General features: G+C 58.9%; 86 protein-coding genes (1 of these 86 running past the window's edge). 54 read left to right on the forward strand and 32 right to left on the reverse strand.

The window, feature by feature from the left end:
• Window positions 1-11: 11 nt before the first annotated feature.
• A complete protein-coding gene (locus tag JL015_RS04100) occupies window positions 12-572 on the reverse strand; it encodes a hypothetical protein (protein WP_201017540.1) in 561 nt (186 codons plus the stop codon).
• Between the two features lie 252 nt (window positions 573-824).
• Here JL015_RS04100 and pbpG point away from each other — a divergent pair, with 252 nt between their 5' ends.
• Window positions 825-1,769, forward strand: a complete 945-nt coding sequence (gene pbpG / locus JL015_RS04105) for a D-alanyl-D-alanine endopeptidase (RefSeq protein ID WP_201017541.1) — start codon at window positions 825-827, stop codon at window positions 1,767-1,769.
• 83 nt (window positions 1,770-1,852) lie between these two features.
• Here the strand turns inward: pbpG and JL015_RS04110 are convergent, their stop codons facing one another.
• Window positions 1,853-3,283, reverse strand: coding sequence for an NAD-dependent succinate-semialdehyde dehydrogenase (locus tag JL015_RS04110; protein WP_201017542.1), 1,431 nt, complete (start codon window positions 3,281-3,283; stop codon window positions 1,853-1,855).
• A gap of 170 nt (window positions 3,284-3,453) precedes the next feature.
• Window positions 3,454-4,311, reverse strand: coding sequence for an SDR family oxidoreductase (locus JL015_RS04115; RefSeq protein ID WP_201017543.1), 858 nt, complete (start codon window positions 4,309-4,311; stop codon window positions 3,454-3,456).
• Window positions 4,312-4,531: 220 nt separating this feature from the next.
• Between JL015_RS04115 and JL015_RS04120 the strand changes: the two genes are divergently transcribed.
• The 6 genes from JL015_RS04120 to JL015_RS04145 all read left to right on the forward strand — a co-directional run bounded on the left by JL015_RS04120 (window position 4,532) and on the right by JL015_RS04145 (window position 9,467).
• A complete protein-coding gene (locus JL015_RS04120; RefSeq protein ID WP_201017544.1) occupies window positions 4,532-5,122 on the forward strand; it encodes an amino acid synthesis family protein in 591 nt (196 codons plus the stop codon).
• A gap of 44 nt (window positions 5,123-5,166) precedes the next feature.
• Complete coding sequence (locus JL015_RS04125; protein WP_201017545.1) at window positions 5,167-6,000, forward strand: alpha/beta fold hydrolase; 834 nt, start codon at window positions 5,167-5,169, stop codon at window positions 5,998-6,000.
• Window positions 5,997-7,478 (forward strand): aldehyde dehydrogenase, encoded by a 1,482-nt coding sequence (locus JL015_RS04130; RefSeq protein WP_201017546.1) that lies wholly within the window; start codon window positions 5,997-5,999, stop codon window positions 7,476-7,478. The genes JL015_RS04125 and JL015_RS04130 overlap by 4 nt, the downstream gene beginning before the upstream one ends.
• A gap of 14 nt (window positions 7,479-7,492) precedes the next feature.
• On the forward strand, window positions 7,493-7,978 hold the full coding sequence (locus JL015_RS04135) for a flavin reductase family protein (protein WP_201017547.1): 486 nt from the start codon (window positions 7,493-7,495) through the stop codon (window positions 7,976-7,978).
• A gap of 171 nt (window positions 7,979-8,149) precedes the next feature.
• On the forward strand, window positions 8,150-8,902 hold the full coding sequence (locus JL015_RS04140; protein ID WP_201001956.1) for a GntR family transcriptional regulator: 753 nt from the start codon (window positions 8,150-8,152) through the stop codon (window positions 8,900-8,902).
• Between the two features lies 1 nt (window position 8,903).
• A complete protein-coding gene (locus tag JL015_RS04145; RefSeq protein WP_201001954.1) occupies window positions 8,904-9,467 on the forward strand; it encodes an NUDIX hydrolase in 564 nt (187 codons plus the stop codon).
• A gap of 73 nt (window positions 9,468-9,540) precedes the next feature.
• Here JL015_RS04145 and JL015_RS04150 read toward each other — a convergent pair whose 3' ends face one another.
• Complete coding sequence (locus tag JL015_RS04150) at window positions 9,541-9,828, reverse strand: DUF1330 domain-containing protein (RefSeq protein ID WP_201017548.1); 288 nt, start codon at window positions 9,826-9,828, stop codon at window positions 9,541-9,543.
• Between the two features lie 93 nt (window positions 9,829-9,921).
• On the opposite strand from JL015_RS04150, the gene ribBA reads away from it, so the two are divergent.
• From ribBA to JL015_RS04175, 5 genes are all read left to right on the forward strand, one after another.
• A complete protein-coding gene (ribBA, locus tag JL015_RS04155; protein ID WP_201017549.1) occupies window positions 9,922-11,031 on the forward strand; it encodes a bifunctional 3,4-dihydroxy-2-butanone-4-phosphate synthase/GTP cyclohydrolase II in 1,110 nt (369 codons plus the stop codon).
• Between the two features lie 308 nt (window positions 11,032-11,339).
• Window positions 11,340-12,365: an ABC transporter substrate-binding protein gene (locus tag JL015_RS04160; RefSeq protein ID WP_201017550.1), complete on the forward strand. Its 1,026-nt coding sequence runs from the start codon at window positions 11,340-11,342 to the stop codon at window positions 12,363-12,365.
• Window positions 12,350-13,306: an ABC transporter permease gene (locus tag JL015_RS04165; protein ID WP_201017551.1), complete on the forward strand. Its 957-nt coding sequence runs from the start codon at window positions 12,350-12,352 to the stop codon at window positions 13,304-13,306. The genes JL015_RS04160 and JL015_RS04165 overlap by 16 nt, the downstream gene beginning before the upstream one ends.
• A 3-nt stretch (window positions 13,307-13,309) precedes the next feature.
• Complete coding sequence (locus tag JL015_RS04170) at window positions 13,310-14,125, forward strand: ABC transporter permease (RefSeq protein ID WP_201001946.1); 816 nt, start codon at window positions 13,310-13,312, stop codon at window positions 14,123-14,125.
• Window positions 14,122-15,276, forward strand: a complete 1,155-nt coding sequence (locus tag JL015_RS04175; protein ID WP_201017552.1) for an ABC transporter ATP-binding protein — start codon at window positions 14,122-14,124, stop codon at window positions 15,274-15,276. Before JL015_RS04170 ends, JL015_RS04175 begins: the two co-directional genes overlap by 4 nt.
• A gap of 144 nt (window positions 15,277-15,420) precedes the next feature.
• Here the strand turns inward: JL015_RS04175 and JL015_RS04180 are convergent, their stop codons facing one another.
• From JL015_RS04180 to JL015_RS04205, 6 genes are all read right to left on the reverse strand, one after another.
• Window positions 15,421-15,822, reverse strand: coding sequence for an ExbD/TolR family protein (locus JL015_RS04180; RefSeq protein WP_122318332.1), 402 nt, complete (start codon window positions 15,820-15,822; stop codon window positions 15,421-15,423).
• 1 nt (window position 15,823) lies between these two features.
• Window positions 15,824-16,549, reverse strand: a complete 726-nt coding sequence (locus JL015_RS04185; protein ID WP_201001940.1) for a MotA/TolQ/ExbB proton channel family protein — start codon at window positions 16,547-16,549, stop codon at window positions 15,824-15,826.
• A gap of 90 nt (window positions 16,550-16,639) precedes the next feature.
• Window positions 16,640-17,452 (reverse strand): energy transducer TonB, encoded by an 813-nt coding sequence (locus JL015_RS04190; protein ID WP_201017553.1) that lies wholly within the window; start codon window positions 17,450-17,452, stop codon window positions 16,640-16,642.
• 225 nt (window positions 17,453-17,677) lie between these two features.
• Window positions 17,678-18,187: a copper chaperone PCu(A)C gene (locus JL015_RS04195; RefSeq protein ID WP_201017554.1), complete on the reverse strand. Its 510-nt coding sequence runs from the start codon at window positions 18,185-18,187 to the stop codon at window positions 17,678-17,680.
• The gene (locus JL015_RS04200) at window positions 18,181-18,786 is read right to left on the reverse strand and encodes an SCO family protein (protein WP_201017555.1); all 606 of its coding nucleotides are present in this window, start codon (window positions 18,784-18,786) and stop codon (window positions 18,181-18,183) included. The genes JL015_RS04195 and JL015_RS04200 overlap by 7 nt, the downstream gene beginning before the upstream one ends.
• Before the next feature lie 92 nt (window positions 18,787-18,878).
• Window positions 18,879-19,256, reverse strand: a complete 378-nt coding sequence (locus tag JL015_RS04205) for a DUF2946 domain-containing protein (protein WP_201001932.1) — start codon at window positions 19,254-19,256, stop codon at window positions 18,879-18,881.
• Window positions 19,257-19,601: 345 nt separating this feature from the next.
• On the opposite strand from JL015_RS04205, the gene JL015_RS04210 reads away from it, so the two are divergent.
• Window positions 19,602-22,097 (forward strand): TonB-dependent receptor plug domain-containing protein, encoded by a 2,496-nt coding sequence (locus tag JL015_RS04210; protein ID WP_201017556.1) that lies wholly within the window; start codon window positions 19,602-19,604, stop codon window positions 22,095-22,097.
• A 15-nt stretch (window positions 22,098-22,112) separates the two neighbouring features.
• Here JL015_RS04210 and JL015_RS04215 read toward each other — a convergent pair whose 3' ends face one another.
• Window positions 22,113-23,057 carry a helix-turn-helix transcriptional regulator gene (locus tag JL015_RS04215; protein ID WP_201017557.1) on the reverse strand — a complete coding sequence of 315 codons (945 nt, stop codon included), beginning with the start codon at window positions 23,055-23,057 and terminating at the stop codon, window positions 22,113-22,115.
• Window positions 23,058-23,204: 147 nt separating this feature from the next.
• On the opposite strand from JL015_RS04215, the gene JL015_RS04220 reads away from it, so the two are divergent.
• From JL015_RS04220 to JL015_RS04270, 11 genes are all read left to right on the forward strand, one after another.
• Window positions 23,205-25,208 (forward strand): TonB-dependent receptor, encoded by a 2,004-nt coding sequence (locus JL015_RS04220; protein ID WP_201001926.1) that lies wholly within the window; start codon window positions 23,205-23,207, stop codon window positions 25,206-25,208.
• A 146-nt stretch (window positions 25,209-25,354) separates the two neighbouring features.
• Window positions 25,355-27,139, forward strand: a complete 1,785-nt coding sequence (locus JL015_RS04225; protein ID WP_201017558.1) for an ABC transporter ATP-binding protein — start codon at window positions 25,355-25,357, stop codon at window positions 27,137-27,139.
• Window positions 27,136-28,881, forward strand: coding sequence for an ABC transporter ATP-binding protein (locus JL015_RS04230; RefSeq protein ID WP_201017559.1), 1,746 nt, complete (start codon window positions 27,136-27,138; stop codon window positions 28,879-28,881). Before JL015_RS04225 ends, JL015_RS04230 begins: the two co-directional genes overlap by 4 nt.
• Before the next feature lie 59 nt (window positions 28,882-28,940).
• On the forward strand, window positions 28,941-35,117 hold the full coding sequence (locus tag JL015_RS04235) for a non-ribosomal peptide synthetase (protein WP_201017560.1): 6,177 nt from the start codon (window positions 28,941-28,943) through the stop codon (window positions 35,115-35,117).
• Window positions 35,114-36,337, forward strand: coding sequence for an MFS transporter (locus JL015_RS04240; protein WP_201017561.1), 1,224 nt, complete (start codon window positions 35,114-35,116; stop codon window positions 36,335-36,337). Before JL015_RS04235 ends, JL015_RS04240 begins: the two co-directional genes overlap by 4 nt.
• Window positions 36,324-45,815 (forward strand): type I polyketide synthase, encoded by a 9,492-nt coding sequence (locus JL015_RS04245; RefSeq protein WP_201017562.1) that lies wholly within the window; start codon window positions 36,324-36,326, stop codon window positions 45,813-45,815. Before JL015_RS04240 ends, JL015_RS04245 begins: the two co-directional genes overlap by 14 nt.
• Window positions 45,812-46,894 carry a Gfo/Idh/MocA family oxidoreductase gene (locus JL015_RS04250; RefSeq protein ID WP_201017563.1) on the forward strand — a complete coding sequence of 361 codons (1,083 nt, stop codon included), beginning with the start codon at window positions 45,812-45,814 and terminating at the stop codon, window positions 46,892-46,894. Before JL015_RS04245 ends, JL015_RS04250 begins: the two co-directional genes overlap by 4 nt.
• Before the next feature lie 4 nt (window positions 46,895-46,898).
• The gene (locus JL015_RS04255) at window positions 46,899-47,663 is read left to right on the forward strand and encodes a thioesterase II family protein (RefSeq protein ID WP_201017564.1); all 765 of its coding nucleotides are present in this window, start codon (window positions 46,899-46,901) and stop codon (window positions 47,661-47,663) included.
• Window positions 47,664-47,675: 12 nt separating this feature from the next.
• The gene (locus JL015_RS04260) at window positions 47,676-49,247 is read left to right on the forward strand and encodes a (2,3-dihydroxybenzoyl)adenylate synthase (protein WP_201017565.1); all 1,572 of its coding nucleotides are present in this window, start codon (window positions 47,676-47,678) and stop codon (window positions 49,245-49,247) included.
• Between the two features lie 14 nt (window positions 49,248-49,261).
• Window positions 49,262-49,585, forward strand: coding sequence for an isochorismate lyase (locus JL015_RS04265; RefSeq protein WP_025259794.1), 324 nt, complete (start codon window positions 49,262-49,264; stop codon window positions 49,583-49,585).
• Window positions 49,582-50,970 (forward strand): isochorismate synthase, encoded by a 1,389-nt coding sequence (locus JL015_RS04270; RefSeq protein ID WP_201017566.1) that lies wholly within the window; start codon window positions 49,582-49,584, stop codon window positions 50,968-50,970. The genes JL015_RS04265 and JL015_RS04270 overlap by 4 nt, the downstream gene beginning before the upstream one ends.
• A 69-nt stretch (window positions 50,971-51,039) precedes the next feature.
• On the opposite strand, the gene JL015_RS04275 is transcribed toward JL015_RS04270, so the two are convergent.
• On the reverse strand, window positions 51,040-51,591 hold the full coding sequence (locus JL015_RS04275; RefSeq protein WP_201017567.1) for a TetR/AcrR family transcriptional regulator: 552 nt from the start codon (window positions 51,589-51,591) through the stop codon (window positions 51,040-51,042).
• 178 nt (window positions 51,592-51,769) lie between these two features.
• On the opposite strand from JL015_RS04275, the gene JL015_RS04280 reads away from it, so the two are divergent.
• Both JL015_RS04280 and JL015_RS04285 read left to right on the forward strand, forming a co-directional pair.
• The gene (locus JL015_RS04280) at window positions 51,770-52,930 is read left to right on the forward strand and encodes an efflux RND transporter periplasmic adaptor subunit (protein WP_201001910.1); all 1,161 of its coding nucleotides are present in this window, start codon (window positions 51,770-51,772) and stop codon (window positions 52,928-52,930) included.
• A 33-nt stretch (window positions 52,931-52,963) separates the two neighbouring features.
• Window positions 52,964-56,074 carry an efflux RND transporter permease subunit gene (locus JL015_RS04285; protein ID WP_201017568.1) on the forward strand — a complete coding sequence of 1,037 codons (3,111 nt, stop codon included), beginning with the start codon at window positions 52,964-52,966 and terminating at the stop codon, window positions 56,072-56,074.
• 42 nt (window positions 56,075-56,116) lie between these two features.
• Here the strand turns inward: JL015_RS04285 and JL015_RS04290 are convergent, their stop codons facing one another.
• Window positions 56,117-57,673 carry a sensor domain-containing diguanylate cyclase gene (locus tag JL015_RS04290; RefSeq protein ID WP_201017569.1) on the reverse strand — a complete coding sequence of 519 codons (1,557 nt, stop codon included), beginning with the start codon at window positions 57,671-57,673 and terminating at the stop codon, window positions 56,117-56,119.
• A gap of 314 nt (window positions 57,674-57,987) precedes the next feature.
• On the opposite strand from JL015_RS04290, the gene JL015_RS04295 reads away from it, so the two are divergent.
• From JL015_RS04295 to JL015_RS04305, 3 genes are all read left to right on the forward strand, one after another.
• Window positions 57,988-58,767 (forward strand): DUF4198 domain-containing protein, encoded by a 780-nt coding sequence (locus JL015_RS04295; RefSeq protein ID WP_201017570.1) that lies wholly within the window; start codon window positions 57,988-57,990, stop codon window positions 58,765-58,767.
• Between the two features lie 16 nt (window positions 58,768-58,783).
• Window positions 58,784-59,161, forward strand: coding sequence for a hypothetical protein (locus JL015_RS04300; protein ID WP_201017571.1), 378 nt, complete (start codon window positions 58,784-58,786; stop codon window positions 59,159-59,161).
• A gap of 361 nt (window positions 59,162-59,522) precedes the next feature.
• Complete coding sequence (locus tag JL015_RS04305; RefSeq protein ID WP_122321251.1) at window positions 59,523-59,735, forward strand: DUF6124 family protein; 213 nt, start codon at window positions 59,523-59,525, stop codon at window positions 59,733-59,735.
• Between the two features lie 457 nt (window positions 59,736-60,192).
• Here the strand turns inward: JL015_RS04305 and JL015_RS04310 are convergent, their stop codons facing one another.
• Complete coding sequence (locus JL015_RS04310) at window positions 60,193-60,534, reverse strand: hypothetical protein (protein ID WP_201017572.1); 342 nt, start codon at window positions 60,532-60,534, stop codon at window positions 60,193-60,195.
• A gap of 427 nt (window positions 60,535-60,961) precedes the next feature.
• Between JL015_RS04310 and JL015_RS04315 the strand changes: the two genes are divergently transcribed.
• Window positions 60,962-61,906, forward strand: coding sequence for a hypothetical protein (locus JL015_RS04315; protein WP_201017573.1), 945 nt, complete (start codon window positions 60,962-60,964; stop codon window positions 61,904-61,906).
• Window positions 61,907-62,252: 346 nt separating this feature from the next.
• Here the strand turns inward: JL015_RS04315 and JL015_RS04320 are convergent, their stop codons facing one another.
• Window positions 62,253-65,207 (reverse strand): KAP family NTPase, encoded by a 2,955-nt coding sequence (locus tag JL015_RS04320; RefSeq protein ID WP_201017574.1) that lies wholly within the window; start codon window positions 65,205-65,207, stop codon window positions 62,253-62,255.
• 89 nt (window positions 65,208-65,296) lie between these two features.
• Window positions 65,297-67,141, reverse strand: a complete 1,845-nt coding sequence (locus tag JL015_RS04325; protein ID WP_201017575.1) for a hypothetical protein — start codon at window positions 67,139-67,141, stop codon at window positions 65,297-65,299.
• Window positions 67,142-67,463: 322 nt separating this feature from the next.
• Between JL015_RS04325 and JL015_RS04330 the strand changes: the two genes are divergently transcribed.
• Complete coding sequence (locus JL015_RS04330) at window positions 67,464-68,639, forward strand: M50 family metallopeptidase (protein WP_201017576.1); 1,176 nt, start codon at window positions 67,464-67,466, stop codon at window positions 68,637-68,639.
• A 62-nt stretch (window positions 68,640-68,701) separates the two neighbouring features.
• On the opposite strand, the gene JL015_RS04335 is transcribed toward JL015_RS04330, so the two are convergent.
• Window positions 68,702-69,760, reverse strand: coding sequence for a LacI family DNA-binding transcriptional regulator (locus JL015_RS04335; RefSeq protein ID WP_201017577.1), 1,059 nt, complete (start codon window positions 69,758-69,760; stop codon window positions 68,702-68,704).
• A 178-nt stretch (window positions 69,761-69,938) separates the two neighbouring features.
• On the opposite strand from JL015_RS04335, the gene JL015_RS04340 reads away from it, so the two are divergent.
• The 4 genes from JL015_RS04340 to JL015_RS04355 are packed head-to-tail and all read left to right on the forward strand — an operon-like array spanning window position 69,939 to window position 73,538.
• A complete protein-coding gene (locus JL015_RS04340) occupies window positions 69,939-71,036 on the forward strand; it encodes a fatty acid desaturase family protein (protein ID WP_122321239.1) in 1,098 nt (365 codons plus the stop codon).
• 45 nt (window positions 71,037-71,081) lie between these two features.
• Window positions 71,082-71,402, forward strand: a complete 321-nt coding sequence (locus JL015_RS04345) for a MocE family 2Fe-2S type ferredoxin (RefSeq protein ID WP_122321237.1) — start codon at window positions 71,082-71,084, stop codon at window positions 71,400-71,402.
• Window positions 71,403-71,416: 14 nt separating this feature from the next.
• Window positions 71,417-72,658 (forward strand): NAD(P)/FAD-dependent oxidoreductase, encoded by a 1,242-nt coding sequence (locus JL015_RS04350; protein WP_201017578.1) that lies wholly within the window; start codon window positions 71,417-71,419, stop codon window positions 72,656-72,658.
• 1 nt (window position 72,659) lies between these two features.
• Window positions 72,660-73,538, forward strand: a complete 879-nt coding sequence (locus tag JL015_RS04355) for a sugar phosphate isomerase/epimerase family protein (protein WP_201017579.1) — start codon at window positions 72,660-72,662, stop codon at window positions 73,536-73,538.
• Here JL015_RS04355 and JL015_RS04360 read toward each other — a convergent pair.
• Entirely contained in the window at window positions 73,489-74,232 is a 744-nt protein-coding gene (locus JL015_RS04360; protein WP_122321295.1) for a GntR family transcriptional regulator, read from the reverse strand. The genes JL015_RS04355 and JL015_RS04360 overlap by 50 nt on opposite strands.
• Window positions 74,233-74,348: 116 nt before the next feature.
• On the opposite strand from JL015_RS04360, the gene JL015_RS04365 reads away from it, so the two are divergent.
• Window positions 74,349-75,704 carry a class-II fumarase/aspartase family protein gene (locus JL015_RS04365; protein ID WP_122321231.1) on the forward strand — a complete coding sequence of 452 codons (1,356 nt, stop codon included), beginning with the start codon at window positions 74,349-74,351 and terminating at the stop codon, window positions 75,702-75,704.
• A 69-nt stretch (window positions 75,705-75,773) separates the two neighbouring features.
• Window positions 75,774-77,075 (forward strand): cation:dicarboxylate symporter family transporter, encoded by a 1,302-nt coding sequence (locus JL015_RS04370; RefSeq protein WP_201017580.1) that lies wholly within the window; start codon window positions 75,774-75,776, stop codon window positions 77,073-77,075.
• A 16-nt stretch (window positions 77,076-77,091) separates the two neighbouring features.
• Here the strand turns inward: JL015_RS04370 and JL015_RS04375 are convergent, their stop codons facing one another.
• Entirely contained in the window at window positions 77,092-77,787 is a 696-nt protein-coding gene (locus JL015_RS04375; RefSeq protein ID WP_201017581.1) for a TetR/AcrR family transcriptional regulator, read from the reverse strand.
• A gap of 136 nt (window positions 77,788-77,923) precedes the next feature.
• On the opposite strand from JL015_RS04375, the gene JL015_RS04380 reads away from it, so the two are divergent.
• The 8 genes from JL015_RS04380 to JL015_RS04415 all read left to right on the forward strand — a co-directional run bounded on the left by JL015_RS04380 (window position 77,924) and on the right by JL015_RS04415 (window position 87,918).
• Window positions 77,924-79,129 carry an efflux RND transporter periplasmic adaptor subunit gene (locus tag JL015_RS04380; protein WP_236250159.1) on the forward strand — a complete coding sequence of 402 codons (1,206 nt, stop codon included), beginning with the start codon at window positions 77,924-77,926 and terminating at the stop codon, window positions 79,127-79,129.
• Window positions 79,130-79,144: 15 nt separating this feature from the next.
• A complete protein-coding gene (locus JL015_RS04385; protein ID WP_201017582.1) occupies window positions 79,145-82,258 on the forward strand; it encodes an efflux RND transporter permease subunit in 3,114 nt (1,037 codons plus the stop codon).
• Between the two features lie 161 nt (window positions 82,259-82,419).
• Entirely contained in the window at window positions 82,420-82,755 is a 336-nt protein-coding gene (locus JL015_RS04390; protein WP_201017583.1) for a hypothetical protein, read from the forward strand.
• A gap of 274 nt (window positions 82,756-83,029) precedes the next feature.
• On the forward strand, window positions 83,030-84,007 hold the full coding sequence (locus JL015_RS04395; RefSeq protein WP_201017584.1) for an aldo/keto reductase: 978 nt from the start codon (window positions 83,030-83,032) through the stop codon (window positions 84,005-84,007).
• Window positions 84,008-84,018: 11 nt separating this feature from the next.
• Window positions 84,019-84,741: an NADPH-dependent F420 reductase gene (locus tag JL015_RS04400; RefSeq protein ID WP_236250160.1), complete on the forward strand. Its 723-nt coding sequence runs from the start codon at window positions 84,019-84,021 to the stop codon at window positions 84,739-84,741.
• A 55-nt stretch (window positions 84,742-84,796) separates the two neighbouring features.
• Window positions 84,797-85,270: a (2Fe-2S)-binding protein gene (locus JL015_RS04405; protein ID WP_201017585.1), complete on the forward strand. Its 474-nt coding sequence runs from the start codon at window positions 84,797-84,799 to the stop codon at window positions 85,268-85,270.
• A gap of 14 nt (window positions 85,271-85,284) precedes the next feature.
• Window positions 85,285-87,522: a xanthine dehydrogenase family protein molybdopterin-binding subunit gene (locus JL015_RS04410; protein WP_201017586.1), complete on the forward strand. Its 2,238-nt coding sequence runs from the start codon at window positions 85,285-85,287 to the stop codon at window positions 87,520-87,522.
• 30 nt (window positions 87,523-87,552) lie between these two features.
• Entirely contained in the window at window positions 87,553-87,918 is a 366-nt protein-coding gene (locus JL015_RS04415; protein ID WP_236250161.1) for a c-type cytochrome, read from the forward strand.
• A gap of 2 nt (window positions 87,919-87,920) precedes the next feature.
• Here the strand turns inward: JL015_RS04415 and JL015_RS04420 are convergent, their stop codons facing one another.
• The 4 genes from JL015_RS04420 to JL015_RS04435 all read right to left on the reverse strand — a co-directional run bounded on the left by JL015_RS04420 (window position 87,921) and on the right by JL015_RS04435 (window position 92,166).
• A complete protein-coding gene (locus JL015_RS04420) occupies window positions 87,921-88,829 on the reverse strand; it encodes an AraC family transcriptional regulator (protein WP_201017587.1) in 909 nt (302 codons plus the stop codon).
• Between the two features lie 134 nt (window positions 88,830-88,963).
• Window positions 88,964-90,250, reverse strand: coding sequence for an NTP/NDP exchange transporter (locus JL015_RS04425; RefSeq protein WP_201017588.1), 1,287 nt, complete (start codon window positions 90,248-90,250; stop codon window positions 88,964-88,966).
• Between the two features lie 79 nt (window positions 90,251-90,329).
• Window positions 90,330-90,674, reverse strand: a complete 345-nt coding sequence (locus JL015_RS04430; protein WP_201017589.1) for an antibiotic biosynthesis monooxygenase — start codon at window positions 90,672-90,674, stop codon at window positions 90,330-90,332.
• Window positions 90,675-90,996: 322 nt separating this feature from the next.
• On the reverse strand, window positions 90,997-92,166 hold the full coding sequence (locus JL015_RS04435; RefSeq protein ID WP_201017590.1) for a PQQ-dependent sugar dehydrogenase: 1,170 nt from the start codon (window positions 92,164-92,166) through the stop codon (window positions 90,997-90,999).
• A gap of 301 nt (window positions 92,167-92,467) precedes the next feature.
• On the opposite strand from JL015_RS04435, the gene JL015_RS04440 reads away from it, so the two are divergent.
• The 5 genes from JL015_RS04440 to JL015_RS04460 all read left to right on the forward strand — a co-directional run bounded on the left by JL015_RS04440 (window position 92,468) and on the right by JL015_RS04460 (window position 99,917).
• Window positions 92,468-93,172, forward strand: coding sequence for a heavy metal response regulator transcription factor (locus JL015_RS04440; RefSeq protein WP_201017591.1), 705 nt, complete (start codon window positions 92,468-92,470; stop codon window positions 93,170-93,172).
• On the forward strand, window positions 93,169-94,557 hold the full coding sequence (locus JL015_RS04445) for a heavy metal sensor histidine kinase (protein ID WP_201017592.1): 1,389 nt from the start codon (window positions 93,169-93,171) through the stop codon (window positions 94,555-94,557). Before JL015_RS04440 ends, JL015_RS04445 begins: the two co-directional genes overlap by 4 nt.
• Window positions 94,558-94,755: 198 nt before the next feature.
• Window positions 94,756-95,493 carry a hypothetical protein gene (locus tag JL015_RS04450; RefSeq protein WP_201017593.1) on the forward strand — a complete coding sequence of 246 codons (738 nt, stop codon included), beginning with the start codon at window positions 94,756-94,758 and terminating at the stop codon, window positions 95,491-95,493.
• An 82-nt stretch (window positions 95,494-95,575) separates the two neighbouring features.
• A complete protein-coding gene (locus tag JL015_RS04455; RefSeq protein ID WP_200985963.1) occupies window positions 95,576-96,754 on the forward strand; it encodes an efflux RND transporter periplasmic adaptor subunit in 1,179 nt (392 codons plus the stop codon).
• Between the two features lie 7 nt (window positions 96,755-96,761).
• On the forward strand, window positions 96,762-99,917 hold the full coding sequence (locus JL015_RS04460) for an efflux RND transporter permease subunit (RefSeq protein WP_201017594.1): 3,156 nt from the start codon (window positions 96,762-96,764) through the stop codon (window positions 99,915-99,917).
• A gap of 223 nt (window positions 99,918-100,140) precedes the next feature.
• On the opposite strand, the gene JL015_RS04465 is transcribed toward JL015_RS04460, so the two are convergent.
• The 4 genes from JL015_RS04465 to JL015_RS04480 form a co-directional block, all read right to left on the reverse strand.
• Window positions 100,141-101,160 carry a transketolase family protein gene (locus JL015_RS04465; protein ID WP_201001883.1) on the reverse strand — a complete coding sequence of 340 codons (1,020 nt, stop codon included), beginning with the start codon at window positions 101,158-101,160 and terminating at the stop codon, window positions 100,141-100,143.
• Window positions 101,157-102,017, reverse strand: coding sequence for a transketolase (locus JL015_RS04470; RefSeq protein WP_201001882.1), 861 nt, complete (start codon window positions 102,015-102,017; stop codon window positions 101,157-101,159). The genes JL015_RS04465 and JL015_RS04470 overlap by 4 nt, the downstream gene beginning before the upstream one ends.
• Before the next feature lie 17 nt (window positions 102,018-102,034).
• Window positions 102,035-103,339: an MFS transporter gene (locus JL015_RS04475; protein ID WP_201001881.1), complete on the reverse strand. Its 1,305-nt coding sequence runs from the start codon at window positions 103,337-103,339 to the stop codon at window positions 102,035-102,037.
• Window positions 103,340-103,433: 94 nt separating this feature from the next.
• Window positions 103,434-104,183: an SDR family NAD(P)-dependent oxidoreductase gene (locus JL015_RS04480; RefSeq protein ID WP_201017595.1), complete on the reverse strand. Its 750-nt coding sequence runs from the start codon at window positions 104,181-104,183 to the stop codon at window positions 103,434-103,436.
• A gap of 186 nt (window positions 104,184-104,369) precedes the next feature.
• On the opposite strand from JL015_RS04480, the gene JL015_RS04485 reads away from it, so the two are divergent.
• Entirely contained in the window at window positions 104,370-105,287 is a 918-nt protein-coding gene (locus JL015_RS04485) for a LysR substrate-binding domain-containing protein (protein WP_201017596.1), read from the forward strand.
• A gap of 247 nt (window positions 105,288-105,534) precedes the next feature.
• Window positions 105,535-106,476, forward strand: coding sequence for a DNA/RNA non-specific endonuclease (locus JL015_RS04490; RefSeq protein WP_236250167.1), 942 nt, complete (start codon window positions 105,535-105,537; stop codon window positions 106,474-106,476).
• A gap of 137 nt (window positions 106,477-106,613) precedes the next feature.
• On the opposite strand, the gene tssA is transcribed toward JL015_RS04490, so the two are convergent.
• The 5 genes from tssA to JL015_RS04515 are packed head-to-tail and all read right to left on the reverse strand — an operon-like array spanning window position 106,614 to window position 114,141.
• Window positions 106,614-107,687 carry a type VI secretion system protein TssA gene (gene tssA / locus JL015_RS04495; RefSeq protein WP_201017598.1) on the reverse strand — a complete coding sequence of 358 codons (1,074 nt, stop codon included), beginning with the start codon at window positions 107,685-107,687 and terminating at the stop codon, window positions 106,614-106,616.
• Entirely contained in the window at window positions 107,684-111,499 is a 3,816-nt protein-coding gene (locus tag JL015_RS04500) for a type VI secretion system protein (RefSeq protein ID WP_201017599.1), read from the reverse strand. Before JL015_RS04500 ends, tssA begins: the two co-directional genes overlap by 4 nt.
• Window positions 111,496-112,266 (reverse strand): DotU family type IV/VI secretion system protein, encoded by a 771-nt coding sequence (locus JL015_RS04505; RefSeq protein ID WP_201017600.1) that lies wholly within the window; start codon window positions 112,264-112,266, stop codon window positions 111,496-111,498. The genes JL015_RS04500 and JL015_RS04505 overlap by 4 nt, the downstream gene beginning before the upstream one ends.
• An 18-nt stretch (window positions 112,267-112,284) precedes the next feature.
• On the reverse strand, window positions 112,285-113,619 hold the full coding sequence (gene tssK, locus JL015_RS04510) for a type VI secretion system baseplate subunit TssK (protein ID WP_201017601.1): 1,335 nt from the start codon (window positions 113,617-113,619) through the stop codon (window positions 112,285-112,287).
• Between the two features lie 51 nt (window positions 113,620-113,670).
• Window positions 113,671-114,141: a type VI secretion protein gene (locus tag JL015_RS04515; RefSeq protein WP_201017602.1), complete on the reverse strand. Its 471-nt coding sequence runs from the start codon at window positions 114,139-114,141 to the stop codon at window positions 113,671-113,673.
• Between the two features lie 194 nt (window positions 114,142-114,335).
• Here JL015_RS04515 and tssB point away from each other — a divergent pair, with 194 nt between their 5' ends.
• Both tssB and tssC read left to right on the forward strand, forming a co-directional pair.
• Entirely contained in the window at window positions 114,336-114,890 is a 555-nt protein-coding gene (gene tssB / locus JL015_RS04520; protein WP_201001873.1) for a type VI secretion system contractile sheath small subunit, read from the forward strand.
• A 34-nt stretch (window positions 114,891-114,924) separates the two neighbouring features.
• Window positions 114,925-115,343 carry the beginning of a type VI secretion system contractile sheath large subunit gene (tssC, locus tag JL015_RS04525; RefSeq protein WP_201001872.1) on the forward strand. Its footprint extends 1,069 nt past the window's final position, so the window shows 419 of its 1,488 coding nt (coding positions 1-419); its start codon is at window positions 114,925-114,927; its stop codon lies beyond the right edge, outside the window.

Raw genomic sequence — 115,343 nt, forward strand, 5'->3', positions numbered from 1 at the left:
CTGAAAAAGCCTCAGACGCGCTCGGCCATCGCCGCATTCACCTGGCAGCGATGAGTCAGTTTTTGCAGGCGCTTTTCCAGGGCAATGAACACGACACGATCAGTGCGACCGCTGTCCAGCTCATCGATCAGGTCATTGGCGACCTGACGCAATTCATAGGCGAGCACTACACGATCATCGTTCAAGTCCTGTTTATGGGACTCGAACAAGCGGTGCAGATAATCCTGCAAGGTGTATTTCAGGCGATGACGGTCGCTGGCACGCAAATGGCTGAGGTTGAGGCTCGTTCTGGCCTGCAGTTCGGTCAACTCGCCGCACAGGTATTGAATACGGCGGGCATAACCGGTTTCACGCTCACGCAGTTGCCTGTGAGCCACGGCTGCTTCCTGCTTGCGCTGGATACCTGGAACACCCACCGCGACCATCATGCCGACAATCAGCGCGGTAGCCTGGACCCAGCCGGCCCAGTCGGAAGGACGTGAAAAAAAGCCTGTAACAAGCAGCACTACCGCAACCAGAGATGCAGCGATCACCAGAACAACGTAATCCTTGCCGATAAACCCCTTGAGCATTGCACGCTTCCTTAAATCGATGACCATTGATGGCGTGGATGCTAATCGGTGCGAGCCTCCGACACCACGAATATTGAAAGCACAACATCAATTCATGGCTTTCCTACTTAACAGCGACTTAATAAAACCACAATTCCTGCATTAATTGACGAAACGCCCTACTCACCCCATCGACTTTGAGCAAAGTCCGCTCCTAAAATGCAGCGTTTTTCCTATATCCACGTGCAAAACCGCACATTTATCGAGTGAGCCTTGCTCTTGAAAATTCGTCTGCCACTTCTGGGTCTTTTATTTGCACTTACAGGCCCTGTAGTTTCCGCCCATGCCATTGCAAACGAAGCCGCAGCCCTGAACCGGGACCCATCACAACTTCATCTGGCTTCCGGCAGCACACTGGTCATTGATGTACAGACCGACAAGGTTCTTTATTCGCACAACCCGGACGTTATCGTCCCGATCGCCTCGGTCACCAAGCTCATGACGGCAATGGTGGTGCTGGATGCCAAGCAGCCGATGGACGAAGTCATTCCGGTCAATATTTCCCAGACGCCGGAAATGAAAGGCGTGTTCTCCCGCGTCAAACTGGGCAGCGAAATGAATCGCAAGGACATGCTGCTGATTACTCTGATGTCCTCGGAAAACCGTGCCGCCGCAAGCCTGGCCCACAGTTATCCGGGCGGCTACCCGGCCTTTATCCTGGCAATGAACGCCAAGGCCAAGGCACTGGGCATGAAGCATACGGCCTATGTCGAGCCTACCGGATTGTCGGTCTATAACGTGTCCACGGCTCGCGACCTCACCAAGCTGATCATGGCCGCTCGCAAATACCCGATGATCACCGAACTGAGTACCACCCCGGAAAAGACCGTGACCTTCCGTAAACCCACTTACATCCTGGGTTTCAGCAACACGGATCACCTTGTCCGCAAGGATAACTGGGATATCAAGCTGACCAAGACCGGCTTCACCAATCAGGCCGGTCATTGCCTGGTGCTGCTGACCACCATGGCTAACCGCCAGGTTTCCGTGGTGATTCTCGATGCCTTCGGCAAATACACACACTTCGCCGATGCCAGCCGCCTGCGCCGGTGGCTGGAAACAGGCCAGAGCGGCCCTGCGCCGGAAGTCGCCTTGCAGTACAAGAAGGAGAAGAATCTGGTGATGAAACAGAACGGTATTCAGCAGGCGCGGGAATAAAACCCCACCTGCGCAGGAGCGGATTTATCCGCGAAGAAGGTATGAAGATCTTCGCGAATGAATTCGCTCCTACCGGGGCAGGTTTAGTTGAACTGCGTCACCAGCTTGGTATTGAGGTAAGCCTCGATGGCTTCGGTGCCGCCTTCGGAGCCGTAGCCTGAGTCCTTGATCCCGCCAAACGGAATTTCAGGCAGGCCAATGCCCTGATGGTTGATCGACAGCATGCCTGCCTCGATGCCATTGCTCAGCGCCTGAGCAGTCTTCATCGACGTGGTGAAGGCATAGGACGCCAGCCCGAACGGCACTCGGTTGGATTCGGCGATAACCTCTTCCAGCGTGTCGAACGGCACCAGCAATGCTACCGGCCCGAAAGGTTCTTCGTTCATGATGCGCATTTCACGGTTCAGACCGCTCAATACGGTTGGCTCGAAGAAATAGCCCGGCCCTTCAAGGGCCTTGCCGCCCGTTTCAAGCTTCGCACCGGCACCCACGGCATCCTCGACCAGATCCACCAGCGCCGGAACACGACGCTCATTGGCCACCGGCCCCATGGTGGTGCCCGCCTCCAGACCATTGCCCACCTTGACCTCACGGGTCAGGCCGACGAATTTCTCGGTGAAAGCCTCGAATACCTTGCGCTGAACCAGAATCCGCGTCGGTGAAACGCAGACCTGGCCGGCATTGCGGAATTTGGCGGTTACCAGCACCCGAGCAGCCAGATCCAGATCGGCATCGTCGAATACCAGCGCAGGCGCATGGCCGCCCAGCTCCATGGTGGCACGTTTCATATGCTGACCAGCCAGGGCCGCCAGTTGCTTGCCCACCGGCGTGGAGCCAGTAAAGGTCACCTTGCGGATCACCGGATGCGGGATCAGGTAATTGGAGATTTCGGCAGGAATGCCATACACCAGACCGATCACACCTGCCGGCACGCCAGCATCGGCAAAGGCACGAATCAGTTCAGCAGGCGATGCCGGGGTTTCTTCCGGTGCCTTGATGATGATCGAACAACCGGCAGCCAGTGCGGAAGACAGCTTGCGCACCACCTGGTTGATCGGGAAGTTCCAGGGCGTAAACGCCGCCACCGGGCCAACCGGCTCCTTGATGACTTTCTGTTCGATTGAAGGATTGCGCGACGGCACAAGGCGGCCATAGCTGCGGCGCCCCTCCTCGGCCAGCCAGTCGATGATATCGGCAGCAGACAGGGTTTCCATGCGCGCCTCGGCCAGCGGCTTGCCCTGTTCCTGAGTCATGATGCGGGCGATGCTGTCGGCGCGTTCGCGCAACAGTTGTGCAGCTTTCTGCATGATCTTGTAGCGATCATAAGCCGAAGTGGCACGCCAGGTTGCAAAACCACGTTCAGCTGCCGCCAGCGCTTCATCCAGATCGGGAATGCTGGCATGCGCCACAGTTCCCAGAGACTGGCCGGTGGCAGGATCGATGACAGGCAAGGTGCGGCCATCACGGCTTGCACGCCATTGGCCATCGATAAAGAGCTGAACATCGGGATACATGGCAATTCTCCTGAGGCAGTTGAATGACAGAGCCGCCCAACTTACGGGGATATCCCCGCATAAGTCAAGGCACAGTCAAGAATGAATGACATACGGAAACAGCAGCGGCCTGCCAACACCTCATCGTCAGGCCGTCACTGCATGGGATTACATCGACACCAGAATGTTCGCTACAGAATGGGCTTACCACCCGTGACGCTATACAGCGCGCCCGAGGTGTAGCTGGCCTGATCGGAAGCCAGCAACACATAAACAGGTGCGACCTCGACAGGTTGGCCCGGACGCCCCAATGGCGTCTGGCTACCAAAGTTGCTGGCCTCCTCTTCGGGCATGGTCGAAACGATCAAGGGTGTCCAGATCGGTCCCGGAGCGACGCTGTTCACCCGGATACCACGCTCGCCCAGCATTTGCGCAAGGCCACCGGAGAAGTTGGCAATGGCCCCTTTGGTGGAGGCATAGGCCAGCAAGGTTGGCTTGGGCATGTCGGCGTTCACCGAACTGGTATTGATGATCGAGCTGCCCGCAGCCATGTGCGGCAGAGCCGCCTGACAGATACGAAATATCGCCGTGATATTGATATCGAAGGTCTTCACCCACTCCTCATCGGTGATTTCCTCGAAGGTTTCGTGGCTCATCTGGAAAGCTGCGTTATTGACCAATACATCAATCCGGCCAAATCGCTCCACCGTTTTTTCAACGATGCCACGGCAATGCTCCTTCTGCGCCAGATCACCCGGCAGCAGCAGGCACTGCCTGCCCGCCTGCTCGACCCAGCGAGCGGTTTCCTGAGCGTCCTCATGCTCATCGAGATAAGAAAGCGCGACATCGGCGCCCTCTCGTGCAAAGGCGATGGCCACCGCACGACCAATGCCGCTATCGGCGCCAGTAATCAGGGCAATTTTGTCTTGTAGCCGTTCAGCGCCGCGGTAGCTCTGTTCGCCGCAATCGGGATAAGGCTCCATCTTCGCCTGCGAACCGGGCACCGATTGGGCCTGTGGCGGGAATGGAGGTCTCGGGTAGTCAGTCATTTCTTTCTCCTGTTGTGGGCTGAAGAAGACGGAAGTCATCCATGGCTCATGGAATATCTGGCCCGTCACCCGGGACCAACGTTCAAAGAACAGGGAAGAACGACTGACGAATGGTCGACGCACGAGGTTTTTGTATCCGACTCGAATAAAGCGCTTGCACACGCAATCTTATGGTATACCATCAGACGAAATACAACAGCGCTCGATCCGGGAGTCCTACATGAGCTTTGAAATTCGCAAGATCGTCAATTACACCGAAGAGACCTTCATCGAAGGCGGCAAGGCGACCGACAAACCAGTGACCATGGTCGGCCTGGCTGTCGTGATCAAGAACCCTTGGCTCGGTCGTGGTTTTGTCGAAGACCTCAAGCCGGAAATCCGCGCCAACTGCTCAGAGCTGGGCGAACTGATGGTCAAACGCCTGACCGATGCCATCGGTGGTGCAGACAAGATCGAGGCCTATGGCAAAGCCGCTGTGGTCGGGGCCGAAGGCGAGATCGAGCATGCTTCGGCGGTCATTCACACCCTGCGTTTTGGCAACCATTACCGTGAAGCGGTCAAGGCCAAGAGCTACCTGAGCTTCACCAACAAACGCGGCGGCCCGGGCACGTCCATCCAGATCCCGATGATGCACAAGGACGACGAAGGCCTGCGCTCGCACTACATCACCCTGGAAATGCAGATCGAAGACTCGCCACGCGCCGATGAAATCATTGTCGTGCTGGGCGCAGCCAACGGCGGCCGTCTGCATCCGCGCATCGGCAACCGTTATATCGACCTGGAAGAGCTGGCTGCCGAAAAGGCCCAGTAATCATCCATCCCCAACAATAATGAATGCCTGCGCAGGAGCGATCCATGATTCAGCTCACCGCTGAACGCACCCCGGCCGGGACCAGTTATCTGGCCACCGGCCAAGGCCACCCTGTGGTGTTGATTCACGGGGTAGGTCTGAACAAAGAGATGTGGGGCGGGCAGATCGTCGGTCTGTCCCCGCACTATCGAGTCATTGCCTACGACATGCTGGGTCATGGATCGAGTCCGCGCCCGGACCCGGATACCGGCCTGCCCGGTTATGCCGAACAACTGCGTGAGCTGCTCGACCATCTGGGTTTGCCCCAGGCCACGATCATCGGCTTCTCGATGGGCGGGCTGGTGGCGCGGGCCTTTGCCCTGCACTTCCCGCAGCACCTGTCAGGCATGGTCATCCTCAACAGCGTATTCAATCGCACCCCCGAACAACGTGCCGGTGTGATTGCACGCACCAGCCAGGCAGCCGAGCACGGGCCGGACGCCAATGCAGCAGAGGCCTTGTCGCGCTGGTTCAGTCGTGAATACCAGGCCGCCAACCCCGCGCAGATCGCTGCCATCCGCCAGAACCTGGCCAGCAACGATCCGCAGGGCTACCTGACGACTTACAAGCTGTTCGCCACGCAGGATATGTACCGCGCCGACGATCTGGGCGATATTCACGTCCCGACGCTGATTGCCACCGGCGAGCTGGACCCGGGCTCGACGCCCGACATGGCCCGCCAGCTGGCAATGCGCATTCAGGGTGCAGAGGTTGCGATACTGCCCGAGCAGCGGCACATGATGCCGGTGGAATCGCCACGTCTGGTCAATCAGGTGTTGCTGGACTTCCTCGACAAGTCGGCAGCTCTACACAACCCGGTAAAGGGAATCGTTGCATGACTCTCACGCGCTTTCAGATGTGCATCGACGGCCAATGGGTCGACGCACTTTCCGGCAAGACCTTCGACAGTCTCAACCCTGCATTGGCCGAGCCTTGGGCACAATTGCCCGACGCTGATGAAGCGGATGTGGAGCGCGCCGTCCAGGCGGCGCAAAAGGCCTTTGAAAGCCCGGCATGGCGTGGATTGACCGCCACTGCACGGGGCAAACTGCTGCGCAGGCTGGGCGACCTGATTGCCGAGAACAAGGAACAACTGGCCCAGCTGGAAAGCCGCGACAACGGCAAGCTGATCCGCGAAACCCGCGGTCAGGTGAGCTATCTGCCGGAGTTCTTCCACTACACGGCCGGCCTTGCAGACAAACTCGAAGGCGGCACCCTGCCCCTCGACAAGCCTGATCTGTTTGCCTACACCGTCCATGAACCGATGGGCGTGGTCGCCGGGATCATTCCCTGGAACAGCCCGCTGTACCTGACAGCCATCAAGCTGGCTCCGGCACTGGCGGCTGGCAACACTATCGTGCTCAAGCCTTCCGAACATGCCTCGGCGACCATTCTTGAACTGGCTCGCCTGGCACTGGAAGCCGGTATTCCGCCGGGCGTGGTCAATGTCGTGACCGGCTATGGCCCAAGCACCGGCGCAGCCTTGACCCGTCATCCGCTGGTACGCAAGATCGCCTTTACCGGCGGTGCCGCGACCGCACGCCATGTAGTGCGCAGCAGCGCCGAGAACTTCGCCAAATTGTCACTGGAACTGGGTGGCAAATCCCCCAACATCATCTTTGCCGACGCCGATCTGGACAGCGCCATCAATGGCGCGGTCGCCGGTATCTACGCAGCCTCGGGGCAAAGCTGTGTGTCCGGTTCGCGACTGTTGGTTCAGGACGAGATCTACGACGAATTCGTCGAGCGGCTGGCCGAACGTGCCAGCCGCATCCGCATCGGTAACCCGCAGGACGAAACCACTGAAATGGGCCCCATGGCCACCGCCCAGCAACTGGCGGTGGTCGAAGGTCTGGTGGCTGACGCTCTGGCCGAAGGCGCACGCCTGAGACTGGGTGGCAAACGCCCGGCAACAGCCAGTGAAGGCTGGTTCTACGAGCCGACCCTGTTCGAGTGCGACCGCAACTCCATGAAGATCATGCAGGAAGAAGTCTTCGGCCCTGTGGCGTCCGTGATTCGTTTCAAGGACGAAGCCGAAGCCCTGGCAATTGCCAACGACTCCCAGTTTGGTCTGGCGGCAGGCATCTGGACCCGCGACCTTGGCCGCGCACACCGTCTGGCACGGGACATTCGTTCAGGTATCATCTGGGTCAACACCTATCGAGCCGTCTCTGCCATGGCCCCCATCGGCGGGTTCAAGAACAGCGGCTATGGCCGTGAGAGCGGCATTGACTCGGTCCTGGCCTATACCGAACTGAAAACGGTATGGATCAATCTATCGCAGGCCCCTATGCCTGATCCTTTTGTAATGCGTTGAGTGAGGCGGCGGCAATGATAGAACCCGGCATTTATAAAGAAGTCATGGCGTCCTTTCCCTCGGGCGTCACCATCGTCACCACACTTGACGCCGAAGGCGGTCTGGTAGGCATCACCGCCAGTGCCTTCAGCGCACTGTCCATCGACCCCGCGCTGGTGCTGTTCTGCCCCAACTATGCCAGCGACACCTACCCGGTCCTGCGCGACAGTAAAAAATTCGCCATCCATTTGCTGTCCGCAGAACAGCAGACCGAAGCCTATGCTTTCGCCAGCAAGGGCAAGGACAAGACCAAGGGTATCGAATGGCACCTGAGCGACCTCGGCAACCCGTTGCTGAGCAAGGCGACGGCGATCATCGAGTGCGAGTTGTGGCGCGAATATGACGGCGGCGATCACGCCATCATCGTCGGTGCCGTGAAAAACCTGATCCTGCCCGAAACACCGGCGACGCCGATGCTCTACTACCGCGGCAAACTGGGGGCTCTGCCACCTTTTGCATGAGACGGGGTTCTTGGTAGTCGAGCGCAACGGCATGATAAACTCGGCACCTTTCCGGGCGATACATGCCCGGTCATGCGTCAGCCCGGCCAGTTTTCAGGCTGACGCCATGAACGCGACCGCCTTGTTCTGGCCGTGTTTTTCACATAGACAGCCCCACTCCGAGCACACCCGATGAAACGCCTGCCACTCGACGACAACTTCAAGGTCAATCGCAATCCCGTTACCCTGCGCGAGATCGTGCTGGACAAACTGCGCAGCGCGATCATGAACTTCCAGCTTCTGCCGGGAGATCGTCTGGTCGAGCGAGACTTGTGCGACCGCCTGGGGGTCAGTCGAACATCGGTGCGCGAAGCATTGCGTCATCTGGAGTCCGAGGGGCTGGTGGAGTTCGCCGACGCCAAGGGGCCACGGGTCGCGATCATCACTCTGGAAGATGCCTGCGATATCTATGAACTGCGTTGCGTGCTTGAAGGGCTGATCGTGCAGCTTTTCACCCTGCGAGCCAAGGCAAAAGATATCCGTGCCCTGGAAAAGGCCCTCGAAGAAAACCGCAAGGCACTCAACGATGGCGAGCTGCAACAGGTCATCGACTCGGTGCAAAGCTTCTACGATGTGCTGCTTGAAGGGTCGGGCAATCACATCGCCGCCACCCAGTTGCGGCAGTTGCAGGCACGTATAAGCTACCTGCGTGCCACCTCGGTGTCCCAGGTCAATCGTCGCGGTGCGAGCAGCCAGGAAATGGAACGCATCGTCGAAGCCATCAAGAGCGGCGACCCGCTGGCGGCGCATCAGGCCTCGGTCGATCATGTGCGCAATGCCGCCAAGGTGGCGCTGGAATACCTGAAGTCCAAGCAGGACGATGATGCCAAGGTTCGCGACATCGTTGCCCCCGTCGTGCTCAAAGAACCCCGCATAGGCCGCTGACATGCCAGCGCCGCGCTTTTGCCCGCAGTGCGGCAGCGCTGATCTCGATCAGCGTGTGCCACCGGGCGATACCCATGCGCGGCTGATGTGCGGCAGTTGCAACTACATTCACTACGTCAATCCCAAGATCATTGCCGGCTGCATCATCGAGCAGGAAGGCAAGTACCTGCTGTGCCAACGGGCAATCGCACCACGCCCCGGCACCTGGACGCTTCCGGCAGGCTTCATGGAAAGCGGCGAGACCACCGAGCAGGCGGCGCTGCGCGAAGTCTGGGAAGAAAGCGGCGTACGCGCAGAAATCATCTCGCCCTACTCCATCTTCAGCGTGCCGAAGATCAGCGAGGTGTATATCGTCTTCCGGGCAATAGCACTGGAAATCACCGGCCAGTTCGGGCCGGAGACACTGGATTACCGCTTCTTCGCACCTGAAGAAATCCCGTGGGACAGCATCTACTACCCAGCCATCCGGCAGATCCTCGAACGCTACATCACCGAGCGTCAGGCCGGGGTGTATGGCCTGTACATGGGCAATGACGATACCGGAAAGGTGCATTTCATTCGGTGAATTTCCTCCGTGTGGGAGCGAATTTATTCGCGAAACGGCCCTTCGCGAATGAATTCGCTCCTACGGGGATAAGTCAAACCCCTTCGACAATCACGATCTCGGCCTTCGCCACGCCATGGCGATGACTCATCGCCTCCTGATACTCGGCCGAGCGATAACAGGCCACGGCCTGCTCATACGATTCGAACTCGATCACTACCGTGCGTTGCGGCGTTTCGCGTCCTTCGACTGCTTCAGAACGCCCGCCGCGTGCCATGAATTTGCCACCAAATAATTTGAACGCCGCTGGCGCTCGCTGGGTATATTCGCTGTACTGCTGAGGGTCGGTAACGTCCACGTTTGCAATCCAATAAGCCTTCATCGCGATCTCACTGTTTCAATGATAGGGAATCTATGAAATATTCTGTCTTATGGTATACCACGATTTTTCATCCATAACACCGAGATCCTGAGTATGGCGTTCGATCGCATCGAAGACATCATTGAAGACTACCGCCAAGGCAAGATGGTCCTGCTGGTCGACGATGAAGACCGGGAAAACGAAGGTGACCTGCTGCTCGCCGCCGACCTCTGCACACCTCAGGCAATCAGCTTCATGGCCCGCGAAGCACGCGGCCTGATCTGCCTTACCCTGACCGACGAACATTGCCAGCGTCTGGGGCTGGAGCAGATGGTGCCCAGCAACGGCAGTGTCTTCGCGACAGCCTTCACGGTTTCCATAGAAGCCGCCACAGGCGTCAGCACCGGCATTTCCGCCGCCGACCGCGCCCGCACCGTTCAGGCCGCAGTGAATCCCGAAGCCCGCGCCGAGGATCTGGTGCAGCCTGGCCATATCTTCCCGTTGCGCGCCCGGGAAGGCGGCGTGCTGACCCGCGCCGGGCACACCGAGGCTGGTTGCGACCTGGCTCGTCTGGCTGGCCTGACGCCTGCGTCGGTGATCGTCGAAGTCATGAACGATGACGGTACGATGGCCCGCCGCCCCGATCTGGAACTGTTCGCTGAAAAGCACGGCATCCGCATCGGCACCATTGCCGACCTGATCCACTACCGCCTGAGCACCGAACACACGGTCGTGCGTATCGGCGAACGCGAGCTGCCGACCGTCCACGGGATTTTCCGCCTGTTCAGCTACGAGGACCGGATCGAAGGTGGCGTACACATGGCCATGGTCATGGGCGACATTCAGCGTAATTACCCGACGCTGGTGCGGGTGCATGTGGTTGACCCTCTGCGCGATCTGGTAGGTGCCGAATACACAGGACCGGCAAACTGGACGCTCTGGGCCGCTCTGCAAAAGGTGGCCGAAGAAGGTCGCGGCGTGGTCGTGGTGCTGGCCAATCATGAGTCGTCCCAGGCTTTGCTCGAACGCATTCCGCAACTCACTCAACCGCCACGCCAGTACACACGTTCGCAGTCACGCATCTATTCGGAAGTCGGTACTGGCGCACAGATCCTGCAGGACCTTGGCGTGGGTAAATTGCGCCATCTTGGCCCGCCTCTCAAGTACGCAGGGCTGACCGGATACGATCTGGAAGTGGTTGAAAGCATTCCTTTTACTGGCTGACCGGCCACTGATGCAAGGCAGGCAACACGTCTGAAGAGGTGACGCCTGCCCCAGTAAACAAAGGCTTTCACGGGCAAAAAATTAAAAAGGAACGGGTTCCGGCAGGGCAAAATACTTGCACAAAGTTTGGAATACCATAATATGACATTCCGTAGACCGAAGGTTTTTGTCAGGTGCGCCCGCTGAGGGATAAGGCCAAACAACAGCACCCGGCATGGTCGCCAGTTTCTCCGGTCCACTGGACCTACTGCTCCCGAATACGCGGGCAAAAAAAGCCCGCTCAAAACACAACAAATGAGGGCGTGAAAATGGTGTTGAACAAACGTGCAACTGCAGTTCTTGCTGCTGGCGTGTTGGCTATTTCAAGTTTCACAGCCATAGCCGCCGAAAGCGTCAACTTCGTCAGTTGGGGTGGCTCGACCCAGGATGCACAGAAGCAAGCCTGGGCTGCACCTTTCACCAAGACCAGCGGCATTACTGTTGTGCAGGATGGTCCGACCGACTACGGCAAACTCAAGGCCATGGTCGAAAGCGGCAACGTGCAGTGGGATGTCGTGGATGTGGAAGCCGACTTCGCCCTGCGCGCCGCCAGCGAAGGCCTGCTTGAACCCCTCGATTTCACCACCATCAAGCGTGACCGGATCGACCCTCGCTTCGTGTCTGACCACGGCGCCGGCTCGTTCTTCTTCTCCTTCGTACTGGGCTACAACGAAAGCAAGGTAGGCGCCAAGACCCCGCAAGACTGGTCGGCCATGTTCGATACCAAGACCTACCCCGGCAAACGCGCCCTGTACAAATGGCCAAGCCCTGGCGTACTTGAACTGGCACTGCTGGCCGATGGCGTAGCCCCTGACAAGCTCTATCCGCTGGATCTGGACCGCGCCTTCAAGAAACTCGACACCATCAAGAAAGACATCGTCTGGTGGGGCGGCGGCGCTCAGTCCCAGCAACTGCTGGCTTCGGGCGAAGCGTCCATGGGCCAGATGTGGAACGGCCGCGTCTACGCTCTGCAACAGGACGGTGCGCCAGTGGGCGTGAGCTGGAAGCAGAACCTGGTCATGGCCGATTTCCTGGTGGTCCCCAAAGGCGCCAAGAACAAAGCTGCTGCCATGAAGTTCATCGCCGAGGCGACCAGCCCTAAAGGCCAGGCAGACTTCTCCAACCTCAGCGCCTATGCGCCGGTCAACCTGGACAGCGTGCCGCGCCTGGATTCGACGCTGGCGCCTAATCTGCCAACCGCGTATGCCCAGGATCAAATCACTCTCGACTTCGCATACTGGGCCAAGAATGGTCCGGACATCGCGACACGGTGGAACGAATGGCTGGTCAAGTAAAAATGACGGCTATCGCTTCCCGTCAATCCAACCCGGCCGGTGGTGCGTCAAGCACCGCTGGCGCGGCTTGCACCAAGGCAGTGACGATGCAGTCAAAAACCACTTTGTCACAACGCTGGCGCGGCAGCCGCAATCTGCTCCCGGCACTGCTCTTTCTGGGGCTTTTTTTCTTCGCACCGCTGATAGGCCTGCTGCTTCGCGGCGTGCTTGAGCCCACTCCGGGCCTGGGCAACTACGAGCAACTGTTCGCCAACTCAGCCTACTCCAGAGTGTTGTTCAACACCTTCTCGGTGGCGGGCCTGGTGACACTGTTCAGTGTGCTGCTGGGTTTCCCGCTGGCCTGGGTCATCACCCTGGTGCCACGCGGCTGGGGTCGCTGGATTCTCAATATCGTACTGCTGTCGATGTGGACCAGCCTGCTGGCCCGCACCTATTCCTGGCTGGTGCTGTTGCAGGCGTCCGGGGTCATCAACAAGACACTGATGGCCATGGGCATCATCGATCAGCCGCTGGAAATGGTTCACAACCTCACAGGCGTGGTGATCGGCATGAGCTACATCATGATCCCGTTCATCGTGCTGCCGTTGCAGGCAACCATGCAGGCCATCGACCCGATGGTGTTGCAGGCCGGTTCCATTTGCGGCGCCAGCCCGTGGTCCAACTTCTTCAGAGTGTTCCTGCCGCTGTGTCGCTCGGGGTTGTTTTCCGGTGGCCTGATGGTGTTTGTCATGTCCCTGGGTTACTACGTCACCCCTGCACTGCTCGGTGGCGCGCAGAACATGATGCTGCCCGAGTTCATCGTGCAACAGGTGCAGTCTTTCCTGAACTGGGGACTGGCCAGCGCCGCAGCCGCGCTGCTGATCCTGATCACCCTGGTGTTGTTCTACTTCTACCTGAAGCTCCAGCCGGAATCCCCGGTCGGCGCCAGCAATGCGAGGTGAACCATGCTCCTGACTCCCAATGCCATGAGCACGCGCCTGCGGTTGGGTCTTTACCTGACCACCGGCCTGATCGCGCTGTTCCTGTTGCTGCCGATCCTGTTCATCGTGCTGCTTTCGTTCGGCTCATCCCAGTGGCTGGTCTTCCCGCCGCCGGGCTGGACCCTGAAATGGTATCAGCAGTTTTTCTCCAATCCGGAGTGGATGCAGGCGGCAATGTCCAGTTTCAAGGTCGCCGTGCTGACCACCATCAGCGCCGTCGCTCTGGGCCTGCCCACCGCCTTTGCTCTGGTACGCGGACGCTTTCCGGGGCGTGACATGCTGTATGGCATCTTCACCCTGCCGATGATCGTGCCGCTGGTGATCATTGCCGTGGCCGTGTATGCGCTGTTTCTCAAGCTTGGTTACACCGGCACGCTGTTTTCCTTCGTGGTCAGCCATGTGATCGTGGCGTTGCCGTTCACCATCATCTCGATCATCAACTCGCTGAAGCTGTTCGATCAGTCCATCGAGGATGCCGCTGTGATCTGCGGGGCTTCGCGCATCCAGGCCGTGATCAAGGTCACTTTCCCGGCCATCCGTCCCGGCATGGTTGCCGGTGCGCTGTTCGCGTTTCTGGTGTCGTGGGACGAGGTGGTCCTGAGCGTGATGATGGCCAGCCCGACCCTGCAAACCCTACCCGTCAAAATGTGGACCACTCTGCGTCAGGATCTGACCCCGGTCATTGCAGTCGCTTCGACGCTGCTGATCGCCCTGTCGGTGCTGGTCATGTTCATCGCCGCGACCCTGCGTCGCCGCAACGAAGCCAGGAGTACCTCATGAGTGCCGTGATCAAAGACAACGCACAACACGACCCGAACACCCTGGTCAGCCTGTGCAACCTGAACAAGTATTACGGCGACTTCGCCGCCGTGGACAACATCGACCTGGATATCCAGGACGGTGAATTCCTGACGTTCCTTGGCTCCAGCGGCTCGGGCAAGAGCACCACGCTGTCGATGCTGGCGGGATTTGAAACGCCCAGTTCGGGAGAAATCCTGGTCGGTGGCAAGTCGCTGGTGAACGTGCCGCCCCACAAGCGCGACATCGGCATGGTGTTCCAGCGCTATTCGCTGTTCCCGCATCTGTCGGTGCGCGACAACATCGCCTTCCCGCTGGCCATTCGCAAATTGCCGGCAGCCGAGCGCGAAAAACGTGTGGATGCAATGCTCAAGCTGGTGCAACTGGAACAATTCGCCCATCGCCGCCCTTCGCAACTTTCAGGCGGTCAGCAACAGCGGGTGGCGATTGCCAGGGCGCTGGTTTACGAGCCGCGCATTCTGCTGATGGACGAGCCGCTGGGTGCGCTGGACAAGAAACTGCGTGAGGATTTGCAGGATGAACTGCGCCAGTTGCATCGTCGTTTGGGCATCACCATTGTCTACGTGACCCACGATCAGGAAGAAGCCATGCGTCTGTCACAGCGCATTGCGATCTTCAGCCACGGCAAGATTGTCGGTCTGGGCACTGGCTATGACCTTTATCAGAACCCGCCCAATGCCTTTGTCGCCTCGTTCCTGGGCAACTCGAACTTCCTGAAGCTCAAGGCTCAGGGCAATGCGGTGGCGACGTTTGAAAGCAGCCCGCTGTCGATTCGGCTGACCCCTGGCCTGAAAACCGATCAGGATGTGCTGTTGATGATCCGCCCGGAAAAAGCTCAGGCTCTGAGCATTCAACAGGCTGAAGCCACTCCGCTGGAACATGGCTGGAATGAAGTGACCGCGAAGGTGACAGAGGTACTGTTTCTGGGCGAAAGCCAGACCTGCGCAGTCGTTACCCCTGGCGGTACGGCCATGACCGTCAAGGCGCTGTCTGCAACCGGGCTGCAACTGAAAGCCGGTGATGCTGTGCGCGTCCGCTGGGCCACCGCCGATGCCTGTATCTACACCCAATGGGCAGAAAGCGACCTGAACAAGGCGGCTGGGGCTCATTGAGCCTTTTTCGCGACTGAAGTCGCTTGCCTGGAGTCCGCAGGAGCGAATTCATTCGCGAAAGACCACAACATCACACACAAAAAAAAGGCCGTACCTACCTGAGGGTACGACCTTAAAGGCTTCACTGTCTTGAAGGGTATTGCTCTATTTGGCAGTAATCACCGACAACTTGGTGATGCCTGCACGTTCGATCGAGGCCATGGCACGGGCCACTTCGCCGTAGTTCACATCGTTGTCAGCCTGAAGCTGCACACGAACCTGCGCGTCCTTGGCCTTGGCGGCCTGAAGATTGGTTTCCAGCAGATCTGCCTGGATCTCGTCCTTGTTGATGAACACCTTGCCCTGCCCGTCGATACTCACTACCAGCGGGTCCTTCTGCTCTGCCGGGGCGACCGCTTCGGTCTTGGGCAAATTGATCGGGATCGAGTTGGTCAGCAACGGCGCAGTCACGATGAACACCACCAGCAGTACCAGCATCACGTCCACCAGAGGTGTCACGTTGATTTCACTGAGTACTTCATCACTGTCTTGAGTGGAGAAAGCCATATCAGGAAGCCTCTTTCACTTTCTGGCCAGCGGCGCTGGCACCGTTCTTGGTCAGTACCGGGTGCAGCAGGACACGGAAGGAATTCTTCTGCGCAAGGCTGTAGAAGTCATGGGCAAAATCGTCCAGGTCGGCAGCGGTAAGCTTCAGACGACGCAGGAAGTAGTTGTAAACCAGCACCGCTGGCACCGCGACCGCGATACCGACACCGGTAGCAACCAGGGCCGCACCGATAGGACCGGCAACCGTTTCCAGGCTGGCAGAACCCGCAGCACTGATACCCTGGAGTGCCGACATGATCCCCCAGACGGTACCGAACAGACCGATGAAGGGCGAGGTGCTGCCGATACTGGCCAGAACAGCCAGGCCGGTTTCCAGCGAACGACGCTCACGCACGATCTGCTGGCGCAAGGCGCGCTCCAGACGATCCTGATGGTTGATCGACTGGCTCAGGTCGGTCTGTTGAGTGCCTTCATGCACCTGGATTGCTGCATAACCTGCCTGGGCAACACGAGCAGCGGCGCCCGGCTGCTGCTGAGCCAGCTCGGCGGCCGAGTCCAGGCTGGAAGCCGCCCAGAACTGTTTGTGGAACTTGCGATCCTGGGATTTCAGACGTGAAAACTGCACGCCCTTGAGCAAGGCCAGGCCCCAGGTCGCGACGGAAAAGACCACCAGCAGCCAGATGACGGCGTGTTCGATGGATTCAAAAGGGGATGCCAGTAAGTTCATGATCTGTACTCTCGTGCTGTGCTGATACGTCAGGTTCTGGTGTCGCGATGCTCCTTTTGTCAGGTGGCTCGCATTGAAGCTTTGAAACCGTTATTTGATCTTGAAGTCGATGGGGACGCTGACCCAGCCATCCTGGGCGACATCGCCCTGCTTGGCTGGAACGAAGCTCCAGCGCTTGACTGCCGTTACTGCGGCTTCGTCGAGCGATTCACGACCACTGCTTTTCTGAATCTGGATTTCTCCAGGCTTGCCGCTGGCCAGTACATGCACTCGCAACAGGACTGTCCCTTCCCAACCGCGGCGCATGGCCAGAGACGGGTATTCCGGTGCCGGATTGCGCAGATAACCGGCGCTGGCCGAAGCAGGCGTCACGGGTGCTGGCGCAGGCGGTGCTGGAGGCGCTGGCGCTGCAACCGGTTGTGGCGGTGCAGGTGGCGCTGGCGGTTGCTCCACGGGCTTGGCGACAGGCTTGGGAGTCGGCGGTTTAACGACCGGCTTGGGTTTTGGCTTGGGCGGTGGCTTGACGGCCAGCTCATCCTCGACGGGAGGCGGCGGCTCGACCACAGGTTGAACGATTGGCTCGGGCGGCGGTGGCGGTGTTTCCACCACAGGCGGCGCGGGCTGGGAAAATTCGATGGTCATCGGCGGAATTTCCGGCGGAACGATCGGCAGAACAGGCGTCGGCGTCTGGCTCAGCCAGTAAATCACTGCGCCATGCAACACCAGAGCAAATGCACCGAGCAGAATTCCTTCCCGACGTCCCAAGACAGGCTTGGGCGTGCGGTGCAACCGCGACAGCGCCAAGGGTCCCCGAAAAGGACGCCCCAGATCGACCAATTCGCCGCTCGGCGTTTGGCGCCAAGGCACTTCATGCGCACTGGCTGCGGTCTGGACATTGCCCATTGATACACTCCTGCATTTTTTCAGTAAAAATCCAGGTTCTGTTGGTATCAGTCACCTTTCCAATTTGATAGCGCCGGGCAATCATCCATGATCACGCTTGTTCCCGAAAAGAATATTTAGTTCTCCTGTTATTCAAAAAGGAAATATAAAAAAATCTCACCCATGAAAAAGCCCCGGCATGCAATGACATGACGGGGCTTGGCGCTGCCTGGGTCAACGGATCAATCAGTGACCGCTATGATCGCCATGACCGGAATGTCCCTGGGCCGTCAGCGCCTTGACTGGCGCGAGGACCTTGATCGACTCCTTGACGCCCTTGTCGTCTTCAACGGTCAGGGTCAGCGGCACCTGATCGCCCTCCTTCACCTGGGCAACCAGGCCCATGAGCATGACGTGATAGCCATTGGAGTCCAGCACAACAGTCTTGCCGGCTGGCAGGTCGATGGATTTGACCTGCTGCATGTTCATTACATCGTTCTTCATGCTCATCTGATGGATCTGCACATCTTTCGCGGCAGGCGAGCTGACTTCAACCAGCTTGCTGTTGGTGGTCGACGTGATGTTCATGAAAGCACCGGTCGCAGGCTGCCCGGCCACAGTGGCCCGCACCCAGGCGTCATCAACGGTGGTTTGCGCGTGAGCCTGCACGCTCATGCCCATGACAGAAAGGGCCAGCAGCAGGCTTTTGCATGGGGTGGCGTTCAGGGCATTACGGATCAGAGCATTCATCAACATACTTCCATCAAGGTGAGCAGATCTTCTGCGCATTGCTGTGCGGACAGCGAGTGGGACAGACCAAGGCGCAGCACGCCACGGGTGTCGAACACATAGCTGGTTGAGGTGTGGGAAATCGTATAAGTGTCGCCCAGCGGCACCTTCTCGTAGAACACGCCGAACTCCTTGGCCGTGGCCGCGGTTTCTTCCAGCGTGCCGGACAGGGCCACAAAACTTGGGTCGAACGCCTTTACATAGGCATCAATGACTTTTGGCGTGTCGCGCTCCGGGTCCAGGGTGATGAACACCACCTGGAAGGTGTCGGCATCGGCACCCATCAGTTTCTTGATCTGCGCCGCTCGGGCCAGTGCCGTCGGACAGACCGCCGGGCATTGGGTAAAGCCGAAGAACACCATCGGCATATAGCCCCGGAAACTCGACAGGGTCAGCACATCACCCTGAGAGTTCTTGAGCTTGAAGTTACGCCCGATGATCTTGTTGCTCAGGTCCTTGCCGTACTTGAACGGCAAGGCATTGGAGTTATTGCAACCGGTCAGAACGCCAAGGCTCAGCAAGGAGAGGCCCGCGACCACTTCGCGACGGGTCAGGTATTGAGTCATGCATTACGGTCCTTTGAAGGAAAACAGGCAAGGCATGCAGCACGTCACATGCTGGATGCGCTGCAGACAACCAATCAAGGCAAGACCGGGCTTCAGGGTGCCTGTGGCACCAGCCCTGGCGAAGTGTGACGGGAAGACTGGCGCATCAGGCCCGGCGGGATACGCAGCCTGACATCGCGCGAGCGCAGCAGCCAGCCCAGTCCGATGAAGAACACCACAATACCGGTCAGCTTGCCGGCGAAGGTACAGTCCAGCATGGCCAGTTGCATGACCAGCGCATGCCTGGCCTCGTCCGGCCCTTCCATCGACAGGGAAGTGTCCGGGTGATCACCACAGATATCTGCGGCCTCTACAGAGGAAAACGCCCCCAGCATCTGCCCATGGCTGACGCTGCACATGACGCCATTGAACAGGATGAAGCCATACAGCATCCAGGCAATGAGCGAGCGGTGGGTTCGGACGAATTTCATGGCGGCGAATCTACCACTCTCACGCCCTGTCGAACACCGCGAATCCACGGGCGGCGTGCAGGCCAAGGCAGGAAGCGTGTGGTGACGGGCCATAGCCCGAGGTGCGACAAAGTGGCGCAGCCTGCACATAGGGTCCGCTGGCGACTGAAAGTCCGGATTCCCGCCAACCTAAAGATGCAATTATTTTATTTACACGATAAATATAAATTCAAATTATTTATAATTAGCTTATACCGAAAAGAACTTTCACAGGATTGTTTCATAACCATATATTCCCGCTTACAGACCGACCCCTACCAGTGGAGGCTCAGAAAAACTTCCCGAAACTGACAAGGATCACTCTCCATGGCCTTCACTGCTCGCGCAGCCACAAAGCCTCTGCACCCTCACCTGCTAAAAGGTATCGCCTTTGCCGGACTGGGTCTGATAACGCCCGTTCAGGCGGCTGAAGAATCCGGCAATGACACCCGCCTGGACAAGGTCACGGTCATCTCCACCGGCATTCGCGGCACCGAGCGCACCGTGACCAACAGCCCGGCCCCCATCGACATAGTCACCAGCGAGCAGTTGCTCAAGACCGGCCGCGCAGACCTGACCGAAGCCATCGCCAAGCTGCTGCCTTCGTTCAACTACGGCACCAACGTCGCCGGCTACAACTCCACTATCCGCCCCTTGTCCAACCGCAGCCTGGCACCGGCTTATACATTGGTGCTGGTCAATGGCAAGCGACGCCATAACAGCGCCCTGCCCGCCAACGGCTCGACTGACAGCAGCGGCGCCAACTCGGTGGACATCGACATGATCCCCGTCAGCGCTGTGGAGCGCATCGAAGTCCTAAAGGACAGCGCCGCGGCCCAGTACGGCTCCGATGCCATTGCGGGGGTGATCAACGTCATCCTCAAATCCAGCGCTCAGGGCGGCCACCTGGGCGTGACCTACGGCAAGCTCTATAGCGGCGAAGGCGAAGTGACCAAGTTCGAAGGCGATACCGGCTTTGAACTGGGGGATGGCGGTTTCCTGCACCTGTCCGCCGATGCGCGCAAGCGTGGAGATGCCAGCTGGAATGAAAAAGCCACCAACACCGCTTACTTCCCCGGCGATCCTCGGGAAGCGACCTGGGACCGGGTGGGCGTCAAGAACGGCGACCCGCAGATCAAGGCATTCAACCTGGCCTACAACGCCGAACTGCCACTCGATGACCGGACAAAGCTGTATTCCTACGGCACCTATGGTCAACGCGACGCCATCATCAATAACTATTTCCGCTACCCCAACGGCAACGCCAACATCCCGGAACTGTTCCCCGATGGCTACTATCCGCTGAACAACCTGGACGATACCGACTACCAGTACCTGATCGGTGCCAAAGGCGAGTCACTGGGCTGGAACTGGGACCTGAGCACCACCTACGGGCGCAACAACAACCATCAATACAGTGACCTGACCATCAACCCGTCACTGGGTCCGGCATCACCGACGTCCTTCGATGACCTGGCGACCTACCGTTTCGAGCAATGGGTCAACAACCTGGACATCACCCGCGCCTTTGACGGGGTGTTCGGCGTGCCATTGCAGGTTTCTGCGGGGCTGGAACATCGCTGGGAGCGCTTCCGGACCTTCGCCGGTGATGCCCAGGCGTATCAGGTCGGGGGATATCGCTTCCCGGCCACCCTGCCCAATGGCCAGCCCAACCCGTTGGCAGGCCAGTTGGCCTCGATTGCCGCGCAGGCTGCGGCGGTCATTTCACCTCTGGACGCCACCAGTATCAAACGCAACAACTATGCAGCCTATGTGGACTTCGGCATCACGCCCATAGAGCCACTGTTCATTGACCTGGCCCTGCGCGCAGAGCATTTCGATGACGACTCGGGCAACACCGTCAGCGCCAAGCTCAACTCCCGCTACGAGTTCACCGACACCTTCGCGGTGCGCGGTACAGTGGGCACCGGCTTCCGGGCACCTTCCCTGACCCAGATCGGCTACAGCATCTCCGACAACCGGGTCGGTGCAGCGCCTGACGGCACCATCGTGCCGGCCGTGACCCGCATCGCACCGGTCAATTCGGCCCTGGCCCAGGCCTTGGGTGCCACTCCTCTGGACCCGGAAAAATCCCGTAACCTGGGCCTTGGCGTGACCTGGCAACCGGCACCGCGCACCAGCGTGACGGTGGATGCCTACTGGATCGAAATCGCCGACCGCATCGCGCGTACCGAAAGCCTGTACGGCCCGGCACTGGCACCGATTCTTACCGCGCAAGGCGTCGACACCAGCACCTGGACCTCGTACTACGCCAACGCCTTCGACACCCGCACTCGCGGCCTGGATATCGTGCTCGATCACTCCAGCCGTTATGGCGCTTTTGGCGATGTGCGCTGGAGTGCCGGCTTCAACTACAACAAGACCATCATCACCGACGTCAAGAGCGAGCCCTCAGCCTTACAGGGCCTGGGCGACAACACCGGCGGCAGCCTGACCTGGGTCGGCCGTGCCCGGGAGGGCGATCTGACCGACGCGCAACCAAAAACCAAATGGGTGCTGGGCGCCAACTGGACCCTCGGCGATCTGGGCGTGAACCTGCAAACCACCCGCTATGGCAAGGTCAAGACGCTTCAACAACTGGAAAGTGGCGACCGCAGCTTTGGTGCCAAATGGATCACCGACCTGGACCTGTCCTACACCATTGCGGACAACATCACCCTCAGCCTGGGCGGCACCAACATCTTCAATGTGCGACCGGACAAGAACGCCATCCCTTCGGCCAATGGTCTGAACCTGTACAGCAACCCGCCGTTCTATCCGGGTGGCGGGTTCTGGTATAGCAAGATCGCTTATGACTTCTGATTGGCGCCATCAGGATCAGAATGGATAGACCTCGGCCTGAATCGCGGTCTCATCCATGCCATTGGCGGCCAGGGTACTGAAGTGCAGCGGATTGATGCCGTAGTAACGGCGGAAAACCTTGGCGAAGTGGCTGGCGTTGGAATACCCGACCGCCGCCGCCACTTCGCTGACCGATCCCTGCTGCTTGAGCAATTGTGCAGCACGCTCGATACGGACTTTCTGCAGATAGCCGTACACGCCGCTGTCGTAGACGTCGCGAAAACCCTGCTTGAGTTTCTTGGTATTGAGTTCCACACACTGGGCCAGTGACTCGATGGTCCAGTCCTGTTCCGGGTGAGCCTCAAGCAGTTTGCGCGCACGCTCGACACGGGCCAGATCACGGCCACCGGCGCTGAGCCCGGTGAAGCGCGCAAGGTCCTGGATATGCGCCGTCAATTGCCCGAGCATTTCATAGGCCTTGCCCCGCAGCAGTAAATCCCTGGCAACACCTTCTAGCCTGCATCCCAGCATTTCCTGGCCGATACGCCGCACCACATGGGGCGCTGGAAACTGTGCCAGACGCGCCGCACTGTCTACCGTACGGGTTTTCTCCCAGGGGCCGTCGTACTCGAACAATTGAGTGGCCAGATCCAGCATGCCCAGCCGATGAGCTGCGAAACTGATATTCACCCCGCGCCAGCGCGTCCCCGCCGGGACAAAACCCACGCCCTGTAAAGGCACCGTGGAATGAAACAGACAGCAATGATCTTCGCGCCAGCTCAAGGGCGAAGTATCGGCGAAACTGCGCCAGCCCGCACAGTTGGCGTGATAGGACACCGTCAACGACGCCTCGCAGGAGGCATCCAGATGGCGGTCTTCATCGACCTGCCATTCGATCAGACGGATATCGAGTTCGTCTCCCACCTCTTCGGTGAGCACCTTGGGCAACTCATAATCAGCATGGTAATGATTAAGGCTCATTGGTACACACTCTTTTGGGAATCAGACTCAAATGATAACACTTATCAACTATAGTGCCGATTGCGCGCTTTTATACCCCGATCGCACGCGCAACAACATAACCATAACCAGAAGATAGCGGCTTCCACTTAGCAGCCGAGTCTTCCCATGCAGCGCTCTATACTCAGCCTGGCGATTACATTCGCCATATCCGGCCACGTTCTGGCGGACGATGTTCTGAACTTGCCCGAAATGCAAGTGACTGCCAGCAAGCGAACCCAGGCCCAGGATCAGACCGATCTCGCGCTTTCGGTTGCCAGTGAGGCTGACCTTGAGCGTGCCAACGTCTATAACAGCGGCGAGCTGGAAAGAGTATTCCCCGAACTGCTGGTGCGTAATACCGGTGCTGGAGTGTTCCCGAGCCTGAGCATGCGCGGCATTTCGTCTTCGGACCCTTACAACGCGCCAGTGGCAATCTACGTCGATGGCGTCCCGCAATACCTGGGCACCTTCAATCAACAACTGCTCGACGTCGAACACATCGAACTGCTCAAAGGGCCGCAAGGCACCCTGTACGGACGCAACGCCCATGCAGGTGCGCTGAACATCATTACCCGCCAGCCGGACAACACACCGACGGCGACGATACAAAGCCGCTTCAGCAATCTGCATCAACAAGTCGCCGTCAGCGGCTCGGCTCCGCTGGTCACAGACAAGCTGTTCATTCAGGGCACCGTCTATCACGATGATACCGATGGCGAGCTGACCCGCAGCGAACATCATGGCGACAGCGACAACGGTGGTGGCAATGTCGCACTGACCTTCAGGCCCAACGAAGACTTCAGCCTGAAACTGGCCTATGCCCGTGACCGGCTGACGTCCTACAACGAGCAATATCTGGCCGACGAAACCTATGAAAAGCGCCGGGCCAGCGTGCCGTTGATGGAGTCGATCTACGTGCGTCGGGTAGAAACCAGCAGCGCGACCATCGACTGGAACCTCAGCGACTCACTGAAACTGACCTCCATCACATCCCTGCAGAATTACCGTCATGAGCGCCTGTTCGGTGACATGGGTTTCCACTGGCCGGAAGCCCAGCGCACCGTCAGCCAGGAATTGCGCCTCGCCACCCAAGGTGAAGACCGTGCCTGGGATGCAGTCGGCGGTCTGTACTGGCAGAAGAGCCGCAGCCACTCAGAGCGGACTCCTGACGCTGGCGCCCCGTTGTTCGGCGTGTATGGCGCAGCCGACAGCCGCATCGAGAACACCGAAAAAGCCGTGTTCGGCGAGTTCATCTGGCACCTGGCGCCGCGCTGGGACCTGACCCTGGGCGCCCGTCACAGCGAGGAAAAGGCCGAGACCACCTACAACCAGGTGGACGCGCTGTTCACACCGGGCTTCGTCTATAAAGGCAACGACACCTTCACCAGCACCACGCCCAAAGTGGCGCTGGGCTTCCAGGTAACGCCTGATACCCGCCTGTACGCATCGGTCAGCAAAGGCTTCAAGGCAGGTGGTTACAACCGCATTGGCTCGATCACCTCCGACTCGGTGGCTTACTCGCCGGAAAAATCCCTGAACATGGAAGTCGGCGTCAAATCCAGCCTGCTGGACAAGCGTCTCTGGCTGAATGCGGCGCTGTACCGCATCGATATCGACGATGTGCAGCAGTTCATCGGCGCCGCAGGCACCGGCACTCAAGCCTTGAGCAACATCGGCAAGGCCCGCAGCGAAGGCGCGGAAATGTCCGTGGACTGGCGCGCCGACGAAGCGACGCTGATTCGTCTGGCCGGCACCGTCAACCGCAACCGCATGCTGGATTCCGACCGCCAGGGCAACAGCCTGACCTACACACCCGGACGCACCTTGCGTGCTTCGGCCGAGCGCAGTTTCTACTTCGATAACCTGTTGGGCGAGCTGCGTCCGAGTGTCGGCATCAGCTACACCGGCCAGCACTACTTCGATGTGGACAACGAAGTCTCGCAAGGCGGTTACAGCCTGGTGGACGCCCGCCTTTCCTGGCTGCCCAAACCGGACCTGGAACTGGCGCTGTACGGCAACAACCTGGGGGACAAGGACTATCGCACCTACTCCTACATCACCTCCGGCGCCCAGTTCAGCCAACCCGGCCAAGGCCGCGAACTGGGCGTGAGCACCAAAATAACCTTCTGACGCGAGACACGTCGGGAAAGGTGTAACGGGCGAAGCCGGCAAGCGCTTCGCTCTTTCAACGGAATGACCCGTGGCCACGGCCCTTCAGCCGTCAGCCCGGCCCCGTGCACCCTCCTGAAAAGCACAGAAACCTACAGGAGTTCTGAATGAGCCCACAACACGACACTGTCGGCACGACCACAAAAGAGCCCTTGAGCCATACCGGGCTGCTGAAACTGGCACCCACAATGTTTGCCATCGCCATCGGTTGCGCCGTGGCCTCGACCCTGCTCAGCCTGGTGCCGCTGTGGTGCATCTACAAGATTGCGCAGATGCTGCTCAATACCGCACCCAATGCCGAAGCCGCCCTGGGCTGGGGGCTGGCAGCGCTTTTTGCCGTTCTGTTGCGCTGGCTGATCATGACCGTCAGCCATGTAACCGCCCACCTGGCGGCCTTCGAGCTATTACGCCAGCTGCGCAGCCGTATCGCCCGGCATCTGGGCGAAGTCCCCTTGAGCTTCTTCAACAAGAACAGCAGCACGGACCTGCGTCGCACAATCAACGACGACGTCGGCTCTCTTGAAGGCTTTTTTGCTCACTCACTCCCCGACTCCATAGCCGCCGCCGTAATGCCGCCGCTGACCCTGATCGTGCTGCTTTGCATCGACTGGCGACTGGCACTGGCCTGTATTGCCCCGCTGCCCCTGGCCTTTATGGCGCAGATGCTGATGGTCAAGGGCTCGGCCGAACGCATGGCCAAATGGCAAAGCCTGCAACAGCAGATTTCCCAGAGCTTCAGCGAGTACCTGCAAGGTATACAGGTCGTGAAAAGCTTCGGCCTGACCAGCCTGCGCTTCGGCACACTGAGCAAGGACATTCGCGGTGCCGCTGAGTGGGTGGCCGGCTTTGCCCGCAAGAGTTCGCTGTTCTGGGTGGTGTTCTCGGGCCTGCTCAGCGCCAACCTGATCATCGTTGCGCCACTGGGTGCCTGGCTGCTGCTGGCAGGCAAGATCACCCTGGAAACATTGCTGTTGTTTCTGCTTCTCGCCCCCGCCGTACTGATGCCACTGCTGCGCCTGACCTACATGCTCGGCGATCAGGTACAACGCAATGCGGCACTGGCCCGTATCAACGAGGTGTTGCTCAGCCCGGCGATGAGCGAAAACCCGGACGCCCGCATCCCCGATGCGCCACTGGACCTGCGCCTGGAAAACGTCTCCCACACCTATGGCGAAAGAAAAGCCCTGAACCAGGTCAGCTTCAGCGCCCAGGCAGGCCAGTTGACAGCGCTGGTCGGCCCGAGCGGCTCCGGCAAGAGCACCGTGGCGCAACTGGTTTGCCGTCTGTTCGATGCCGACAGCGGCAGTATCACTCTGGGCGGCACGGATCTGCGTGACTGGCCGCTGGAAGCCTTGCTCGAACGGGTCGCGTCGGTATTCCAGCAGGTTCACCTGTTCGACGGCACAGTGCTCGACAACCTGCTGCTGGCCAGGCCCGATGCCGATCAGGCCAGCGTCGAAGCCGCCGCCCGCGCAGCCTGTGCCCATGACTTCATTCAGCGTCTGCCGCAGGGCTATCAGACCCGAATCGGCGAAGGCGGAGCGCAACTGTCCGGTGGCGAACGCCAGCGGCTGTCCATCGCCCGCGCCCTGCTCAAGAACGCTCCGGTACTGATTCTTGATGAAGCCACCGCCTATGCCGACAGCGAAAACGAAGCGCTGATCCAGGAAGCTCTGGCCAATCTGTGCCGAGGCCGCACGGTGCTGATGATCGCCCACCGCCTGCATACCGTGATTGCCGCCCAGCGCATCGTCGTGCTGGATCAGGGGCAAGTGTGCGGCATCGGTCGTCATGAAGAGCTGCTTGAAGGCTGCACGCTGTATCGACAGCTCTGGCAAGACCACACACGTATTCGCCAATGGCAACTGAGCAGTACAGGAGTATCGGCATGATCGCCAATCTGATGCGAGCCGGTGAACGCCTGGCCGGCCAGCGTGACCCACATCTGAATCAGGGCCTGCGCCTTGCAGTGCTGGAAGGCCTGTTGAGCGCTGCGCCTTACCCTTTGTTGTACTGGTTGCTCGACAGCCTGCTCAAAGGCACGTCCACCACCTTGAGCGTGATCGGGCTGGCACTGGCGATGCTCGCCTGCCTGATTGCCCGAATCGTCACCGGCGCAATCGGCACACCGCTGATCTTCACCGGTGCCTACGCCATGATGGCCAACGCCCGCATTCGCCTTGTGGACCATCTGCAAAAGCTGCCTCTTGGCTGGTTCGGCAAGACCCACAGCGGCGAAATCAGCGCTCGGGTCACCGGTGACCTGGCACTGGTAGAACATCTCTGGTCACACTTTCTCGGCGTCTTCGCCCTGTCGCTTGCGAAGCTGGCCTTTCTACTGATCTTCCTGTTCTGGCTGGAACCCGTGCTGGCCTTCGCTGTGCTGGCCATGCTCCCATTGGCCTGCCTGGCCATCTATGTGGCGATCCGCAAGACTCTGGTGCATGCCGACCGCATGCTCACCAATAACAACCGCACCCAGGCAGCGTTGCAGGAATACATTCAAGGCATTGCGGTGATCCGCAGCTTCGGCCGGTTCGGCAGCGCCCTGCAACGCTTGAACAAAGTGATGGATGCGCAGCATCAGGCGATGGTCAGCATCGAACTGAAACCGGCACCCTGGGTCGGGCTGTTCGGACTGGTGATCGAAGCCGGTTTCATCCTGATGGTACTGCTGGGCTGCAACCTGCTGCTCAAGGGGCAGTTGAGCATCGAAAACCTGCTCATCTTTACCGTGCTGTCCCTGCCGCTGTATCGCCAGGCCATCGACCTGGGTTTCTCCACGCTGCTGCTGCGCTTCGGCCATCTGGCCCTGACCCGCACCGAGCAGTTGCTGGAGCAGGCACCGATGCCTGAGCCTTCCACGCCACGCAAACCCCAACACTTCGATATCGAACTCAAGAATGTGCGCTTCAGCTACGCCGAGCGTGAATCGACGGTGATCGACGGTATTTCCTGCCACATGCCAGCGGGCACCCTGACCGCACTGGTCGGCCCGAGCGGAGCCGGCAAAAGCACTCTGGCGCATCTGGTCGCAAGGCTCTGGGACATCGACAGCGGTCACTTGCAGATTGGCGGCATCGAGGCCCGTGAGATTGGCAGTCAGTACCTGCAAGAACACATCTCCATGGTCTTCCAGGACGTCACGCTGTTCTCCGGCACCGTGCTGGACAACCTGCTGGTCGGCAAGCCCGGCGCAAGCGAACAGGAAGTCATCCACGCCGCACGCCTTGCTCAGGCCCACGACTTTATCGAGGCCCTGCCAGACGGTTACGCCACGCGGATTGGCGAAAACGGCGGCTGGCTTTCAGGTGGCGAACGCCAACGCCTGTCCATTGCCCGTGCCCTGCTCAAGAACAGCCCGATCCTGTTGCTCGATGAAGCCACTTCCAGCGTCGATCCGTCCTCGGAAGCCGCTATTCAACTGGGGCTCGATGCATTGGTGCGTGACCGCACCGTGCTGGTCATCGCTCACCGCCTGCACAACATCCAGCACGCCGACCAGATTCTGGTCATGGATCGCGGGCGCATCGTCGAGCAGGGCCGTCACGACGAGCTTCTGGAGCTGAACGGTCTTTACGCACATTTATGGAATCAGCAGAGCCGGGCACGGCACTGGAACCTGAACACCTGAACCCTACGCGCCGCGCAAATCCTGCGCGGCACGAGTACTTGTCTGGATGGAGTCTTACCATGTACACATCGACCAGAAAAGCCTCGACTACGCGCGGCACAACGCTTGAAGACTTCGACCCTGCAACACTGGTTGATGAAATCGCCAAGCAACTTCGCTTGCCCGTCGAACAGCTACCAGGCGATGCCAACCTTCTACGGCTGGGCCTTGATTCAATGCACCTGATGGCCTGGCTCAATCGCTTTCGTCGCCTGGGCTTCAAGGTGACCTTGAGCGAGCTTTATGACCACCCGACGCTGGAGGGCTGGCAAAACCTGCTGGCCAATGCCCGCGCCAAAGTTTCGGGTGCCGCAGTACCACAAGCCACCGAACCGCTGCCGCGCATGAGCGATGGCCAGCCATTCCCGCTGACCGCCGTGCAGCACGCCTATCTGGTAGGCCGCTCCAGCGAGCAGCCACTGGGCGGCGTGGGTTGCCATCTGTATCAGGAATTCGATGGCCATGGGCTGACAGCACAGGTGCTGGAGCCTGCGATCTATCAGCTGATCGAACGCCATCCGATGCTCAAGACCCGCTTTCTGGCCAACGGTCGCCAGCAATGGCAACCACACGCCTCATGGCCGGGCCTGAAGGTTCATGACCTGCGTCAGCACGACCAGGCTTCGCGCCAGCAGACCCTCCTGCAATTGCGTGAGCAACTGGGCCATCGTCGTCTGCAGGTCGAGATCGGTGAAACCTTCGACTTCCAGTTGTGCCTGCTGCCTGAAGGCAAACACCGGCTGCTGGTCAATATCGACCTGCTGGTCTGCGATGCCGCCAGCTTCAACCAGTTGTTCGAGGAACTGATTGCCCTGATAGCAGACCAGCCGCTGCCGCCCTCGCCCACCGATTACGACTTTTGCAGTTACCTGACACAGGTCGAGCGCAACGATCAGGCACGTATCGAACAGGCCAAAGCCTGGTGGATGGCGCGTCTGGACGATTTGCCGCTAGCCCCGATCCTGCCTTTGGCGCAAGAACCCGAGCGTATCGAACAGGTCCGCATCAGCCGCCGTCGCGGACAACTGGACGCCGCGCAATGGCAGGTTTTCAAGGAGCACGCCGGCAACCACGGCGTAACCCCGACCATGGCGCTGGCCACATTGTTCAGCGCGGTGCTGGGTCGCTGGAGCGGCCAACAGAAACTGCTGCTGAACCTGACCCTGTTCGACCGCCAGCCGCTGCACTCAGCCGTAGCCGGCATGATTGCCGACTTCACCAATATCCTGCCGCTGCCTGTGGAATGCGACGGCCAGACCTTTGCCGAACTGGCACTGGCCAATCAGCGCACGTTCGCCGAGGTTCATGAACACAGCGCCTGGTCCGGTGTTGAAGTGCTGCGCGAACTCAAGAAGCACCAGCGCCATCCCCATGGCGCGCCGTTGGTGTTCACCAGCAATCTGGGACGCCCGCTGTATGGCGAAGCCGAAGCAAGCTCCATCGGCGAACTGGGCTGGGGCATTTCCCAGACCCCGCAAGTGTGGATCGACCACCTGGCGTTCGAGCACCGTGGCCAGATCATGCTGCAATGGGACAGCAACAACGACCTGTTCCCCAAAGGGCTGACCGACACGCTGTTCGAGGTCTATTTCGAGCAGGTGCTTGCCTTGATTGCTGACCCGAGCGGCTGGTCACGTCCGCTTCCGGAACTGATGCCTGCCACCCAGCGAGTGGTTCGCGAGCTGGTGAACGCCACAGCGCGTCCTGTGCCTGCCGGCCTGCTGCACGACGCCGTTTTCGCCCAGGCTGAACATCGTCCAGACGCCATCGCCTTGATTCAGGGCGAGCGTCAGTTGAGCTTTGCCCAGTTGATCGACCAGGCCAGTCGCCTTGCCGGCAGCCTGCAAGCCCGAGGCGTGAGCGCAGGCGATACGGTCGCGGTCAGCATGTTCAAGGATATCGGCCAGATCATTGCCGTACTGGGCATTCTCAAGGCCGGAGCCATTTACGTTCCCGTGCCACCTGATCAACCGCTGGCGCGACGCCTGGGGATCTATAAAGGTGCCGGGGTCAAGTGCGTGCTGACCAGCGCGGAAGAACCTCGCGAAAGCGAAATCGACAACCGTCTCGACTGGCAGCAGGCAATCCTCGGTGAACCCTTGCTTGAGCAAGTGCCGGTGGATGTGCAACAACCGGCCTACATCATCTACACCTCGGGTTCCACCGGCGAACCCAAAGGCGTGGTCATCAGCCATCAGAGCGCCCTGAACACCTGCGTGGATATCAGCCAACGCCATCAAGTCGACGAAAACGACCGGGTACTGGCCCTCTCGGCGCTGCATTTCGACCTGTCGGTCTACGACATCTTCGGCGTGCTCGGTTCAGGCGCTTCGGTGGTGCTGGTCAACGAGCAGCAGCGCCGTGACCCGGCGCTGTGGTGCGACCTGATCGTGAAACACGGCATCACGCTCTGGAACAGCGTACCTGCCCTGTTCGACATGCTGCTGACCTACAGCGAAGGTTTCGAGCTGCACAGCCCGTCACATCTGCGGGTGGTCATGCTGTCCGGCGACTGGATCGGCCTGGACCTGCCCGAGCGCTATCACCAGTACCGCGCCGACGGCCAGTTCGTGGCCATGGGCGGTGCGACGGAAGCGGCGATCTGGTCCAACACCTGCACCGTGGCGCGTGTCGAGCCGAACTGGCGCTCGATTCCCTACGGCCAGCCGCTGGCCAACCAGAGCTATCGCGTGGTGGATGAGCTGGGTCGCGACTGCCCCGACTGGGTTGCGGGGGAACTATGGATCGGCGGTATCGGCGTCGCACAAGGCTACTTCAACGACATCGAGCGCAGCGCCCGTCAATTCGTCGAAGTGGACGGCGCACGCTGGTATCGCACCGGCGACATGGGCTGCTACTGGCCCGACGGCACTCTGGAGTTTCTGGGTCGTCGCGACAAGCAGGTCAAGGTCGGCGGCTATCGCATTGAGCTGGGTGAAATTGATGCAGCGTTCAACCGTCTGGATGGCGTCAAAAGCGCCATCAGCATGGCGCTGGGCGAGCGGGAAAAAAGTCTGGTGGCCTTTGTCGTGCCGCAAGGTTCAAGCCTGTGCAGCCCGGTGGAAGCCGACCCACGCACACCGACCGACTATTGCGACTGGCTGACGTCTGCCTGCCTTGCCGAGCTATCGACCTCGCAAGATGCTCTGCTGGCTGATTTCCTGACCCAGCATCTGGCCCTCAACGGCCTGGACTTCAATACACCCGCCAGCCTCGACGCGGCCCTGCAAACCTATGGCGCTCAGGAACAATGGCGTGGACTGATGGGTCGCTGGCTGGACTGGCTGAGCGCCCAGGGCCGCCTGAGCTGCAATGCCGATGGACAATGGCAGCGCACACACAGCGCCGAATCGGTCAGCAGCGCCGACAACGATTCGACTTACGCCCTCAAGGAAGCGCTGAACGCTCACCATGACGCACTCAGCGATATCCTGCGCGGCCAACGCAATGCCCGGACTTTGCTCGATCACCCTTACTGGTCGCCCGAGCATCTGTTGATGCAAAGCGCTGGCAGCAGCGCCGCCCTCGAACAACTGGCGGCCTCCATTGCCAGCCTGAGCCAGCGTCTGCAACGCCCCGTGCGGCTGATCGAAGCCGGTGCCCGCAGCGCTGTGGGCGCCGTTCATCTGCTGGAGCGACTGAGCGCCACCCAGGTGCAATACACGGCTATCGATGAGTCCCAGGCGCTGGTCCTCAAAGCCCGGGAACGTCTGGCCCGCTTTGCCCACGGCAAAGCCTGTCGCGACACCGATGCCGAACTCCAGACCCTGCGCCACAGCGCCGATGTACTGCTGATCAATAACCAGTTGCACCGCATCGATCAGTCTGAGCTGGCACTCCAGCGCTGGCTGAAACTCTGTACACCGGGCGCAGCCGTCTGCGTGCTGGAACTGGCGCAGGCTTCTGCGCTGGCATTGGTCAGCGCGGATCTGCTCAACGGCGGTCAGAGTGCCGCGCAACAGTTGCGCAACACCGCTCACTGGCAAAACCTGCTGGCACAAGCCGGGCTGAACGCTTGCCAGGCTGATCGCCTGGGCGATGTGCAACGTCTGGTGCTGCGCGCCAGCGACACACTGCAAAAACCGGACGCGGCACGACTGGCCAAGGCACTGGCCAGCGAACTGCCCGGCTATATGATCCCGCAGCGCCTGTACTTTCTCGACGCTCTGCCCTTGACTGCCAATGGCAAGATCGACCACAAGACTCTGGCCCAGCTCTGCAAACCTGCCGTCGAAACCCTCGACGACACTCAGGCCCCGAGCACCGACAGCGAGCAATTGCTGGCCCGTCTCTGGGAAGAGCTGTTGCAGACCGGCCCGGTCCATTGCCAGAGCCAGTTCTTCCAGCTGGGCGGCGACTCCCTGCTGGCCACCCGACTGATCGGCGAACTGGGCAAGCATGGCTATCGCGCACGGCTCGATGACCTGTTCAACTTCCCGGGCCTGCAAGCCTTCGCCGCCACTCTGGTTGCCGACAACAGCGCGCCTGCGACAAACCTGCAACATGATCCCGCTGGCCGCTATCAGCCTTTTGCCTTGAGCGATGTGCAGGAAGCCTATCTGGTGGGTCGCCAGCCCGGTTTCGTACTGGGTGGCGTAGGCGCGCATTTCTTTGTCGAGTTCAACGTCGAACAACTGGATATCCAGCGCTTCGAGTCGGTCTGGCAACAGTTGATCGCCCGCCACGACACACTGCGCGCAGTGGTGCGTGACGGGAGCATGCAAGTGCTGGAGCAGGTTCCCGCTTTTGTGCCGCAACGTCACCGCGTCAGCTCGCTGCAGGCCCCGGAAACCCTGGCGCTGCGTTATCGCCTGTCGCATCAAGTGCTGAACCCGGAACAATGGCCATTGTTCGATGTGCAAATCGCCGAGGATGGCGGCACGCACAGCAGCGTTTTCATCAGCCTGGACAACCTGTTGCTCGACGGTATGAGCATGCAGATTCTGCTGGCCGAACTGGAAGTGCTGTATCAGCAACCCGACCGCGAACTGGAGCCCATCGAGATCGGCTTCCGGGATTACCAGTGTCTGCGTGCCGCGCAACCCGAGGCCGTCAACGCCCAGGCCTACTGGCAGCGCCGCCTGGACAGTCTGCCGTCCGCGCCGCGCCTGCCATTGCGACAGGACCCGAGCGAAGTCGGTACACCGCGCTTCGTGCGTCTGGCCGACCGGATTCCGGCAGACACCTGGGAACGCCTGAAAGCCCAGGCACACCAGCACCAGTTGACGCCTTCAGGCCTGCTGCTCAGTGCATTCGCCGCCGTGCTTTCGGCCTGGAGCAGCGAGCGTGAACTGACCCTGAACCTGACGCTGTTCGACCGTCAGCCGTTGCACCCGCACATCGACCGGGTACTGGGCGACTTCACGTCATTGCTGTTGCTGGCCTGGCAACCGACCGGCCAGTGGCTCGGCAGCGCTCAACGCCTGCAACAGCGGCTCTGGCGCGATCTGGCCCAACGGGATCACTCGGCCATCCGGGTCATGCGCGAACTGGCCAGACGCAACGGTATGACTGCCGCGCAGATGCCGGTGGTGTTCACCAGCGCGCTGGGCTTCGACAAAGGCCGCTTCATGGCCGAGTCGTCCTGGCTCAAGCCGGTCTGGGGCATTTCCCAGACGCCACAGATCTGGCTGGACCATCAGGTCTACGAGTCGGAAGGCGACCTGTGCCTGAACTGGGATGCCGTCGAGGCGCTGTTCGAGCCAGAGATGCTGCGCGCCATGTTTGCGCAGTACGTTGCCTTGTTGCATCAACTGGCCGAACAACCGCAGGCATGGGCCTTGCCGCTGGAGCAACTGGTGACGCGCAAACAGGCAGGCGCCTCAATCGCCACCCTGCCCCGCGCACTGCCAGTACCGACGCCGGTTGACACCGGCAGCCAGGTCGATGAGCAGATCGTCGAACAGATCCGCCAGAGCTTCAGCGAAGTGATGGGGCTGAAGCTGCACGACGCCCGGCAGAACTTCTTCGATGCGGGCGCCAGCTCCCTGAAGCTGGTGCAGTTGCATATCCGTCTGACTCAGTCGGGCTACCCGCAACTGCAAGTCACGGACCTGTTCGGCTACCCCAATGCCCATGCGCTGGCCTTGCATCTGAGCCAGACAGCGCCAGTCAGCGAAGATCTGGAACAGGCGCGTCGTACCCAGTTGACCCAGCGCAATGCCAGACGGTTACGTCGCATCGGGAGTGCTTCATGAGCCGCTACCTGCCTTATTGGTGTTACTACCTGCATCAAGGCATGCTCACGGCCTTGATGCTGCAAGGGGTGGTCGGCTACTTCCGTCATCAGGGGCTGGACCTTGCAAGCCTCAGTTTGCTGTCGCTGACGTTCCTGCCCTGGGTCGGCAAGTTTCTCTGGGCACCCTGGTGCGAACGCCACAGCATTTCCCTGCGCGGCAACCGCTACCTGGGCAGCCTGGTGATCCTGCAACTGTGCATGGCGGCGACCTTGCTGACGCTCGGCTTTCTGGCACCGGAGCATTCGATCTACCCGATCATGGCCGGTTTGATGCTGCTGGCCTTGCTGTCGGCCAGTCATGACATCTATGCCGACGGCATCACCATCACTACTTGTGATGCCGCCAGTCGTCCGTTCGCCAATACCGCGCAGGTGGGCGGCAGTTATCTGGGCGTGGTGTTCGGCTCGTTCGTGTTCCTGTACCTGGCCGAGCACTGGGGCTGGCGTGCGGGCTTTACCGGGATGGCGGCGGTTTCACTGTTGCTGTTGTTGCCGGTGAGCCTGCTACCGGCCAGCACGGTCAGCACGGAACCGACACGGCCTCCAAGGCTGGACCTCAGCAGTTTCACGGCCCTGTGGCCTGCGCTCTGCCTGACCGCCATCTACTACCTGGCAATGCGCGGCCTGATGACCGTACAAACCGTGCTCTTGCTGGATCAAGGCTTGAGCCTTGCGGACCTGGGTTTTGTAACGACGTTGTACGGCACCCTCGCCAGCGCCCTTGGCGTATTCCTCGGTGGCTGGCTGGCCAAGCGTTTCGGCGCCTGGCGCTGCCTGTTGCCCGCCATGGCCATCCACGCCGCGATTGCCGTGGCGGCGGCACTGGGCGCCACGCTCTACAGCCTCACGGCCTGGCTGGCGCTGTTCGCGCTGGTCAATGTCGCGGCGGCCATCAGCTTTGTCACGCTTTACAACCTGTTGATGGGCGTCGTACGAGCGCATCAACCGGCCTCGGACTATGCCCTGCTGCAATCGGTGGATGCCGCCATTGCCATGCTCGGTTCCATGGCCGCCCTGCAAGTCGCCCATCATCTGGGCTATCCAGCGTTGCTGGCCATTCTGGCGGCCATTGCCTGCCTTTCTCTATGGCCTGCGTTGCGGCTGCGTCGCCGCCTTGAACGCGCTTCATCCACTTCGTCTAACGCTCCTGCCCAAGAGGTCATTCATGCACACCTTTGAAGAGTTCTACGGCACCAGTGAACCCATCGCAGTCATTGGTCTGGCTTGCCGCTTCCCCGGCGCCAGCGACAGTACCGAGTACTGGCAGAATCTACTGAATGGCCGCGAATGCAGCCGCCGTTTCAGCCGCGAAGAACTGTTGGCCGCCGGGCTGGACCCGGCGCTGATCGACAACCCCGATTTCGTCAATGTGGCCTCGACCATCGATAACCCTGACCGGTTCGATGCCGCGCTGTTCGGCTATTCGCGTCAGGAAGCCGAATCCATCGACCCGCAACAACGACTGTTCCTGCAAACCGTCTGGCACGCTCTGGAGCATGCGGGTTTTGCGCCACGCGACGTTGTTCACAAGACCGGCGTTTTTGCATCAGGACGCATGAGCACCTATCCGGGCCGCGACAATATCCGCGTCACCGAAGTGGCTCAGGTCAAGGGTTTGCAAGCCTTGATGGGCAACGACAAGGATTATCTGGCCAGCCGCGCCGCTTACAAGCTCAACCTGCGCGGCCCGGCCATGACGGTGCAGACGGCCTGTTCCAGTTCGCTGGTCGCCGTGCATATGGCCTGTGAAAGCCTGCGCAGCGGCGAATGCTCCATGGCAGTGGCAGGTGGTGTTGCGGTGTCGTTTCCGCAACAGGCCGGTTATCTCTACCAGCCGGGTATGATCTTTTCGCCGGACGGGCGCTGCCGCCCTTTCGACGCCAGTGCCCAGGGCACCTTTGCCGGCAACGGAGTAGGCGCCGTGACCTTGCGCCGTCTTGAAGATGCCCTGCGCGACGGCGATCCGGTTCTTGCCGTACTGCGCGGCAGTGCAATCAATAACGACGGTCATCACAAGGTCGGCTACACCGCGCCATCGGTGGTCGGCCAGCGTGAGGTCATCAGCGACGCCCTGCTGCTGGCCGATATCGATTGCGCCAGCATCGGCATGATCGAGGCTCACGGAACCGGCACGCCACTGGGCGACCCCATCGAAGTGCAGGCGCTGCGCGATGTCTTCGCCCAGCGCAGCGACATCGGCGGCTGTGCGCTGGGCTCGGTCAAGGGCAACCTCGGCCATCTGGACACCGCAGCCGGTATCGCCAGCCTGATCAAGACGGTGCTTGCCGTCAGCCATGGGCGGATTCCGCCGAGTATCAACTTCGAGCAGGCCAACCCGGCGCTGCAACTGGAAAACAGTCCGTTCAAGGTCCCGACCCAGCCTCGTGACTGGCCAGCCGGGCCGCGCCGCGCGGGCGTTTCCTCCTTCGGAATCGGCGGCACCAACTGCCATGTAATCGTCGAAGCCGTACCGGACACCTTGCGCAGCGTCAGCCCCAAACCTGAGGCCAGCGCTCTGTTGCTCAGCGCCGCAAGCCAGGCATCACTGCAGCAACTGGCCGGTCGCTACGCCCTGCAACTCAAGAACAGCAACGCTCCTGCCAACCTGGCACATACCGCGTTACACGGTCGCCAACTCGACCTGCCTTATCGCCTGGCGGTGCCATTGCATGAAGAAACGGCACCGGCACTTGAAGCCTTTGCCCAGGGCAACAGCGATGCACTGCTGCATGACGGCCATGCACAACAGGCCGCACAGCTCTGGTTGTGCAGCGGCCAGGGCAGCCAGTGGGCGGGCATGGGCAAAAGTCTCTACGGCCAGGCCAAGGCATTTACCGAAAGCCTGGACCGCAGCTTCGCCGCCTGCGCTGCCCACCTTCAACCATCCCTGCAATCGGTGATGTTCGGCGAGCATGACACGCTGATCGACCGCATGGATTATGCGCAGCCGGCCATCGTGGCCTTTGCCGTGGCCATGGCCGCCCACTGGCGCGAACAAGGCCTGACGCCGGACCTGCTGATCGGTCATTCGGTGGGTGAGTTCGCTGCCGTGGTGATCGCCGGAATCTACCGTCTGGAAGACGTGCTGCCACTGGTCATTACCCGTGGTCGCCTGATGAACCAGAGCGCCGCCGAAGGCACGATGCTCTCGGTGTTCTGCGACGCCGCAACCCTTGAGCCTCTGGCCCGCCAGCATGGCGTCGAGATTGCCGTGCATAACGCCGAACAGCATCTGGTGGCTTCGGGCAGCCGTGACGGCATCGAGGCGCTTGTGCAAACACTGCAAGACCGGCAGATCCGCCATAATCGCCTGAGCGTGGCCGGTGCAGCACATTCTCGTCTGCTCGACCCGATCCTTGATGAGTTCCAGCAAGCCTGCGCCCGCCTGCATGCCAACCCCGGAAAAATCCCGCTGATCTCGACCCTGACCGGCCAGCCGCTGACTCAGGCAGAGCTGGAAAGCGGTGATTACTGGCGCCGACACATGCGCGAGCCGGTGCGCTTCCATCAGGCATTGCAACAAGCCCTGCAAACCGGCGTCGGCATCAGCCTGGAGCTTGGCCCCGATGCACCGCTGACCGGCATTGGCACTCGCCTGCAACAACCGGGCGTTCACTGGATCGCCAGTGCCCGACGTCACAAACCCGCACAGACTGTATTGCAAGACAGCCTCCTGCGCCTGTTCGCCGCTGGCGCCAACCTGCCATGGCGCGAGTTGCTGCCCAGCAGCGGGCAGCGCATCCAGGCACCACTTTATGCCTTCGATGAACAACGCTACTGGTGCGATACGCCACGTCAAACGCTCGCGGTGACTCAGCAGGATCCGTTGCTGGAAGCCGGTCGCAAGGCAGTCATTCAGGAAGGCGCAAGCCTGGATCTGCCGCGTCTGGAACGCCTCTATGTGTGCGTGACCAAGCTGCATGCAATCTATGTCGATCAGATGGTTCGTCAGTGCGTGGGCGAGCGCATCGATGCCGGTGCTCCGGCGCTGGATATACTGCGTGGCGGGCGTCTGCTACCGCGTCACCGGCAATTGCTGGTACGCCTGCTCAACGCCTGTGTCGAGGACGGCTACTACGCGCAGGAACAAGGCCTCTATCGCACCGCCATTCCGGTGCCTTACGAGCAGCGCGCAGCCCTGCTCAAGGAGTTGCGCGACTGCTGCGAAGGCCTGGACGTGATCGCCGAAACGGTCGAACGCGCTGGCGAGCAGCTTTTCGCCATGATGAACGGCTCCGTGGAGCCCGTGGCAGTGATCTTCCCGGAAAGCGCATCGAGCGGCGTGGAAGTGCTGTATCAGCAATTCAGTTTCGGTCGCTACTTCAACCAGATTGCCGCAGGCGTGATAACCGGGCTGGTCAACCAGAACCAGCAGAACGGTGGTGGCCCGCTGCGCATTCTGGAAGTCGGTGGCGGCACGGGCGGCACCACCGCCTGGCTGTTGCCCGAGCTCAAGGATGTGGCGGATGTGCGTTATTGCTTCACCGATATCTCCGCCCTGTTCAGCCGCCGCGCCGAAGACAAGTTCAGCGAATACGACTTTGTCGATTACGCCCAGTTCGACCTGCAGAAACCGGCCGGCGAGCAAGGCTTCCTGGCCGGGCAATATGACCTGATCGTCGCCGCCAACGTGATCCACGCCACCCAGCATGTGGGCCAGACGCTACAAAACCTGCGCCCGTTGCTCAAGCCCGGTGGCGGCCTGTTGATGCGCGAAATCACCCGCCCGATGCGTCTTTTCGACTTCGTGTTCGGCCCGCTGGTACTGCCGCTGCATGACGAACAGGCCCGTGGCGGCGAGTTGTTCCTGTCCACTGAACACTGGCAGCAGCAATGCCGGGAAAGCGGTTTCGAGCGCCTGGACTGGCTGCCGGACGATGGCAGCGCCACCGCCAACATCAGCGAACATATTCTGCTGGCCCGAACCCAGGCGTCGAACGTCACCAACAGCACGGCCAGTGCCGGTCACGACAGTGGCAGCGCTGTCCTCGGTCGACAATTGGGCGAAAGCCTCTATCAACCCGACTGGCGCGATTGCGCCGGCCAGGCACAACGCTGGCAGGCGCGTCTGCAACAGGCGTGCAGCGAACTGGCGGCGCGGCATGGCGATACACGCCAAGTACCTGCCTTCAATCAGCCCGTGATTTTGCCGGAGCGGCTGGACGGTTTGTCGCTGGAATGGTGCGCCAGCCCGTTCGGCGTCGCCCGTGTAACCCTCAAGCAACGCAATGACCAAGGCCAATGGCTCTTGCTGGGCAGCGCCGATAACCAGCCAGCGGCCAGCGCGTCTCTGCCCGCACTGAAAGCAGCGCCGGGAACTCATTACGCCTGGCAGTGGCTGACACTGAAAGTGCAGGATGCCGTTGTACCCGCGTTGCGTATTGAACCGGCCAGCATGCGATCTGCACTGGCTGAAGTGGGCATTGCTCATGACCCTGACGCCAAGGCCTGTCTGCTGATCGTGGAAAACGGCGAGCTGCAAAGCATCACCAACGACGTGCTCAATGCCCTGACCCACAACACCGATCAACCGTTGCTGGTGGTCACCCGCAATGCCTGGGCACCGACCGCCGTAAGTCCGGAACAACGTGCAATCTGGGGTCTGCTAAAGGTTGCCAGTGCCGAGCAGCCAGAGCGGGCGCTGGCGGCTATCGACCTGAATGGCAGTGACGAATGGCAACAACTCTTGCCGGGACTGAGCGCCGCACAGAGCGGCGAACGCTGGATCGCGGTACGCAATGGCCTGGTGCAGGTCCAGACACTGGCCGTCCAACCCCACAGCACCGCCAACCTGCCCGCGCAAAGCTTCACCGGCAACGGCTGGCATGTGGTCACCGGCGCCTTTGGCGGGCTGGGTCGCTTGAGCGTCGAGTGGCTGGCTCATCAAGGTGCCCGTCGCATTGCCCTGCTCGCCCCTCGTTGCCCTGAAGACGTCGGGCAATGGTTCGCCCGCCTGCAACAGGAGCACACCTGCGAATTGCGCTGGTTCGACTGCGATGTCAGCGATCCGGCTGCACTGGGCATGTGCCTGGAAGACTTGCAACTGGATGGCGGCATGACTGGCGCGATTCATAGCGCCGGTCTGCTGGACGATACGCCGCTGGCCAACCTCGACAGCGAACGCATGCAACCGCTGTTGCAGGTCAAATGCTCGGCCGCCAGCCAGCTCCAGACCGCACTGGCCGGTCAGGGCCGCTATCTGCTGCTCTACTCTTCGGCCGCTGCCAGCCTCGGCGCATCGGGCCAGGGTGCCCATGCGCTGGCCAGTGCCTATCTGGACGGTCTGGCCGAAGCCAATCCTCGCACCAGCCTGCGCACCATCAGCATTGCCTGGGGTGCCTGGGGCGAAATCGGCCGGGCTGCCGAAGACAACCTGCATGCCAGACTGGCTCAGGGTGGAATGGGCACGCTGCAAACCGGCGAAGGTCTCTGGCATCTGGAGCAAGCTGTCATGCGCGGTGCGCCATGGCACCTGGCAATGCGCGTGGATCATGAGCGTATCGACCCGCGTCGTCGCCTGTTCGCACAACAGGCCGAACAACCTGCCGCCCGACCTCAGGCCAAGAACACTCGGCAGACCGATGCCATCGCGGCACCGGTGCTGACCGGCGAAGCAAAGGCTGATCGTCAGGCCCTGAGCCAGTGGCTGAGCGCATCGATCTGCCGACAATTGCGCCTGGGCTCCGACTCTGCGCCTGCGGAAAATCAGGACCTGATGCAACTGGGCCTGGACTCGTTGCTGTTTCTGGAACTGAGCAGCGATATCCAGCGCCAACTGGGCATTCGTCTGGACGCCGAACAGGCCTATCGCGACCTGAGCATCCGCGGCCTGAGCGCCCTGTTGCTGACCGATGCCGGGAAAGCGCCGGTGGCCGCGAACGATCAGCAGATCGTGCCTGATCCAAAGGCGCGCTTCGAGCCGTTCCCGTTGACACCGATTCAGCACGCCTACTGGCTGGGACGCACCGACCTGATCGAATACGGCGGTGTGGCCTGCCATGTGCTGTTCGAGTGGGACAAGGCCTATGCCGACTTTGACCTGAGCCGTTTCGAGCGGGCCTGGAATGCGCTGATCGCACGCCACGACATGCTGCGCATGGTGGTCGACAGTGACGGTCGGCAACGCATCCTTGAACAGACGCCCTGGTACAAGCTGCCACGCAATGACCTGCGCGACTTGCCTCAGGAGCAGCAGCAACAGCGCTTGCTGGGCATTCGCGAAGAAATGTCGTATCGGGTCCTGCCTGCCGACCGCTGGCCTCTGTTCGAGGTCACGGTCAGCGAACTGGATGCAGGGCATTGCCGCCTGCACATGAACCTCGATCTGCTGCTGTTCGATGTGCAGAGTTTCAAGGTGATGATGGACGATCTGGCCACGGCCTATGCCGGTCAGGACCTTGCGCCTCTGCAACTGACCTTCCGCGACTATGTACTGACCGATCTGGCGCAGCGCGACAGCCTGCAATGGCGCCAGTCCTGGCGCTACTGGCAGGAAACGCTGGAGCACCTGCCAGCCGCTCCGCAGTTGCCGATGGCAGCCGTGCCGCAACAGGGCCAGCCACGTTTCCGCACTCTGCAGGCCACGCTGGGTACCGAGCACTGGAGCAGCTTCAAGACGCAATGCCAACAGTCTGGCGTCACCGCCTCCGCGGCCTTGCTGGCGCTGTTTGCCCAGACACTGGAAAGCGTCAGCCGCACGCCGGACTTCACCCTCAACCTGACTTACTTCAACCGCCGCCCGCTGCATCCGCAGGTCCAGCAGTTGATCGGCGACTTCACTTCGGTGCTGTTGATCGACTTCCAGCTGGGGCGCGGCGACAGTCTGCGCCAGGTCATGGAAAGTACCCAGGCACGTCTCTGGCAACGCCTCACCCACACCAACGTCAACGGTGTGGAACTGATGCGCGAACTCGGACGCCGTCAGGGCCAGAGCCGTCAACCGGCAATGCCGGTGGTGTTCACCAGCATGCTGGGCATGTCGCTGGACGGTAAAGCCATCGATCAGGCCATGACCTCGACTCTCGGCGACCCGGTGCATGTCTTCACCCAGACGCCGCAGGTCTGGCTCGATCATCAGGTCATGGAGATCGATGGAGAGCTGGTGTTCAGTTGGTACTGCATGGAGGACGTGCTGGCCGATGGTTTGATCGACAGCCTGTTCCAGGCCTATGGCGAATTGTTGCAGAAGCTGGCAAGCCAGCCCCAAGGCTTCGATGGTCAGCCCGATCTGCCGCGCCACGACTGGTCGGTCAATCTGGACGGCGAGCGCTTCGACCCGCAAGCCCTTGAGGCACAGTTGCGCCGTGCTCAAGGCGTTCAGGCGGCAAGAATCAGCGTCGATACCGATGGCCGGACCTTGCTGGGTGAACTGGTCGCCAGAGAACCGGCAGCCCTTGATGACACCCTTCTCGCCCCGCTGCCACTGGCGCTGAACGAGTTGCCGGACCTGAGCGATGCCCAGCGTCGGGAAGTGGACCTGACCTGGCAAGCGCTCGAAAGCCGTGCCCGCCAGGGCATCCTCGCCACTCTGCAAAAACACGGGCTGTTCACTGAAGCAGGTCAGAGCCATGACCTGGCCCAGGTGATGACCCGTCTGGGAGCATTGCCGCAATTTGGCGGCCTGCTGCGCCAATGGCTGGCCATGCTCTGCCAGCAAGGCTGGGTACAACAGGACGGGCAGCGCTACCTGACCCTGACGCCAGAAGGTGCCCCGGCGATAGCGCAGACACTGCCTGATGCCGACTGGAGCCAGACACTTTCCACCTATCTGGATGCCTGCATCGAGTTGCATGGAGAGTTGCTGCGTGGTGATCGCTCACCACTGAGCCTGCTGTTCGGTAACAGCGACGAGGTCGTGAAAGCCCTTTACAGCAACAATCCGGTCCTGCATTGCCTGAACAGTGCTCTCGCACAGACCGCCAAGGCGCTGGCCGGTAAACGTCGTGACCTGCGCGTGCTGGAAGTGGGTGCCGGTACCGGTGCCACCACCAACCACTTGCTGCCGATGCTGGAAAGTCATCTGAGCGAATACCGCTTTACCGATGTTTCCAGCCTGTTCCTCAAGCAGGCCCAGGAGCGCTTCGCAGCCTGGCCACAACTGACCAGCTCGATTCTGGACCTGAACCAGCCCGTGGACTTCAGCCAGCATCCGGCACAAGGCTACGACCTGATCGTGGCGGTCAACGTGATGCACGATGCTTCCCATGTGACACGCTCACTCAAGCGCTTGCATCGCCTGTTACGCAGTGGCGGGCATTTGCTGCTGCTGGAGGCAACCGAACGCGACAGCGCACTGCAACTGGCGAGCATCGGGTTCATCGAAGGCCTGAGCAACTTCGAAGACGAGCGCAGCGAAGACGACAAGGCCATGCTGGATCTGCCGCGCTGGCGCACTGCCGTGCAGGCTTCGGGCTTCAGTTGGGTGATGAACTGGCCGCAACAGGCTCAGGACAGCATGCGGCAGCATTTCATGCTGGCCCGCGCCGAAGGCAACACGCATCTGGATCTGGCGGCCGTGCAGACTGATATTGAACAGCAGACACACTGGCCACTGGCATTGCGTCAGGTCGAACAGTTGTTGAGCGCGACTGAAACCCAGCGTGCCGAAGCAGCCAGCACCGAGTCTCGTCCCGCAGCAGTCGTGAACCCGGCAACACTGGATGCCGTCGCCCGGCTATGGCAGGAATTGCTCGGGCAAAGCCTGGATGCCGAAAGCGACTTCTTCCAGAGTGGCGGTGACAGCCTGATCGCGACCCGCATGATCGCACGCCTCAACCGCATGGGTTACCCAGGCAGCAGCCTGCGCAATCTGTTCGACAACCCGCGTCTGGGCGACTTCTGCGCCACCTTGCAGACCACCGAAACCCGTGCCGACGACAACCCGCTGGCCCTGGCCCGTGGCCGCAACAAGCTGCCGATGTTTGTGTTCCATGCATCCGATGGCGAAATAGGCTCTTACCTGCCACTGGCTCAAGCGCTGGATCTGCAGGTCTTCGGCCTGCAGGCCGCCGATGCACTGGGTATTCAGTCTCTGCAAGATCTGGCAGCACATTACGTTCGCGCCATTCGCCGCCAACAGGCCAGCGGACCGTATGTGCTGTTGGGCTGGTCCTACGGGACATTCGTGGCCGAAGCGGCTGCTCATCTGTTGCAGCGCGATGGTCAGCAGGTGCGTCTGATCCTGCTCGACCCGGTCTGCCGTGAAGACTTCCACTTCGAGAACCGTTCGGGCCTGCTGCGCCTGATGGCCCAGGGCGCGAAGACCGTCGAGTTGCCCGACGATCTGGAACAACTTTCCGCATCCCGGCAACTGGAAGTGTTCATGGGCAATGCCACCCGTGCCGGCGTACTGAAGAACCAGCCGGAACCGGAGCAGGCCCGACAGTGGCTGCAACGCATCGAGCACTTGATGAAGCTGCTGACCCGCCACTCACGCCCACAACACCTGGACCTGCCGTGCCTGTGGCTGACCGCCGAAGGTCGCCCGCAGCACTGGCAACCCGCCGAACAGGACTGGCAGGACTGGGCTGCACAGGCCAGGCGCCAATCCATGGCCTGCGATCACTGGCAACTGCTGCTTGAACCGCAACAGGTCGAACGTACCGCCGCAGCCATCAATGCCTGGCTGGTCGCCACTGACAAGGAGCATCAACAATGAGTACGCCTTTGAAAGTCCTGATCGTCGGGGCCAAATTCGGCGAGCTGTACCTCAACAGCTTTCTGGACGAGCAACCCGGCCTGCAACTGGCTGGCCTGCTGGCCAATGGCAGCCCGCGTTCCCGAGCGCTGGCCAATGCCTTCGGCATCCCGCTGTACACCGACATCGAGCAATTGCCAGGCGACCTGGACATTGCCTGTGTCGTGGTCCGCTCGGCCATCGTTGGCGGTGTCGGCGGGCAGCTCACGGAAAAGCTGCTGCGCCGTGGCCTGCATGTCATTCAGGAACACCCGGTTCACCCGGATGAAATCGCCCGTCATCAGCAACTGGCCGCGCAGTCGGGGCTGCATTACATTGTCAACAGCTTCTACCCGCATACCGAAGCCGGTCGTTGCTGGACCGGTGCGGCGCAACGTGTCAGCCAATTGCTGGATGGCCAGAAACCACAACTGGCGCAACTGACCACCAGTCGCCAGTTGCTCTATTCGAGCCTGGACCTGCTGTTGCAAGCCTTGGGCTGCGAGCTGGCAGCCCAGGCCAGCGTGAGCCTGGTGGATCGCGACACGGATTTTCACACTCTGTCCCTCAATCTGCCGGGCAGTCGTGTGCTGCTGCGCCTGCAAAGCTGGATGGACCCTGACGATCCCGACCTGCACAGCCTGGTCATGCATCAGTTGAACCTGGCCTGGAGCAGCGGATACCTGTCGCTGGACGCCAGTTACGGCCCGGTCAACTGGACGCCCGCGCTGCATGCCGATACCCACAACGACGATCGGCAGACGCTCTACGCCAGCACCGCCAACTATCTTGAACGAGCCACGGCATTACCCCTGCACCCGGCAGCCAGCCACTGGCGCAGCGCCCATGAAATCGAAGGACCTGCCGGCGTCACCTGGCTGTTGCAACACCTGAAAGCCTGTATTCAGGGCGAACCTGTCGCTGCAAGCCTGAGCGGCGACTACCAACTCGCCCTGGCCCGGCTCTGGCAGGAAACCCTGCGCTGCGCAGGGCCTGCCGAGCAGCGTTCGGCCACGCCGCCGCGCATCATCGATGCCGACCAACTGCGAGCGGAGGTCTGAGTCCATGGGCATGCTGCGACCTTATCTTCAGGCCGACCACTGCGACACCCATGTGCTGCTCTGCCCGTTCGCCGGTGCCAGCGGCGGTGCATTCCAGAGCTGGCGGGGCCTGGACGAACTGGGGCTGGACCTTTCGCTGGCAATCTATCCGGGACGCGACCAGCGCATGCACGAACCTTGCGTGCGTCAGGTCCAGCCACTGGCCGAAAGCCTTGCCGCCGAAATTCAGGCGCTGACCAACCCCCAGCGCCAGAAGCTGATCCTGGCCGGGCACAGCATGGGCGCTCAGGTGGCGTTCGAGACCTGCCTGCTACTGGAAAAGGCCGGTAAACCGCCCGCCGGGCTGGTGTTATCTGCCTGCCATGCGCCGCATCTGAGTGGCAGGCGCCTGCTCAGCCATCTGGATGACCAGCGCTTTATCGAGCAACTGGTCGCCATTGGTGGTTGCAGCGAGGCGCTGTTGAAAGACCGCGACCTGCTGATGCTGTTCATGCCGTTGCTGCGCGCCGACTTCCAGGCCACCGAAAGCTACCACCGCCTGCTTGATCCGCAGCGCCAGCAACTGCACACCCCGACCCTGCTGCTGCACGGCAGTCACGACCCCGAGGCCGATGCCGAGGAAGTCGCGGCCTGGAGCCAATGGCTGAGTGGCGATCACCAGCAACACGTCATGGCAGGCGATCACTTTTACCTGACTCAGCGTCCCAGGGCCTTTGCGGCCCGTGTTCTCGGTTTCATCGAGAACAGCATCAGCCCTTTCCATCATTAACGGGAGCCGGACATGAACACACAACACACCTTGCCCAATGACCCGCTACAACCTTACCTCGACCTGACGCTACCCCAGCGTCTGCAACACTGGGCTCAGGCCAAGGGTTCACGCACCGCTCTGGTATCGGGCGAGCTGCGCATGAGCTACACGCAGCTCAATCAACGAGTAGAACGCCTGGCAGGCGGGCTGGCAGCACTCGGCATCGTGGCCGGTGACCGGGTGATGCTGCAACTGCCCAACAGCATTGCCTTTGTCAGCGCCTTTTTCGCCGTGATGCGCATCGGCGCGCTGCCGGTCCTGACCATGCCCACACAACGCGCCCAGGATATCGAAGCGCTGTGCCAACTGGCCGAACCGGTGGCCTACCTGATTCCCGACCGTATCCGTGACTTCGACTACCGGGAAATGGCGGCAGGCATCGTCGAGCGTCAGCACTCGTTGCGCCATGTGATTGTCGATGGAGAACCGGGAGCCTTCACGGCACTGTCATCCCTGGATGCGCCCTGCCCGGCATGGCCGGTCATCAATCCACTCGATACGGCTTTGCTGCTGCTTTCCGGCGGTACTACCGGAACACCCAAGCTGATTCCTCGCAGCCACGCGGCCTACGCCTATAACTTTTCCCTCTCGGCCAAGCTATGCGAAATCGACAGCAGCAGCGTGTACCTCGCGGTTCTGCCGACCGCCCATAACTTCACCCTGGCCTGTCCGGGAATATTGGGCAGCCTGGCGGCGGGAGCGACGGTCATTCTGGGCGAAAGCGCCAGTTGCGATCAGGCGATGCCGTTGATCGAGCGCGAGCGTGTCACCCATGTGGCGCTGGTGCCGCCACTGGCACAGCTTTGGGCACAAGGCCGGGAATGGGAAGACAGCGACCTGTCGAGCCTGAAGCTGTTGCAGGTCGGCGGCTCGCGACTCGATCCGGTTCTGGCGCAACAGCTGCTGGATTCTCTCGGCTGTCGCCTGCAGCAGGTGTTCGGCATGGCCGAAGGCTTGCTGTGTTACACCCGGCCCTCGGACTCGCTGGATGTGGTGATCAACACTCAAGGCCGTCCATTGTCGCCATTCGATGAAGTGCGGCTGGTGGATGCCGATCTGCAGGACGTCGCACCGGGCCAGACCGGCGAACTGCTGACCCGTGGCCCTTACACCATTGCCGGTTATTACCGGGCCGAGGCCCACAACGCCGTCAGCTTTACCCCGGATGGCTTTTACCGCAGTGGCGACCTGGCGCGCTGGACACCCGAAGGCAACATCATCGTCGAAGGCCGGATCAAGGAGCAGATCCAGCGCAGTGGGGAAAAGATCTCTGCCGCACTGATCGAATCCCACCTCAATACCCTGCCCGAAGTCGAAGCGGCGGTTGTGGTTGCCGTGCCGGACACGCTGCTGGGCGAGCGCATCTGCGCCTTCATTCTTGGAGAGCAACCTGCGGGCGCAGCTCAACAGGTGCGTGACCAGTTGCGCGAATGCGGGTTGGGCGAAGACAAACTGCCCGATCAGTTCGAGTGGGTCGCGGCCTGGCCATTGACCGCCGTGGGCAAGATAGACAAACGCCAACTCGCCGTCATGGCTCAGTGAATCCGGAGTTTTCCATGAGTGCCATCAAGTCCGCGCCTGACTGCCAGAACCTGGGCGACATACGCCAAGGCATCGACAGCATTGATCAGCAGATCGTCAGTCTGCTTGCCCGACGCTTGACCTATGTAAAGGCCGCTACCCGTTTCAAGGCCAACGAACACAGCATTCCCGCCCCGGAGCGGGTCGTGGCCATGCTCGAAGAGCGGCGCCAATGGGCCGCCGAGGCGGGGCTGCCTGTGGATCAGACCGAGGATTTCTTCAAGGACCTGATTCACTGGTTCATCAATCAGCAGATCAATCACTGGCGCACCCTGCATCCGGAGGCTTGTGAACAATGAACCCACTCCCATCGTTCGACGGGCTGCTGAAATGCCTGGACGAAGCCCGGCAGCGGGTCAGCCCGAAACGGCCTTTTGTGCTGGCGTCATTCTCGACGCCATCGCCGGAGGTCGAGCCACTGACGCTGTTCAGCGCCAACCGGGAACATCTGCAACCGGCCAGCCTGTGGCACGTCAAGGCTCAGGCGCAATATCGCCTGGGGCTGGGCCTTGCTCATGAGTTCAATGCCCGCAGCACCGACAGTTGGCAACTGCTTGAAGATCGCTGGCAAAGCCTGGCAGCCGACGCCGTCGTCCATGGCCCGCATCGTCCGGCGCTGTTCGGTGGTTTCGCCTTCGACAGGCACCATCACAGAACCCGGTTATGGCGTGATTTTCCCGATGCTGCGCTGACCCTGCCGCGCTTCGAGCTGCATGAGAACGAGGGCCAGACACGCCTGATCGTCAATGTGCTGGTGGCGCAAGGCACCGTCTGTGAGCAACTGGCCGACAGCCTTGTCAACGAGTGGGCGACCGTTCTCGCCAGACCGGTACCCGTCAAGGCTGCGCCCGTCGACAACTATGTGCGCCTGTCCATGGCGCACTTGTGGAAGCAGGATGTAAGTAATGCTGTGAGCTGGATCCAGCGCAGCGACCTGGAAAAGGTCGTGCTGGCCCGTTCGCAAAACGTACCGGCTGCGCAGCCCTTGCATCAGGTCATGCAACGTCTGCTGCACAAACAACCCAATGCCTATCTGTTTGCATTCGCTCGGCAGGACAGTTGCTTTGTCGGCGCTTCACCTGAATGCCTGCTTACCGTACAAGGCAAGGCGTTTCGGACCATGGCCCTGGCGGGCACAGCACCACGCGGCCAGAACAGCGCTGACGATGCGCGGCTGGGAGAGCAATTGCTCGCCAGCCGCAAGGACAACGCCGAGCATGCAATGGTGGTCGCCAGCCTCAGGGAGTGCCTGAGCCAGCACTGCCTGGAACTGGATATCGCTCGCCAGCCACGGCTGCATAAACTGCCGCATATCCAGCACTTGCTGACGCCGGTCCAGGGCACACTCGCGCCAAACGCCCGCTTGCTGGCAATGGTCGAAAGCCTGCACCCGACCCCGGCGGTAGGCGGTTTGCCGCGTAATCAGGCACTGGACTACATACGCAATCACGAGCATCTGGATCGTGGCTGGTACGCCGGGCCGGTAGGCTGGCTGGATGATCGCGGTAGCGGCGAATTTGCCGTCGCCCTGCGCTCTGCCCTGCTGGACGGCAACAGAGCGACCCTGTTTGCAGGGTGCGGGCTGGTCAGTGAATCTGAGCCGGAGAGCGAATATCGGGAGAGTGATCTGAAGATGCAGACCATGCGCGAGGCGTTGTCAGGAGGCATGATGGGGATTGGATAACGCCGTCGCGGGCAAGCCCCCTCCCACAATCCCGTGGGAGGGGGCTTGCCCGCGACAGATGGTTTGTCCTTACTTCGCCGCGCCCTGCAAGAAGAACTGCATCAACAATGCTGCCATACCGGAGCGCGCCACCCGGCCGCGCCGTTCTGCATCCACCAGCCCGAACAGCTGGGAAGCGAAGATTTCCGTCAGTACCGGTGCGCCGATGTCGATCCGGAAAATACCCTCGCGCTGACCACGCAGGAAGAAGGCATCCAAAGCATCCGAATACGGCATCCAGCGGGTGCCGCCACAGCGTTCGTCCATGGAATCCGGGCGCCATTGAAAGCACAGGAACACCAGCACTTCACGATGGGTCAGGTGCCCTTCGATCAGACGGCTCAATGCATCCAGCGGTGCAGCGTGCTCCAGGTCCGAGGCTTCAATGACCTGGTTCATCAGCGACGAGCCATGGTTGAGCAACATTTCGATGAGGTTGCTGCGGGTCCCGCAAAAGCGATTGAGGGTAGCCTTGCTCACGCCGGCAGCCTCGGCGATGTCCTTGAACGTGCCTGCCGGATGTTCGACAAGCGCGATAGCCAGAGCTTTCAGGAGTTTTTCATCAGCAGCGGGTAAATCCATTGGGTGGTCTTTCACTCGTCAAAATGGCATGGCGGGCATTGTGCAGAAAAAGCCCATTTCCTCAAAGAACATTAACAATTGCTCACAAAAGATTCATATGAGTCAATATTGACTCACCTTAGTACAAAACAGATCATTCGCAACTTTAGCGACTAATGGGCGTTGCCCGGGTGAAAGCATGAGTACGTTGCGCGAATGGCGTGTTATTCCGGTTGTGACGCTGCTGGCCGCATTGGGCCTGGCAGGTTGTGATCAAAAAGCCCAACAGGGCTGGGGAGCGTCAGGCGCACCACGGGAGGTCGAGTCTGTTGCCGTCAAGACCGAGGCTTTCACCCTGATCAACGAACTGCCCGGCCGCATCGAGCCGGTTAGAGTCGCCCAGGTGCGCGCCCGGGTCGCGGGTATCGTGCTCAGTCGCAACTTCGTGGAAGGAGCCGATGTAAAGGCTGGCGACATCTTGTTCCAGATCGACCCTGCTCCGTTCAAGGCCGCCCTTTCCAAGGCCCAGGGTGATCTGGCCCGCACCGAGGCCACGCTGTTCGAGACCCAGGCCACCGTCAAACGCTATGAACCCCTGGTGAAAATCGAAGCAGTCAGCCAGCAGGACTACGACACCGCCAGGGCCGCACTGCAAAACGCCATTGCCGCAAAACGCTCGGCCCAGGCCGATGTCGAGACAGCAAGGCTGGACCTGGGTTATGCCACGGTCAAGGCGCCGATCTCCGGGCGTATCGGTCGTGCCACCGTCACCGAAGGTGCGCTGGTCGGCCAGGGCGAAACCACACTGATGGCGACCATCCAGCAACTGGACCCGGTGTATGCCGACTTCACCCAGCCGGTGGCCGATGCATTGCGCATGCGTACCGCAATCCAGAACGGCAGCCTGCCCAAGGGCGGTGAAGATGCCCTTTCCCTGAGCGTCGAAGGTACCGATTACCAGAGCCGTGGCACGCTGCTGTTCACCGACATCGAGGTAGACCGCACCACCAGTCAGGTTTCCCTGCGCGCCCGCTTCGCCAACCCCGAAGGCATATTGTTGCCAGGCATGTATGTGCGGGTTCGCACGCCACAGAGCACAAGCGATAACGCGATCCTGATTCCTCAGCGTGCCATCAAGCGTTCCAGCGACGGCGCAGCCCAGGTGCTGGTCATCGGCAAGGATGGAACGGTGGAAGCCAGACCGGTGAAAACCGGAGCGATGCAGGACTCGCGCTGGCAGATCACCGAAGGGTTGAGCGCAGGCGAGCAGATCATCGTCGGCAACATGACCGGCCTCAATCCTGGTGACAAGGTAGTCCCCAAATCGCAACCCGCTCAACAGCAGGCCAAGGCTCTGTAAGGCCGACTTCAGCGCGATCAAGGATAACCTTCTATGTCACTGTTCTTTATCAAGCGCCCCAACTTCGCGTGGGTCGTTGCCTTGTTCATCCTGCTGGCAGGCCTGATGGCGCTGCCGTCATTGCCGGTGGCGCAATACCCGGTCGTGGCTCCGCCGCAGATCACCGTGACTGCCACCTACCCGGGCGCCTCCGCCAAGGTGCTGGTGGACTCGGTCACCAGCGTCATCGAGGACGAACTCAACGGCGCCAAGGGGATGCTGTATTACGAGTCGACCAGCAACTCAACCGGTTCTGCCGAAATCAATGTGACCTTCAATCCGGGCACCAACCCGGACATGGCACAGGTCGAAGTACAGAACCGCATCAAGAAAGCCGAAGCACGCCTGCCGCAACCTGTCCTGAGCCAGGGCCTGCAAGTGGAACAGGCCAGCTCCGGTTTCCTGATGATTTTCACCCTGAGTTACAAGGGTGATTCAACCAACAAGGACACCGTTGCCCTGGCTGACTATGCAGCGCGTAACGTCAACAATGAAATCAGCCGCGTGGCCGGTGTCGGCAAGTTGCAGTTCTTTGCCGCCGAAGCCGCCATGCGCGTATGGATCGACCCGCAGAAGCTGGTGGGTTTCGGGCTGTCCATCGATGACGTGAACACCGCAATTCAGGGCCAGAACGTTCAGGTACCTGCCGGCAGCTTCGGCAGTACCCCCGGCTCGTCCCTGCAAGAGCTGACCGCGACGCTGGCGGTCAAGGGCACTCTGGATAATCCCGAGGAGTTCGGGCGCATCGTGTTGCGCGCCAATCAGGATGGCTCCACCGTGCATCTGTCCGATGTCGCACGCCTTGCCGTGGGCAGCCAGGATTACAACTTCGAGTCGCGCCTGAACGGCAAGCGTGCCGTAGCGGCTGCCATTCAGCTATCGCCGGGCGCCAACGCCATCGAGACGGTCAAGGCGGTCAAACAGCGCCTGACCGAGCTGTCGGTGAATTTCCCGGACGATGTCGAGTTTTCCGTTCCCTATGACACCTCGCTGTTCGTGGGTGTGGCCATCGACAAGGTGATCTACACCCTGATCGAAGCCATGGTGCTGGTGTTCCTGGTGATGTTCCTGTTCCTGCAGAACATCCGCTACACCCTGATCCCGACCATTGTGGTGCCAGTCTGTCTGGCCGGTACGCTGGCGATCATGTACCTGCTGGGCTTCTCGGTGAACATGATGACCATGTTCGGCATGGTACTGGCCATCGGTATTCTGGTGGACGACGCCATTGTGGTGGTGGAGAACGTCGAGCGGATCATGGCCGAAGAAGGCCTGTCCCCGGCGGCCGCGACGGTCAAGGCGATGGGTCAGGTGTCAGGCGCGATTCTGGGCATCACCCTGGTGCTGGCTGCGGTGTTCCTGCCGCTGGCCTTCATGGGCGGTTCGGTGGGCGTGATCTACCAGCAGTTCTCGCTGTCGCTGGCGGTGTCGATCCTGTTCTCGGGCTTCCTGGCCCTGACGTTCACACCCGCACTGTGTGCCACTCTGCTCAAGCCGATCCCGGCCGGGCATCACGAGAAGCGCGGTTTCTTCGGTGGCTTCAACCGTCTGTTCAACAAGCTGACCCACCGCTACGAGCGCCTGAGTTCAAGCATGCTCAAACGTGCGGGCCGTTACATGCTGCTGTATGTGGGCATCGTCGGTCTGCTGGGCTTTTTCTATCTGCGTCTGCCGGAATCCTTCGTGCCAGTTGAAGACCAGGGCTACCTGATCGTCGACGTGCAACTACCGCCCGGCGCGACCCGTGCGCGCACCGATGAAACTGCGCAACTGTTGGAAAAATACCTGATGTCCCGGGAGAGCAACGACGCGGTGACGATGCTGCTGGGCTTCAGCTTCTCCGGCATGGGCGAAAACGCCGGCCTGGCTTTCCCGACCCTGAAGGACTGGTCCGAACGCGGCAAGGGGCAGTCGGCCGCCGACGAAGCAGCAGCATTCAACCAGCATTTCGCCGGCCTGAGCGACGGTACGGTCATGGCCGTTACACCACCGCCAATCGAAGGCCTTGGCACGTCGGGCGGTTTTGCCCTGCGCCTGCAAGACCGTGCAGGTCTGGGCCGCGAAGCCCTATTGGCAGCACGTAATGAATTGCTGGGCAAGGCCAATGGCAACCCGAAAATCCTCTACGCCATGATGGAAGGCCTGGCCGAAGCACCACAACTGCGTCTGAATATCGACCGGGAAAAAGCCCGCGCCCTGGGGGTGAGTTTCGAGTCGATCAACAATGCCCTGTCCACGGCATTTGGCTCCTCGGTCATCAGTGACTTTGCCAACGCCGGCAGACAGCAACGAGTCGTGGTTCAGGCCGATCAGGACTCGCGGATGACACCGGAAAGCGTTCTGAAACTCCATGTTCCCAACAGCAGCGGCACACTGGTTCCACTGGCTGCGTTCGTCACCACTCACTGGGAGGAAGGCCCGGTGCAGATCGCCCGCTACAATGGCTATCCGGCGTTCAAGATCTCGGGTGATGCCCCGCCGGGTGTCAGCACTGGCGAGGCGATGGCCGAGATCGAGCGGATTGTCTCCGAGTTGCCACCGGGCATTGGCTATGAGTGGACCGGCCTCTCCTATCAGGAGAAAGTAGCCAGCGGCCAGGCAACGGTGTTGTTCGCCCTGGCGTTGGTGGTGGTGTTCCTGTTGCTGGTTGCGCTTTATGAAAGCTGGGCGATCCCGCTGGTGGTGATGCTGATCGTACCGGTCGGCGCCTTGGGTGCAGTGCTGGCTGTAACGGCGGTCGACATGCCTAACGATGTGTACTTCAAGGTTGGTCTGATCACCATCATCGGTCTGGCAGCGAAGAACGCGATTCTGATCGTCGAGTTCGCCAAGGAGCTGTGGGAACAGGGGCATTCCCTGCGCGATTCGGCTCTCCAGGCAGCACGCCTGCGCTTCCGCCCGATCGTCATGACCTCGCTGGCCTTTATCCTGGGTGTCGTCCCGCTGACCATCGCTACCGGTGCCGGCGCTGCCAGCCAGCGAGCCATCGGTACAGGCGTGATTGGCGGCATGCTCAGTGCGACCCTGCTGGGCGTGATTCTGGTGCCGATCTTCTTTGTCTGGGTGCTGTCGGTATTACGCCGCAAGCCCAATGCAATCAAGTAGGAGAGAATCGGGCGGCGCTCCGCTCATTCGCGAATGAATTCGCTACGGATTATTTCTTGCCGTGATCTGTGACCAGGCCGGGCTGACGTCGAGGAGGAACTTCGACGCCATGCTCACCTGGTTCTTGCCCTGTGACTTGGCCGAATACAGCGCCCGGTCGGCCAGTTCGATCAACCCTTCCTGATTCACCGGCTCATTGCGCTGCGCAAGCGTTGCAACCCCCAGGCTGATGGTCACGATGTTGAAGGGGCTCGATATATGCTCGATGCATTGAGTGCGGATGCGCTCCAGAATCGCCTCGGCGACCGCGCTGGCACCCGCCTCGTCAGTATCGGGAATGACCACCGCAAACTCCTCACCGCCATAGCGGGCCGCCATGTCTCCAGGGCGTCTTATGCATTGCTCGATGATCCGGCTGATGGTCTTAAGACACTCATCACCCGCCAGATGGCCGTAATGGTCGTTATAGAGTTTGAAGTAATCCACATCGATAAGGATCAGCGACAAGGCACGCCGCTCGCGCTTGGCACGCTTGAATTCGATATCCAGAAACTGATCGAAGCGCCTGCGGTTGGCCAACCCCGTCAGTTTGTCCTGAGAGGCAAGAAGTTCCAGGCTCTGGTTCAGCTCGATCAGCGCGGCCTGGGAAACCAGCAGTTCGCTTTCGGCCCGTATGCGGCGATGGATGTGGCCAATCAGGCGAATCCCCAATCCAACCAGCAACCCCAATAGCACCAGCACCACCACAATCGACTGCCGGGCCTGGCTCCACCAGATTTCCATGGCCTCGTTGCGCCCTACCGCCACCGTGGTCACCAACGGGTAATATTCGCTCCTCTTGAATGCATAGAGACGATCCACACCATCCACATTGGAAATGAACTCGGCCGTACCGGACAGGCTCTTCCGGGTCATGGCAAAAATCGGTGCCGAGGACAGATCGCGATTGATATCAGCCTCTCGGAAGGGGTACCTGACCAACAGCCGTCCCTGTGCCGAACTCAAGCTGATGACCCCGGTGTGCCCGACATCAATATTGGAGTAGAACTTGAGCAAATGATCGATGCTGATGGTGATCAGCATGACGCCGGCAAAACCTGAGTCAGGATTGTCGATTCGCCGGCTGATCGAAACCAGCCAAGCCCCCGTGACACGACTTTGAAAAGCCGGGCCGATGAATACACCTCGGTCGCGGTTATTCTTGTGGTACATGAAGAACTCGCGATCTTCGCCCCCCATCCTGGGGATATGCCGGTTGCTCAGGAAGACCCCGTTGCCCTCTGCGTCATACAACACCACGCTGTTCAACGCTTTCAGCGTTGCCATTTCCTGGGCAACCACCGACCTCAGGCGGTCGATCTGCTTTTCGCCGACACCCTCTTTCTCGACCCTTTCGATAAGGCCGACCAGCATCAACTCACTCTGCCTGAACATGCCCTCGGTGTAGTTGCTCAGGGCACTGGTGAGGTTGACGGTATTGGTTTCGATACTCACCAGCGTATTCTGGCGAACCGTCACTATCTGCCATACCGTCAGTAACACGACGCACAGGCACACAACAAAAATCAGCAATGAGGCAAGACGAAGATCACTCTTCAAAGGCAGCCTCCAAGGCAGGTTGAAAACATGTTCGACGTACACGGATTCATCATTGAACCTGCGCACTCATGATGTGTACCAACCCTGTACCATTCTTTTGCCATCATTTCCAAGATTTGCTCGCATCCCTAGTCCATATTCCTTATTGAAACAGTAGACGTGTTCCGGCCTTGAACGGAAAAAGCTTTGGGCCTCATACGAAAAAAATTGGCGGCCAGATCATGAGCTTAGCTCTGAAAAAGCTCGCACAAGCCTGACACAGAAGCTTTCGCTGGGTATTCTGGCCGGCTTGGCCCAATGGATATGAAACCGTCATGAAGAAAACCCTGAGCACCTTGCTTGCCGCTTCGGCAATCCTGCTTGCAGCCCACTCTGTACAGGCTCACCAGATCTGGTTCGAGCAGGCCCCGGACCGCAGCATGACGTTCTACTACGGCGAATATGACAGCAACATGCTGGAAGTCACACCCGGCGGCATGGATCGCTTCAAGGCCCTGGAAGCTCAGTGGACAAGCGCCTCAGGTACGGTCCCGCTGAAGATGAAACTCGAACGCGACCATTTCTCGGTCGCTCAGAAGCCAGGCAAGAATGATTCATTGCTGGCCGTCGACAAGCAGTACCCGATCTTTCAGGTCAAGGACGAAGGCAAGACCGTCAGCGCCTACTGGACACCAGCCACCCGCTGGGTCAGCGACTTTCGTGTACGCGAGCCCGAACTGGACCTGGATATCGTGCCGACAGGCGTCGTAAAGGGCGATGAAGTGGAGTTTCAGGTCTTTCACCTGCAAGACCCGTTGGGCAATGTTCCCGTGACCCTGTCTTCGGGCTCCGGCTGGGTGCGGCTGGCCAATACAGATGGCGAAGGCAAGGTCAGCTTCAAGCTGCCCTGGAAAGGCACTTATGTGCTGGGTATCGAATACCGCGATCGCTCGGCGGGTGGAGAACGTGTCGGCCTTGATGGCAACAAGGAAAAATACGACATCCTGGCCTATAGCTCGTCGCTCTCCTTCCACAAGAATACAGGCCTGGCACCTCTGCCCCGAGCCGACTCAAGCCTGCCAGCGTCTGAAATCGCTCGCCTGAACAAAAAGTGATTGATGGAGCCTTGTCATGAAAGCTGTTTTCCAGACCCTGCTGGCCGCGACCTGCGCCCTGCTCATGAGCCAGGCCAGTGCCCATGGTGTCCCCCAGCCACAGCACGGTGGCCTGATCGAGGATGCCGGGCTGGTCGCCATTGAAATGGTTGCTGAGGGCGATACGGTCGATCTGTACCTGACCGACCATGATGAGCCCGTCAGTGCAGAGAATGTCACCGGGGTACTCACCATCACCACCCGCCACAAACGGGTTAAAACCGACATCGTCGCGCTCAGCGGCAATCAACTGCAAAGCAAGGGCGTGAGTTACCAGTCGGGCTCACGGATCAGCGCCCTGCTGACCCTGGCGGACGGCAAGACCAAGGTCAGCGCCCGGTTCAAGGTTCCGTGATGGTTTGAAGGTGGCTTTGTGGGTGATCGGTGTTACTTAAACTAACGAAAATGCCCTGCTTGCAGGGCATTTCTTACAGACCCGTCCCTATCATCCGCACGAAGTTTCCTAGAAAATCTCATCCCCTTGCGTGGGTGTTTTTGGCTCTCTAGGCTGTGCCGGTCACTGCTCATCAGTGATCGGGTTTAGCAGCCTGCATAGCTCAACCACGCAAGAGTCACGCCTATATGGCGGCTTTGCGTGGGGCACCTTCGGGTGCGCCGGTTTTGGTTGAGTTACCGGTCTGCTAACCCGCGTCAAAGTCGCCACCCTCTGTCATTTAGCAGTGAGTGAAAGGTGGCCCGATATAGGTAACTCGACCGTGAAAAAAGTAACCCCCGACCCACCTGTTCCTTCCCTCGAAGAATCCCTGCTGCACATCTCCGAACTGCTGCGTTGCGCAGCCGCCACCGCCTACGAATCCGGCGACAGCCTCAATGGCCCCAAACGTGATCTAGCTTTTTCAGTTGTGCACTTGATTGGCATGGCCAGAGCTGAGCTTGATCGATCGTTGGAGCGAGTGGAGCTGCGTTGAAGCTGGAGTGACTGTGTGGGGCCGGATTGGGTGGTGCTCTGCTTATCCGGTCCTACGAAAAAAATGTTTTCCGGTCAGTACAGCAAAGCTTTAAAGACACCGAAACAATGCCCGGCAAGGCTGGGGTAAGAGAGCAAAGACTGAAAGTGTGATCAGGAACGAAGAATATCCTTGTCCAGCCCATGTCCTGAATACTGGTTGATACATCGTCGCATCTATCATCAGCCCGCTATTCGGCGGTCCCATACCCCGGAATGGTCAGGACACTCAATGGAATCAGGGAGAGATGGATGTACCTCAATCAAAAGTCCAGTCGCTGTATCTTGCTGGCAGGCGCGTTGGTAATTGGCTGTGCACTTCGTTTTTGCAGGGCAAGTAGCATGCCTTGGCACCGATGAACCCTCTGCAACGATTCGCCTCAAGGCTGGAAATGGCGCGAGACTGGATGCCATGACATTCAGCGACAATGGATGCTAGGAGGGTTACACCATCCTGCCCTCTGACAGCGACTAAATCGAATCTCGGGTTGCCGTGAACGGAACTGATCCTGATCTAGTGGCAGACCGTAGGAGACAGCGTTTGCAAGATACCGTTCTCTTTTACGCCCGAGGACGGTGCCACCTATACCTTGACCCAAGGCTTCTGGAGCAAGCCCCAGGCAGGCATTCTTCAGATCTTCAACCGCGAGCAACATTTCTGCTGCATAGGCGTCATCAAGAAAGTCGGCGACCAGAAAAACATTGACCCCATTCAACAACTGAAAATCAAGATCGGGTTCGCATGCCTGAAGTTCGTTCAATAGAAACACCGCACGGTATCCGCTACGAGTTGGTTGAACCATTCCGAGTGGATACCGCCCTTGGCGGAGGGCAGCTAGCGGCCCAAAGCGGTCAGTGGCAAAAGCAGAGATCGGCCAAAAGTTGTGAGCTGGATGCGTCTTTAAAATTAGGAGCGATTTCACCCGGCTTGCTGTTTCTGTTAGAGAAACCTGATTGTGAGGAGTGCACGTCATAGAGCTGTTTGGGCTGGCTCGGTGCACATCGTCGGCTGGTACCCCGTTACTGCAAGCGTCAACAATTTTCTCGGCGGTGGTCACTATGGTTTACTGGGGACTATGCCCACGAAACGACCTATTGCACAATCTCCAGCAATGAGCGAATCTCATGGACGAGAAAGTGGCACTTTGCTACCTTGTTTGAGCATATGTAGCTTTAAAAGGAATTATAATGCTAATCCCCATCTCTGAAATCTTAAGTAATGATGATCATTATGCATTCAAGGCAAGCTGTGAAAATGCCCTAGAGTACCAGTTAAAAAAAGTGCTGCATCTCACCAAGAAAGTCGAGAAAGGGTTAGATGACCAAGCAAACGGTCCCTACTTCTACGTCACTGATGAGAAGTTTTCCTATAACCTAGATGCACTTATTCATAACCTCTCAATACTTACGGAGTACTACCATGGATGGGTGGTATTTTCCTATATCGGAACGAACTCTCAGGGGAAGACCAAGTATATACCGCTAAAGAAAGATGAGAAGCTCAGTGCTGAAATCGATAAAATATTCAAGTTGAATTCTATTGGGGTTCTGAATTCGCCTAAAAAATACCGTGGTGACTTCTATGAAGACTGCAAAAAAGCTTTTTTGAAGGCTTATGATTTCCTGTTTATTGGGAAATTCTATGAAATTTACGTACTAAATAACTATTTAAAACACAATACTGTAGCCATGTCATATGCGCCCAAAGCGATGCTCGGAAACCGAGAAATATCCATTCCGTACGTATATATAGGAAAGCCTAATGATCGTCTTTTGAACACGTCGGTTTTCAAAAGTCTAATTGATCACGAGTTTGATGAGTACGGGAAAATGTCTAGCATTAAAGATGATTACTTTGTAAGTATTATCAATGCAACAGCTCGACCGGTGTGCAGCCTTGGCGGTTACAAAGTGTATAACATTAATGGCTTGGACTACCTGAAGGGCGGCTTAAGCGTTGGGCTGTCAATGGAGTCTATCGTGGAAGTGGCCCACGAACTAGTTTCGAATATAGCTAGGATTTTCATTGAAAGTTCGAGCACTAATCCAGGTCGTGGGATAAAGCTAAATCGATTGGTTGCTGAAATCACTGCACGTCCGCCAAAAACGCTGGCCAAGCTGGTAAATGTATAAAAATGACCGAGTGAAGCACTGATCTTTAGCGAGCAACGTATATGACGTTGGATTGGTATGCCCGGAATATATCGCCGTGTGTGGCCCAATGTCCGCTTCTGGCCGATATCTGCCGGTTGGCAAGAATTGGCCAGATCAATACGCCTCCACCCCTGGCTAAATTCGCGAAGCGGTCTATGGCGTACGAAACCCGCTAAGCAGAATTGCGCCATAGGCTACTAATTAAAAATTGATCTGACCACATTAACTAATCGCCTCTGGGGTCCGAGCAAATCGACACATGCTCTGTAGACGCTTGCCGGGACGAACAGTTTATGAAGTAAGCTAATAAACACGCGCCCAAGCTTTACGTCATATCTCTCGCAGGATCTGCGGCCAGTTCGTCGAGCACAGAGTAAACTTGTTCGAGATCGTCGCTGTATGAGGCCGTGTAATTAATCGTATACACGTATCTCTCTTGCACAAGCGCATTCGCTTGTCGAATGACGGCTTGGTGACGAGCCCAGTAGCTCCCCAGGGCCCGCGCATTAAACCCTCCCACCAATCCTGACTTGGTCGGAATAAAACCAACCTGATCGCTGTCTGTGAAGAACGAATTGCTCAGATTGGCCAGGCAATGATCAGTGAAGTGATATGCGTTTTCCTGCTGAAGCTCTGGGTTGAAGCAGAATTCAAATACATAGTCATTCATCAATCTGGCTATCTCTGCTGCATCGCCTGTCCCTTGAGCGTCGTAGAACCCGCAACCAATTCCTGAGCCGGTAGGGCCCAAGGTGTTGCTGAGTTGGTAAATCACGAAAGATTTGATACTGGAGCGTATTGATGCAACACGCTCCGCCAGGGAGCGCGATTGAGTTTCGTCAGCGTTTGGAGAATCACCTGCGGCTACCAAGCTCCCGGTTGTTCCAAGGAACTCTCTGTCAGGAGTATCGTTGACATCGTCATAGAAATTACGCTCTTGATCGATGTAAGTGTACTTAAACAGCGCAAACACCTGTTGAGACAATGCACGCATACCTAGTCGCGCAAGTGCATCCACGTAGCCGGTAGTGGGCGCGGTAGGATCCTCATGTTGCACGAGTGCTGACTGAAGGTTGTGCAGTTGCCCTTGTCGATCGGCAGAGCATTGAAGCCGAAAGAGCATCAGATCGTTCCAGCCAAGCACTCCGCGTTCAGTGCTTGCGAGTCTGCCAATTATGTCTTTTCCCTCATAGCCGTGATCGCCAAAAATCCGAGATGCAATTTCTCGAATATTTTCCGGAATGTTGTGACGCCGAACTGCGGATCTGCCCCATCCAGCTCGGTCGAGAAGGTGTAATAGGGAGTAAATTGATCGTTGACGGAGAGAGGCCATGCTGTCCGTCAACGATGAATACTTAGGAATGAAATCGATCAACATATTGATCGCATCGTCGGCGACAGCTTGGCTAAGATCATAGGATTTATTGATCAGCAGCCTCCAAAATTGATCATGGGGATGCTCGCCTTGCTCTAGCTTAAAATCAGACGACGCTAGGAGGGCAGCGATGCTCTCGCCATTTCGAACTTTGTCTACTGCTTGGGAATACAAAATGTAGGTTTTTTGGGGTTCGGGTGCAGCGAATCGAACGATAAGTTTTAGGTAGTTTTCCAAATTTCTATATAAGCCACTGTTGAAGCAGGCACGTGTAGCCAATGTCGCTTCATCGACATCCATGCGCACTGAAAGCTCTAGAGTCCTGACGTTGAAAAGCTGATTCAGGAGGAACTGGGCAAGGCTTGGCTGGCTGTTAACCACGCTCGAAAACGCCTCTGAGTTTTGAAACTCCCGTTCTCCAGGTGCTTTGTGGAGAGAAAAGACTCCTGAGCGTCGCTCAGTTTCTTCTGCATAGATCGTTCTGAAGAGCCCTGGATAATGGAGATGAATCAGTATGAGGTTGATAAGATCGCGTTTGTTAAAGTCTGTCCGCGCAAGGTCGCTGCGTTCAAGCTGCATGATCAGCATGGCGTTGAAAAAACGTTTTACTTTACGCAAATTTCCAACGAGCGGCAGATAGGCTGGTGCCAAGCTTCCGTCAAGAATTTTCCCCAGCTCTCCGAGTACTGCTCCAAGTTTGAACATGGTGTCAGCAGGGATAGAGCCCAGCTCGCTTCCCTCGCCCTGCCAGTCGCGCTCTAAGTAATTTTTGATGCTTGAGCTGTCGACAAAAAGGCTCAGCTTGACAGTGACAAATTTCTCAAGAAATTCCCTTGCTCTCGTTCCTTCCTCCTGCGCACCGGCTAGTATTTCAGTGTCGTAGCACAAGATATATGTAGCCCGCGACAGTCTAAAAGTTCGCCTTGTAGCAAATAACACAGAGTTGACGGTTTTCGCGTCAAGTCGATCGAGGTCATCGATCACGATGATTACCCGTCTATCGATGCGACGAAGAACCTCATCTATGTCCTCCAGCAGCTCATCCAAGGTTTCTTGCGACGGTTCAAGAGAAAGCTTGAAGCCGAGGAAGGAAAAGTCGGCTTTGCCTTTGAGCAAGCGGGAGTATCGGGAGGCAGCTGGTCGAAATTCAGGGGCGAATACTTCCCGCTGAATTGCGGCTGAGAGGTCTTTTATCAGCCGATCCGCAAGGTCTGGTTCCGAGGCATAGCGCAACGGTTCAAATCGACAGACTATCACTTTATCTGGAGCTTGCGTCCAGTAGCGCTCAGCGAGATTGATGAAACTGGTTTTGCCTACGCCCCATGGGCCGTCCACTCCAAAGACTAGTCCCGTGTGAGCACCGCTGGCGAGCACTGTCCTTGCAAAAGATTCAGCTTGTGGTTCGGTTGTGAGCGAGTCCTCTTCCTTACGATTTACCTCTGTATCGGAAAGGAAGTACAGCTGGGGTAGCGCCCTAGCTCTAGGCCGGTACTGTTGCACCAGTGGAGACAGCAGCATTGCACTGAAAAAAAGGAGCAAGGTCGGCGCCCAGTTTGGGTCCGCCGCAGCAACAGCCGTGTGAATTTTTGTGAACCAGGGCGATACGAGTTCATCAACCCAAACTCCAAGGATGAACGTGAGTAAGAGGTCTACTCGGGCGCTGATTACCATCCGTGTTACAAGGCTGCACGCCCCACGAGCGAAGATGTAGATCAGACATAGCGTCAATCCAGCAGCAATACCTGTAATCACGAAGCAAGAGGCTATGCCTTGCATTTTAGGTGCGAAATTTTTCCCAAGAGAAAATGCAACACGCCAGACCTCTGCCGCAATAAAACCAGCAGCTAGAAACCTTCCAAACACCAGTAACTCAGGCGTCTTCATCACAGTTTTTGCAGATGGCACTTCTCATTCCCCATGCTAGGTTTTCGCTCGCCGATGTGCCGTCTCTTCATGCTCATGCTTCTATGGAGCGGTTTTCAGAAACGAGAGTGTCATCCTGCCATGCCCGTTGGCTCATCCGTCTGAGTTGGAATGAGAATCCGGCTCCCTTTCTTGATCGCTGCGTCCACCTGAATGCCTAACTCGCCACCGGAGGCTCGGTCTACTGAAACGCCGTCCAGCTGAAGACTTAAGACATTCCGAGTTTCGTATACGTCGTTTTTTAGGATATACAGCTTGCTGCCAACAGACACCGTTGCTTCATACAGTTGCAAAATAACCACGCGGCCGTTTTGGAAAACTTCGTCGACGACGCCGATCTCGGTCAGCTCCGGCGGTGCGATTTTCACATGCCCGAACCCCAGCAGCTGGTTTCGAACATCGTCCTTGGTAATCAATCCGCGAAGGATATCGAAATAGGCGTTGTAGAGTTGATACGTCGTAATCAGCCCCCGCTTGTCCAGCAGCGCGTCTTTTATCTGGTTTGGAGTAAAAGGCGGGTTTATCCGCTGCTTGGGAGAAACGTATCGTTGGTGGTTCACGATGTACAGGGCTGATACGTCCCACGCTTTTCTTTCCTCTTGGCGTCGATTCTTAATCTTGGAGATCTGAGCGCATTCCTTGTCTTTGGACGTTCCGCCGATGCCTTTGACTTCTACCACCAAGAGGCCAGGCTCCAGTTCAATTTGAATATCTTCCTCCAGCGTATCTTCGCTGTGCTCATCCATGGCTTTTGCGGAGGAGTAGCCCAGCCAGACAAAATATTCGCGTACAGCTTCTACTAACTCGTCTCCCGTTCCTGAAAGCATCACACGAAGGAAGCTGAATTCACTTTTCAGATTTGCAATAGCGGTATCATTCTCAGCGACATCAGTTATGTACTTTGCTTCAATCGCTGCACGTTGTTCACGAATCTCCTCTTCGCCGGGGAGTGGATGAGAGCCGTCGTCCAGCCATGCAAACATGCCGTTGTACGGAAAAACGTCTGGAAACACCCCCGCAAGGTTGTCAAAGAATTCAACCAGAAATTCTGCTTTGCGCACCAACTGCGGAAGGACGAAGACGGCACCTTCATCAACAAACATCGCGTACCCAACGATTTCATCCCCTGCATTGGCCAGAATAGGAACAAATCGTTCATCCGGCTTGCTGTTCCCGTTCCTCCAGACCATGGGATGGGGAAAGGTTACTTCGTAGTGTGCGCCTTTGAGGTACTTGCCGATAAATGAGTGGAATCGTGTCTCTTCTTTATGCAGTTCAATTGTTTTTCCAAATTTGTTCTTGAACTCTTTTATTCCACTGCAAAGGCGTAAGGTTTCGCAGTCGAATTGATCAACTACGCTTGCGCCATGTATTCCAATTTCAGCAACGTCGTAATGGATTTTTTCATTTTCAGCTGCGAAAATTACAATAACGGATTGCTTCTTGAGAACATCCTCTATTTCAGTAGAAAATCTGGTTGCTCCGAATCCCTTCGAGTTGAAAACTTGCTCTGGATAGGAACTAATCAGCGCATATGCTGTTTTACCGGTGGTGTTTTTCAACTCGGCGCGTGCTTCAGACTCGTCTATGCCGTCGGTCTTCGCCAAGTCAACCACGACCACGTGAAATTCGTGAAGATTGGAAGGCAGCATTACCAATGGGCGGAGGTAGGTCTGCATACCCGCTCTGTTTTTGGGTGTCTTTACATCGCCGCCCAGAGTGGCTGTCGTGCAATCGTAGAGTTTCTGGGTTAGCAGAGCCGAGACGTCGATTGCGGTGTCAATCAGGCAGACTTTTGGAACAGCGTTCAATGCAGGTTGCGTCAGTGGCAGCGATGTGACATCTGGCATGGGCTGGATACCTTGCGTAGCGTTTCTTTTGGCCATCCTTTTTAATCTTCCAAGAAACTTGAGCATTTCGTTGTCCGTATGGCATCAAACACGGAAAGGCGACTCGCCATTTCCACGGCACTCAACCCAAAGGGTAATGTGAGTTTGACATCAATAGCAATGGCCACTCTCCAAGCCGATATGGTGCCCAAAAAAAAGAAGCCAGCCGACCGCTTCCGGCCGATTTCTGCCAATCGCAATTCGCAGCATCCACCCCAAAACCACACTTGGCCAACAACAATATTCAGCAAACATTGACCCAGGAAACCCACTGCCCTAAAACTGCCTACCCTAAGCATCTGAAGAATTCAGGGCTATTGCACCGGCTACAAACACAGGGAAAGTAGTAATGAAATTCAGCAAGACGCAGGTTGCCCTCAATAGCCTGATGCGCCTTCTGCAGGTGCTGTTGGGTGTGGCGGGCTGGGTGGGCGCAGGGTTGATTCTCGGGCTGCATCTACATTCCGACTTCCAACCATTTTTGTCGATGATCCTGGCGTCGGGGTTAGGTGTCATTGCAGCGGTCGTGCATGAGGGTGGTCATTACCTGGGCGCCAGATTGCATGGTATGCAGGTGTTGATGATGCGTGTAGCAGCCGTAGAGATTCAGGTGCGTCGCCGAAACTGGCAGATTCGCTGGTCGCCACAGCTCAAGGGACGTAGCTTGGGTGGTTACGTAATGGCGGTACCCAATCTTCAGGTTCCGCTGCGTCAGCAGATGCTATGGATAGTGTTGATGGGCCCCATGACCAACCTGCTTATGGGTCTGGCCGCAGGTGGACTTGGCTGGTTCACTGAGGGGCTGATGTCAGCATTCTTCCTGGCGTTTGCCCTGCTTAATCTGGGCATGGCATTGGCTAATCTGGTGCCGACCTCACGTATTCTGCCTAGCGACGGTAAGCTTCTTATCATCTGGTGGCAGCACCGCGACGACAAGCGTGCCGATTTGGCCCAGACGCGCTTACTGGCAATGTCAGTGGCAGGAGTCGCCTACGAGCAACTACCGGATTCCGACATTGCACAGTTGTCTCAAGGAGCCATGCCTCAACCCTTGATTGCCCTCAGCTACCGTCTCAGTGCCTTGCTGAATCAGGGTGACTTTCAGGCGGCAGCGCAACTGGAAGAGCATCTTGAGGCGATGTTGCAAGATCATGTGCAGTCACTTGAGGGGATGGGCACGCTGATCACTTTGTTGCGCGCTGAGTTCGCTTTCGTCCGCGCCTATCTAGAACAGGACGCCAGGTACTTGTGGAATGACTGGACGAACAGAGACCTTGACTGGCATTGCCCTTGGCTTCGCCAACGCTGTGCAGCTCTACGGGAGTTTTTGCAGGGGGACCTGCAACAGGCTGAACGCTATTTGCAGCAGGCGCTGGCAACTGCAGACAACAGCATCTTACCTACGACACGCCACAGCGAAGCACTTATGGCAGACAGTTTGCGGGCATTATCAGCAGCGGTACAAAGCAAGGGTCTCGAACCCGAGCGCGAGCCATATCCACGCCTTCAGCAGGCACCCCATTAGTCTGGTGGTATGCCAGCAAAAAAGCCGATGCCATTCCAAAAGCCAAAAGCATCGGCCATGCCTCAACAGCTCAAAGCCCCACTATTCTCACTCGTCACTATCTGCAAAGGCACATGAACACAATGCCGCTTTGGATCAAAGGCTGGTGCCTCCTGCAACTCGACCAGCAACCGGATCAGGGAAGTGCCGATTAGCAGTGGCTGCGAATCGATGACCAGGCTGACCACGCCCTGCTCAAGGGCCTGACACGACAGGGGCGTCGACTCCAGCAGGATGCTGCAGATCGACGGCCGCTCGGGCAGTTGAGCCAGCGCCTTGATGATGCCATCTCCCCCGCCTCCGACTACGCACAGGCCGCGCAGGTCGTCATGGCGGGCCAGCAGGTCAAGCGTGGCCTCCTCGGTGATGTCGTCGTTATCCATGTTCACCAACGCTTCCAGCATGCGCAACTGCGGTGCATGTTCTGTCAGGTAGCTGCGCAGGCCATCGACACGGGCCTGATGTCCCAGAAAGCGATGCCCGCCCATCAATACACCGACACAACCTTCGCGGGCACCCCCGAAGTGCGCGACCAGCCAGCCCATGGTACGCCCGACCTGGTGATTGTCCTGCCCGACATAAGGCCCTTGCCGGGTGTCGTGAAAGTCCGACAGCAAGGCCACGACAGGCACGCCGGCAGCGCGTATCTGCGTGATGGTCTGGTTGATCAGCGGATGGGCAAAGCTGACCACGCCAAGGCCGTCGTACTTCACCGCCAGTTGTTCGATCTGCCCGGCAATGACAGCCGGTGTGCGGTCGGTGATGTACTCGAAGTGGCACGTGAGATTCGCATCGGGCCAGGCCCGCGCCGCCTCATTGATGGCGGCGGCAAGATTGGCGTAGAACGCCTGGGCCGTCCCCAGCAACAGGATGCCGAAACGGTAGTGAGGACGACGTTCACGAATTCGCTGGCCAATCAGCCGGGCAGCGAAATAACCGACCGACTCGGCCGCTTGCAGCACCTGCTCGGCCGTTTGCGGGCTGACCGGTGCCCTGTCGTTGAGCACCCGGTCCACGGTGGCGACACTCAACCCGGCACGCTCGGCCACTGTGGCAATCGTAGGACGTTTCTTGTTATTCATGTTTGATCCCTTGATAGAAAACTATCATTCCGCTCCGGGGCTGGATGATAGCTTGATAGAGAATGAATTCAAGGGATTGAGTGACTTACTGCAACTGCCTACTCTTTTCTCCAGCGATGCAATCAAACAAACATCGCGGCAAGTTCCAACAATAAACATGCTTGCGGAGAATAATAAAATGCCTGAACACGATTCAGCCTTTGAACAGGATATTCAATACAAGCGCCGGGATTATCGACTGACCGGTCCAGAGGCAGCACGTGCCGCGCAAAAAGGTCTGGTCTCGGCCACCTGGTATCAATGCCCTGTCCCTCGCAAGCGCATGAAGGAATTGATGCAACGCAGCGATGGTCCGGCCCTGCGTGATACCGCGCTGTGGTTTCTGACACTGGGGCTGTCCGGTTGGGGTGGCTACTGGTTCTGGGGAAGCTGGGCGTGCGTGCCGTTTTTCATTGTCTATGGCGTGCTGTATGGCACAGCCTCCAATGCCCGCTGGCATGAAACCGGCCACGGCACGGCCTTCAAGACCCGCTGGATGAACGATGTCGTCTATCACATTGCCAGTTTCATGTGCATCTTCGAGCCCCATGTCTGGCGCTGGAGCCATGCCCGTCATCACACCGACACCATCATCGTCGGCCGGGACCCGGAGATCGTCGAACCACGTCCGCCCAGTCTGTTGAAGATGTTTCTGAACCTGCTCAGCCTGCCCCGCGCCCTGGAAACCTTTCGCGGTGTCCTGCGCCATGCCCAGGGCCATGCGAGTGATGAAGAACGGGATTTCATCCCTGAATCCGAGCTGCCCAAGGTCTTTCGTGCGGCGCGGATCTGGCTGGTGATCTATGCCCTGACCATCATGGCAGCACTCTATCTGCACAGTTGGCTGCCGTTGATGTTTATCGGTCTACCGTCACTTTATGGCGGCTGGCTTTCCTATCTTTTCGGTATTACGCAACATGTAGGGCTGGCCGAAGATACATTGGACCACCGCACTAACTGCCGAACCATTTATATGAACCCTGTGCTTCGGTTCCTCTACATGAACATGAACTATCACCTGGAACATCACATGTTTCCCATGGTGCCTTATCACGCCCTGGCCCAACTTCATGCCGAAATAGTCGACGATTGTCCGCCGCCCTATCGCAGCCTGTTCGAGGCTTTCAGGGAGATCCTTCCAACGGTCTGGAAACAGCGCAAGGACCCGACCTACTTCGTTCGCCGCCCGTTGCAACCACGCCGGGAAAGCAGTGAACAGGCACTTGCCGAGTCCTGAACGGCCCCTCGCTGGATCCCACGAAAAACAACAAGAGAGTTTGCCATGACCGACCAATGGATCGACGTATGCGCTGTGGACGACATAGACGAAGAAGATGTCATTCGTTTCGACCATGCCCAGCGCACCTATGCGGTTTACCGCTCTGCCGACAGTGAGTTCTTCGCCACCGACGGCCTGTGCTCCCATGAGGCCATTCACCTGGCCGACGGGCTGGTGATGGCGCATGTGATCGAGTGCCCCAAACACAATGGACGCTTCGATTACCGCTCTGGCCAGGCCTTGGGGGCTCCGGTCTGCGTCAATCTCAAGACCTATCAGGTCCGGGTCGAAGCGGGACGTGTCCTGCTCGGCCTCACCTCATGAAAGGGGGAATCGCCATGCCTGCTCATGACGCTCCACTGGTGATCATCGGCGCCGGGCATGCCGGTGGCCGTGCGGCCCTGACTCTGCGGGCCGAGGGTTACAGCGGTCGTCTGGTGCTGATCGGTGATGAAAGGCACCTGCCCTACGAGCGTCCGCCACTGTCCAAGGAGTTGCTCAAGGGTACGATGGACCTTGCTGCATGCAGCCTCTGCGATGAGGCCCGGCTGGCCGAACTGAGCATCGAGCATCTGTCGGGCAACCCGGTAACAGCACTGGACCCGTCCCGTCATCACCTGCAACTGGCCGACGGCAACTGGCTGGATTATGCCCGCCTGTTGATTGCCACCGGTGGCCGGGCACGGCAGTTGCCCATTACTGTGCAGCAGCCCGCCAACCTGCTTTACCTTCGGACCCATGACGAAGCCATTGCCTTGCGAACGTCGCTCAAGCCGGGAACTCGTCTGGTGGTGATCGGTGGCGGCTTCATCGGCCTGGAGGTCGCGGCCACTGCCCGAGCCCTGGATTGCCAGGTGACCTTGCTGGAGGCCGGGCCGCGTCTGGCGGGTCGAGTCCTGCCAGGGCCTGTTTCCGCCGCCCTGCTGGCACTGCATGTACGCAACCGCGTGAACGTACGTCTGAATGCAGCCATTGAAACCTTGCAGGGCGCGCCCCGTGTAGAGGCCGTGCAACTGGTCAACGGCGAGCAGTTTGCCTGTGACCTGGTGGTCGCAGGTATTGGCATGCAACCCAATATCGAGCTGGCCAGAGCAGCAGGTCTTGAGGTCGGGCAAGGCATTCGTGTCGATGAACAATTGCGTACCAGCGCCCCGGATATCTTTGCCGCCGGGGATGTCTGCGAGTTCCGCCTGCACCCCGAGGGTGACTTTCAACGTCAGGAAACCTGGCGCAATGCCGAAGCCCAAGGGCGACATGCAGCCTTGAATATGCTGGGTGCCGGGCAGCCATTCAACGATGTACCCGGCTTCTGGAGCGATCAGTACGATTGGGGGCTGCAAACCGTGGGGCAGGTTTCAAATAGCGAGCCTGATGCCACACGTGTCACCTCGGCGGACGGCTTCGTGCTGTTTTACCTCGACCCGCAGCAACGCCTGATCGGCGCCTGCGGCTGGGGACCGGGTAACAGCGTCGCCAAGGACATCAAGCTTTGCGAACGGCTGATCGGCAGTCAGATCAGCCTGGATGCGGGGCAACTGGCCAATCCCGATATGCCACTCAAGCAACTGCTGAGGAGCTGACATGCGTGAATTCCTGATCTTTCAGTCACTCTGGGCAATGCTCGATCATCAGGGGCAATGCGACCTCTCTCTTGAGGCGCAACTGGAGAAAATCGCGGCGGCAGGGTTTGACGGCATCACCGATCACTTCTGGGTCCCCGGGCATGTGAAGCGGCTAGCCTCTGCTGCCAACGCTCAGGGCTTGCAGATCGAAGGCCAGTTGTTTCCGCGTACCGTGGACGATCTGGCCAGAGCCATCGATGTGATTTCACCTTACGGCTGCCACCACCTCACCCTGCAAGCGGATGCGCAACCACGGACATTGCACCAGGCCATCGACCTGATAGAGGGCTGGCAGCGACTGGCCGAGCAGGCAGCGTTTCCGATCCTGCTGGAAACCCATCGCTATCGCATCACCAGCGACTTGTTGTTCACCCTGGATATCCTCGCCGAGATGCCGGACCTCAAGCTCCTGGCCGATCTGTCCCATTACGTCGTGGGTCGGGAACTGCCCGTGCCTGCGGCCTCGCAAGACGAAGAGCATTTGCAGACCATTCTGCGCCATAGCTGGGGTTTTCATGGCCGGGTCGCCAACAGTGAACAGGTGCAAATACCCATCACCTTTGCCCAGCATCGGCCCTGGCTGGACTACTTTCTCAAGCTCTGGCGCTACGGCATCGAGGACTGGCTGAACCGCCCGCTCGGCGAAACCGGCAGCCTGTCATTTACCTGCGAACTCGGCCCGCCGCCCTATGCAATCACCGGCCCGGACGGACGTGATATCACCGACCGTTGGGCCGAGGCGCTGTTGCTCAAACAACTGATCGGCGAGGTCTGGAAAGAATGTCAGGCTAGCCGGCGCCAGTACTCTTCTCGCGTTTCATCTGCACCACCAGTGTGAAGCGGTCATCCGGGTGAATGGTTTCGGACACCACCATCAAGGCCCCTGAATCGTCTCGATACTGGCGAATGATCTTCAGGCCGGGCGAGCCCGTCTCGGCATTGAGGCTCCTGGCGATTTCCGGGGTCAGGAGCACCGCTCGCACCTGCTGGTCCACCACGTCGATATGGCGACCGAAATGCTGCTCGATCAGTGCCGCGATCAGTTCGTCGGGGTGCTGCTCGGCCAGTTCGATCACGGCCGAGTAGCCATCCTGCGCGTAGACATCCGTCCAGCACAAAGGCGCATTGATGTTCTGCTGGTCGACCCGAATGCTCGACACGCAAAAGTAGTGTTCCCCCGGCTCAAGCCCCAGACGCCGGGCTTCGGCGATATCCGCAACGAAATGACGAACGTTCTGGATGCTGCGCACCTGCGTCTCGGCCAGATGAACCAGATCCGACACCGATGCCAATGAATGCGAGTAGCCGCCTCTCGGCGAGCTGGCTTCGACCCGCGTCCCCACCCGCTTGCGTCGTGATACCAGGCCCTGATTCTGCAACTGGGTGATGGCCGCACGCACGGTATGGCGGCTCACGTCATAAAGCTCACATAACTCGAACTCGGTGGGTAGCAGGCTCCCCACCGGGTAGCGGCCGCTGGCAATGCCCTCCAGCAGGTCCTTTGCAACAACCGCATAGCGCGTCTGGTTCATACCTTTCATCAGTCCCGGTCTTTCTGCGAGTTGACAGTGTATCAGCGAGCGGGCAAGAATTATGTACGGACATTTATAATATGTCCGACCAATAACAACATATCAGGTATCTCTTCATGTCCAGCACCGTCTTCGACTCCGCCCTCTTTCGCGATATGTTCGGCACCGCCGAGATGCGCGCCGTGTTTTCCGACAAAGCCCTGATCGAACGCTATATCGAGGTCGAAGTTGCCCTCGCTCGTGCAGAAGCCCGTTGTGGCGTGATCCCCGCCAAGGCGGCCGAGCAGATCGCCGAACTGGCCACTTACTCGTCGCTGGATCTGGCGCTCATGCAGCACGAAACCGAAATCGTCGGTTACCCGATCCTGCCTCTGGTCGAACAACTGTCCAAAACCTGCGGCGAAGCCGGACGCTATGTGCATTGGGGCGCGACCACCCAGGACATCATGGACACCGCTGTGGTGTTGCAGGTACGCGCAGCCCTGGCCATCGTCGAACGTGATATCCAGAGCGTGCGCAACCTGCTGGCCGGTCTGGCCCAGCGTTATCGCGATACCCCGATGGCTGGCCGGACTCACTTGCAACATGCCCTGCCGATCACCTTCGGCTACAAATGCGCCGTCTGGCTGAGCATGTTCGACCGCCATGCCGAGCGTCTGGTGGAACTGCGCCCGCGGGTGGAAATCGGTCAGTTCGCAGGGGCCGCAGGCACCCTGGCCTCGCTGGGCGACAAGGGCCTGGAAGTGCAGGAAGCCTTGATGGCCGAGCTGGGCCTTGGCGTCCCTCAGGCGACCTGGCATGTCGCTCGTGACGGGCTGGCCGAAACCTTGAACTTTCTTGGGCTGGTCACCGGCTCTCTGGGCAAGATCGCGCTGGACATCATGATGATGATGACCAGCGAACTGGGCGAAGTGTACGAACCCTTCGTCAAGGGACGTGGTGCCAGCAGCACCATGCCGCAGAAACGCAACCCGATTTCCTGCGAGCTGATGTATGCCGCCGCCAAGGGTGTACGCCAGCAGGCAGGCCTGATGCTCGACGCCATGATTCAGGATTTCGAGCGCTCCACCGGCCCATGGCAGGCCGAATGGATCGCCATTCCCGAAGCCTTCGCCTTGAGCGCCGCGTCCCTGGGCCAGGCGACCTTCATGCTCGCCGGGCTTGAAGTACGCCCCGAGCGCATGCGCAAGAACCTGGACATGACCCAAGGCCTGATCGTGGCCGAAGCGGTGATGATGGGACTGGCTCCGGCATTGGGTCGCCAGGTCGCCCATGACGTGGTGTATACCGCCTGCCGCATGGCCAACGATCAGGGCATCAGCCTGCTCGACGCCCTTCTCGCCCAAGGCGAAGCCACCGCACAACTGGACATCGAGGAGCTCAAGCGTCTGACCGATCCGGCCAACTATCTGGGCCTGGCCCCGCAGATGGTCGATATCGCCCTGGCCCGAGAGGGCTCTGTCAAACGCTGATCCTCCGAAGGCCCGGTCAAGGCCGGGTCATTGCCTTTGCTTGCCAATAAAAACAATGAGATTGCAATCATGTCCACGACCACCAAGAAACCGTTCTACAAGGACCTGACCTTTCAGGTCATCGCTGCGATGGTGCTGGGTATCGCCTTCGGCTTCATGGCTCCGGAGCTGGCGGCCAAGTTCAAGATCCTCGGCGATATCTTCCTCAAGCTGATCAAGACCGCTGTTGCGCCACTGGTGTTTTTCACCGTGGTTCATGGCATCGCCTCGGCCGGCGATATCAAGCGGGTCGGCAAGGTGGGCCTGCGCGCCCTGATCTATTTCGAGATCGTGTCCACCATTGCTCTGGCTCTGGGCCTGCTGTGGGGCAACCTGCTGCAGATCGGCTCAGGCATGCATGACGCACACCCGAGCAGCAATACCGCAGCGGCAGCCAGCGCGGCAATCGCCAAGGGCCACGCACCGACCTCGACGCTGGACTTCATCTACGGGATTTTCCCGGACAACTTCGTCGGAGCCTTCTCCGGCGGTCAACTGCTGCAAGTGCTGGTGATCTCGGTGTTCTTCGGTTTTGCGCTGCTGGCACTCAAGCCCGAACGCCGGGAAGTCATCGAGGATGGCCTGAATCGCATCTCCGAGTGCTTCTTCGAGTTCATCAACCTGATCATGAAGTTCGCGCCTCTGGGTGCATTCGGCTCGGTGGCGTACGCCGTCGGCAGCAACGGCACGGCAGTGCTGATGTCGCTGGCCAATCTGGTGCTGATGTTCTACGTCTGCGTGGCCTTCTTCATCTTTGTAGTGCTGGGCGTGGTGTGCCGTATTTCCGGGTTCAGCCTGTGGCGCTTCCTGAAGTACATCAAGGATGAAATCTTCATCGTTCTGGGAACGGCCTCCTCGGAAAGCGCCCTGCCACGCCTGCTGCAAAAGCTGGAGAAGTTCGGCTGTTCCAAGCAGAGCGTGGGCCTGGTACTGCCTACCGGCTATGCCTTCAACCTGGACGGCACGTCCATCTACATGTCGCTGTGTGTGCTGTTCATCGCCAATGCCTACGGCGTGCCGCTGAGCTGGGAGCAACAACTGGGCATCATCGCCCTGATGCTGGTGACCTCCAAAGGCGCCGCCGCCGTGTCGGGAGGCAGCTTTGTGGTATTCGCCGCGACAGTGACCGCCATCGGCGTACTGCCAGCCGAAGGCCTGGCGCTGCTGTTCGGGGTCTACCGCTTCATGTCCATGGCCATCGCCACCTGCAACACCATTGGCAATAGCGTCGCAACAGTGGTGGTTTCCAAATGGTCGGGCGAGTTTACAGAAGCGACAGCCCAGGCTGAATACAGCCGTGTGCTGGGGCGTAGTCCGCAGGCTGCGTTGTAAATTCAGCAGTAAGGCATCAAGGCCCCGGAGCAATCCGGGGCTTTTCCTGTTCTGCGTGCGAAGCACGTTTCACCGCCTGTATAAGTTGCTCATTCGACAAGGGGTGATCAAGCAGCGCATAGGCATTGAGGAATGCACCCAACGCCCGCACTGTAGACTCGCCGAGATACTGGCTGGTGGGGTTCTTGAGGATGCCCAGCAGCCCCGGCAGCAGGGTTTCAGCCTGATGCAATGAGTGAAAGTGTTGAGCGGTGACCATCGAATCACTGCGCCTGAGCATGCCAGCCTCCATCTGCCGCTCCAGATAGTCGGCAAGCGCTTGCAGTCCTTTGGCAGGCCCCGTCGCATAGAACATTACGCCTATATCACTTCTCCCGGACACCGCAATCATCGTGCGCATGATCTGCAATGTCTGCTCATCGGTCATCAGCCTGCTCAAGCTGTAGCCGACCCTTGCCAATGCCACAGGAAGTGGCTCATCGGTAGTTGCAAGGGAGTCAAACAGCGAACCTAGCAAACCCTCGGCAACGTTATGCGCAACAGCGACGAAGAGGTCTTCCTTGTTCGCGAAATAACCGTATAGCGTGCGTTTTGATCCGCCGACCCGAGCGGCGATCTGAGACATCGACGCCCCCTCGAAACCAGACTCCAGAAAAACCTGAGAAGCAGCCTCAAGAATGGCTTGGCGCTTGGCTTCTGTCCTGACGCGCATAAAAAACTCCTTATAGGCGGACGCCAATAGTACACCAAACTGGGCAGTTTAAGTTGACGCCTAAAAAAGCCGTTATTAGTATACCGAACCGTACCGTTTATATTTTAATCGCCCCCTCGCCCGCCGGAGAACTACCTTGAGCCCTGCTGCCAGTCGTACCAGCCTGCCTTTTGCTCTTGTATTTGTGCTTGCAACGCCGCTGCTGTTGACGGCATGCGGCAATCCACCCGGTGGGCCACCGCCTGCTGAAGGAACGCCGGTGATGGGTGTCACGACGGTCAGGGCTCAGCCCGTCAACCTGACAACCGAGCTTCCGGGCCGCACGACTCCCTACCTGATCGCCGAAGTTCGCCCTCAGGTAGGCGGCATCGTTCTGGAGCGTACCTTCCGCGAAGGCGCTGATGTAAAGGCGGGTGAAACGCTCTACCGGATTGACCCGGCGACGTTCAAGGCAAGTTACGACAATTACGTGGCGACCCTCGGCAAGGCGCAAGCCACTCAGCGCTCCTCGCGCCTCAAGACCGAACGCTACAAGGAGTTAGTGACAATAAAGGCCGTCAGTCAGCAAGAATACGATGATGCTGACGCTGAACTGGGACAAGCCAATGCCGATGTGAATGCGGCGAAGGCGAACGTCGAAAGCGCTCGTATCACCCTTGCCTACACCCGAGTCACCGCTCCTATTACCGGGCGCATCGGCAAGTCGACCGTCACACCCGGGGCATTGGTAACGGCTAGCCAGACCACGGCTCTGACCACCATTCAGCAACTTGACCCTATCTATGTAGACGTCACTCAGCCCAGCGCATCGCTGCTGCGTCTCAAGCGCTCAATGGCTCGTGGTGAGCTGGAAAAATCCGGTGAGTCCGCCGCCAGAATCCGGTTACAGCTGGAGGACGGCAGTGACTACCCGCTTGAAGGCCGCCTGGAATTCTCGGACGTCACCGTGGACCAGAACACCGGCTCCATCACTCTGCGGGCCGTCTTCCCTAATCCACAGGCAGAGTTGCTGCCAGGGATGTACGTACGCGCGATTCTGCAGGAAGGCACGCAACAGAACGGAATTCTGATCCCGCAGCAGGCTGTATCACGTAACAGCGCAGGCAAACCCATTGCTTATGTCGTCGGCAAAGACAACAAACTCGAACTCCGGACACTGGATACCGACCGCACCGTTGGCGACCAATGGCTGGTGCGCTCAGGCTTGCAGCCTGGTGAGCAACTGGTGGTAGAGGGCATCCCGCGCGCCCAACCGGGTGCCGAAGTCAAGACAACGCCCTGGCAGCCCAAGGCTGTTACTGCGACCGTTTTCTCATCAGCGCCAGCCAGCGCCTCGAACTAAGTCGGACGGCCCCCTATGTCGCGTTTCTTTATCGACCGACCCATTTTTGCATGGGTACTTGCCATTATCGTGATGCTAGCGGGCATCATGTCGATTCTCACATTGCCTATCGCGCAGTACCCCAGCATCGCACCGCCAGCAATCGCCATCACCGCTACCTACCCCGGAGCCTCGGCGAAAACCCTGGAAGACAGTGTCACCCAGGTCATCGAGCAAAAGATGAAGGGGCTGGACAGGCTTAGCTACATGGCCTCGACCAGTGAGTCCTCGGGCACCGCCACCATTACCCTGACATTCGAGAACGGCACTGACCCGGACACTGCACAGGTACAAGTGCAGAATAAGCTATCGCTGGCCACTCCATTGCTGCCGCAGGAAGTCCAGCAGCAAGGTGTCACCGTTGCCAAGTCAGCGACCAACTTCCTCAATGTGCTCGCCTTCACCTCAGAAGACGGCAGCATGAGCGATACGGACCTCGCCGACTACGTGGCCGCTAACGTACAGGAAACGATCAGCCGTCTGGATGGAGTCGGAGACACCACACTGTTCGGGTCTCAATACGCCATGCGCATCTGGCTCGACCCGAACAAGCTGATCAACTTCGGGCTTACGCCCATTGATGTCACGACCGCGATCAAGGCTCAGAACGCCCAGGTATCGGCCGGTCAGCTAGGCGGCTTGCCACTGGCACCCAACCAGCAACTCAATGCAACGATTACCGCTCAGACTCGACTCAAGACAGCTGAGGAGTTCAGAAACATCCTGCTGCGCACCCAGACCGATGGCTCCCAGGTACGCCTCAAGGATGTCGCACGAATAGAATTGGGGGCCGAGTCCTACACCACTTCCAGCCGCTACAACGGCAAACCGGCGACCGGCCTGGCCATCAAACTGGCCCCCGGTGCCAACGCACTGGATACAGTGAAGGCAATCGATGCCAGCCTCGCCGAGCAGGAAAAGTTCTTCCCGCCAGGCATGAAAGTCCAAAAGCCGTATGACACGACGCCCTTCGTGCGGATCTCGATCAAGCAGGTCGTTAATACCCTGGTCGAAGCTGTGGCGCTGGTCTTTCTGGTGATGTTTCTGTTCCTGCAGAATCTGCGCGCCACATTGATCCCGACCATCGCGGTGCCTGTAGTGTTGCTCGGCACCTTTGGTGTATTAGCGGTTTTCGGGTTCACCATCAACACGCTGACCATGTTCGCCATGGTTCTGGCCATTGGCTTGTTGGTAGACGATGCTATCGTCGTGGTGGAGAACGTCGAACGGGTGATGGAGGAAGAAGGCCTGTCTCCCAAAGAGGCCACACGCAAATCCATGACACAGATCAGCGGCGCACTGATCGGCATCGCGCTGGTTCTGGCCGCTGTATTCGTACCTATGGCCTTTTTTGGCGGCTCAACCGGCGTGATCTATCGCCAGTTCTCCATCACCATCGTCTCGGCGATGACGCTTTCGGTGCTGGTGGCCTTCGTGCTCACCCCGGCACTCTGCGCGACAATGCTCAAACCCTCCCATGGCCTGACCAATAAAGGATTCTTTGGCGGGTTCAATCGCATGTTCGACCGTGGCAACAAACGCTACCAGGGCATCGTCATGCACATGCTGGGCAAGGGACGGCGCTACATGGTTGTCTACGCGATGTTACTGGCCGCGGTCGTATTCGGATTCAGCAAACTTCCAGGCGGGTTCCTGCCTGACGAGGATCAGGGCACCTTGTTTGCCCTCGTCCAGTTGCCGCCGGGCGCAACACAGACCCGCACCAACGAAGTCTTGCGTGAAGTCGAGCACCATTTCCTGGTGGACCAGAAGGACTCGGTTGAAGGCATGTTTGCCGTCATGGGCTTCAGCTTCGCTGGCAGCGGGCAGAACGTCGGCTTTGCCTTCATCAAGTTACGCCCCTGGGACCAGAGAACTGGCAAGGATCAGAGCGTGACCGCTGTGGCAGCCAAGGCTGGGGCCTTCTTTGCAGGCATTCGCGACGCCAGAGTGTTTGCCTTCGCGCCGCCTGCCGTCTCGGAACTCGGCAACGCAACGGGCTTTGATCTGATGCTGCAAGACAAGGCCAACCTCGGGCACGAGGCGCTCATGCAGGCACGCAACCAGTTGATGGCCGACTTGAACAAGGACAATCGACTGGTCGCCATACGCCCCAACGGTCAGGAAGACTCGCCGGAGTTCAAACTGGAAATCGACACCCACAAGGCTGAAAGCCTGGGCGTTTCGATTGACGACATCAATACCGTCTTTTCCAACGCCTGGGGCAGCAGCTATGTGAATGACTTCATAGACAAGGGCCGGATAAAGAAAGTGATGCTGCAGGGCGAAGCCACCTACCGCATGCTGCCGGAAGATATCCGTCGTTGGTATGTGCGCAACAGTGCCGGCACCATGGTGTCGTTCGATGCCTTCTCCAAAGGTGAGTGGATGCTGGCCTCCCCACGCCTTGAGCGATACAACGCCGTGCCGTCGGTCGAAATCCTCGGCATGGGCATGCCCGGCAGAGCCTCTAGCGGCGAGGCACTTGAGATCGTTGAGGCAGCAATCGCCAGGTTGCCAGCCGGGATAGGTTTCCAGTGGACAGGCCTTTCCCGTCAGGAAAAAGCGTCCAGCGGCCAGACGACACTCCTGTATAGCCTGTCGATCCTGATCGTGTTCCTCTGTCTGGCAGCGCTTTATGAAAGCTGGTCGATCCCTGTTTCGGTGATTCTGGTGATCCCTCTGGGTGTATTCGGTGCATTGCTGGGTGCGATGCTGACCTGGAAACTCAATGACGTTTATTTCCAGGTCGCCCTGCTCACCACCATCGGCCTGGCCTCAAAGAACGCCATCCTGATCGTCGAGTTTGCCAAAGAACAGCACGAAGCTGGAAAGACACTGGTCGCGGCGGCACTCGAAGCAGCCCGTATGCGCCTGCGCCCGGTCTTGATGACCTCCATCGCGTTCATTCTCGGTTGCGTTCCTCTGGTACTGAGCAACGGTGCCGGATCAGGCGCTCAAAATGCCCTGGGCACCGCCGTCATCGGCGGCATGCTGTCCGGCACGATCCTGGCGATCATATTTGTTCCGCTGTTTTACGTGATGGTGTCGCGCATTTTCCATGGCAAGGACAGCAAGGAAGCTGTTTGAAAAAGTTCCATGGACTCACGGGTATGACCTGCCATACGACGAACGGCAGGTCATATCAGCCACCAAAACGACGAAAGGCATGTTCCCCCGCTACCCAGAACAATAATCCGAGAGTAAATTTTGGATCCAATGAGCAACACAGTTCATCCGCAGGAGCACCGATGAGAATTCATGCTTGTTTGTTGGCTCTACTGATCCCAGTCTTCTCGGCCAATGCCACCGAGAAAACCATTTCCGTTCCCGGTGACCCGATCGGCACTTACGCTGTGGTGAAAAAAAGCGGCACAGCCGGACAGCGTGTCATCGTCACCAAACGTGAAGGCTTCCTGGGCGTGATCTACTCAAAGCGCGTCTATGACTGCCAGAACCGCACGGTGAATCTGGTGGGCACCGGCGCAACGCTTGAGATCATGGAACAATCGCACCCTGTCAGCAGCATGGGGCCAATCATTCGTGATTCCACTGCCGAATATCTTCATGCGGAAGCTTGCAGTTGATCGGCTGACACCAGGCCATCAATGACACCTTCGATTCAGCCCATCGCCCCATAGAGCCCGACCCGATCGGGCTCTTTGTTTTCTGATACCCGCCCGATCCTTCCCCCCGCAAACATGCCGACACACCTCTCGCACTCTCGCTCTTTTAGGCAATGATTCGAGCGTAATGGGTAATTCGGGAAATGTGCCGCGCCCTATAGTTCCTCGCAGGAACCCTGTCACGGTTCATCACCTTTGTGGGCTGCATGCTCATACCCGTTTGAGAAACTGACCTATGAAATATATATCCATTGGGGGGCTCGAAGTTTCCCGTATAGGGCTCGGCGCAATGTCGATGTCGGCCTTTTATGATATCGGGACAGCCAACGACGATGACTCCGTCAGAACCATTCACAGGGCGCTTGAGTTAGGGGTCACTCACCTGGACACCGCCGAAATCTATGGCCCCTATATCAATGAAGAACTGGTGGGTCGGGCCATCAAAGGACGTCGCGACAAGGTCGTGCTGGCCAGCAAGTTCGGGATTGTCTCCCACTCGAACGGTGGGCCTGGAGTGCTCGACAGCAGCCCGCTGAATATCCGCACCGCCGTCGAAGGTTCGCTGAAACGCCTGGGTACCGATTACATCGATTTGTACTACCAGCATCGTGTCGATCCGGATACTCCAATCGAAGATACCGTTGCGACACTGGCTGACCTCGTCAAAGAGGGAAAGATCCGCCATATCGGCCTGTCCGAGGCCTCGCCCTCCACAATCCGCCGAGCCCACGCAGTACACCCGATCAGCGCCCTGCAAACGGAATACTCTTTGTGGAGCCGTGATCCCGAGGCGGTATTACTGCCATTGCTGCGAGAACTGGGCATCGGTTTTGTGCCGTATTCACCACTGGGCCACGGTTTCCTCACCGGCGCAATCCGTTCTCCCGAGCAGATTGGTGACGATGACTGGCGCAAGACCAACCCACGTTTTATCGGCGAAAACTTCCAGCGTAACCTGCGCATCGTTGAGCAGGTAAAGGCTGTGGCTGACGAGTCAGATGCGACCCCGGCTCAAGTGGCGCTGGCATGGTTGCTGGCTCAGGGTGACGACATTGCACCGATTCCAGGCACCAAACACTTGTCACGAGTCGAGGAAAACACAGCGGCGGATCAGCTTGAGCTCAGTGCCGGGCAAATCCATCGCCTGAATAATCTCACGCCTGCTGCAGGCGAGCGCCATAGTGAAGAAGGAATGGCCGCAATAGACCTTTGAGGATCGTTTTCATGCCAACTATTCGTCGCGCTGTTCTGATGGCCATTATGGTTTTATCAACGCTGTGGCTCTTCCCTGCCACAAGTCATGCCGAGCCCAGGATGCGAATCGGGGTGATCGGTGCCGGCTCACATGGCGGGACTCTCGGCCGGCTCTGGGTACAAGCGGGTCATGAGGTCATGTTTTCGTCGCGCACCCCGTCGGAACTTGAGCCGATGGTCAAACAACTGGGGCCACTGGCGTCGACAGGTACCCCGCAGCAGGCGGCAGAGTTCGGAACCGTGGTGTTTTTTGCCGTGCCTTATAACGCGCTAGTGCAACTGGGACAGGATCTGGCCCCTGCCCTGCGCGGCAAGATAGTCCTGGATGCCACCAACCCGCCTCCCGATGAAGGCAACGCCTTGTCCCGCGAAGCCTATGCCAATGGCGTAGGCGAAACCTCAACCAGATACTTGCCCGGGACCCGACTGGTTCGTGCTTTCAGCGCTGTCGATGCGACTTCTGTAAGTGCCTCTGCGCGTGGCCAGGGAGCGAAGCTGGGCGTACCCATCGCCAGTAATGACTCACAGGCGCTGGAAGTGGCAGCCCGGTTGGCCCGTGACATTGGCTGCGAACCGGTCATCACCGGCAACCTGGCCACGGCCCGTACCTTTCAACGGGGTGGCCCTGGGTTCAGGGCCAATACCGATGCAGTTGAGTTGCGCCAGTTGCTGGGTTTGCCAGCGGGCACCTGAGCACCTGCATGTTTGAAAGACTCGTTCCCCTCCAATCACTGAGAGCAGACACACCATGAGCGCCCTCAATATCAACGGTAAAGACCACGTAGTCGATGTAGACCCCGCAACGCCTGTCCTCTGGGTCTTGCGCGACACTCTGGGGCTGAGCGGCACCAAGTTCGGCTGCGGAATGGCGCTTTGCGGTGCTTGCACAGTGCATCTGGACGGACAGGCCATACGCTCCTGCGTGACTCCGATATCGGCAGTCCTGGGCAAGAAAATCGTCACGATCGAAAGCGCAACCGATGGCCACGACCCCATAGGTGCAGCGGTTCATGCTGCCTGGGTCAAGCACGACGTAGCGCAATGCGGTTACTGCCAGAGCGGGCAGATCATGAGTGCGACCGCCTTTCTCAAGGCCCAGCCCAAGGGCAGGCAGCCGACACCTGAGGAAATCGACTCCGCCATGGTCGGCAATATCTGCCGCTGCGGTACCTATGCCCGCATACGCGCAGCCGTGGCCGACGCGGCTCAAACTCTTGCCTGACTGGAGCTTTCATCATGTTCAACGAAACCGTCCCGGATGAGCTGCCACGTGCGCTGCAACACCTGCTTGAACGTGACCAGAAGCGCGAACCGGTCATGCTGGCACGACGCAATTTCCTGAAAATGGCCGGTATCGGCGGGCTGGCCATCGGTGCCTTTCCCCACTGGGCAATGGCAGAAAGCGGCAGCACTGGCCCGGCACCTCTCAAACCTTCGCAACAGCCGTCGGCCTTTGTGCAGATTGCCTCCAACGGTGAAGTGACGGTGACCATCAACCGGCTGGAGTTTGGCCAGGGCGTACAAACCGGCCTGCCAATGATTCTGGCCGAAGAACTCGATGCTGACTGGAGCCTGGTGCGCAGTCGCAACGGCAACAGCGACGCAGCCTATCAAGACCCGTCTTTCGGCATGCACCTTACCGGCGGCTCGAATTCAATCAAGAACAGCTACCTCCAGTACCGCGAACTGGGCGCACGAGCACGCGCCATGTTGCTCACGGCAGCAGCCACGCGCTGGAAGGTAAACGTGACAAGCCTGCACACACAGTCAGGAATGGTCATCGGGCCGGGTGGCCGCAAGGCGAGCTACGGTGAGTTGGCCGAAGCCGCAATGGCATTGCCCGTACCGGAAAAAGTCACGCTCAAGGACCCCAAGGATTTCAGAATCATCGGCCGTGCAACAACACGTATCGACGCCAAGGCCAAAAGCAGTGGCCAGCAGGATTTTGGCATCGACATGCGCCTGCCTGGACAACTCACCGCCGTGGTCGCGCGCCCACCGATCTTTGGTGCCCGGCTTAGCTCGGTGGATGACAGTGCAGCTCGTGCAGTGAAAGGCGTAAAAGCCGTGCTGCGTATTCCGCTCGATCGCGGCGCAGAAGGCGTGGCGGTGGTGGCTGACGGTTACTGGCAAGCCAGACAGGGACGCGATGCACTCAAGCTGCAATGGGATACCGCAAACCTCGAAAAGGTAGACAGCGAAAAGCAGTTGGCTTCGTACCGAGAGCTGGCAGAGCGCCCCGGCCCGCGAAGCTTCGAGGCCGACATGACGCCGCTGGCAACAGCGCCGCATCAATTGCAGGCGGAGTTTGTGTTCCCGTACCTGGCCCACGCGCCCATGGAGCCGTTGAACTGTACCGTCCAGCTTTCTGAAAAGCGCGCCGAGCTTTGGGTGGGCACCCAGTTTCCCGGCACAGACAATGCGGCTGCCGCACGCGCTCTTGACCTCAAGCCTGAGCAGGTAAACGTGAATGTACAGATCGCTGGCGGTGGCTTCGGTCGGCGTGGCCTGCACAGTTGCGACATCGTTGTACTCGCGTGTGAAGTGGCCAAGGCAGCCCGGACAGCAGGTCTGAATGTACCAGTGCGTACGCTCTGGAGTCGCGAGGACGATATAAAGGGTGGCTACTACCGCCCCATGCATTTGCACCGCGCACATATCGGTTTTGACGACAAAGGCAACGTGCTGGCCTGGGACCATGTTCTGGTCGGGCAGTCCATCACCAGCGATACCATGTTCAGCGGCATGGTAAAGAACGGCATCGACAGGACCGCAACGGAAGGCATGCGTGATCCCTATCCGTTCCCCATGCGCCTGACCGTGCACCATCCGAAGCTCAACGTTCCGGTTTTATGGTGGCGCAGTGTGGGCTCCACTCACACCGCCTTCGTGATGGAAACACTGATTGATGAAATCGCACGGACAACCGGCCAGGACCCTGTGGAGTATCGGATGCACCTGTTCGCCGATCAAAACCCACGCCACCGTGCCGCCCTGCAACTGGCGGTGGAAAAAAGCGGCTATGGCAAGGCTCAACTACCCGCAGGCCGTGCATGGGGAGTGGCCGTGCATGAGTCCTTCAGTTCGATTGTCGCCTACGTAGTACAAGCCTCGGTACGTGACGGGCAACCGGTGCTGCACCATGTCACGGCTGGCGTGCATTGCAACCTCGCGGTCAACCCGCGCAGCGTGGAAGCCCAGGTACAAGGTGCAGCCGTCATGGGCCTGTCGATGTGCTTGCCAGGCGGCGCAATCACGCTGAAAGACGGAGAAGTGCAGCAAAGCAATTTTGCAGACTTCAGCGTGCCGCGCATCACTGACATGCCTGAGTTCGCTGTACATGTCGTGCCGAGCGCCGAGCCGCCGACAGGAATCGGTGAGCCTGGCCTCCCCCCTCTCGCACCGGCTTTCGCCAACGCCATTGCCCGGCTCACTGGCAAACCGCTGCGTGAGCTGCCTTTCAAACTCGCGTAAACGAATGCTGATCAATAGAGAGAAAACCAATTGACCTACTATCTGAACCCGAAATCTGCGCACAAACCGCAAGGCGTCATGATTGCCGTACTGGTCATGTCTCTAGGGGCAGTTGCCAGCCTCCTGTTGCCAGCACAGGCCCAAGCCAGCCAGGCTTTGGCCCAGCGCTATGTCTGCACCGCCTGCCACCAGCCCGCTGCAAGGGTCGTTGGCCCGTCCTGGAAGGAAATCGCGCAAAAGTATAGCGACGGCAACACGACAGCAGAGCAAATAGCCGCCAGTATCAAATCGGGCAGCACCGGCAAGTGGGGACCGATGTCGATGCCCCCGCAAGCCCAGGTTTCCGATGCCGATCTGAAGTCGATCGCGCAGTGGCTACTGGATGGCGCACCCTAGCATCACACACGCATCCGCTTGATATCCCGCTGCGGCGGTGCGCCAAACAATCGGCTGTATTCACGACTGAACTGCGACGAGCTTTCATAACCCACCAACCCGCTGGCGCGGCTCGCATCGATATTCTGGCTCAGCATCAACTGCCGGGCCGCTTGCAGCCGCAATTGCTTCTGGTACTGCAACGGGCTCATCCCCGTGACGGACCGAAAGTGCTGGCGAAAAGTCGATGGGCTCATATGGGCATGTTCCGCCAGATCGTCCATACGCAGGGTTTCCCGAAAATTCAGCTTCAGCCAGGCAACCGTTCTGGCGATGTGATTTCTGGGCGAACCGGCAGCCACGATATGCAGCAATTGCGGGCCATGCGCGCCATTCAGAAGACGAGTGATGATCTCTTCCTTGATCAGCGGAGCAATGGACGCCAGTAAATCCGGCTCACCAAGCAGATCGACCAGACGTCTCAACGCATCAAGTACGCCGGCGTCCAGCGCCTGTACGGTAATCGGACGAAACTCGTCGTCTTTCATGCGCGGCGACAACTGCATGCGCTCGGCCACCTGCATGACCGTGGCACTGTCGAAGGTCAGCATCATGCCCAAGAACGGTTTGGCAACGCTGGCCTTGGTGACATTCGAGAACACCGGCAAATCGATGCTGGTCACCATCGACTGGCCAGGGTCATAGGCGAGCACCTCATCCCCGACAATGGCCTGCTTGCCGCCTTGTAACGTCACACCGATCCCCAAGCCGTAAATACAATGCACTGGCAACGTAGCGGCCTTGCGCCGATGCAGGCTCAGGCCGGGAATCGCGGTGACCAGGTCCCCTTCACTGCGCAGCAGCTGGCTCACCACGTGGGCGAGCTGGCTGGTATCGCTGCTGGTCTGATTGTTTTCGAAAGAAGACTGCACGTTCGACTCCTTGGCACTATCAGGTCTATAACTGGCAGGTCTATAACTGGCCACGAACAACTCCATCAGTAATGCGGACAATGTATGCCGGGCCTTGCTCAAGCCATTTCGAGGCTTGCTGCACGACCTGAAAATCAGGATTTCTCATGGGTTATCTGGGTGTCGACAGACGCCCTTTCCCGGTGCCGTCTGGATAGCCAGAGGCACAACACGCCCCACAGACCAGCGACGGGCACGATGACGATGGCCAAAGCGCCAAAACCTGCGCCCAACGCCGTCAAACCAACGGACAGCCAGCCACTGGCCGCATCGCCACCCCGGTACACCAGGGTTTCGATCACATTCTTTGCCTTGTATTTTTCCTCGCGGGTGACGACGGTCCAGAGCACTTCACGGGCTGGACGCACCACGGCGAATTCGATGGCGCGACGCAAGCCCTGCGCCAACGCAACAGTCGCAGGAACGGGAGCCATGGCCATTGCAGTAAACGCCACGATGGTCGCCAGCGGCAGCGAGATCAGCGCGCCACCGACACCGACCAGCCGGATCAGCGGCCCCGTCAGCAAGAGCTGGAAAATCAGGGTCAGCGCTGACACGACCAGATCAATGATGGCAAAGAACCGGGTTCTGCTGCCCACATCCGAGTAACTGCCGGCAACAATCCGGCCCTGCTCGAAATACAGGAAAGTGGCTGCCGTGGTATGCAAGAGCATGAACAAGACCAGCCCCAGCAGATAAGGCGAGCGCGAAATCAGCGTGATGCCCGCCAGCACACTGCCGCCCATGCTTCGCTCACTCTGCAACGGGCTTATGGATTGCGCCTCGGTGCGAGACAGAAGCCCCCGATAGCAACGCACGGACAGTTCAAGCAGCAACGCCGCTGCAAAGGTCAATGCCAGCGGCCCTAGCCTGGTCGCCATTCCCGCAGCGAGTAACGGGCCGACGAAAGTCCCCAGGGTTCCTCCCGCCGCCACGAAGCCGAACAGTCGTCGACCTTGCTCGCTGGAGAATCGATCTACCAGCACACTCCAGAAAATGGAGACGATGAACAGGTTGTAGACGCTGATCCAGACAAAAAACACCTGCCCTACTCTGACTGGCGCAACCCGGTTGGCAATCAGCACACCGAATATCAGCATCGTCAACGCAACGAGCCGATAGATCAAAGGCACGAAACGCTTCGCAGGCAGGCAGGAAACCAATGCGCCAAATAACGGGACCATCAGCAGCATCACCAGGAAGGTCGCCGTAAACAGCCATTGCAGTTTGTCGGCCCCGCCCTCCAGCCCCAAGGCATCACGTAGAGGACGCACCAGGTAATAGCTGGCCAGGACGCAGAAATGAAACGCGAACCCCAGCAAAAGCGCAGCTCGCTCGGACGGCTGTACGTTTGTCCATTTGAATGCCTTGGCAGATATCAAAACCCGGTACCAAGCGCTGAAACAGGTGAATGAATAACAAGAGACATGGCGAAAGATCCTGTACGGGTCATGTGGGCACTCAAGACAACACCTGCTGCGCCTGCACTCGCGCAACCGTATTGAAAGCGCTGAACAACAGCGCGCGGGAGTGGTGTTGGCGGGCCAGTTGAAACAGGTCCGGCTCTATGGCTTGAGCTTTCTCAATCGCTTGCTGGCCCTGATTTACGGAGGACCACAGAAACTGCATGAGCACTCTGTCGCCCGCCTCACTGACATTGACGTGAGCACTGATGAATCCCGGATAAAAACAGGTAAAACGTTCAGCGCGAGCAATCAATGCCGCCGCCAGATCCTGAGCGTGAAGCGGATCTACGATGAATTCCACGAACTGACTGAACAGGGAATCGTGAGTTGAAAGGCTCATGAGCGGTCTCCAAAAGGCAGTCTTTGGGGCCAGGATCACTCAGCAGAAACTCAGATCCCGTGCAGCCTGACGCAGTATCCTGCGCTGAAGGCCTGATCGATTGCCTGATCGGCGCTATTGATTGCTCGATTCAACGGAGTTTTACTCGCCTGCTCCGAAAAACAACAAAGATTACAAATCATTTCAAAGTGGCAGAGTGCCCAAAACGACGGGACAGCTCATCGCTCCAGCACATGGAAGGTATAGTCAATCAGCACCCGACCAGGCAAATATCCCGCCAGCGCATTGCCCTTCCATTCGGGCGAGACCTGCCATAAGTACATCACTGATGGTCGGGCCTGAGATTGACCAGCATCCCTCCAGTCCCATCCTCTACCAGCCAGACAGCACCATCAGGCGCCACGGCGACATCGCGGATTCGCTTGCCGAGGTTCCAGCGGTCCTCTTGCCTGGCAATGCCGCGCGGATCAATGGAAACCCGGATGAGGCCGGTTGCCGACAACGATCCGATCAGCGCAGAGCCGTTCCACTCAGGGAACAATGGGCCGCTGTAAAAACTCATGCCTGCCGGAGATATGACCGGGGTCCAGAATAGCGCCGGGCCAGCGAACTCGGGACGTCTGTCCTGATCATGGTCCGGTATTGGCGAGCCGCCGTAGTTGTCGCCGTTCGAGACTACCGGCCAGCCGTAGTTTCTCCCTGCTTGCAGCAGGTTGAGTTCATCACCACCCTGGGGCCCCATTTCATGCTGCCAGAGCTTTCCATCAGTTGAAAAAGCCAGTCCGTAAGGGTTTCGATGCCCGCTGGTCCAGATCTGGGCCCTTACCCCGCCCCGGCTTGCCATGGGGTTGTCAGCAGGTGTCGTGCCGTCGAGGTCAAGACGAATCACTTTCCCCAATGCAGAGTCCAGGTCCTGGGCCGAGTCGGGGTGGCGTCTGTCACCTGAGGTCAGAAAAAGGTGCTGGCCGTCAGGAGAGAACGCGATGACCCCGCCCGGCTGACTCCCCATGGCTTTGGGCTCCTGCCGCCAGATGACCGTCAGATCCTTCAGCGCAGCGCCCTGCTCAGTCTCATCCAGCCGGCCTCGGGCCAATGCGAGTCCGCTGCCTCCCGTTACCGGCTCAACAAAACTCAGGTAGATGCTGGAGTCCTGGTCAAACGTGGGTGAAACCGCGACGTCGAGCAACCCGTTTTGTCCGCCGTACTGAACCTGCGGAACACCTTCGACCTCCTTTTTTACGCCATCCTGGGTGGTAATAAACAGGCGACCTGCCTTTTCGGTGACCAGAAGCCGGGAATCAGGCAGGAACGCGATTGCCCAGGGCTCCCTGAATGCGGCAACCGGCGTTACCGAAAACGGGCGGGAAATACTGGGTTGCTGCTGGCCGGCATTCGGGGCACTTTTTGCAAATGATGGCGGTGCAATCAGAGCAAGAAATCCGCTGACGAGTATCAGGTGATGACGAGGGCGTTTACTTCCAAAGCTTCTCATAGAGCTCCATGACTCGCTGACGACGCGATACAACTGGGTGAGTATTGAGGCCCGAATTTAAGATTCCGTCGCTGACGGCAAGGTGACAGTTAACTGACGGCAAACCGACAAAGTCATTTTCCGGCAAGGCACACACCCCTGTGCCTGCTGCTGATGTCATGCTGCCAGGCAGCGATTACTGACAAAAATGTCAGGTAGCGGTCAGGCTGTAGACATGCATCCCCTCTACCCTGTAATGCTGATAATTCCCCTTATTCGAAGCAGCCGACTGCCATGCAAGGCTGCGCACCAGGAGTACAGAATGCGTCTGCTGATGGTTGAGGATGAAGAAAAGACATCCTCCTATGTTCATCGCGGTCTGAGCGAGCTGGGCTATACCGTCGACATTGCCAGCAATGGCATCGACGGTCTGCATCTGGCCGTGGAGATCGATTACGACGTCATCATTCTCGACATCATGCTGCCAGGCAAAGATGGCTACGGTGTTCTGGAAGGCCTGCGCCAGAAGAAGAAAACACCGGTCATCATGCTGTCCGCGCGAGGCACTGTAGATGACCGGGTCCGGGGGCTCAGGGAAGGTGCCGATGACTATCTGGGCAAACCCTTTTCATTTGCCGAACTGGTCGCCCGCATCCAGGCGCTGATACGTCGCAGCAGCGATGCGATAGACCTGACACACATCCATATCGACGATCTGGAAGTGGACCTGCAAGCCCGCAAGGTCATGCGCGGAGGCATTCGCCTGGACCTTACCGCCAAGGAGTTCGCCCTGCTGAGCCTGCTGGCTCGGCATCAGGGTGAAATTCTCTCCAAGTTGATGATCGCCGAGCAGGTATGGGACATGAACTTCGACAGCGACGCCAATGTAGTCGAAGTAGCAATCAAGCGAGTGCGGGCCAAAATCGACGCGCCTTATCCAAACAAGTTGCTGCATACCGTGCGCGGCATGGGCTATGTACTGGAAAAGCGCGAAACCCCAGGCATCAAAAGTAGCGTCACACCATGAAACTATCGATCTCGAAACGGCTGGCGCTGCTGTTTGCTCTGGCCATGGCGCTCATCATGTCGGTCAGCGCGGTCCTGCTGCGCAACTCACTGAAAGAATCGCTTCAGGGCCAGATCAGCAATGAACTGGCTCTGCGCCATTTCATGCTGGACCCCGCTGTCGCCAAGTACGAGAGCCGCGCAGACTGGATTGGCCTGCACAAAAAACTGGACGACCTTACGCCGTCGGACAAACGTGTGCGCCACTGGGTCCTGGCCGGTGACACCTATTTCAGCTATGGCGGCCCCATGCCGGACGGCAAGGACTGGTCCAGGCACCCCGATGGTACGGCAGTGATGGATATTGCCGACAAGAACCGGATGTTCCTGATGATCAAGACCATTCCGGCCTCGGCGATTCGTCCGGAACTGCGCTTTATCATCGGCCTGGACTACATGCCCTTCTGCGTTACGCTGGGGGAGTTCACCCACACCCTGATCATGACCTCGGCCTGGGCAATGCTTCTGGCGGCGCTGGTCGGTTACTGGGTAGCACGGGTGGGTCTGGCACCGGTGCGCAGGCTCAGCCAGCAAGCCAACAATCTGCCTCCCGGCGACTCGAAAAAACGCCTGGACACCACGGCACTGCCCAATGAACTGCAAGAGCTTGCGACCTCGTTCAATGGTGCATTGAGTCGGCAGGAAGCGGCATGGCAACAACTTGAAGGCTTCAATGCGAACGTGGCCCACGAACTGCGCACGCCACTGACCAACCTGATAGGCCAGACCCAGGTCGCACTGGCCCATGATCGTGATATCAATGAGCTTCAGGATCTTCTTCAGTCCAACCTCGAAGAGCTGGAGCGCATGGGCGGTATCGTGAACGACATGCTGTTTCTTGCAGGTGCCGAGAGCGGCGAGAGAATCACCGAACTGAGTGAGGTTTCCCTTCAGGAAGAGTCCTCCAAGACAGTGGAATACCTGGAGCCGGTACTGATAGAAAAGAATCTGGTTCTCGCCATTCACGGCGACATGCGGATCCAGGTAGACAAGCGCCTTTTTCACCGCTCCCTGGCCAACCTCCTGCAAAACGCAGCACGATACGCCCCGGTCTCCAGCACGCTGACCATCAATCTCGCCCGCAAGGAAAAGCATGTCGAGATCAGCGTCTCCAACGTGGGCGAGCACATTGACAATACGCATCTGCAGCGCCTGTTCGAGCGTTTCTATCGGGCCGATGCCGCCCGCGCCCGAAGTGACTCGCATCACGGCCTGGGGCTCTCCATTGTCCGCGCTGTTGCGTCCATGCATGGCGGTATCGTTTTTGCACGAAGTGAAAACGGCCTCAATACTTTCGGCTTCTCGGTAATGATCGACCCGCCTACCTCAAGAATGGCACCTGCCTGACCCGATCCCCCCGGTTTGATCAGACTGGCGTTTGACATGTTCCTGTCAGCCGCCAGTCACTCTGACGTCAGTTCCTCCTCTCTAAAGTAACCCCATGATTGCTGCTCTGATGCCTGCGTGAAAGACGCGCTATCAGTGCCAGTGAAGGGGCTAGCGTCTGGCAGAACCTCTTGCCATCAGCCGGAAGGAGAAACGCATATGAGCCACCCTGATACCCACGATAGCGTCCTGACCCCATTCAAATGGCAACCCGTGCCTGACAGTAATCAGGGCAGGAAAAATTTTCTGCTGTCCGTATTTGCCGAGCAGCGCTCGGTTGCAGAGAGGACAGCTTGCGGCAGTATCGATCAGAAAGACTATCTGCTTGCCTTGATCGACAAGGCTTCAAAGCCATCGACCTTCGATGCCGATCGACTTCGCCATGTCATCACTGAAGCGGCGGCCAAAGGCCACTGGGGCAAGCCTTCACGAAAAGGAAGAGCACAGGGCATCGCCGCACACTACGACTCATCGGCATACCTGGCGGTGGTACTCGATGTAGAGGTGAGTGATGAGGGTCGCTTGATCATTCATGAAGCTGTGATTGCTGCTGACCTCGGCCCGCTTGAAAGTCCAGGACGCATGCGCTCACAGCTTGAAGGCGCTTGCCTGATGGGCGTAGCGCTTGTGACGTCATGCGATATCGGCCCGACCACAAGTCACCCATACCCGGTGGATGCCAGTCGCAATAGCTGGCCGCTCGTGTCCTTGTTACCCAGGCAAATCGCGGTACACCTGATAGATGCCGATCAAGACCTCAATGCCTGCCAGCCTGGCCAGGTGAGTTACGTACCCTTCGTGCGGGCCTTGTGTAATGCCATCGTCAACGCGATGGGCAGCCGTACTCACCACTTGCCATTCAAAAGCCGTTCGATCGAAAGAAATAGAGGAAGTTGATACCCCGTTCGCTATCCGCACGCCGCTACCGCTTTTCCCCTTAATCCCCCTGTCCCATGAATCCCTCAACGGAGCTATATCCATGAGCATTCGAGTTGCGAGAGTACCCAGGCTCCTGTTGTTCATCGCCCTTGCTTCAAGTGCAGGTATTGCAGTCTGGTACACCCCGATGCTGTCAGGCTCCAGCACACCGCCGGCAGCGGCGGCTGCTCCGGTAGCTGTCGCCGTGATGCAGGTAAAAAAGAACACGATACGGACCTGGGACGATTTTTCAGGGCGCCTGGAAGCCGTTGATCGCGTGCTCATACGTCCTCAAGTGGCTGGCCAGATCAAGGAAATCCGTTTTCAAGAAGGTCAACTGGTCAAGCAAGGGGATGTTTTGCTGACCATTGACGCCGCGGTCTATGCCGCCGCAGTTGCACAGGCAGAAGCTCAGGTCGCCTCCGCCAGAGCACGCAAGCTCTACACCTCGGGTGAGGCCGAGCGAGCACGAAAACTGTGGCCTGCCCGGGCCATTGCCCAGAACATTCTGGAGCAGCGCGAAAACGAGGCGCTGGAGGCTGATGCACAGTTGAAGGCCGCTCAGGCCAACCTGCGGCTGGCGCAGATAAACCTCGGCTACACCGAGGTACGAGCACCTATTTCGGGTCGGATCGGACGTCGCGAAGTCACTACGGGGAATCTGGTAGCCGCAGGCCCGGAAGGTCCTGTGCTGACGACTCTGGTATCGGTAGATCCGATTTACCTGAGCTTTGACGCAGACGAGCAGGCGGTCGTGCGAGCGCTCGATACATTCTCCCAGCGCGATCAACTGGCCAATGTTCCCGTGCGCGTCACCGGCCAAGGCTTCCAGGCCACCGAAGGCCGCTTGCAGTTACTCGACAACCAGATCGACCCACAAAGCGGCACGGTGCGTATGCGCGCCGTGCTGGCAAATCCAGACGGGCAGCTTGTGCCTGGCCAGTTCGCCCGCTTGCAAATGGGACAGGTGCAAGCCCGTGAGGCCATTCTGGTAGAGGAACGATCAATTGGTACGGATCAGGATCGACGTTACGTACTTATCCTTGATGACCAGAACAAGGTCAGTTATCGGCAGATCTCGCTTGGAGCACGGGTCGATACGCAACGCATCGTGACCTCGGGGCTAGCTGAAGGCGACCGCATCATTGTCGATGGTATGCAACGTGTGCGTCCCGGAGCGCTTGTAACGCCTCAACCCGTTATCGATAACGGCTCATCCCTCGCCTCCAACAAGATCTGAAGCCCAGATGAATATTTCAAGGTTTTTCATCGACCGTCCCATCTTCGCCGCCGTCCTTTCGATATTGGTGGTCGTAGCAGGCCTGGTCGCGATTCCATTGCTACCGGTGTCCGAATACCCGGAAGTTGCCCCGCCGACCGTAGTGGTCAGTGCCCGGTTTCCGGGTGCGAGCCCGGAAGTCATTGCACAGACAGTGGCCATGCCACTGGAAGAAGCCATCAACGGCGTCGAGAACATGCTCTACATGAGCAGCCAGGCGACAACCGATGGCCTGCTGACGCTGACGGTGACCTTCCAGCTGGGAACGGACCCGAATCTGGCTCAGCAACTGGTTCAGAACCGGGTCCTGCAAGCGGAAACCCGATTGCCCGAAGAGGTCCAGCGGCTCGGCGTAACCACCATAAAAAGCACGCCCGACCTGACGATGGTGGTACACCTGTATTCGCCGGGTGAACGCTACGACATGGCCTATCTGAACAACTATGCGATCCTCAATGTGCGCGACCGGCTCACCCGTATTCAGGGTGTCGGAAGCATTCAGGTGCGTGGGGCTGGCGAATATGCGATGCGCATCTGGCTGGACCCTCAGAAGCTGAGTGAACGCGGGCTGGCGCCGATCGATGTCGTGACCGCCATCCGCCAGGAAAACCTTCAGGCGGCGGCAGGCATCATCGGTGCCAGCCCCAGCCCCAGCGATGTCGTTACACAGATGTCGATCAGTGTTCAGGGGCGTCTCAAGGATACTCAGGAGTTCGGCAATATCGTGGTGCGCACCAGCCCCACCGGTGCCGTGACTCACCTGCGCGATATCGCCCGGATCGAACTGGGCAGCGCCGAATATGCCGCCAGGGCACTGATGGATAATCAGCCCGCTGCGGCGCTGTTAGTGACACAGGCTCCCGGCTCCAACACCGTCGAAATCGGTAACGAAGTTCGACGGATCATGGCCGAACTGAAACAGCAGATGCCTGAGGGCGTGGACTACCGGATTATTTTCGACCCCACACAGTTCGTCACCGCTTCCATCGAGGCTGTAACCACCACATTGCTGGAAGCGGTCGCACTGGTGGTGCTCGTGGTGATCCTCTTTCTCCAGACATGGCGTGCCTCCATCATTCCCTTGCTGGCCGTTCCGGTATCGGTGATTGGCACCTTTGCCGTGATGCAGGCCTTTGGCTTCTCGATCAACACCCTGACGTTGTTCGGCCTGGTGCTGGCCATTGGCATAGTGGTGGATGATGCAATCGTCGTCGTGGAAAACGTGGAGCGCAACATTGAGGCAGGCCTGACGCCCAAGGAGGCCAGTTATCAGGCCATGCGTGAAGTCTCGGGGCCGATCATTGCCATCGCACTGGTGCTGTGTGCGGTATTCGTGCCCCTGGCTTTCAGTAGTGGGCTCAGCGGCCAGTTCTATCGTCAGTTCGCCCTGACAATCGCCATATCGACGGTGATTTCGGCCTTCAATTCCCTGACATTGTCTCCGGCCATGGCCGCCCTGCTGCTCAAGTCCCATGATGCACCCAAGGACTGGCTGACACGGGTCATGGACCGATTTCTCGGTCGATTCTTCCATGGGTTCAACCGGCTGTTCAGCAGAGGTGCGCAAGGTTATGGCACCAGTGTGCGTACAGCTCTGACACACAAGGGATCGCTTCTGCTGATCTACATGCTACTTGTGGGCGTCACCGTGCTGCTGTTTCGCACCGTGCCAGCCGGTTTTGTGCCGGCTCAGGACAGGACCTATCTGCTTGCGGTTATCCAGTTGCCCGATGGCGCAACCCTGGACCGTACAGAGAAAGTCGTGAGGCAAGCCAGCGACATTGCCTTGCGCCACCCGGATGTTCGCGCATCGCTGGCCTTTCCCGGCATGTCGGTGAACGGCTTCACGAACAGCTCCAATGCGGGCATTGCCTTTATCAACCTCAAGCCCTTCGACGAACGTGTAGGTGAAGCCCATAGCGCCAGGGCAATTTCTGCTGCGCTGGCCCGCGAGTTTTCGGCAATCAAAGAGGCCCGTATCATTCTTTTCAACCCGCCTCCCGTTCGTGGTCTCGGAACGACTGGCGGATTCAGGCTTCAGCTTGAGGACCGTGCAGCACTCGGGTATGCCGCGCTTGACGAAGCCTCCAAGCGCTTCATCGCCGCAGCTTCTCAGGCGCCCGAACTGACCGGCATGTTCTCGAGCTTTCAGGTAAACGTTCCGCAATTGCGGGCGGAGGTGGACCGCGTCAAGGCCAGGCAACTGGGGGTGCCGGTCAATGAAATCTTCAGCACATTGCAGATATACCTGGGCAGCCTCTACGTAAACGACTTCACTCAATTCGGTCGCACTTACACGGTTCGCGCCCAAGCCGATGGCGAGTTCCGCGCCCAGGCAGAGGATGTCGGAGCACTGCGGGTACGTTCGCAAAGTGGTGAAATGATTCCTCTGGAAACCTTGCTGTCGATCCAGCCCGGCTATGGGCCGGAACGGGCAATGCGCTATAACGGTTACCCCAGTGCCGACGTCAGTGGAGCCGCCGCTGCTGGTTATTCAAGCAGCCAGGCTCGCGAGGCCGTGGAAAGAGTTGCCGCCCAGACGCTACCGCCAGGCATAGCGTTCGAGTGGACCGACCTCACCTATCAGGAAATTCTTGCGGGCAGCAGCGGCTGGTGGCTGTTCCCGCTGGCTGTCCTGCTGGTGTTCCTGGTACTGGCCGCGCTTTATGAAAGTCTGGCCTTGCCGATGGCAATTATCCTCATCGTGCCCATGGCGCTCTTGTCGGCACTCACCGGAGTGTGGCTGACAGAGGGCGACAACAATATCTTCACGCAGATCGGCCTGATGGTTCTGGTAGGGCTTTCAGCGAAAAATGCCATTCTGATCGTGGAGTTCGCTCGGGAACTGGAATTCAATGGCCGCTCACCGCTCCAGGCCGCCATCGAATCCTGCCGCCTGCGGCTGCGCCCGATCCTGATGACATCCGTGGCATTCATCATGGGGGTACTGCCGTTGCTTTACTCGACCGGTGCGGGATCAGAGGTTCGCTATGTCATGGGGGTTACGGTGTTTGCGGGGATGATTGGCGTGACGTTCTTCGGGCTTTTGCTGACGCCGGTGTTCTATGTCGCGATGCGCAAATTGGGTGGCAACCGACCTTTGCATCGGCATGCCAGCCTGTAGAGCTAATGCCAATCAGTCAAGCGGCTGACTTTGAAAATAGGGGGCTGGAATCACAATCCGAGGGAGGAGCATTGGCCGCGACAGCCAGGTTTCAGGCGCTGAAAATGAGTTGCCTGTAAGTTGGTCGTCGCGGCCAAGGCCCCTCCCACAGGTGACATGTATGCCTTTACTGATCGGCATTAGCCTGTAGAGCGCGCCTGCGCAAGGCAGGCGCGCTGTTTGGCTAGAGCCAGGCCTTTATCTGCTGGCTCACCGCGTTGGTTGAAATCCCGTAACGATCATGAAGCGTCGGCAAGGCTCCGGCATCCAGGAAGGCATCCGGCAGGGCAATCTGCCGGAAGGTCGGGGTTACGCCATTACGCAGCAGAACCCCCGCCACCGCTTCGCCCAGGCCTCCGATGATCGAGTGGTTTTCAGCCGTCACCACCAGTCGGCCCGGTTTACGGGCTTCGGCCAGGATGGTCTGCTCATCCAGCGGTTTGATGGTCGGGACATGCAATACCGCCACGTCCACGCCATCGGCCTGAAGCTGTTTGGCTGCTTCAAGGGCGCGCATGGTCATCAGGCCCGTGGAGATGATCAGCACATCGTTGCCGGTCCTGAGGGTTTTCGCCTTGCCCAGCTCGAAGGTGTAGCCGTACTCGTCCAGCACCAGAGGCACGTTGCCGCGCAGCAGGCGCATATAGACCGGGCCCTGGTGAGCGGCAATGGCGGGTACTGCCTGTTCGATTTCCAGTGCATCGCAAGGGTCGACGATCATCAGGTTCGGCATGGCGCGAAAGATCGCCAGATCATCGGTGGCCTGGTGGCTCGGGCCATAACCGGTGGTCAGGCCCGGCAAGCCACAGACGATCTTGACGTTCAGGTTCTCTTCGGCAATCGCCATGCAGATGAAGTCATAGGCCCGACGCGAGGCGAACACCGCATAGGTGGTCGCAAACGGCACAAAGCCCTCACGGGCCATGCCCGCTGCGGCGCTCATCAGCAACTGTTCGGCCATGCCCATCTGATAGAAACGCTCGGGATGAGCCTTGGCGAAGATATGCAAGTCAGTGTATTTCGACAGGTCGGCAGACAGCCCGACGATGTCCGGACGCTGATCGGCCAGCGCTGCGAGGGCATGGCCAAAGGGAGCCGGACGGGTTGCCTGCCCTTCGGAGGCAATCGAGGCGATCATGGCCGAGGTGGTCAGGCGTTTCTTCGGCGCTTCGCTGCCGGAAGCGGTGTTTTTCAAGGTGCTCATACGGTTCTCCCGGTTTCCAGCCCAGCGTCCAGATTGTCCAGTGCAATATCCCATTCGTGCTCGTCGACACGAATGAAGTGGGTCTTTTCACGGGTTTCCAGGAAGGGAACGCCCTTGCCCATGCGGGTATCGCAAATGATGACCCGCGGCTGTGACCCAGTGTGATTGCGCGCCGCATCGAAGGCCTTGACCAGCGCCTCCAGATCATTGCCATCGACCCGCTGGGTAAACCAGCCAAAGGCCTGCCAGCGGTCGACGATAGGCTCGAACGCCAGGATTTCGCTGGAATGGCCGTCGGCCTGTTGGTTGTTCACGTCGACAATGGCAATCAGGTTATCGAGCTTCCAGTGGGAGGCGGACATGACCGCTTCCCAGGTGGAGCCTTCATTCAATTCGCCGTCGGACAGCAGGTTGTAGACAAAGGAAGACGACGCCTTGCGCTTGAGCCCCAGGCAGGCTCCCACGGCGATACCCAGCCCATGGCCCAGTGAGCCACCGGTGATTTCCATGCCCGGTGTATAGGCCGCCATGCCTGACATGGGCAGGCGACTGTCATCTGCACCATAGGTTTCCAGCTCGTCGGCAGGAATGATTTCGGCCTCGATCAGCGCGGCATACAGGGCAATTGCATAGTGCCCGATGGACAGATAGAACCGGTCCCGGCCCTCCCACTCAGGGTCTTCGGGCCGCAGGTTCATGGCGTGGAAGTAGGACACTGCCAGCAGGTCGGCAGCGCCGAGTGCCTGGCCGACATAGCCCTGGCCTTGAACCTGCCCCATGCGCAAGGCATTGCGGCGGATGTTATGAGCACGTTGCGCCAGTGTCAGGGCACCGGTTTGTAAATCAGTAGCAGTCATTCGGGAAACTCCTCAACTTAGCGGTTGACCAAGGCAGCCGGGACACGCAGAACCAGAAAGGCACCAAAGACCAGCACGCAGGTAATCAAGTACATGCCAATGGCACTGGAGCCGGTAGTGGTCGTGATCCAGCCGATCAGATAGGGGGAACAGAAACCGGCAAGGTTGGCGAAACTGTTGACCGCCGCGATTCCAGCCGCCGCCGATACACCGCCCAGCAGCGTGGTGGGCAACATCCAGAACAGTGAAGACGCGGACAGAATTCCGGCAGCAGCCAGGCACAGGCTCATGATCGAAAACAGCAGGTTTCCGCCCATCACTGCCGCCAGGCTCAAGCCAGCAGCACCCGCAATCATCGGGATCACCAGATGCCAGCGCCGCTCGCGATGCTTGTCACCGCTGCGCCCCATCAACAACATTGCGAAGATGGCGCAGATGTAAGGCACGCTGCTCAACAGACCGATGTGCAACGGGTCGGACACCCCGGCATTGCGCACCAGTGTCGGCAGCCAGAAGGTGATCGCGTACTGGCCCATGACCACGCAGAAGTAGATGCCCGCCAGCAACCACAGACGCCGGTCGCGAATAAAGGCACCTGTGGATTCATGGACGACTTTCTGGCTGTTGTCTTCTTCAAGCTCGCGCAGCACCAGCGCTTTTTCATCGTCATTGAGCCAGGTGGCCTGATGCACGCCGTCCTTGAGATAGCCCAGTACCATCAAGCCGACCACAACGGTGGGAATGGCCTCGATGACGAACATCCATTGCCAGCCCGCCCAGCCGTGATAACCGGCAAAGCTGTTCATGATCCAGCCTGACAGCGGCCCGCCGATCATTCCCGACAACGGAATGGCGACAAACCACAGCACCGTCATGCGCGCACGACGATAGGACGGAAACCAGTAGGTCAGATAAAGCAACAGGCCGGGAGCCAGGCCCGCTTCGGCAACACCCAGCAAGAAGCGCAGGACATAGAACTGCCAGGCCGTTTCCACAAAGGCAAAAAGCCCCGAAATGATGCCCCAGGTAATCATGATCCGGGCAATCCAGATCCGGGCGCCGACACGGTGCAGGATGATGTTGCTGGGGACTTCACACAGGAAGTAGCCGATGAAGAACATGCCGGCACCCAGGCCGTATACCGCTTCGCTGAGGGCCAGGTCGTTCATCATCTGCAATTTGGCAAAGCCGACGTTGACCCGATCCAGATAGGCGCACAGGTAGCACAGCATCAGGAACGGCATGAGTCGCCAGGCGGTCTTGCGATAAGCGTTGGAACGCACGGTGGTGACCGCGTCCGCAGACAAGGTGGTCGTTGTCATGATGGTCTGATCTCTTGTTTTTATTGACCGCCAGGCTCGTGACCCGGCGGTATCGTCGATACAGAACAGTACGGGCAGGATTGGCCCGCCCGGTTTAGTGAATCAGCATGCCGCCGTTCACATCCAGGGTAATGCCAGTCAGGTACGAAGACAGATCGCTGGCCAGGAACAACGCCGCATTGGCCACGTCCTGAGCCACGCCCAGACGCCCGAGCGGAATGCCTTCGATAATGGCGTGACGACGTTCATCCTGCATCAGGCCGCCGGTGATATCGGTGTGGATCAGGCCCGGCGCGATGGAGTTGACCCGCACATTGTCCGGCCCAAGCTCCCGCGCCATGGCCTTGGCCAGCCCCAGCACACCGGCCTTGGCCGCGCTGTAGTGAGGGCCGCCAAAGATACCGCCGCCACGCTGGGCGGAAACCGAAGACATGCACACAATGCTGCCGCTGGCCTGCTTGCGCATGGCCGGGATCACGGCCTGGGACATGAGCAATGTGCCGCGCAGACTGACATCCAGCACCTTGTCGTAATCGCTGCGACCGATGTCGAGGGTCTTGAGTGGCTGGGTGATACCAGCATTGTTGACCAGCACGTCGATACGGCCGAAGTGCTCTAGAACGCGGGCGACTGCCTGAGAGACATGAGCTTCGTCCGCCACGTTGGCAGCAAGCCCCAGATGACCTTCACCCAACGAAGCGGCGGCGTCACGGGCGGCTGACTCATCCAGGTCCAGAATGACCACGCGAGCGCCCTGTTGGGCAAAAGTGACAGCAGTGGCTCGGCCAATACCTCGTGCAGAGGCGGCACCGGTGATGATTGCGATCTTGTCTTGAAGAATCATGGGCAGGGTTCTCCTGAATTGTTTTTATTGGATCGACCCAAGTCGAATCGATGACCCAGCTTGTGCCCCACCCCGAACCTGAGCAATAACGCGACTTTCAGCAAGTGCTGAAAAAAAATCAGCACTCGGCAAATGAATCGGTGATATTTGGACGCAAAGAAAAGCTGACCAAGGCCGGATACCCGCATGCATACCCCAGGCGACCCTTCACTCAATCTGCCACCGCTCAAGGCCATTCAAGCCTTTGAGCAGACTGCCCGCTTCGGCAATGTGGCGCGCGCCGCCGAACAGCTCAACCTGACGCCCTCGGCTGTGAGCCATCAACTGGCCAAGCTGGAATCGATGATCGGTCGCCAGTTGTTCCTGCGCACGGCCAGAGGCGTGAGCCTGACGCCTGTAGGCGAACAGTACCTGTCGGAGATTTCAGGGATACTGCACAGCTTTGCCGTGGCCACCGAACGGGCTGCCAGTGATATCAGCCTGGACTGCCTGCGGCTGCATTCGGCGCCTAGCTTCGGCTTCCTGTGGCTGATGCCGCGCCTGGAAAAGTTTCGCCAGAGCCACCCCGATATCCAGCTGAACCTGTCGTGCTCCTACGAATCCCTGCACTTCAGCCGCGACAAGATCGACGTGGATATCCGCCATGGCCTGCCCAACTGGCCGACGCTTGAAGTGCGCACGGTGCGCAACGAACAGATCGCGGTCATGGCCTCACCGGCGCTGCTGGAAAGAAGCCCCGTCCAGAGCGCAGCGGACCTGCTCGACAGCCCGCTGATCCTGTCCGAATCCACCTTGATCAACTGGCCACAATGGTTTGCCCGGCACGGCCTTTCCCGACCGGAAAAGCCCTATCCATTGAGTTTCGACCGCTCATACATGGCCCTCGAAGCGGCCAGTCAGGGTCTTGGCTTTGCACTGGAAAGTACCCTGCTGGCCCAGAAGTATCTGGCCAGTGGCGATCTGGTGGTTGTATCGCCCGAAGAGTTGAGCGCGCCGATTACCGCTCACCATCTGGTATTCCCCAAGGCACATGCCAACTTTCCAAGGGTGAAACGATTTCTGGAGTGGATGCAGGAAGAGTTGGGCGGGGACTTTTCGTATTGAGGCAGGCAATGCCCGGGCAAGTCTGTCTTGCTTCGCTCTCCATGCGACATGTACGATTTGCCATCACTCTCTCGGCAATCCGCTCACCCAAGGAAGGATCATGCGTTTCGTCAATTTCATCAGTGCCCTGCCAGAGAGCTTCAAGGCAGGGACGCGCCAGCGAGTAAAGCGACTCGTCGCAGAGATGTCCCCGGGGTTCAAACCGCATACCCCGACTCTACGAGACAATAATGTCTTGCCTCTTTCAATGTATGAGGCAGGAGTCTCAGACACTCGACATCAGGACTGTCACCGTGGCCATTTGATCGCCCTGGAATTTGGCGGCCCCGAACACTCGGGAAATCTGGTCCCCATGTATGGGTCGTTCAACTCTGGCGGCATCTGGCGCCAATTTGAACGTGATCTCGAAATATGGGTCAACGCCGCCGGAGGCAACTGCGAAGTCACCATCGTCTGCGATTACGCCATTGACCCTGCCGAGGATCAGCGTGTGCCCACAATGTTCATGATCACAGTGAGAGTCATGAATGGCCTGCAAACGGGACGCACCCACACATGGCCTATTACTCACAGCAAACCGGTACCGGTCGTCAGCGGTGCCGACCCGATCAAGAAGGCTGAATATCTGGCGCTTATTGCCGAAATGACAAATCTGGGCTGGGATATCAAGGACTATCTCAGTACCGCAGGTTTTCCGTCCTATCGACGCATGCCCCTATTCCCCATCGCAGCCAAGCCATACGCCTTCCTCGATTATGCAGAGTGGAAAGCCGTCAAGGACTACCCGCAAGCGCTTGAGCATTGGAACAACGGCCTGATACTGGCGCAGGCCTCAGAATTCACAAGTTCACAGATCGAAACCATCCGCGCAGTCAATCGCGTACTCAATGACGGATTCCTGATAAGCGACTCACCGAACGACCCAGTACACACCGACAGATATCGCATACCGGGCCAGCCACTGGGTCTGCTGGTCGAAGGCGGGCATGACCTGACGCCTCAGGTCGATCACGTGATTCCCAAGTCTGCCAGCGGAGCCGCCTCCTATAGCAACGCCATGCTCATCAGCGCCAAGCACAACAGCGACAAGCGCGCACGGATAAACGATGCTGACAGAAAACCCCTATATAGCATCATTCGTGGCACCGGCCGCATAAAGAAAAAAAGCTATAAATTCAGTCCCTACTGAGCAGACCGCTGCACTTTTCTCGAAACAGCCAGGCACTCGAACGAATGAACAGTCCGGGTATACGGACAAGACGATAAACACTTCAACGCACACTGGAAACGGATTGCTCCACGAATACAGCGTTTATCGTCCCGCCTCTAAAGCACCCCCAGCAACGCCCAGACCCTTCTTGCCTCGGCATCGGATGTAATCAGTTCCGAAAGCAGTTCCTTGAGGGGTTTGTTGCCCCACTCCACGCCTTTGCGGATCAGGTAAGGCACCGGGCTGTGGGGTTCGTTGCGAGCCAGGTAATCGGCAATCAACAGTAATTGCCGATAGGCCTCTTCACGATTGCGTGGCTCGCTGAATGCTCGTGCTCCGGCGTTCGACTCAAGCGGGGTATCAAGCGTCATGTCGGCTGAGGCCTCTTCGGTTTCCGGCGGCAAGGGTTGTGGTGGATGCATGGCAATGAATTCCTTGAACAGTGCCGCCAGGGATACCAGCGTCTGTTTCAGGGGCGCGTACGAGGGGCCATCCTCGGCAAAGTACTGGGTGCTCCAGTTGTCCAGCGCCTCAAGTTTCTGCAACGCCGCCTGGGTGACTTCAAAGCTGCTCAACCACCAGGCAACCGGCGTGGCACGTACCCGTTCATTGATTCGGGCCTGATCGCCAGCAGCGTTTTCGGCCGCTATTCTGGACGCCTTGCTGTCGTTGACCTGCACTCGGTTGCGTTGCAGTTGCTGCCAGTCACTCAGGACATAACCGGCAAACTCTCCTTCCCGACTCTCGAACAACTGGAATTGTGTGCGCAGCAGTTCGGTATAGCGACGCACGATCCACTCAAGAGGCGTCGCTCGCCATGACAAGTCACCATCGGCGGGTTGTGGGTGCAGCTCCTGCGGATAGCGCTCGCACAGACCGATCAGCAGGCTCAACGCATCGATGATTCCCGGCCTGGCATCCTTGTGCAGCCAGGCTTCGCCCAGCCAGGCGGCAATCATCAGGTCCTTGCTTTCCTTGAGCAGTACCGAGGTCGCAATCGCTTCCACCTGCCCCCAGTCGGCCCGTTTGATGTCCGCCTGCCAGACGCCCATCGGCAAGCTGGCATCGTCCTCACGACGCAACTGGCGCAAGCGGTCGTAGATGGGTTCGTGGCGCAGGTTCACGCCGCAGGGCGAGTGACCAAACAGGGGCTCCAGCAGTTCGCTGACCCGTGACGAAAGCTGACTCATCGATACACTCCAGCATCAACTACAGAACGAGGGGCCGAGCCGAATGGCGAGCGAGGTGCCTGCACCGGCAAGGGTTGGATCGACAACGGAGCTTTGCCACCCTGGCTCATCAACGACAGGCGCACGAACATCAGGGTCTGGTTTTCCTCATTGGCAGGCGCATGGACTGGCACCTCAAGCGACAACGGGAATTCCGTGTAATCGACATTGGGCTGACGCTGCACCGATACATGGGCGCTCATCAGGCGCAATAGCGACCACGGCCCAAGGTATTGCCACTCGGCTTCCAGCCCGCTGACACGCAAGTCGGGCTGCAATGGATCGTTGACCGGACGCTGAGTGCCATCCCGAGCCCAGCGCAGGATCAGGCTAAGCGGCTGACCGACATTCCAGTGCAGGACCTGCTGCGCCTGGCCCGGATAGCTGATCTCACGGTTCCCTGAAACCAGTTTCCAGTTGATGACCTGATCGGCACCACGCTCACTGTCACGATCGGTGCGCCACTGGATTTCCATGTCCGCGCCCACCAGGCCGGCCTTGTCCCGCAGCAGCAACGCACCAAGCCAGGGTCGGGCCAGCTTCAGACGTTCAAGAAACTCGGCAGCCGCCGCCCGGTCGCGGGACTGGGCATTCTTGAGTCCGTCCTGAGCCTGAGGCAATCGCTCGTCGATCAGGGTCAGGAAGTGCTGAACCCGCGCCGGGTCGGCATCCGCCGCGCTCAGATCATGAGCGAAGGGGAAACGCCCCGACAGGTATTGATTGAAGTAACTGGCCAGTGCGTTCCAGGCGGCGGTGCCCTGCTGCTGTTGCAAGAGCTGGCAACGGCGCAGAGCCCCTTGTTGCAAGGTCAGCCAGCGCTGAGTCAACTGCCCGGTACTGACAGGCACATTGGCCGACTGCAAGATGCCCAGGCAAGTGTTCTCGTCCATGTCGTTGAAGTCACGACTGAGCAACTGAGTGATCAAGGCTGGAGAACTCGACGGGTTCTGCGCCTTGTACTTGTTCATTTCCTCACTCAGCGAGGCAAACCGGGTCACTTCCTCGACGCTGACCAGCGGCAGGTTCTGCAACTGTGTCTTGAGCCATTCCACGGCCGGTGCATGCTGCTCGGTGATCTTGGAGATCACCACGAATTGCTGGTCCAGACCACGCTTGAGATCCTGGGCATCCGTGGCTCGCAACAATTGCAGACCAAAGTTTTTCCCGCCATCCCATTCACTGATATCGGCACGGTCCCGGAACAGCGGTTGCTCCAGCACCATCCCGGTTGCAGCCGAGATATCCGCCAGTGCGACCCGGTTCAGGTAGTTCTGCAGGCTGATGGCAAGCTGGGGGTGCTTGAGTTCGATAAAGGCCTTGTGCAGCGCCAGTGCCTGATCGGTCCGGATATCGAAAAGCTGAACTTCTTCCTGAGCCGCCAACGAAGACGCATGGGTACTCAGGCTCGACCACATGGAGTCGGCAGCAGCTTCCTCGGCGGTGCTCAACATGGCCGGGCGATACATGGCCGGAATATTCGGCAGCTCTTCACGGGCATACAGCTTGTAGCTGTTGTAGTGATTCAGGGCAATGCTCAGGCCGTCGTTATCGACATGCTGTGCCGGGCCGTTTTCGCCACTGCCATCCTGACGCAACGCGCTGGCCACAAAGTCGCGCCGCAGTAACGAGTTGATGGCCGCATGCAGTTGCGAAACCCGCTCCTGCAAGGTCAGTTGCCCGCTGCCACTCTGGGTCAGCAAGCTATTGCTCGCGGCACCCTGGGCGATCCATTGCCCCTTGAAGCTGTGTTGCAATTGAGCCGCCTGGCTTTCAAGATCCTGAGCAACCTGTGGCCCCAGCAGCTTGCTCTTCCTGACGCTGTCCATCATGGCCAGATAACCCGGCACCAGTTCCTGCCCCTTGCCACGGCTCCAGGTCGCGTTGGTCAGGTCGATGACCGCCTGCAAATCATCGATCAGATCCTTGATGCGCTCCAGCTCTTCAAGGTTGTTATCAGTGCTCGACTCCAGACGTTCCAGATGCAGCTTGAGATAACCGGCAGCGGTAATGAAGTTGTCCGCCCGATAGTATTGAACCAGCCACTTCTCCATCAGTTTGGTGAAATTGCCAGTCACTTCCTTGCGGTGAGCCAGGAGGTCCAGCGGTTGCAGGACTGAAGTGCCCTTTTCCACCATCAGCTGGTTGTAGAACGACTCACGATGCAAGGTGCCCGCATTGAGGTTCAGGCTCAAGGCGTTATTGCTCAGAGGCACCAGCTCATCAAGAGGCGTTTTCTGGTTGCTCAGCGACAGGCTGTACAGATTGCTCATCTGCTCCAGACGAGTCGCCCGCTCCACCAGATCCCTGGCCTTGACGTAACTCTGCCACAACGCAGGGTCATCGCCTTCCTGAACGGAGCGCCGGTCACTGTCGGTGATCGCCAGCAATTCGTTGGTCTGGGCCAGCAGCAAGTCATGCAAAGGCTGGCGCATATGACTCATGGACATATGCCGCAAGACCCCGTCCAGACGGGTATCCAGCGAGGAGAACCAGGAGCTTGGATAAACCGGAGAAGCGAAATGCCAGCGCGGCGCGTTCTGCAGCACATTCCAGAAGGCCTGCACATTGCTGCGGGTCAGTTCCTGCCGGTGCGCGTCATCGTTGACCTGCACGTAACTGCGCTGGGCCTCCTGTAACAAGCGGGACAGTTCATCGGCCTCATCAATCGAATAGCGCCAGACCCAAAGCATGGAAATGCCCCAGATCACGCCAAAGATCAGAGCACCAATGGCCGTGACCCGCTGCCAGCGTCGACGCAGATGCAAAAGGCGCGGCACCGGTTGCGCCAGCCCGCGCTCGGCATTGATGCGATGCTGCCAGAGCGACGAAGCGAAGACGCTCTGCATGGCCGGTGCATCGCTTGCCGACAGCGTTTCATGGCCCGGAGCCGACGCCTGATCGGCAGTGAAGTACAGCCCCCGAAAACGCACCGCCTCGCCCTGGGCATTGCCCTGAAAGACCGGTTCCAGCAGCATTTGCAGAGAGCGGCGCAAATCCTTCAGACGCTCGGGGAGGAAACTCAGCTCACCACTCAAGTGACCTGACAACGCGCCGATCTGGACCACCGCTTCAGACAGTGCCTGAATCACGGAGTCCAGCGCGGTATCGCTCCACTGGGATTGCCAGACCATTTCCGGGTCATAAGGCGAACTCCAGCCCAGAATCTGCTGGCGGGTGTCCTGCGGCAAGGCCATGACCAGATCCTGAAAGCCGGGAATCTCGTCCATGCCGTTGATCACGACATACACCGGCACACTGAGCCCAAGGCGTTGCAATAGATCGATAAAGCGCCGACGCGCCGCCAGCCCAAGCGAGGCCGCACGCTCGCCATCCAGAAGGTCGGCTGCGCTGATGTTCCAGATCACACCGTCCAGCGGGCGCTGGCCACGGATACGCAGCAACAGGCCAAGCAGGCTCGCCCAGCCGTTACCCTGAAGTTTCATGCCTTCTTCGGGCATGAACAGAGACTGCGGCACAACCAGCACCGCGCCTTCGGGATCGGACCACCAACGGCCGAACCATGCCGGCTTGTCCGTGGGCGAAAGGTTCCAGGCCGAGCACAACTGCGAGCCCTGGGCCTCATCGCCAACCATCAACAGCCACGAGGTCTGATAGTGATCGCGTACGCCCTGATCCTTCTCCATCTGGCGCACGGCAAAATGGAAACTGCGGATCGCTGCACCGCCACGGGTACGCAACCACCAGATGCACAACAGCACAATCAGCAGGACGACCAGGATGCCGATCACCCAGCCCAGCATTGCCAGCGTCATGACAGGCTCTCCACAACGGCGAAGGGAGTCGCCAGATGCAGGACCGGCTCCAGACGCTGGCCGATGTCATGCCAGAACAGTTGACCGATACCGATAAACAGCAGCGTGAACGCCAGAATCACCAGCCCCAGGCGCAAGCCGTCAGGCAGGGATTTACGCAACGGCAACTGACGTGGCGCAACACTGGAAGGTTCGGCCAGCAACTGGCTGACATTGGCATAGTCCGGCTCGCGCTGGCGAGTGAAGGTAAACAGCGCATGACGCCATTTTTCGTGCAGAGCCTGACCGCGCTCCCCACGCAAGTGCCCGTGAAAACCGAGGATCAGGCACAACAGATAAACGTTGCCCAGGTCCCGATTGGTGGAAACCTGCTCATCGAGCAAGCGCTTGATTTCCAGCGGCAGCCGCTGACCGGCCTGACGGCTTGAATACAGGCGCGATTCCAGCGGCTTTTCCTGCCAGGCGCTCTGCCCCGACCAGTCGGCGAACAACAGGGTTTCATCCACCAGCGCGACAAAGGCATAGACCATGGCCTTCATTTGCTGAGTCGCGGAATCCCCTACATTGGAAAATGCATTGCGCCACAGTCGGCGTGTGATCCGGGTCGACAGCTCGGCCACGGTCTCGACCAGCTTCGGGGTATCTTCGCTACTCTTGTCCAGCTCGTTCCAGGCGGTCAGCCATTGCTGCCACGCCTCACGAAAAGCGCTACTCAACGGTGCATCCTGCATGGCGCGCACCCGCGAAACGGCATTCCCTTCAGGCATACGACTTCCCTACCGTACTCAGGCGGATTCGTTGGTGGTTTTGTCGATGAACAGAACGACTTGCCAGGGGCTGACTGCGCCTCCTGCAGTAGATGAAACAATGTGCAACGGCTGTGTCGGGTCGAACCATTCACCACTGGCCTGGATGACAAACAGCCGTGTGTCGTCGCCCGTGCTGTAGGCAACCTGCTCCTGACGGCTCATCGCCTGATGGGGCAAGCCGCTCATGCGTTGGCGGGCCAGCACTGGTATATGCGGGCCGGAAGCAATGATCGACCTGCCCAGCCAGTCCATTGCTGCCTGCTCGGACGCACCGGCCGGCATGCGCAAGCCGACCACCAATCGCTGGCGAGGCTTTTGCTCGGGCAGTGCAATGGAAAAGACATGCTCGGCCTGCTCGAAAGGCACGCTGCGAAAGCCGACCCGCAACTGGTCCAGAGTGCGCTCCAGCCAGGTCAGTACCTGGTCGTAGCCGCGATACAGGTCGAGAAAGTCCAGCGGCGCATAAGCAGGCACACCCGAAATCGGGTCCAGTACCGACCAACTGCCAGTCATGCCGAGCAGCAATCCATGCAGACCTTGAGCCGTAGCGACCCGACTGCTCAAGGCACCTTCCACCTCGGGCAATCTGGACCAGAGCGCAGCGGATTGCAGACGGATTTCCTCGGCATCGTCCTGATTACCCGCCTGCTGGGACTGACGCAAACGTCCGGCCAGAAACATGCATTTCTCACGGGTGCGGGCACACAGGGCCGCGACTCTGCGGCCCAGCAAGGATTCGGGCAGGATCAGCGGTGTCGGCGCGACATAGGGCAACTGCACGAAACCACCACCCTCTTTGCGCAGATGCAGCAGAGGCACGCAGATGGAGTCAGCCTTGTTGGCCTCGGTGACCAGCCGAGGGTTAGGTCGCCATACGGTTATGGTTTCCGGGTTCTCGCCACTGGCCAGATCCGGCAGCGAGTCGCCGAGCACCGATTGCAGGCGACCCTTGAGCGGCAACAACTGACCGGCGCGCCACAAAGGGCTGACCGCCAGGTAGACCATCACAGTCGCAGTCGGAGATGCGGCGGCAGCCTCGTTGATATCCAGCTCGACCATCGGCCCCGATCCGGCACGAATGCTCAGCGGCATGCCGTCAGGCAAGGTAGCGTCCAGGGCCAGAATACGGACCTGCCCGGCAAACAGGGCCGAAGGGTCCAGATCAAGGTTTGTAACCCCCCAGTACCAAGGGTTGGATGCCTGGGCCAGATGGGCGGCCAACACTTCGGCCCGCAAGCCTTGCAACTGAAAATGCTGGGGCAGCAATTGCATGCCTTCGTGCCAGCAGACTGCATCAGGTAGCACGCTCATAAGGTTTCCTTGACATCCTGTGTGTGGCGCATGGTCAGTGCGACGCGATACTCAATGGGCATTTTCGTCGAACAGCGTCATTTCCCGACTATCGAATTTCAGCCATATCCTGCGCTGGCCATCGAGCCGCAGGCGATGCGCGCCGGGCGTATTGTAATGGGCAAAAACCAGTAACCCTACGGCGGGCTTGCCGTCCAGCGGGAAGATGCCGGATTCGATCAGTTGTCCCGGCACCAGCTCCATGCCCCAGACAGCCATGTTCTGGCGGTGGTCACGGCGGAACTGATCACGCTCGCTGAACCACTGGCTGGCGGTCAGGCCTGACAGTTGCTTGAGAAGGTCCGGGTCATTGACGGCGATGAAATCGACAGCGACAGGCGAGTCATCATTGGCACGCAGGGCTACGTCCAGAATCAGTGAATCGACGCCTATTTTTGGATCCAAGAATGAACAACCCGTGAGCATGAAAACAGCCAGCAATACGGCAATCCATTGTCGGTATATGAACTGTTTTACGGTCATGATTGTCCAAGAAAAATTTTGTATTGCTTTTAGCCGTTCCTGTTATAGCATCAAGGTCAATTCGCCACCATGACGAATTTTTAGAGGATCGCAGAATTAGACCCGTGCGGCTCTGTTCTGCGGTCAAGCAAGGGAATGCGAGCATTGGGAAACCGTTGCATTGCGCCCGCCTTATGCATCGGAGTTCAGCCACCATGGCCGAGAGTACTCAGCACAAGCTAGACAGGGTCCGCCCGCCTCGTGTTCAGATCACTTACGACGTAGAAATCGGTAATGCCATCGAAAAAAAGGAACTGCCTCTCGTAGTCGGCATCCTGGCCGATCTGTCAGGCAAACCTGATGCTCCCCCGCCAAAACTGATCGATCGACGTTTCGTTGAAATCGATCGCGACAACTTCAATGAAGTCCTCGCCTCCATTGCTCCACGCACCGCTATCCAGGTCGACAACACCCTCAGCGGTGACGGCAGCAAGCTCAACGTCGAACTGCGCTTCGGCCATATCGACGATTTCGACCCGATCAATCTGGTCAAGCAAGTCACGCCTCTGCGTCGCCTGCTCGAAGCCCGTCAGCGTCTTCGCGACCTGCTGACCAAGCTCGACGGCAACGACGATCTGGACAAGCTGCTGCAAGATGTCGTCGCCAATACCGAAGGCCTGCAACAGATCAAATCGGCCCGTCCGGAAAGCGAAACGGTAGCTGATGCACCGGCAGCAGCTGAAGAGCCGCCAGCCGAACCGCAAGCCTGATCGTCATCGCCCACCTATTCGCGGAGGATTAACCATGGCCACGTCAACCAGCGCTGAGAGTCAAGGCAGCGAAGGCTCCACCCAAACATTGTCCCTGCTGGACAAGATCATCGCCGAAGGTCGCATGGCGCATGACGACAGCCAGCAAGGCTACGCTCGCGACATGCTCGCCGAGTTCGCCACCCAGGTCCTGGATGAAGGCATGGCGGTCGATAAAGACACCGTCGCCATGATCAACGACCGCATCAGCCAGATCGACTCGCTGATCAGCGACCAGCTCAACCAGATCCTCCATCACGAGGACCTGCAGAAGCTTGAAGCTTCATGGCGCGGCCTGCATTCGCTGGTGCAGAACACCGAAACCAGCACCCGCCTGAAACTGCGCCTGCTCAACGTCTCGCAGAAAGAACTGCAGACCGATCTGGAGAAGGCAGTCGAATTCGACCAGAGCTC

This window comes from Pseudomonas cichorii (assembly GCF_015471405.1).
Classification (GTDB): Bacteria; Pseudomonadota; Gammaproteobacteria; order Pseudomonadales; family Pseudomonadaceae; genus Aquipseudomonas; species Aquipseudomonas serbiensis.

Bases quoted from the DNA above. Each gene is read 5' to 3' on its own strand.
- tssK (WP_201017601.1), bottom strand. From the start codon at position 113,619: ATGAGCGTGCTACCTGATGCAGTCTGCTGGCACGAAGGCATGCAATTG.
- JL015_RS04300 (WP_201017571.1), top strand. From the start codon at position 58,784: ATGAAAGCTGTTTTCCAGACCCTGCTGGCCGCGACCTGCGCCCTGCTC.
- JL015_RS04400 (WP_236250160.1), top strand. From the start codon at position 84,019: ATGCCAACTATTCGTCGCGCTGTTCTGATGGCCATTATGGTTTTATCA.
- JL015_RS04240 (WP_201017561.1), top strand. From the start codon at position 35,114: ATGAGCCGCTACCTGCCTTATTGGTGTTACTACCTGCATCAAGGCATG.
- JL015_RS04480 (WP_201017595.1), bottom strand. From the start codon at position 104,183: ATGATTCTTCAAGACAAGATCGCAATCATCACCGGTGCCGCCTCTGCA.
- JL015_RS04125 (WP_201017545.1), top strand. From the start codon at position 5,167: ATGATTCAGCTCACCGCTGAACGCACCCCGGCCGGGACCAGTTATCTG.
- JL015_RS04360 (WP_122321295.1), bottom strand. From the start codon at position 74,232: ATGAACCAGACGCGCTATGCGGTTGTTGCAAAGGACCTGCTGGAGGGC.
- JL015_RS04370 (WP_201017580.1), top strand. From the start codon at position 75,774: ATGTCCACGACCACCAAGAAACCGTTCTACAAGGACCTGACCTTTCAG.
- JL015_RS04135 (WP_201017547.1), top strand. From the start codon at position 7,493: ATGATAGAACCCGGCATTTATAAAGAAGTCATGGCGTCCTTTCCCTCG.
- JL015_RS04475 (WP_201001881.1), bottom strand. From the start codon at position 103,339: ATGACAACGACCACCTTGTCTGCGGACGCGGTCACCACCGTGCGTTCC.
- JL015_RS04270 (WP_201017566.1), top strand. From the start codon at position 49,582: ATGAACCCACTCCCATCGTTCGACGGGCTGCTGAAATGCCTGGACGAA.
- JL015_RS04150 (WP_201017548.1), bottom strand. From the start codon at position 9,828: ATGAAGGCTTATTGGATTGCAAACGTGGACGTTACCGACCCTCAGCAG.
- JL015_RS04120 (WP_201017544.1), top strand. From the start codon at position 4,532: ATGAGCTTTGAAATTCGCAAGATCGTCAATTACACCGAAGAGACCTTC.
- JL015_RS04115 (WP_201017543.1), bottom strand. From the start codon at position 4,311: ATGACTGACTACCCGAGACCTCCATTCCCGCCACAGGCCCAATCGGTG.
- JL015_RS04455 (WP_200985963.1), top strand. From the start codon at position 95,576: ATGAGCATTCGAGTTGCGAGAGTACCCAGGCTCCTGTTGTTCATCGCC.
- JL015_RS04220 (WP_201001926.1), top strand. From the start codon at position 23,205: ATGCAGCGCTCTATACTCAGCCTGGCGATTACATTCGCCATATCCGGC.
- JL015_RS04140 (WP_201001956.1), top strand. From the start codon at position 8,150: ATGAAACGCCTGCCACTCGACGACAACTTCAAGGTCAATCGCAATCCC.
- JL015_RS04185 (WP_201001940.1), bottom strand. From the start codon at position 16,549: ATGAACTTACTGGCATCCCCTTTTGAATCCATCGAACACGCCGTCATC.
- ribBA (WP_201017549.1), top strand. From the start codon at position 9,922: ATGGCGTTCGATCGCATCGAAGACATCATTGAAGACTACCGCCAAGGC.
- JL015_RS04385 (WP_201017582.1), top strand. From the start codon at position 79,145: ATGTCGCGTTTCTTTATCGACCGACCCATTTTTGCATGGGTACTTGCC.
- JL015_RS04235 (WP_201017560.1), top strand. From the start codon at position 28,941: ATGTACACATCGACCAGAAAAGCCTCGACTACGCGCGGCACAACGCTT.
- JL015_RS04445 (WP_201017592.1), top strand. From the start codon at position 93,169: ATGAAACTATCGATCTCGAAACGGCTGGCGCTGCTGTTTGCTCTGGCC.
- JL015_RS04490 (WP_236250167.1), top strand. From the start codon at position 105,535: ATGTATGAGGCAGGAGTCTCAGACACTCGACATCAGGACTGTCACCGT.
- JL015_RS04355 (WP_201017579.1), top strand. From the start codon at position 72,660: ATGCGTGAATTCCTGATCTTTCAGTCACTCTGGGCAATGCTCGATCAT.
- JL015_RS04405 (WP_201017585.1), top strand. From the start codon at position 84,797: ATGAGCGCCCTCAATATCAACGGTAAAGACCACGTAGTCGATGTAGAC.
- JL015_RS04160 (WP_201017550.1), top strand. From the start codon at position 11,340: ATGGTGTTGAACAAACGTGCAACTGCAGTTCTTGCTGCTGGCGTGTTG.
- JL015_RS04465 (WP_201001883.1), bottom strand. From the start codon at position 101,160: ATGAGCACCTTGAAAAACACCGCTTCCGGCAGCGAAGCGCCGAAGAAA.
- JL015_RS04345 (WP_122321237.1), top strand. From the start codon at position 71,082: ATGACCGACCAATGGATCGACGTATGCGCTGTGGACGACATAGACGAA.
- JL015_RS04295 (WP_201017570.1), top strand. From the start codon at position 57,988: ATGAAGAAAACCCTGAGCACCTTGCTTGCCGCTTCGGCAATCCTGCTT.
- JL015_RS04450 (WP_201017593.1), top strand. From the start codon at position 94,756: ATGAGCCACCCTGATACCCACGATAGCGTCCTGACCCCATTCAAATGG.
- JL015_RS04335 (WP_201017577.1), bottom strand. From the start codon at position 69,760: ATGAATAACAAGAAACGTCCTACGATTGCCACAGTGGCCGAGCGTGCC.
- JL015_RS04190 (WP_201017553.1), bottom strand. From the start codon at position 17,452: ATGGGCAATGTCCAGACCGCAGCCAGTGCGCATGAAGTGCCTTGGCGC.
- JL015_RS04365 (WP_122321231.1), top strand. From the start codon at position 74,349: ATGTCCAGCACCGTCTTCGACTCCGCCCTCTTTCGCGATATGTTCGGC.
- JL015_RS04375 (WP_201017581.1), bottom strand. From the start codon at position 77,787: ATGCGCGTCAGGACAGAAGCCAAGCGCCAAGCCATTCTTGAGGCTGCT.
- JL015_RS04200 (WP_201017555.1), bottom strand. From the start codon at position 18,786: ATGACTCAATACCTGACCCGTCGCGAAGTGGTCGCGGGCCTCTCCTTG.
- JL015_RS04315 (WP_201017573.1), top strand. From the start codon at position 60,962: ATGCTAATCCCCATCTCTGAAATCTTAAGTAATGATGATCATTATGCA.
- tssA (WP_201017598.1), bottom strand. From the start codon at position 107,687: ATGAGTCAGCTTTCGTCACGGGTCAGCGAACTGCTGGAGCCCCTGTTT.
- JL015_RS04285 (WP_201017568.1), top strand. From the start codon at position 52,964: ATGTCACTGTTCTTTATCAAGCGCCCCAACTTCGCGTGGGTCGTTGCC.
- JL015_RS04205 (WP_201001932.1), bottom strand. From the start codon at position 19,256: ATGAAATTCGTCCGAACCCACCGCTCGCTCATTGCCTGGATGCTGTAT.
- JL015_RS04330 (WP_201017576.1), top strand. From the start codon at position 67,464: ATGAAATTCAGCAAGACGCAGGTTGCCCTCAATAGCCTGATGCGCCTT.
- JL015_RS04245 (WP_201017562.1), top strand. From the start codon at position 36,324: ATGCACACCTTTGAAGAGTTCTACGGCACCAGTGAACCCATCGCAGTC.
- JL015_RS04340 (WP_122321239.1), top strand. From the start codon at position 69,939: ATGCCTGAACACGATTCAGCCTTTGAACAGGATATTCAATACAAGCGC.
- JL015_RS04350 (WP_201017578.1), top strand. From the start codon at position 71,417: ATGCCTGCTCATGACGCTCCACTGGTGATCATCGGCGCCGGGCATGCC.
- JL015_RS04265 (WP_025259794.1), top strand. From the start codon at position 49,262: ATGAGTGCCATCAAGTCCGCGCCTGACTGCCAGAACCTGGGCGACATA.
- JL015_RS04180 (WP_122318332.1), bottom strand. From the start codon at position 15,822: ATGGCTTTCTCCACTCAAGACAGTGATGAAGTACTCAGTGAAATCAAC.
- JL015_RS04230 (WP_201017559.1), top strand. From the start codon at position 27,136: ATGATCGCCAATCTGATGCGAGCCGGTGAACGCCTGGCCGGCCAGCGT.
- JL015_RS04175 (WP_201017552.1), top strand. From the start codon at position 14,122: ATGAGTGCCGTGATCAAAGACAACGCACAACACGACCCGAACACCCTG.
- JL015_RS04395 (WP_201017584.1), top strand. From the start codon at position 83,030: ATGAAATATATATCCATTGGGGGGCTCGAAGTTTCCCGTATAGGGCTC.
- JL015_RS04130 (WP_201017546.1), top strand. From the start codon at position 5,997: ATGACTCTCACGCGCTTTCAGATGTGCATCGACGGCCAATGGGTCGAC.
- JL015_RS04460 (WP_201017594.1), top strand. From the start codon at position 96,762: ATGAATATTTCAAGGTTTTTCATCGACCGTCCCATCTTCGCCGCCGTC.
- JL015_RS04100 (WP_201017540.1), bottom strand. From the start codon at position 572: ATGCTCAAGGGGTTTATCGGCAAGGATTACGTTGTTCTGGTGATCGCT.
- JL015_RS04195 (WP_201017554.1), bottom strand. From the start codon at position 18,187: ATGTTGATGAATGCTCTGATCCGTAATGCCCTGAACGCCACCCCATGC.
- JL015_RS04470 (WP_201001882.1), bottom strand. From the start codon at position 102,017: ATGACTGCTACTGATTTACAAACCGGTGCCCTGACACTGGCGCAACGT.
- JL015_RS04275 (WP_201017567.1), bottom strand. From the start codon at position 51,591: ATGGATTTACCCGCTGCTGATGAAAAACTCCTGAAAGCTCTGGCTATC.
- JL015_RS04390 (WP_201017583.1), top strand. From the start codon at position 82,420: ATGAGAATTCATGCTTGTTTGTTGGCTCTACTGATCCCAGTCTTCTCG.
- tssB (WP_201001873.1), top strand. From the start codon at position 114,336: ATGGCCGAGAGTACTCAGCACAAGCTAGACAGGGTCCGCCCGCCTCGT.
- JL015_RS04225 (WP_201017558.1), top strand. From the start codon at position 25,355: ATGAGCCCACAACACGACACTGTCGGCACGACCACAAAAGAGCCCTTG.
- JL015_RS04410 (WP_201017586.1), top strand. From the start codon at position 85,285: ATGTTCAACGAAACCGTCCCGGATGAGCTGCCACGTGCGCTGCAACAC.
- JL015_RS04215 (WP_201017557.1), bottom strand. From the start codon at position 23,057: ATGAGCCTTAATCATTACCATGCTGATTATGAGTTGCCCAAGGTGCTC.
- JL015_RS04110 (WP_201017542.1), bottom strand. From the start codon at position 3,283: ATGTATCCCGATGTTCAGCTCTTTATCGATGGCCAATGGCGTGCAAGC.
- JL015_RS04260 (WP_201017565.1), top strand. From the start codon at position 47,676: ATGAACACACAACACACCTTGCCCAATGACCCGCTACAACCTTACCTC.
- JL015_RS04485 (WP_201017596.1), top strand. From the start codon at position 104,370: ATGCATACCCCAGGCGACCCTTCACTCAATCTGCCACCGCTCAAGGCC.
- JL015_RS04170 (WP_201001946.1), top strand. From the start codon at position 13,310: ATGCTCCTGACTCCCAATGCCATGAGCACGCGCCTGCGGTTGGGTCTT.
- JL015_RS04325 (WP_201017575.1), bottom strand. From the start codon at position 67,141: ATGCTCAAGTTTCTTGGAAGATTAAAAAGGATGGCCAAAAGAAACGCT.
- JL015_RS04145 (WP_201001954.1), top strand. From the start codon at position 8,904: ATGCCAGCGCCGCGCTTTTGCCCGCAGTGCGGCAGCGCTGATCTCGAT.
- JL015_RS04515 (WP_201017602.1), bottom strand. From the start codon at position 114,141: ATGACCGTAAAACAGTTCATATACCGACAATGGATTGCCGTATTGCTG.
- JL015_RS04505 (WP_201017600.1), bottom strand. From the start codon at position 112,266: ATGCCTGAAGGGAATGCCGTTTCGCGGGTGCGCGCCATGCAGGATGCA.
- JL015_RS04250 (WP_201017563.1), top strand. From the start codon at position 45,812: ATGAGTACGCCTTTGAAAGTCCTGATCGTCGGGGCCAAATTCGGCGAG.
- JL015_RS04435 (WP_201017590.1), bottom strand. From the start codon at position 92,166: ATGAGAAGCTTTGGAAGTAAACGCCCTCGTCATCACCTGATACTCGTC.
- JL015_RS04255 (WP_201017564.1), top strand. From the start codon at position 46,899: ATGGGCATGCTGCGACCTTATCTTCAGGCCGACCACTGCGACACCCAT.
- JL015_RS04500 (WP_201017599.1), bottom strand. From the start codon at position 111,499: ATGACGCTGGCAATGCTGGGCTGGGTGATCGGCATCCTGGTCGTCCTG.
- JL015_RS04430 (WP_201017589.1), bottom strand. From the start codon at position 90,674: ATGAGCCTTTCAACTCACGATTCCCTGTTCAGTCAGTTCGTGGAATTC.
- JL015_RS04210 (WP_201017556.1), top strand. From the start codon at position 19,602: ATGGCCTTCACTGCTCGCGCAGCCACAAAGCCTCTGCACCCTCACCTG.
- JL015_RS04165 (WP_201017551.1), top strand. From the start codon at position 12,350: ATGGCTGGTCAAGTAAAAATGACGGCTATCGCTTCCCGTCAATCCAAC.
- JL015_RS04440 (WP_201017591.1), top strand. From the start codon at position 92,468: ATGCGTCTGCTGATGGTTGAGGATGAAGAAAAGACATCCTCCTATGTT.
- JL015_RS04280 (WP_201001910.1), top strand. From the start codon at position 51,770: ATGAGTACGTTGCGCGAATGGCGTGTTATTCCGGTTGTGACGCTGCTG.